Below are 112946 nucleotides of genomic sequence, written 5' to 3' on the forward strand. Positions count from 1 at the left end.
TGAGCCGTGGCTTCAAGGTTTTGACCTTCGGTCTGCGCCGGAACCAGGGTTACCGCGAAGCTGCCCGCCGCGTTCACCACAGCGGTGCCCAATTGATTGCCTTGAGCATCAGTGACACGAATCGTACTGCCCGGCTCACCGCGACCGGTAAGTACGGAACCGTCGGCGCTTACGGCCAATTCGGATGGGGCCAGCGGTGGAGTGATATCTGGAGCAGTGATGCTGGCCGGGATAGAGGTTTGTTCGGTTTCGGTATTGATCGCCACCACTTCCAGCGCTTCGCCGTTGGCCTGTGGAGGCACCAAAGTGATGCTGAAAGAGCCATCCTCAGCCGCCACGCCACTGCCCAACAACGTTCCATCTGCGCCATGTACCTCAACACGGTTTCCGGGCGTAGCGAGGCCGCTCAATTCAGAGCCGTCGGCGTTCAATGCCAGTTCGGTCGGGGTGGTAGGGGCGGGGGTGGAGGGAACGGTGAAGTCGGTGACCGGAGACGCATTTCCAGCCGCATCGGTCTGTACCAGGTTGATCACGTCGCCAGCCGCAACAGCACCGTCCAATGCGATAACGAACGCACCATTTGCACCAACAACACCGGTGCCGATGACGGTGCCAGCAGCATCACGAACCTCAACACTGGCCCCAATCTCGCCACGTCCCGAAACCGTCAGCCCATCAGCACTGACCACCACATCGGTGACCGCTTCCGGCGCTGTGATATCCGGTGCCTGGAAGGCCAGTGGAGTTGACACGTTACCCGCCGCATCGACCAGTCGAACATCGATGAACTCGCCATTGGCTTGTGCAGGGTCCAGTTCGACGGTGAACCGACCGTCTACCCCAACGACACCGCTGCCAATAATCACGCCAGAGGCATCACGCACCTGCACGGTCGCACCCGGCTCACCAAGGCCGGTCAACGTCACGCCTTCAGCCAGCGACAGGTCGGTTGGCTGAGCAGGTGCAATCAGGTCCGGCGAGGCTACGGAAGCCGGCTCGGAAACATTGCCTGCGGCATCAGTCAGATCGACCTGCAGGCTGCTGCCATCAATCACAGCGGGATCAAGAACAACCGAGAACGTGCCGTCAGCGGCAACAACGCCGGTAGCGATCACGTTGCCTTCTGCATCGCGGACATTAACCGTGGTTCCCGCTTCGCCACGGCCACTCAGTTGTGTACCGCCCGCACTAACGACCAAGTCGATCGGGGCATCGGGCGGAGTGGTGTCGATAGGGGTTTCGAGGTTAGGTGCGATTACCGAAGCGGCCGGCGATACGTTGCCAGCAGCATCTTGTGCCGTGGCTTCAAGGCTTTGACCTTCGGTCTGTGCCGGTACCAGCGTCACGGCGAAACTACCTGCCGCGTTTACCACTGCGGTGCCCAGCTCGTTGCCCTGCGCATCGACGACCCGAACGGTGCTACCCGGCTCACCGCGACCAGTGAGTACAGTACCGTCTGCGCTTACGGCCAATTCGGATGGTGCCAGCGGTGGCGTGATATCTGGCGCTGTGATGCTGGCCGGAATGGAGCTTTGTTCTGTTTCGATATTGATCGCCACCACTTCCAGCGCTTCGCCGTTGGCCTGTGGCGGTACCAGAGTGATGGTGAAGGAGCCATCCTCAGCGGCGATCGCACTGCCCAACAGCGTGCCATCTGCGCCATGTACCTCGACACGGTTTCCGGGCGAGGCGAGGCCGCTCAATTCAGAGCCGTCGGCGTTCAAAGCGAGTTCAGTTGGAGTGGAAGGGGCAGGAGTAGTAGGGACTGTGAAATCGGTCGCTGGCGAGGCATTGCCTGCCGCATCGGTCTGCACCAGATTGATCACGTCGCCAGCCGCAACGGCACTGTCCAAGGCAATGACGAACGCGCCATTTGCACCGACTACACCGGTGCCAATCAGCGTGCCCTGAGCATCACGAATCTCAACGCTCGCCCCAATTTCACCACGCCCCGAAACCGTCAGCCCATCAGCACTGACCACCACGTCGGTAACCGCCTCGGGTGCAGTGATATCCGGCGCCTGAAACGCCAGCGGTACCGATTCATTGCCAGCTGCATCGACCAGTCGAACATCGATGAACTCGCCATTGGCCTGCGCTGGATCCAATTCGACGCTAAAGCGCCCATCCGCTCCCACGACCCCAGTGCCAATCACTGCCCCTGAAGCATCACGCACCTGCACGGTCGCACCCGGCTCACCAAGGCCGGTCAACGTCACGCCTTCAGCCAGCGCCAGCTCAGTCGGCTGCGCCGGCGCAATCAGGTCCGGCGAGGCAACGGAAGCTGGTTCAGAAACATTACCCGCAGCATCGGTCAGATCGACCTGCAAGCTGCTGCCGTCGATGACCGCTGGATCGAGCACAACCGAGAACGTGCCGTCAGCGGCAACAACGCCGGTAGCGATCACATTCCCCTGGGCATCACGCACGGTCACGCCCGTGCCCGCTTCGCCTCGGCCAGTCAGCTGACGGCCACTGTCACCGACCACCAGGTCGGTCGGGGCGTCGGGCGCGGTGGTATCGGGCGGGGTGCCCAGGTCGGGCGCGCTGATGGTACTGGCCGGTGAGGTGTTGCCGGCGGCATCGGTGGCGCTGACTTGCAGGGCCTGGCCGGCGCTTTGCGGCGGTTGCAGGGTCACGCTGAAGGTGCCGTCGCTGCCGCTGACGGCGCTGCCCAGCAGGCTGCCGTCGGCGCCGCGCACCTGCACCGTCGAGCCGGGCTCGGCGCGGCCGCTGAGCACGGTGCCTGCGCCATCGATGGCGAGGTCGGTGGGGGCGGCGGGCGGGGTGATGTCCGGGGCGTTGACGGTGCCGGGTTCGGAGACATTACCGGCGGCGTCGGTCAGGTCGACGGTCAGCGCCTCGCCGTTGGCCTGGGGCGTGTCCAGCGCCAGGTCGAAACGGCCATCGCTGCCAACGGTGCCGCTGCCGATCAGATTGCCAGCGACATCGCGCACGTTGACCGTGGTGCCGGCCTCGCCGCGGCCGCTCAGGCGCAGGCCATCGGCTGACACCAGCAGGTCGGTGGGTCGGGCCGGGGCCAAGGTGTCGCCGGGCTCACCGTCACCGCCACCGCCGCCGCCGCCAGCCGCGCCGCCTGCCGCTGCGGCCGCGCCGCCCAGGCCCAGCAGGCCGAGACCGGCAATGGCGAAGGTCTGGGTGGCATTGCCGGCTTCACCGATGCCCGCCATCAACTGATCGAGGGAGGCGACTTCGTCGAAGGTGAAACCGCTGAAGGCGTCGGCATCGTAGGACGCCTGCCAGAGTGTGCCATCGTCGCCGACGAACACCAGATCGTTGCCCACCCCGTCCTGATCGACGACGAAGAAGTTGGCGATGGTCAGGCGCTCGCCAGACTTGAGCGTCAGTACCAGGTTCTGCCCGCTGCGGCTGACCGAAGCCACCGCATCCGGCGACACCGGCAGTTGCACCAGGCTGGCCCGGCTGAGGCTGATGTCGCCCCAGGCGGTTTGCGACAGTTGTGCGGTGTTTTTATCGGCGACGACGATGCTATCCATAAGCGCTCCCTGCTGGATGGGGTGCCACTCATCTGCGGGGACGAGCAGCCAATCCTTGCCTCCGAGCACGCGCTTAAGCACGCGCGGGAGGCCTGTAACAGCCCTGTTACAGATCGTTTGGCAGGTATAGGCAGAGCTGACTGAATGAACCAGTTTTCCCGGCGCGCCAAATAAATGTGCGTCGGTTAGTTGGCGCTCAGTCGATTCCCAGGCGCTTGACCAGGCGGCTCAGGTTGGCGCGGTCGATTTGCAGCTCTCGCGCCACTGCGGCGCGGTTTTGCCCGTGGCGATCAAGACTTTTCAGAATCAGCTGACGCTGGAAGTCGTCTACGGCCTGACGCAATCCGACGTGGAAGGAGCCGACAGGCGGTAGTGGCAATTCGCTTACAGGTAGTGAGGCTGAGGTGCTTGGGTGCAAGTCGAGATCGCTGGCAGACAGTGTAAGAATGCGTGGGCGCAAAGATTGCTGGCCCAGTGCCTTCAGCGCGCTGCGGCCGACCAGGTGTTCCAGTTCGCGGACATTGCCGGGCCAGTCGTAGTCGAGCAGCGCGGTCTGCGCATCCATGCTCAGGCGCAGGCTGTTCAGGCCGAGCCGCGAGCGGTTTTGCTCGAGGAAGTAGCCGGCCAGCAGCAGTACGTCACGGCCTCGTTCGCGCAGCGGGGGCACGTGCAGTGGATAGACGCTCAGGCGGTGGTAGAAGTCGGCGCGAAAGCGCCCGCAACGCACCTCTTCGGCGAGGTCACGGTTGCTCGCGGCGATCAGACGCACATCGACATGGTGCTCACGGTCCGAGCCCAGGCGCTGCAGTTGCCCGCTTTGCAGCACCCGCAGCAACTTGGCCTGAACCGTCAGCGGCAACTCGCCCACCTCATCGAGAAACAACGTGCCGCCGTGGGCAAGCTCGAACTTGCCGCGCCGCTCGACATGGGCGCCAGTGAAGGCGCCGCGGACGTGACCGAACAGCTCGCTTTCCACCAGGGTATCGGGCAGCGCCGCGCAGTTGAGGCTGACCATCGGCTTGTCGGCGCGGGTGCTGGCCTGGTGCAGCGCTTGGGCCACCAGTTCCTTGCCGACGCCGGTTTCCCCGGTGATCAGTACCGTCAGCTCACTGTTGCCGACCAGGCGAATCTCCTCCAGCAACTGCCGGTGAGCATTGCTCTGGCCGATCAGTTGGCGCTCCTGATGGTTGGCCTGGCGGTACTGCTCGGCGCGCTGCTGCTCGTTTTTCACCCTGAGGGCCAGGTGCTCGATGCGCTCGGCGACGGTGACGGTGGCCGCCGCCAGGCTGGCGAAGGCCTGCAAGGCATCCAGTTGCAGCGGCTGGAACTGGCCCGCGGTCAGCGCGTCGAGGGTCAGCAGGCCCCATGGCTGCTCGTCGACCATCAGCGGGCAGCCCATGCAGTCGTGAACCTGCAGGTCGACATGGGCGGCGTCGACCAGGCCATCGTAGGGGTCGGGCAGGTCGCTGTCGCTGGCAAAGCGCGTGGGCGCCGGGTTGCTCAACAAGATGACGAAGCGTGGGTGCTCGCTGACCTTGAAGCGCCGGCCCAGGGTGTCGGCGGCCAGGCCGTCGACCGCCAACGGCACCAGCCATTCGCCCTCCAGGCGCAGTAGTGCGGCTGCATCGCAGGGCAGCAGGTCACGCAGGGCTTGTAGCAGGCGCCGATAGCGCTCGTGGTCGGGCAGGTCGCGGGACAGGTCGCGTACCAATGGCAGCAGGGCAGTCAACAAAGGGGTAGCAGTCATAAGGACTCCGGTGTAGTCGTTTCGACTATAGCGCAGGCTGGGTCATTTTGACTTGGGGCGTGGTCTGGCCCTTGATTTCAGGGGCTTTGGCGGTTGGCACGATTACTGAAATGAGCACTGCATCGTTCAGATCATCGTTTCAGGAGAAATCCACATGCTCACCGCCGACCAACGCGCCATCATCAAAGCCACTGTCCCGCTGCTGGAAAGCGGCGGCGAGGCGCTGACCACGCATTTCTACAAGATGATGCTCGACGAGCACCCCGAGGTGCGTCCGCTGTTCAACCAGGCGCACCAGGCCAGCGGCGACCAGCCGCGCGCCCTGGCCAACGGCGTGCTGATGTATGCCCGGCACATCGACCAGCTGGAACAACTCGGCGGCCTGGTCGGGCAGATCATCAACAAGCATGTGGCCTTGCAGATTCTTCCCGAGCATTACCCAATCGTTGGCGCTTGCCTGCTGCGGGCGATCAAAGAGGTACTTGGCGAGGACATTGCCACCCCGGCAGTCATCGACGCCTGGGCAGCGGCCTACGGCCAGTTGGCAGACATTCTGATCGGTGCCGAGGAAAGTCTGTATCAGGCCAAGGAACATGCCGAGGGCGGCTGGCGCGGCGCGCGGACCTTCACCTTGGTGCGCCGCGAGCAGGAGAGCCAGGAGATCGTTTCGTTCTACTTCGCGCCGGTCGACGGCAAGCCGGTACTCAAGGCCGAGCCTGGCCAATACATCGGCCTGCAGCTGTTCATCGACGGCAGCGAGCAACGCCGCAACTATTCGCTGTCGGCGCTGTGCGATGGTCGCGAGTACCGCATCAGCGTCAAGCGCGAGGCTGGCGGCAAGGTCTCCAATTACCTGCATGACCAGCTCAAGGTCGGCGACACGCTGCCGCTGTTCCCGCCGGCGGGGGATTTCACCCTGGTGGCCAACGACAAGCCGCTGGTGCTGATTAGCGGTGGTGTGGGCATCACCCCGACCCTGGCGATGTTGCAGGCGGCGCTGGAGACCGGCCGCCAGGTGCACTTCATCCACTGCGCGCGCAACGGCGCGGTGCATGCCTTCCGCGAGTCGGTCGACGCACTGGCGGCGCAGCATCCGCAGCTCAAGCGCTTCTACTGCTACGACGAAGACGACGGCAGCGGCCATGCCCATGCGCTGGGGCTGATGAGCCAGGACCTGCTTGGCGAGTGGCTGCCCGGCGAGCGCGATGTCGACGTGTATTTCCTTGGGCCGAAGCCGTTCATGGCGGCGATCAAAGGTCAGCTCAAGGCCTTGGGCGTACCAGAGGCGCAGAGCCGCTTCGAGTTCTTCGGCCCGGCTGCGGCGCTGGTCTGAAGGTCAAGCGCAGGGGTGCCAGGCCAAGCTGGCTGACGCCCCTGCGCTGCCTCAGCCGCGCACCAGCCGCGGCAGCACGCGGATGTAAGCAAGTTCGGCGAGCAGCTCGACCAGGGTCTGGCAGACCACCGCTGCCGCCGCCAGGCTACGCAGCTCGGCCGGCAAGGCCAGGGCCAGCGGCAGCACCACCAGCGAGTTACGCGTGGCGCTGCTGAACATCAGCGAGCGCGTCTGCGCCTGCGGCAGGCGCCACAGCCGCGCCGACAGCAGCCCCAACGCCGGCGCCAGCACGGCAAAGCCCAGGTACACCGGCAGCACCGGCACGATGCCGGGCCAGTCGGCGGCCACCTTGCCGATCTGCGAAGCCACCACCAGCAGCAACACCAACGCCATGGCTGGCACCGGTAGCCAGCTGCACGCCTGATTCCATGCAGCGACCGCCGCTCGCCGGCGCGCCGTCGCCAGGGTCAGCAGCGCCAGCCCGAGGGGCACGGCGATCAGGCCGAGGAAGGCTTCGATGAACGGGGTCAGCGGCAGCTCGAGCACCCATTGGGTATCGACCATCAGCGCCAGGTACAGCGGCAACAGCAGCAACTGGACCACCAGCAACAGCGGCGTCGCTGCCAGGGTCAGGCTGGCATCGCCCTTGCCCAGTTGGGTGAACACTACGACGTAGTCGATGCACGGGGTGAGCAGCACCAGCAGCGCGCCGATCAGCAGCGCAGGGTGCCCCAGCAGGCTGCGGCTGGCCAGCCACACCAGCAGCGGCACGAAGATGAAATTGGCCATCAGCAAGGCGGCGATGAAGCGCCCCTGACGCAGGCCCTGACGCAGCTCGAACAGCGGCAGCTGCAGAAACATCACGTACATCAGCAGCGCCAGCGCCGGGCTGATCAGCCACTCGCCGTGGGCGGCGATTGCCGGCAGGCACAGGCCAAGGAGGGCGGCGGCCAGCACCACCACGAAATACAGCGGGATTTGCTGGTGTTCCAGTTGTTCGCGGGTCAAGGCAGGTACCTGGCATCAGGTGAGCGAGCCGCGCAGCGACCGCGCCGGTTACCCGTTGCGCGGCCACCTACGGGTGGCTGCGCATTGTGCGTCAGCGGCGCGCTGCGGTGAACCACCGATCACCTTGGCCGGGCAAACGCTGCGCTCAGCGGCTGATGGCCAGCGCCACGCCCTGGCCGCCACCGATGCACAACGTAGCCAGGCCTTTGTGCGCGTCACGCTTGAGCATTTCGTGCAGCAGGGTCACCAGCACCCGGCAGCCGGAGGCACCGATGGGGTGGCCCAGGGCGATGGCACCGCCGTTGACGTTGACCCGGCTCGCCTCCCATTGCAGTTCACGGCCCACCGCCAGAGCCTGGGCGGCAAAGGCTTCGTTGGCTTCGATCAACTCGACGTCCTGCAGCTGCCAGCCGGCTTTTTCCAGGCAGCGGCGGGTTGCCGACACCGGGCCGATGCCCATGATCGCCGGGTCGACCCCGGCGCTGGCGTAGCCACTGATGGTCGCCAGCACCGGCAGGCCAAGGGCCTGGGCCTTGCTGACGCTCATCAGCAGCACTGCGGCGGCGCCATCGTTGAGGGTCGAGGCGTTGCCAGCGGTGACGCTGCCATCCTTGCGAAACGCCGGGCGCAGGCCGCCGAGGCTCTCGGCGGTGGTGCCCGCGCGCGGCTGTTCGTCGGTGTCGAACACCAGCGCCGGGCCCTTGCGCTGGGGGATCTGCACTGGGGTGATTTCCTCGGCGAAGCGTCCGCTGGCGATGGCTGCCAGCGCCTTGCGCTGCGACTCGGCGGCAAAGGCGTCCTGCTCGGCGCGGGTCAGGCCGTAGGCATCGACCAGATTCTCGGCGGTGATGCCCATGTGATAGTCGTTGAACGCGTCCCAAAGCCCGTCGCTGATCATGCTGTCGAGCATCTGCCCATGGCCCATGCGCTGGCCGGTGCGTGCCGAAGGCAGCACATAGGGCGCAAGGCTCATGTTCTCCTGGCCGCCGGCGATCACCACCTCGGCATCGCCGCAGCGAATGGCCTGGGCCGCCAGGTGCACCGCCTTGAGCCCCGAGCCGCAGACCTTGTTCAGCGTCAGCGCGGGCACGGCATGCGGCAGGCCGGCCTTGATCGCACTCTGGCGCGCCGGATTCTGCCCGGCGCCGGCGGTGAGCACCTGGCCGAGGATCACTTCGTCGACCTCGGCCGGGTCCAGGCCGGTCTGGGCCAGCAACTGACGGATCACCGCAGCGCCCAGTTCCACGGCCGGCACGTTGGCCAAGGCGCCCTGGAAACTGCCGATGGCGGTGCGGGTGGCGGCGACGATGGCGACTTCGTTCATTGCGGTTCTCCGAAAGGCGGGGCTGTGAATGCCACAGCATCCACGCCCGCAGAGCAGTTGAGAAGTTTGTTTTTCTGGGTAATTGATCGGCTTTTGCAATCAATCAGGCGGATTGACACTGATTGTGCAGGTGCTTGAAACGTGACGTGCAGCCCTTAAGATGTGTCGCAACGCTGAGCGGTGTAGTCTTACGCACCACCGAGGGTTGTATGAAAAGAGCTTGGGCGGCTGTTCATTAAGGGCATTGGGGCCGCTTTGCGGCCCTTCGCGGGTAAGCCCGCTCTTACATATCAAGCTCAGCGCCCGACGGCTTTTCATACGACCCCTACCGATACGAGATCGCCCCACGCGACTCCACACTCGATTAAACCTGACGAGGTACAGACATTGGCCATCATTCATCCCAAGGTTCGCGGTTTCATCTGCACCACGACCCATCCGAAGGGCTGCGAGCTCAACGTCCGTGATCAGATCGAAGCCACCCGCAAGCAGGGTGTGCGCGAGGATGGGCCGAAAAAGGTTCTGGTCATCGGTGCCTCCAGCGGCTACGGCCTGGCAGCACGCATCACCGCCGCGTTCGGCTTCAAGGCCGACACCCTGGGCGTGTTCTTCGAAAAGCCGGGCAGCGAAACCAAGGCCGGCACCGCCGGCTGGTACAACGCCGCCGCGTTCGACAAGTTCGCCAAGGCCGATGGCCTGTACAGCAAGTCGATCAACGGCGATGCGTTCTCTGACGAAGCGCGGGCCAAGGTCATCGAACTGATCAAGAACGACATGGGCGGCAAGGTCGACCTGGTCATCTACTCCCTCGCCTCGCCGGTGCGCAAGCTGCCAGGCAGCGGCGAACTGGTGCGCTCGGCGCTCAAACCGATCGGTCAGCCGTACAAGTCGACCGCCATCGACACCAACAAGGACTGCATCACCGAAGCCAGCATCGAGCCGGCCACCGAGCAGGAAATCGCTGACACCGTGACCGTCATGGGCGGCCAGGATTGGCAGCTGTGGATCGACGCCCTGGCCGGCGCCGATGTGCTCGCCGAAGGCGCGCGCACCGTGGCCTTCAGCTACATCGGTACCGAAATCACCTGGCCGATCTACTGGCATGGCGCCCTCGGCCAGGCCAAGCAGGACCTCGACGAAACTGCCCTGCGCCTTGACCAGAAGCTGTCGGCTTCGATTCACGGCGGCGCCAACGTGGCGGTACTGAAATCGGTCGTCACCCAGGCCAGCTCGGCCATCCCGGTGATGCCGCTGTACCTGTCGATGGTGTTCAAGATCATGCAGGAGAAGGGCGTCCACGAAGGCACCGGCGACCAGCTCAACCGCATGTTCCGCGAGCGTCTGTACCGTGAAGACGGCCAGCCTGCCGAAGTCGACGAAAAGGCCCGCCTGCGTCTGGACGACTGGGAACTGCGCGACGACGTGCAGGACGCCTGCAAGGCGCTGTGGCCGCAAGTGACCACCGAGAACCTGTTCGAGGTCACCGACTACGCCGGTTACAAGAAGGAGTTCCTCAACCTGTTCGGCTTCGAACGCAGCGATGTCGACTACGATCAGGACGTCGCCACCCTGGTGGACTTCGACTGCGTCCAGCTGTAACGCCCTTCAGGCGCTGGTGTTCACCAGCGCCCATGGCCGCGGTCGGCGCTGTTCGCGTCGGCCCCGCGCCGTCTCAGGCTGAACCCATCAGCCCAGCCGCTCGAGCGGTTGCTGCGCAAAGCGCACCCCAGCCAGACCATGTTTGATCAGCGAACGGATGTTGCCGTGGTCGCTGCCTTCGGGCGTCTCCAGCACGCTGCGGTAGTGCTCACCGAAGGCCAGCAGGGCTTCCTGATCGCTCAGGCCCTCGAGCAGGGCCAGGCCCAGGGTCTTGCACGAGCCCTCGTTCTGCCCGGCGGCGCTGACCAGGCCGCCGTTGTCGAAGCCTTGCGGGGTGTAGCGGTAGTGTTCGGCGACGAACGCCAGGGTGCTGGCGAAGGCGTGCTCGCCGCTGTTGAGCGATTCACGCAGGGTGTTCAGATCGGTCACGGTGCTTTCCTTTGGTCGAACGCCGCCTGTTGTTCGGCGCTGGCTTCTTTCTGGTACTGGGCTTTCCATTCGGCGTAGGGCATGCCGTACACCGCCTCGCGGGCATCGTCCAGGCTGACGTCCAGCTGGCGCTCGTCGGCCGCAGCCTTGTACCACTTGGACAGGCAGTTGCGGCAGAAGCCGGAGAGGTTCATCAGGTCGATGTTCTGCACGTCGGTGCGCTGCTGCAGGTGGTCGACCAGGCGCCGGAATGCGGCGGCTTCGAGTTCGAGCTGTTGTTGTGGGGTCATGGTGGGCTCTCAGGTCATGCGGTTTTTCAGGTGGCGGCCGCCGTTGATGGTCACGAAGGTGCCGGTGCTGTACGGGCTTTGCAGCAGGAACAGCACGGCCTCGATCAGTGGCTGGGCGCCAGGTTCGAATTGCAGCAGGGCTTTTTGCAGGGTGTGCTGACGGTAGGCTTCGTCACCGTCGGGCTTGAACATCAGAAGGCCCGGCAGGATGCCGTTGACGCGCACGGCGGGCGCGTACTTCTGCGCGAAGGACAGCACCATGTTCTGCAGGGCGGCCTTGGTCGCGGCGTAGCCGATGTGGCTCTGGCTGCCGCGCGACGAGGTTTCGTCGCAGATGTGGATGATGTCGGCCTTGCTGGCATTGCCCAGCAGTTCGCCCAGGGCCAGGTTCAGGTGATAAGGCGCCTCGACATGCAGACGAAACAGCGTGTCGAGGTTCTCCAGGCTGTCGTCGAGCCACAGCGACGCGTTGTGGATCACCGCGCGCAGGCTCTGGCAATGGCGCTGCAGGTAGTCGATCAGCGCCTGACGATCTTCGGCCCGGCACAGGTCGGCTTCGAAGTGCTGGATGTTCGGGTGTGCCGGCGGCTGGCTGCGGCTGGCGCTGATCACGGTGTGCCCGGCCTCTGCCAGGGCCTGGGCCAGAGCCAGTCCGACGCGCTGGCTGGCGCCGGTGAGAAGGATAGGACTGTTCATGTTCGGGGCGGTCGACTCGTCTGTCCTGGCGATGATCGCCCAGCATACCCGAAGTGTTTCCCTGTGTGGCCGCCTGCCCGGTCGGCTCAGCGGCTGTGCAGCTGGCGTGCGGCCTTGTTCACCCGCGGCGGGGCGTTCAGCCAGTTGGCCAGCAGACGCGTCGACAGCGGGATGAAGCAGTACACCATCATCGGCGTCAGCGCCGCCGTGCTGAGCAGAATACGCGGCAGCAGGGGCAGGGCGCTCAGCCAAGGGCCGAACACCAGGTTGAACAGCAGCGACACCGGGAAGAACGCCAGCCAGATGGCGATGGCCTGCTTCCAGCGCGGCGGTCGCACCACGCCGCTGGCGAACCAGCCCTCGATGCCGCTGACGCGATGCTCGGTGGGGCGTTCGAACAGCCCGTCACCACGCTGCAGCCAGGCGCGCCGCGAGGCCGAGAATTCCCAGGCGTGCAGGGTCTGTTCGTTGGTGAAGCGGAAGATGATCTGGAATGCCTCGCCTTCGGCGGGCGGGGCGAGAATACCTGAGCCGAGGTAGCCGGGAAAGTCGGTGGCCAGTTGTTCGCCTTCGTGCAGCCAGGCCAGCAGGTCCTGGTAACGGCCACGGGCGGCGCGGCGCGAGACCATCAAGGTCACAGGTGCGGTAGACATCGTGTATCTCCTCGAAGCGGCGCTGGCGGGTAGCCGGCACCTGGGCTCGATCGCCCGGGGTGGTGGGCGATGCAAGCAAGGATGCAAGAATCAGGCGCGAATCATCGCGCAGTTCGCTGGCCGTGGACAGGTTTTCCAGCTGCGCGGTTCGCTGCGACGTACACTAGCGCTCTTTACCTCGCTCAGGTTGCACGCTGATGAACCACCAGGCCCCCGGCGTACGGGCGGACGCAGGCAGCGCTTCACCGATCCTCTACTCGATTGGCGAGGTGGCCAGCCGCACCGGCGTCAATGCCGTGACCTTGCGCGCCTGGGAGCGCCGGCACGGCCTGTTGCAGCCCCATCGCACCGAAAGTGGGCACCGGCTGTATTGCAGTGCAGACATCGACACCATCCACAGCATCCTCGGCTGGCTCGCCCGCGGCGTGCCGGTGAGCCGGGTGGCACGGATTCTGGCGCGGCCTGCTGAACAGGCGCTGGCCTCGGGCGCCCTGCAGACCCCCGGCCATTGGCAGAGCCAGGCGCGTGCAGCGCTGGCCGAGTTCGATCCGGCCAGGCTCGGCGATATCTACCAGCACGCCCTGGCGGCGCTGGGCCAGGACGCGCTATTCGAGCAGGTGTGGATGCCGTTGTGGACCACCCTGCGCGGTGCGCGGCAGGGTTATGGGCAGACCAGCGAGTGGCTATTTCTTGACCAGTTCCTGCGCCATCAGGTCTGGCAACGCCTGCCCCAGGCGGGCAACCGCGCGCTGAACATTCTGCTGGCGCCGCTCAACGACGATGTCGCCAAGCTGGAGCTGTTGGTCGCCGGGCTGGTGCTGTGCAGCGATGAGGTCGGGGTGATCGTGCTACCGCCAGGCCAGCCGCCCAGCGAGCTGGCGCTGGTCTGCGAACGGCGCCGGGCCGATGCGCTGGTGCTGGTGTCGAATCACTACCCGCCCGCAGAACTCGCAGCGCGGCTGGCGCAGGTGGCCTGCGGGCTGATCTGCCCACTGGCGCTGGCGGGCGAGATGGCCGAGCACGCCGAGGCGCGTTTGCAGGACACCGCCATCGCCTGCCTCGGCGCCCAGGCGGCGCAGATGCGCCAGCGCCTGGCGCTGTTCATGGGCGGTCAGCTCGATACCTGAGCGTGGAGTTCGGGGTGCGCCTGGCGATGGGCGTGCAGCACGTAGTCGCGCAGTCGCTCGATTTCATCGGCGGCGCTGTGCCCGAGGTCGTAGGCGGCGAGGTCTGCGCCGATGCGCCGGCGCAGTTCGCCGTGCAGGGTAATCGCGCCAAGCCCGGGCGGGATGAACTGCAATTCGAACTGCGCTGGCGCTGGCGCCTGGCCGCGCACTTCCACCAGCATGCCTTTGAACGACAGGTCACGCACCCACAGCGAGCTGGCCTGACCCTGGGCGTCGTGCAAGGCACAAGGCTGCTCCAGCGCCAGGCGCCAGGCGCGCAGCATCGGCCCGTCTTCGTAGATTTCCGGTGAGCCCAGTTGCAGGTGCAGGGCGTGGAATTCGTCCTCGACCACGTGCAGCGGGAAGGTGATCTGCTGGTTGTTGACGCTGGCCTGCAAGGTCACCTGCTCGTTGGCCACCAGGCGCGTGAGCAGGGCCTTGGTGCGCCCGTCGCCATTGACCAGCAGGCGCGAGGTCGGACCTGCCTGCTGCACCTGTGGCGCATGCTGCAGGTGCTGGATGAAGTCCAGTTCGTCCTGGCTGAGCAGAGGATCGGCAGACATGTCGTTGCTCACGGTCGTTCTCACAGGCAACGGGCGAAGACTCAGCCGTCGCGGTTAGGGTCAGTCTTGCAGGTCGGCCTGCAGTGCAGCCAGTTGGGCCTGGGCTTCGGCCAACTCGCGCTCCAGCTCCACTTGCCGGGTGACGTCTTTCTGCACACCAATGTAGTAGACACGTGGATCACCGGGCGTATGCACCGGGGCGATGGACAGCTCGTTCCAGAACGCGCTGCCATCGCGGCGGTAATTGCGCAGGATCTCCCGGCAGGGCTGACCGGCTGCCAATGCGCGGCGGATGCGCACACGGGCCAGCTGATCGCGGTCATCGCCCTGCAGGAAGCGGCAGTCCTGGTACAGCACCTCACTGCTGGAATAGCCGGTCAGCCGCTCGAAAGCCGGGTTCATGTAGATCAGAATGGTGTCTTCACCTTCCCGCTCGGTGACCACGATGCCGTCGTTGCAGGCCTCGACCATCGATTGCAGCAGTTGTGCGTTGATCATGCCTCGGGCCTATGCGGGGGAGGGGGCGCAGGCCAGGCGGCCAGCGGCGACGGGTGTTAGTATCCTACGTTTACACTCAAGTTCGGAATTGTTTCCTGATGAAAGTCGCTATCCTTTCCGGTTCGGTCTTCGGCGCCGCCGAAGAAGTCGCCCGCCACGCTGAAGTCTTGCTCAACGCCGCCGGGTTGCAGGCCTGGCACGCCGTGCGCGGCAACCTTAAGGACATCCAGCGCTTCGCCCCCGACGCCATGCTGGCGGTCACCTCCACCACCGGCATGGGCGAACTGCCAGACAACCTCATGGGCCTCTACAGCGAGCTGCGCGACACCTTGCCGAGCGAGCTGCGTGGCCTACCTGGGGCGGTCATCGGGTTGGGTGATTCGAGCTACGACACGTTCTGTGCAGGCGGCGAGCAGATGGTCGAATTGTTCGATGAACTGGGCATCCGTTCGGTGCTACCGCTGTTGCGCCTGGATGCCAGCGAGTCGGTGACCCCGGAAACCGATGCCGAGCCGTGGCTGGCCGAACTGGTGGCTGTGCTCAAGGCGCGTCAGCCCTGAGGCCTACCGTTCGCGCGGCTGTCCTGCACGGCCATCAAGCTGGCTGCCAAGGCAATCTTCCGGCGCTTGCTGGCTGACTAGACTCAGCCTCGATACAGAGAGCACATGCATGTGCCGAGGTGAGTCGCCATGATCGTAGCCGAGTCGTTGCAGTCCGGTGCTTCAGAGGGGCATGTCTGATGCCCCTTGCCGAAATCCCCCTGCGTATCTGGCGCACCCGTGCGCAATCGTTTCTGTTCCGCGGGCAGAGCATCCGCTACTGGACCGCAGGCCAGGGCGAGCCGCTGTTGCTGCTGCACGGCTTTCCCACCGCCAGTTGGGACTGGCACTACCTGTGGGCGCCCCTGGCCCAGCGCTTTCGCCTGATCGCCTGCGACATGCTCGGTTTTGGCGACTCTGCCAAGCCGTTGCAGCATGACTACAGCCTGCTCGAGCAGGCCGACCTGCAACAGGCGCTGCTGGCGCATCTGCGCATCGACCAGCCGCTGCACGTGCTGGCCCACGATTACGGCGGAAGCGTGGCTCAGGAGCTGCTGGCGCGGCACCATGAAGGGCGTGCCGAGCTCAGCAGTTGCGTATTTCTCAACAGTGCACTGGTGGCCGAATGTCATCCGTTGCAGATGGCCCACAAGCTGTTGCTGAGCCCGTTGGGCTGGCTGGTGGGGCGTGCCTTCGGTCGCGAAGACCTGGTGCGCAGCCTGTCGCAGGTGTGCAGCTCCGGTGCCCACCCCAATGAAAGCGCGCTGGACGATTACTGGAGCCTGATCATCGCCAATCGCGGCACGCGCATCCTGCACAAGCTGATGGGCTGCGTGCGCGAGCGCAGCCTGTACCGCGAGCGCTGGGTCGGCGCGTTGCAACGCCAGGGGGTGGCGCTGGGGCTGATCAACGGCGCGCTCGATCCGATCTGTAGCGCGCCGGTGCTGGGCCGTTACCGGCAACTGCTGCCCGATACCGACATGATCCTTCTGCCCGGCATCGGCCATTACCCGCACACCGAAGCGCCGGTGCAGGTGCTGCATCATTACCTGGCGTTTCGCGCGCAGCCACTGACCCACTTGCCGCAGAAGGCGGTGTGGAGCACCCATGCCGTCGGCCCATAAAAAAACCGCTGCGTAAACGCAGCGGCTCAAGGAAGACGGCAGATCAAGGAGCTTCAAAATCAGCCTAGGTATACCGACCACGGCCCAACGCGGAGGGGAGAGTGCGCGGGCCGCTGTTCAGTGAGGCGAGCATAAGCCGTTGACCCCAGGGGAAAAACACTCAACTGCGACATTCACTGTTACCTGTCGGGTAACAGTCGCTGGGGCACGGGGCTGCTCAGTTCTGGTGCCCCATACGCCAGCTGGTGGCCTGGGCGGCCTGGCGCAGGCGCTCGGCGGCAGGGCCCTGGCTGTCGGCATTGAACATCGAGGTAGGGCCGACCACGGTCATCACCGCAGCGATCTCACCCATGGCGTCGAAGATCGGCGCCGACAACGCATCGACTCCCGGCATCAGCAGGCCATGCACATGGTGCAGGGCGTTGTTGCGAATCTCGGCCAGCAGCGCCGTGTAATCGTTGGCGCTGCGACCGAGGCGGGCCAGTTCCTGGTCGCGCAGCTCGGCGGTTTCGCGCTCGGGCAGGTAGGCGGCGAACACCAACCCGGTGGACGAGCTGAGCAGCGGCAGCACCGAGCCGATCTGCGTCACCACGGTCACCGCGCGCACTGCCGGCTCGATGCTGACCACCGTTGCGCCCTGATTGCCCCATACCGCCACGAAGCAGCTTTCATTGAGGGTGTCGCGCAATTGCGACAGCGGCACCGCGGCGACCTTCAGCACATCGATGCTGCCCAGGGCGGCGAGCCCGACGCGCAAGGCTTCGCGGCCGAGGCCGTAATGGTTGGTCGCCGGGTTCTGCTCGGCAAAACCGCTGGCGATCAGCGCCTGCAGGTAACGATGCACCTTGCTGGCGGGCATGTCGACATGCTCGGCCAGACGCGACAGCGAGGTTGCGGGAGACAACTGCGCCAACGCCTTGAGGATGTCGGTGCCGACCTCTGCCGAGCGGACCTTCTGTTTGCCGCTGTCAGAGGTGGAAACATTGACCTTGGTCATTGGAATGATTTCCCGGATGAGTTGGCGACCTTATAGCTTGACGCTTGCTGCGGAGCAAATTACGTTATTCGTAATCTGATTACGATAAATACAATTCAGCACGGGATTCAGGGTGAACCAACGACACCCGAGTCCCCAGCGGTCAGCCGGAGGCATCGATGCAGCACGCTCCTTCATCCGATCTGCAGTATCTGAGTGGCTTCGCCAACGAGTTCGCCAGCGAGGCACTGCTCGGGGCCTTGCCGATGGGGCAGAACTCCCCCCAGCGGGTTCCCCACGGGCTGTATGCCGAGCAACTGTCCGGCACCGCCTTCACCATGCCGCGCCATGAGCAACGGCGAAGCTGGCTGTACCGCATTCGCCCCAGCGCCCTGCACCCACGCTTCGAGCGTCTGGCGCAGCAGCCGCTGGCGGCAGGCATCGGCGCGGTCAACCCCAACCGTCTGCGCTGGAGCCCGCAAGCGCTGCCCGAGGCACCGACCGATTTCATTGACGGCTGGCTGCCCATGGCGGCCACCGCCGCCGGTGACGCCGCCAGTGGCGTGAGCGTGTACCTGTACGCCGCCAACCGCTCGATGCAGCGGGCCTTCTTCGACGCCGATGGCGAATTGCTGGTGGTGCCGCAGCAAGGGCGCCTGCGCATCGTCACCGAGCTGGGGGTGTTGCTGGTCGAGCCGCAGGAAATCGCCGTACTGCCGCGCGGCATGAAGTTTCGTGTCGAGTTGCCTGATGGGCAGGCCCGTGGCTATCTGGCGGAAAACCACGGCTCGCCGCTGCGCATCCCCGATCTTGGCCCGATCGGCAGCAATGGCCTGGCCAACCCGCGTGACTTCCTCACCCCGGTCGCGCACTTCGAAGACAGCACCACACCCACCGCGCTGGTGCAGAAATTCCTCGGCGAGTATTGGGGCTGCGAGCTGGCCCATTCCCCGTTCGATGTGGTTGCCTGGCACGGCAACAACGTGCCGTACAAGTACGACCTGCGCCGCTTCAATACCCTGGGCACGGTCAGCTACGACCACCCCGACCCATCGATCTTCACCGTGCTGACCTCGCCCGGCAGCGTGCCCGGCCAGGCCAACATCGACTTCGTGATCTTCCCGCCGCGCTGGATGGTGGCCGAAAACACCTTCCGTCCGCCGTGGTTCCACCGCAACCTGATGAACGAATTCATGGGCCTGATCACCGGCGCTTACGATGCCAAGGCCGAAGGCTTCCTGCCCGGCGGGGCGTCGCTGCACCCGTGCATGAGCGCCCACGGCCCGGACGCCGAAAGCTGCAGCAAGGCCATCGAGGCACAACTGGTGCCGCACAAGCTCGACGGCACCATGGCTTTCATGTTCGAAACCAGCCAGGTGCTGCGCCCCAGCCCGCAGGCCCTGGCCAGCGCGCAACTGCAAGTGGACTACGACCAGTGCTGGGCCACCCTCGCCACCACCTTCACCCCGCCGCGGAGCTGACCGATGAACCTTTCTAGCCAATCCCGTAGCTGGGTCGCCCACGCCAACGGCCATGCGGATTTTCCGCTGCACAACCTGCCGCTGGGCGTCTTCAGCCGCGGTGACGCCGCGCACCGCTGCGGCGTTGCCATCGGCGAGGCGGTGCTCGACCTGCACGGCGTGCTTGCCACCGGCCTGCTCGACGGCCTGGCGCGCAAGGCCGTCGAGGCCACCGCCGATGGCGCCCTCAACGGCCTGTTTGCCTTGGGGCCGGCGGCGCGGGTTGCGCTGCGCGAGCGCCTGCTCGACCTGCTTGGCGAACACAGCGAGCACCAGGCCGTGCTCGAGCCGCTGCTGTACCCGAGCAGCGAATGCCAGATGCACGTGCCCGCACGGGTAGGCGATTACACCGATTTCTACGTGGGCATCCAGCACGCGACCAACGTCGGCAAGCTGTTCCGCCCCGACAATCCGTTGCTGCCCAACTACAAGTACGTGCCGATCGGCTATCACGGCCGCGCCTCGACCTTGCGCCCCTCCGGCACCGAGGTGCGCCGGCCCAAAGGCCAGACCTTGCCCGCCGGCCACAGCGAGCCGCGCTTCGGGCCTTGCGCGCGCCTCGATTACGAACTGGAACTGGGTATCTGGATCGGTCAGGGCAACGCCATCGGCGAACCCATCGACATCGCCGAGGCCGGTCAGCACGTGGCTGGCCTGTGCCTGCTCAACGACTGGTCGGCGCGCGACATCCAAGCCTGGGAATACCAGCCGCTGGGGCCATTCCTGTCGAAAAGCTTCATTACCACGCTGTCGTCCTGGGTCATCACGGCCGAAGCCTTGCAACCGTTCCGCTGCGCCCAGCCGGCGCGCCCGGCAGGTGATCCGCAACCTTTGGCGTACATGCTCGATGCCGCCGACCAGGCCCATGGCGCCTTCGACATCGAGCTGGAAGTGCTGCTGCTGACCCCGGCCATGCGTGAGCAAGGCCTGGCGCCGCAGCGGCTGACCCTGAGCAACAGCCTGAGCATGTACTGGACCGTGGCGCAGTTGGTGGCGCACCACAGCGTCAACGGGTGCCAGTTGCAGCCGGGCGACCTGTTCGGCTCGGGCACGCTGTCTGGCGCCGACGAGCAGGCGTACGGCAGCCTGCTGGAGATCACCGAAGGCGGCAAACGACCGTTGCAGCTGAGTAACGGCGAGCAACGCACCTTTCTCGAAGATGGCGACGAGATCATCCTGCGCGGCCGCTGCGTGCGCGAGGGTGTTGCCAGTATCGGCTTCGGCGAGTGCCGCGGCAGGGTCGTCGCTGCTGCTTGAGAGGCCGGCATGATGGAGCTTTTCACCTACTACCGTTCCACCGCCTCGTACCGCGTGCGCCTGGCCCTGGCCCTGAAGCGGCTGGATTACCAGGCCGTGCCAGTCAACCTGCTCGGCGCCGAGCAGCATCAGCCGGCCTACCGGGCCTTGAATCCCCAAGGCCGGGTGCCGGCCCTGCGTACCGAGTGCGGGCAGTTGCTGGTGCAATCGTCGGCGATCATCGAATATCTGGAGGAAGTCTACCCGGAACCTGCCCTGCTGCCTGCCGATGCGGCGGATCGCGCCAGGATACGTGGCGTTGCCGCGCTGATCGGCTGCGACGTGCACCCGTTGCACAACCTCAGCGTGCTCAATCAACTGCGCGCACATGGCTTCGATGAGGCGGCGGTCAACCAGTGGGTCCAGCACTGGATCGGCCAAGGGCTGCAGGCAATCGAAGCGTTGCTCGGCGATGACGGGTGGTGCTTCGGCGCAATGCCGGGCCTGGCCGACGTGTACCTGGTGGCGCAGCTGTATGCCGCGCAGCGCTTTGGCTTGGAGCTGGACCCTTACCCGCGCATCGCCCGGGTCGCGGCGCTGGCCGCACGACACCCGCAGTTGCAGGCGGCGCACCCGGCCCGTCAGGCCGATGCACCGGTTCAGTGAAGCGAAACTGTCGAGGTGCTGAGCAGGCCAAGGCGTTCGGTCAGTTGCAGGCGTTGCAAGGGGTCTTCACTGAGCAGCAAAGCGTGTTGCAGATCGAAGCGTTCGGCCTGCGGGCAGTTCAGGCGCTGGTAGAGGTTGGCCCGCGCCAGGTAGTCGGCGCTGCCGACCGGGCCCAGTTGCATGACCCGCTCGGCGTCGATCAGCGCGGCCAGGGGCTGATCGTGGCTGGAGTGCAGCTGGCGCAGGTTGCGTGACAGGCGCTGAAGCATCTGCGCCGGGGTGGCGGCAGCCAGGTGCTCGCCACTGAGGGTCGCGCTGTCGCCGTACTGGCGGGCGAGCAGGTCGCGGCAGTCTTTGGTATAGAGCCGCCGGCCGCCGCAGGGATCGAGCAGATGGTCGGCGCCGGGCACCCGCAGCAGAAAGTGTCCGGGGAAGTTCACCCCTTCCAGTGCAATGCCCAGCCGCTGCGCCAGTTCCAGGGCGAGGAGGGCCAGTGCCAGCGGTTGGCCGCGGCGGCGTTTGAGCACGCTGTCGAGCAGGGCCGCGTGGGGGCGGATGGGATGGTATTCGTCCTGCTGGAAGCCCAAGGTGTTCAGTGCGCGCAACAGCGGTTGCGCCAGCTCGCCAAGCGGTAAGACCGGCAGCAGGTTGCGCACCTGCTGTTGAAGGTGCGCAACCTGGTTCAGGCTGGCGGCCGGGGTGACCGCGCAATCATGTTCGGCGGCGATCCACAGCGCCGCTTCCAGCACGGCGGCCGGGGAGCGTTGCAGGCACAACAGGCAGCGTTGACGTGGGTTCATGGAGGCCCTCCACACACGTCTAACTTGTAGTCGGCGGGGCATCATTCGTCCAGTGGTCCGGATCGGCTTGCTTGCGCGCGCGGCTGCCTATACTGGGAATCTGCACCGCAATCGGGAGCTGGCCGATGTTCGCGCTCATGCAAAGCACCCGCGCCCACGCGCTTCATCTGTGGAGCGATCCGCCGACCGGCCTGCGCGCGGTCGTTGCGATCCACAGCGAGCAGTTCGGCCCGGCATTCGGCGGTTGTCGCTACCTGCCCTACGCCGATGACGAAAGCGCCATCAGCGACGCGCTGCACCTGGCGCGCAACATGAGCTACAAAGCGGCGCTGGCCGGGCTGCCGCTCGGTGGCGGCAAGGCCGTGATCCTGCGCAGCCCCCACGTGGAGAACCGCGCGGCGCTGTTCGAAGCCTTTGGCCGTTTCGTCGATTCCCTGCAAGGGCGGCTGGTGGTGGCGGTCGACAGCGGTACCTCGACCGTGGACATGGACTGCATCGCCCGCACTACCGTGCACGTCAGCAGCACCACCGCCAGCGGCGACCCGGCGCCCTATGCCGCCATGGGCGTGTTCGCCGGGCTGCGCGCCACCGCCCAGGCGCGCCTGGGCAGCAGTAATCTCGAGGGCTTGCGCGTGGCGGTGCAGGGCCTGGGCAATGTCGGTTTCGCCCTGGCCGAGCAGTTGCACGCCGCCGGCGCTGAATTGCTGGTCAGTGACCTCGACCCGGGGCGCGTGCGCCTGGCGGTGGAGCGCTTCAATGCCTGGCCGGTGGCGCACGACGCGATGCTGTCCACTCCGTGCGATATCTTCGCCCCTTGCGGGGTAGGGCCGGTACTCAGTGCCCACAGCGTCATGCAATTGCGCTGCGCGGCGGTGGCTGGCGCGGCCAATCAGCAACTGACCGGATTGCCCGTGGCCGACCAGCTTGAATCGCGCGGCATCCTCTATGCGCCAGACACGGTGATCAATGCCGGCGGCCTGATCTACGTGGCGTTGTCGCACCGCGGCCAAGCGCCCGGCGCGGTCACCGAGCACCTTGCGCGTATCCCGTTACGGCTGACCGAGGTGTTCGCCCATGCCCAGGCAGAAAACCGTTCGCCTGCCAGGGTGGCGCAGATGCTCGCCGAGCGATTGTTGTACGGCTGAGCGATCAGCGGGAACCTGCACGGCCTGCGTCGTTCAGAAGCCTTGAGCGCTGGCGGTTCGACGTCGCTTCGCTATCCCCTTAAACTGGCGTCCTCGGCCGTGCTGCCTCACGAGGGCAGCCCGCGCATGCGTCACTGCGCTCGACCTTGCAGCGCACCATTCGAACGATAAGGTTTTCCATGACATCACGACACACCGAACCCCACGCGGGCACGGCGCTGGTGCTGTTCGCGCTGGCGGTCGGTGGCTTTGCCATCGGCACCACCGAATTCGCCACCATGAGCCTGCTGCCGTTCTTCGCCCCCGATCTGGGCATCGATGCTCCCACCGCCGGCCACGTGATCAGCGCCTATGCCCTGGGCGTTGTGGTCGGCGCACCGCTGCTGGCGGTGCTCGGCGCACGGCTATCGCGGCGCACGTTGTTGATCGCGCTGATGGCGCTGTTCGCGGTAGGCAATGGACTATCGGCGGTGGCACCGGATTATCACTGGATGCTGGTGTTTCGCTTCATCGCAGGCCTGCCCCATGGCGCGTACTTCGGCATCGCGTCGCTGGTGGCCGCCTCACTGGTGCCGGCCAATCGCCGTACCTGGGCCGTGGGGCGTATGTTCTTTGGCCTGACCATCGCCACCATCGTGGGCGTGCCGCTGGCCAACTGGCTGGGCCAGCTGTTCGGCTGGCGCTACAGCTTCGCCCTGGTGGCGTTGCTGGGCGTGAGCACCATGCTCGCCCTGACCCTGTACGCACCACGCGACAAAGCCGACCCCACCGCCAGCCCGCTGCGCGAACTGAGTGCGTTGCGCAACACCCAGGTGTGGCTGACCCTGGCCATTGGTGCCATCGGCTTTGGTGGCCTGTTCGCCGTGTACACCTACCTGGCCGATATTCTCGGTGCGGTGACGGGCGTGTCGCACAGTACGGTTCCGCTGGTGCTTGCGGTGTTCGGCGTCGGCATGACCCTGGGTACGCTGATCGTGCCGCTGTTCGCCGACCGCGCACTGATGGCCACCGCCGGTGGCATGCTGGTGTTCAGCGCGGTGATGCTGGCGCTGTTCCCGTTTGCCGCCGGGAATATCTGGACGATCTCGTTGTGCGTGTTGCTGATCGGCTCGGGCGGTGCCTTGGGCACGGTGCTGCAGACCCGCTTGATGGACGTGGCGGCTGACGCCCAAGGCCTGGCCGCGGCGCTGAACCACTCGGCGTTCAACTTCGCCAATGCTCTTGGCCCGTTCCTCGGCGGCCTGGCCCTGGCGGCTGGCTACGGTTGGACTTCGCCTGGCTGGGTCGGCTGCGGGCTTGCCCTGGGCGGGCTGGCGATCTGGGCCGTGTCTGCGGGCCTGGAAAAACGCAACCCTACTGCAGCAGCAGGCCAGGCGCAGGCCTGACGCTGTGATCAGGGCAACGGCGATCGGGCTCAGCCTTCGCTGCTGCCCGACCCTTCCAGTTCCGCCAGCGCCGCGGCGTTGTTCTTGAACGCCGTGGCGAACACGGCGCGGTTCTTGGCCATGAAGATGCTCGCTTCCTCGGCGAGGTTCTCCTCGAGCCCCGGCACGTTTTTCACCAGCACCTGGGTCAGCACTTCGGCCAGTTCCAGCATCTGGTCATGGGCGTCTGCGAGTTTGCGGTCCAAAAACGTAGTCTCCAAATCGCGCGTACTGCGGTAAAGAATCTCAACAGCCATACGAGGCCTCTCAGTCAGTGATGTCAGGGGCGCCGCTGGGGCGCGGCCTGTGTCGCAGCGAAGCCGCCTTGGGTGACCAGGGCGGCTTCGCTCAAGCAGGGTAAGCGTTCAGCACAAAGCGTGCTGTATCTATATACAGTATACGAAGCCTTGGTCGGGCTGCAACCGTGACGTTGCACTCGAGGGTCTTTGACGCTGTGCCACGTGCCTTGCGGCAATCGGTCACCTTCCAAGGGCTGGGCCTGGCCTTTTTACTGCATGGCATAAGCGTCATATCACCGAAGCACTCTTTTCTGCTCGTACCTGGGAAGCTGACATCGTGAACATCAAATGGGCTGAAAAGCTGCGCAAGGGCCTGCATGGCTCCGCCGATTCGCTGGGCAACCTGTGCGTCGAATCCTTCCACTATCTGGCACTGTTCGGCATTGGCGGTATCACTGCCTGGGCCGCCGTGATGACCTTCCTCGACATGCTCGGCAAGGGCGGCGTCAGCGTCGATGACATCCTGCTGCTGTTCATCTACCTGGAGCTGGGGGCGATGGTAGGGATCTACTTCAAGACCAACCACATGCCCATCCGCTTCCTGCTCTACGTGGCCATTACCGCGCTGACGCGGCTGCTGATCGGGGATGTGTCGCACCACAAGGCGCCCGACGTTGGGCTGCTGTACGTCTGCGGCGGCATCCTGCTGCTGGCCTTTGCCATTCTGGTGGTGCGTTATGCGTCGTATCGCTATCCGTCGACGCGCGCGCTGGATGCCCATGGCAAGGAACTGGAAGAAAATCGCTGAGCTGTGACGCGAGCTTCAAGCGGCACGATAGAGCGTTCGAGGTGCTGAATATCTAGGGAACGGGCAGTAAGAAATTGGCGTTCAATCGGCGCTGCGCGGCTTTGGGGCAAACCATTGCGGTTGCCGGCCGGCGCTTGTTTCGAGGAGAACGCCATGAGCGAACTGGACCGACTGGAAGTGATCGACTACCTGGATGGGCACTTCCTGCCATTGGAGCTGGACCTGGAATTCACCTTCGTCACGCAGGTGGACAACGTGCTTGAACCCCAGGTGACCGAGTCGCGGTCACTGGTCGATGAAGTGCTGCATTGGCTCGATCAGGGCGAGGAGCCCACCTACGACGCGGGTCTGGTGGGCATTTTCACCGAGCCCGACAGCTTTGCCAGCGAGCACCGGGAGCACCGCGTGCGCCTGCGCGATGTCGAAACGGCCATTCGTGGCCTGCTCGACGTCGGGCGCTGAAGCCTGCATCCGCCGTTCAGCAGGCCATCGCGCCGCGTTCCACGGCAAGGCCCAGCTGAATGCTGTCGATGACCCGCTGCAGATGCAGCGGGTCATTGCGTTGTGCCTGCTTGATCAGGCGTTTGGCGGCAATGCCGTCGTCGTCCGAGAGGGTCAACATGATGCTGCCGTCCAGGCCAACGATCGACAGGTTGACTCGGTAGTCGGCGGAAAAAGCAGCACTGATCTGAGCGAACGGGTTGTACATGATCGACTTCTGCAGATGGGACGTGGAGCAATGGACTGGCTTGCCCAGGCGATGGTTCAGTCGCCCGCGACGAATGACCGCTTCGCAAAGCAAACGCCCGAGGCACTGGCCTCGGGCGTTTTCGTTCAGTTCAGGTAACCGGGTTCAGTCGTCTTCAGGGTCAGCCAGTTCCAGGGTGCCGCGCTTGCTGCGCAATTTGCCGTAGAAGTGCTCGAGCGCATGGTTGAGCTTGGTGGTGGCGCCATCCACGGCGTGGTCCAGGGAACCTGCGGTGTGGCTGACGGAAATCGGTGGGTGACCTTTGGGGCGAGCCTCCATCTGGCAGCGTTTGTCGTGCGGGCCGGGCTTGCCGCCGTTGTCGTCGCTGAGGTGGACCTCGACTCGGGTGAGGTCGTCCTCGAAGCGTTCGAGGCCGCTTTCCAAGGTGCTGCGGACCCAGTCGCTGAGACGGGCGTTACCTTGGATCTGGTTGCTGCTGTTTACCTGGATTTGCATGATTCAATCCTTATTCAGCTGGCTCGCAAGAGGCCCACTACCGGGTGGAAGCCCTTGAAGGAAACGGGAAATTCTGCACCTCTTGACTCTAAGGTCAGGCAACTGATGGCCGATTTCAAGCCTCGATGACAAATAAATCTTCTGTTGCAAATGTTCCCGCCAAGGCCGTGAATCGGACGGAATTTTTTGCAGCGCATCTCATCCGCCAATCTTTGCTTATGAGAATTGAAATCATTACTATTGCACCCCCTGAAACCCCGGATCGCTGACATGAAACGTACCGCCGCCGGCCTGCCTTTGGCGTATCGCCTGGCCGTCGCCTCACGCAGTCTTGCCGCCTTGCTGGGCGGCTACCTGCTCGCCTCGCTGGCCAATGTCGCCCTGGCGCTGCTGACGCCCATCAGCCAGGTCGACGCCGCACTGTTGGGCATGATGCTGTCGTTTCTGGTTTATCTACTGGCGTTCATCTGGTGTTTCGCCTGCCGTAGCGCCTGGCGTGCCTGGGCCGGGGTGCTGGCGCCGAGCGCCTTGCTGGCAGTGATCGCGGGCCTGGCCTATGGGATGCAGACACCATGAAAGAGGGCTTTCGCCAGGCCATGGCCTGGCTGCACACCTGGACCGGGCTGATCTTCGGCTGGATGCTGTTCGCGATCTTCCTGACCGGCACGCTGTCGTACTTCAAAGACGAAATCAGCCACTGGAGCCAGCCGGAAATCCAGCGTCACGCGCTCGATCCGGCCCACAGCCTGGGCTTGGCCCAACGGTACCTGAACGCTAACGCCGGCAGCGCCGCCAGCTGGTTCATCCAACTGCCCAGCGACCGCGAGCCGGCCATCAGCGTCGGCTGGCGCGAGCCGGGGCAGGGCCGCAGGGGCTTCGTCAGCAAATCCCTCGACGCCGCCAGCGGCGAGGTGGTGCAGGCGCGGGAAAGCCGCGGCGGGGATTTCTTCTACCGTTTCCACTTCCAGCTCGAACTGCCGCACCCATGGGGGCGCTGGCTGTCGACCTGGTGCGCGTTCATCATGTTGCTGGGGCTGGTGACCGGCATCATCACCCACAAGAAGATCTTCAAGGAGTTCTTCACCTTCCGCCCCGGCAAGGGCCAGCGTTCGTGGCTCGATGGGCATAACGCCATCGGCGTGCTGGTGCTGCCATTCCACCTGATGATCAGCTACAGCAGCCTGGTGCTGTTCATGTACATGGTCATGCCGGCGGGCATCATGGCCAGCTACGGTGGCGAAACCAACCGCTACTTCAGCGACCTGTTCGGGCGCGACGTCGACGTCAGCTCGGCCGGGGTCGTGGCGCCAATGGCGGCGCTACCGAGCCTGTACGCCAAGGTCCAGGAGAAGGTGCCCGGTGCGCGCATGGGCTACATCCAGGTGCAGAATCCTAACGATCAGAATGCCCGGGTCAGCTTTACCCGCGCCTCGTCCGACAGTGTCGCCTATCGCCGCAGCCAGAGCTGGACCTTCGATGGCGTGAGCGGTGCCCTGGTGTCCAGCGGCGCGCCGGAAAGCGCGATGATGATGACTTCGTTCAGCTTCGCCGGCCTGCACATGGGCAACTTCGCAGGACCCTGGCTGCGCTGGCTGTACTTCGTGTTCGGCGTGGCCGGCACGGCGGTGATCGGCACGGGCCTTGTGATGTGGCTGGGCAAGCGTCAGCTCAAGCATGCCAAGAGCGATTGTCAGCCCGGTGAACTGCGCCTGGTCGAGGTGCTCAACATCGCCAGCATGAGTGGCCTGCTGCTGGCGGTGGCGGCGTTCTTCTGGGCCAACCGGCTGCTGCCGGTCACGCTGGAAGGGCGCGCCGACTGGGAGGTCAACGCGTTTCTGTGGGTCTGGGCCGCTTCGCTGCTGCATGCGGCGGTGCGTCCCGGCCGTCGCGCCTGGGCCGAGCAACTGGGCCTGGGCGCCATTGCCTTCGGCCTGTTGCCGCTGCTCAACGGTCTGAGCACCGGGCAGGGTCTGAACCATGCCATCGCCGTGGGCGACTGGGCCATGGCCGGTGTCGACCTCACCGCTCTGGGCACCGGTCTGTTCATGGCCTGGCTGGCGCGCAAGATGCTGCGCGTGCCGGCACCGGCGAAAAAACGTGCAGCGCGCCCAGCAGCGCCGGGCAAGGTCACTGCCGAAGCGGAGGCGAACTGATGCTCAGCGTCGCACTGCTGGGCTACGCGGGGTTCGCCGCGTTGTGCCTGGCCATGGAAAAACACTTCAAGGAACTGCTCAAGCACAGCCCCCGTGGGGTGCACCTGCGCAGCTTGCGCTGGGCCGGATGGGCGCTGTTGCTGGCATCGCTGGTACTGGCGGTGCACCTGCGCGGCTGGGCTCACGGCCTGGTGGAATGGATAGCGCTGTTGATGGCGGGCGTCACCCTGTGGGTGTTCATGCTGCCGTATCGACCGCGCTGGCTGCTGGGGCTTGCCGCCGTCAGTGTGGTGCTCGGCCCACTGCTGGGGCTGGCCAGCCTGATGCGCTAGCCCGCCCCGGCGCGTTCGCTAGCCCTTCCACACCTGCGGGTTGACCAGGTCGCGCGGGCGTTCGCCGAGCAGCGCGGCGCGCAGGTTGTCCATGGCCCGGTTGGCCATCGCCGCACGGGTTTCGGCGGTGGCCGAGCCGATGTGCGGCAAGGTCAGCGCGTTGGGCAATTGGAACAGTGGTGAGTCGGCCAGTGGCTCTTTCTCGTACACGTCCAGCCCGGCACCGCGCAGGCTGCCCTGGCGCAGTGCGTCGACCAGCGCGGCCTCATCGACCACCGGTCCGCGCGAGATGTTGATGAGAAACGCGCTGGGCTTCATCAGTTGCAGTTCACGGGCGCCGATCAGTTTGCGCGTGGCATCGGACAGCGGCACCACCAGGCAGACGAAGTCCGCTTCGCCAAGTAACTGGTCGAGGCTGCGGAACTGCGCGCCAAGCTCCTGCTCCAGCGCCGGCTTGCGGCTGTTGCCGGTGTACAGCACCGACATATTGAAGCCCAGGCGGCCACGGCGGGCGATGGCTGCACCGATATTGCCCAGGCCGACGATACCGAGCGTCTTGCCATGCACGTCGCTGCCGAACTGCGCGGGGCCGACGGTGGCCTGCCAGTTGCCGGCCTTGGTCCAGGCGTCGAGTTCCGCGGTGCGCCGCGCGCAGCCCATGATCAGCGAAAAGCCCAGGTCGGCGGTGCTTTCGGTGAGCACGTCAGGGGTGTTGGTCAGCGCGATGCCGCGCTCGTTGAAGTAGTCCAGGTCGTAGTTGTCGTAGCCCACCGACACGCTCGACACCACTTCCAGCTTGCCGGCACCCTCCAGTTGCGCGCGGCCCAGCTTGCGTCCGACGCCGATCAGGCCGTGGGCCTCGGGCAGCGCCTCGTTGAACTGCGCAGCGACGTCACCGCGCTTGGGGTCGGGGAGAATCACGTTGAAGTCGTGCTGCAAACGTTCGGCCATGGCCGGGGTGATGCGGCTGAAAGCCAGTACGGTCTTTTTCATCGGTCGGCATCTCTGCAAGGTGAGCGAAGGACGATGCTGCGCCGGGCCCGGGATCGACACCCCGCAGCGGCGCAACGCGGTGGTCAGTGGGCGATCTGCAATTCGTGGATCTTCAGGTCGGCCTCATGGGCGGCGAGTATTTCCGGCAACGAGTTGCGCAGGTACTCGACCCAGGTCTTGATCTTCGCATCCAGGTACTGGCGCGAAGGGTAGATGGCGTACAGGTTCAGCTCCTGCAGGCGGTAGTCGGGCATCACCCGCACCAGGCTGCCGTCGCGCAGCCCATCGATGGCCGAATAGATCGGCAACACACCGACGCCCATGCCGCTGCGGATTGCCGTCTTCATGGCATCGGCGGAGTTGACCTGGAACGGCGAGCTGGCGATGTTCACCACTTCCTGGCCCTGCGGGCCGTCGAACAGCCATTTTTCCAGCGGGATGACCGGGCTGACCATGCGCAGACAGGCATGCTTGAGCAAGTCTGAAGGTTTTTGCGCGATGCCGTGGCGGCTGACGTAGTCGGGCGAGGCGCAGACGATGCTGTAGGTGATGCCCAGGCGTTGCGAGACGAAGCCCGAGTCGGGCAGCTCACTGGCGAGCACGATGGACACGTCGTAGCCTTCATCGAGCAGGTCGGGGACGCGATTGGCCATGGTCAGGTCGAAGGTCACGTCCGGGTGCGATTCGCGGTAGCGGGCGATGGCATCGACCACGAAATGCTGGCCGACCCCGGTCATGGAGTGCACTTTGAGCTGCCCGGCGGGCCGTGCGTGGGCGTCGCTGGCTTCAGCTTCGGCTTCTTCGACATAGGTGAGGATCTGCTCGCAGCGCATCAGGTAGCGCTTGCCGGCTTCGGTCAGGGCGATGCGCCGGGTGGTGCGGTTGAGCAGGCGGGTTTGCAGGTGCGCTTCGAGGTTGGAGACAGCGCGTGACACGTTGGCAGTGGTGGTGTCGAGTTGCCCTGCCGCGGCGGTGAAGCTGCCAAGCTGGGCCACACAACTGAACGCACGCATGTTTTGCAGGGTGTCCATGGGTCACTCTCAAGGTTGAGGGCGAAATTGTGACATGAAGCATCGCCTCTGAAGCTTCGACCAAAGCCGGATTATCACGCTTTCGGTAACAAAGATTCGCAGGAATCCACGCTTATCGCCACCCGCGGCTGCCCCCTAGAATTGCATCGCCCCCCCTTGACCTCATTCCCCGGGAAATCGCCGCTGTGCTGCGTCGCCTCGACAGAGCGCTCACCGTGCTCACTGCCTGTGCCCTCAGTTTGACCCTGAGTGGCTGTATCGCAACCTCAGACATCACCCCCCATAGCCAACGCCTCGACCCCGACAACCTCGCCCTCGACAGCGCACTGGCCGACGCCGAGCGTGACGCCCAGTGGCCGGCGCAGCGCTGGTGGCAGGCCTATGGCGATGCACAGCTCGACCGCTTCCTCGACCAGGCCCTGGCCGGCAGCCCGAGCCTGGCCCTGGCCCTGGCGCGGTTGCGTCAGGCCAAGGCGTTGGCCGGCGTGGCCGAGTCGGCGCAGCGCCTGCAGGGCGATGGCGACGCCGCACTGAAACGCCACAACTGGTCGCAGGACGCCTTCTATGGCCCCGGCGATCTGTCAGGCGCCACCACCTGGGACAACCACGCCGGCATCGGCCTGAGCTACCCGCTGGATGTCTGGGGCCAGGCGCGCAACGCCAGCGAGCAGGCCCTGGACATCGCCCATCGCCGCGCCGCCGAAGCGCGCCAGGCGCAGCTCGAATTACAGAACAACGTGGTCAAGCGCTATATCGAACTGGCGCTGCTGTATGCCCGGCACGACATCGTCGAGCGTCAGTTGGCCCAGCAACAGCAGATCCTGAGCCTGGCCCAGCGTCGTCTCGATGCCGGCATGGGCACGCATCTTGAGGTAAGCCTGGCGCAGGCGCCGCTGCCGGAAACCCATCGCCAGCTCGACAGCCTGGCCGAGGCCATGGCGCTGACGCGTAACCAGCTGGCCGCACTGGCCGGCCTCGGCCCAGGTGCCGGCGCGCGTTTGCAGCGTCCGCAGTTGCGCCTGGCCAAACCGCTTGGATTGCCCGCCACGCTGCCGGCCGAGCTGCTCGGGCAACGCCCCGACGTGGTCGCCCGGCGCTGGCAGGTGGCGGCCCAGGCGCGCGGTATCGAGGTGGCCCAGGCCCGCTTTCTGCCCAACATCGACCTGGTCGGTAACCTCGGTTTCATCGCCACCGGCGGCAGCGCCCTGGGTTTTCTCAGCGGGCGAACCTTCAACTACGGCGTTGGCCCGGCGCTGAGCGTGCCGATCTTCGACGGTGGCCGGCTGCGCGAGCAACTGGGCGCCGCCGCCGCGGGCTATGACGAAGCGGTCGCCGACTACAACCAGACCCTGGTGCTGGCGCTCAAGGACATTTCCGACCAACTGATCCGCCGTGAATCGATGCAGACCCAGGCGCATCTGGCAGATGAATCGGTGGCAGCCGCGCAGCGCAGCTACGACATCGCCAGCGTGGCCTTCCAGCGCGGCCTGACCGGCTACCTGGAGGTGCTCGACGCGCAGACCCTGCTATTGCGTCAGCAGCAGGTGCAGCAGCAGGTGTGGGCCGCGCGCCTGAGCGTGCACGCCGACCTCGCCACCGCACTGGGCGGTGGTTTGCAGGCCGGCGCCGACACCCCGGCGAGCAAGCGTGAAGCGGCGCCGGATGCCCCCGCGGCGCTGGCCGTGTTCGTCAAACCCGAGGCCGCTCGATGAACAGCCTGCGCCAGGGCTGGCAGTGGCTGCACGAACTGCCGTGGCAGCGCGGCTTCTACGCCTGGGCGCGCACCGATGGGGTGACCTGGGTGTACATCTTCAAGGTGCTGGCGGCAGCGTTCCTGACCCTGTGGCTGGCCATGCGCCTGGAGTTGCCGCAGCCGCGCACGGCGATGATCACCGTGTTCATCGTCATGCAGCCGCAGAGCGGTCACGTCTTCGCCAAGAGCTTCTACCGCCTGCTCGGCACCCTGGCCGGGTCGAGCATGATGGTGCTGCTGGTGGCGCTGTTCCCGCAGAACAGCGAACTGTTTCTGCCCAGCCTGGCGCTGTGGGTCGGGCTGTGCGCTGCCGGCGCCATGCGCTATCGCACCTTTCGTGCTTATGGCTTCGTGCTCGCCGGCTACACCGCGGCGATGATCGGCCTGCCGGTGCTGCAACATCCCGAGCAGGCATTTCTCGCGGCGGTGTGGCGGGTGCTGGAGATCAGCCTGGGGATTGTCGTGTCCACCGCGGTCAGCGCGGCGATTTTGCCGCAGTCGGCCAGTGCGGCGATGCGCCATGCCCTGTACCAGCGCTTCGGTGGCTTCGCCGCGGTCGCCGTCGAGGCGCTGCGCGGCAACAGTCAGCGGGAACGGCTCGAGGCCAGCAACGTGCGTTTCGTCGCCGAGGCGGTGGGCCTTGAAAGCCTGCGCAACGTCACCGCCTTCGAAGACCCACACATGCGCCGGCGCAGTGGCCGGCTGATGCGCCTGAACAGTGAATTCATGGCCATTACCACGCGCTTTCATGCGCTCAATCGTCTGCTCGAACGCCTGCGCGAGCGCGGGCCGCTGCAACTGAACGCGGTACTGCAGCCAGGCATGGCGCCTTTGATCGAACTGCTCGAGCCCTATGTCGAGCGCTCGCTGACCGACGCTGATGCCCTGCGCCTGACCCTGGAGCTGGCGGCCTACCGCGACGGCCTGCAACAGCAGGTCCGCGAGCTGCGCGCGCAGTTTCTCGCCAGTGCGCCGAGCGAGGCCGACCTGCTGGACTTCCACACCGCCTTCGAATTGCTCTACCGCCTGCTCGACGACCTCTACAACTTCGCCCAGACCCACGCCTCACTGGCCGCGCATCGCCACCAGCGCGAGCAATGGGACGAGCCCTACGTGGCGCAGACCAACTGGCTGGTGTCAGCCGCCGCCGGGCTGCGTTCGGCGGTGGTGTTGCTGCTGCTGGGCAGCTACTGGCTGCTCAGCGATTGGCCGAGCGGGGCGATGATGACGCTGATTGCCACCGTCACCGCAGGCCTGTCCGCTGCTTCGCCCAACCCCCGGCGCATGGCCTTTCAGATGGCCTGTGGCACCTTGCTCGGGGCGCTGATCGGCTTTTTCGAAACCTTCTTCGTGTTTCCCTGGATCGATGGCTTCGCGCTGCTGTGCATGGTGTTGGCGCCGGTGTTCGTGCTCGGCGCGTTTCTCGCCTCGCGGCCGCTGTATGCCGGCTACGGCATCGGTTTGCTGGTGTTTTTCGGCATCGGTTCGGTGCCGAACAACCTCACCGTGTATGACCCCTACGTGTTCATCAACGATTACCTGGGCATGCTTCTGGGCATGCTGGTGTGCGCGGCGGCGGGGGCGATCATCCTGCCACCCAACAGCCGCTGGCTGTGGCAGCGCCTCGAGCAGGATCTGCGTGCCCAGGTGCTGTTCGCCATCAGCGGGCGGCTGCGTGGGCTGAGTTCGGCGTTCGAAAGCCGCACCCGCGACCTGTTGCACCAGGCCTATGGCCTGGCAGCCGGGCGACCCCAGGTGCAGCGCGAGCTGATGGGCTGGATGTTCGTGGTGCTGGAGGTCGGGCATGCGGTGATCGAGCTGCGCAAAGAGCAGGCCCAGGCCCCGGTGCATCCGGCCTATGCTGAGGGCCAGGCCTGGCGGCAGGCGATTCGCGTCATGGGCCGCGCGCTGACCCGGCTGTTCCTGCAGCCCTGCGCCAGCAACCAGCAGCGCGCGCTGATCGCGGTTGACCACGCCATCAGCCGTGTACAAGCCACCGACGAACCCTTCGCCCGGCATTTCGACACCTCGCTGCTGCGCCGCGTGCAGAGCTACCTGCACTTCATCCGCACCTCGTTGCTCGATCCCCACTCACCGTTGACCCCGGCCGCCCAAGGAGCCGCCCATGCCCCGTGAAATCGCCTTCCACGGCCTGTACATGCCCAGCATGACCTTGATGTTCCTGCTCGCCGCAGGGCTGGCCTGGGGGCTGGACCGCTTCATCGCCAGCGTCGACGGCTACCGCTTCTTCTGGCACCCGGCGCTGTTGCGTCTGTCGCTGTTCGTCTGTCTTTTCGGCGCCCTGGCGCTGACCATTTACGGGTAACCCACCTTCGATGAAAAAGTTCTTCAGCCTGATCGCCACCTTGCTCGTGCTCACCGCGGCGGTGTTCATCGGTCGCCAGCTGTGGCTCGACTACATGACCACGCCCTGGACCCGTGACGGTCGGGTACGCGCCGACATCATCAACGTTGCCGCCGATTCGCCCGGCTATGTGGTCGATGTGCCGGTGCGCGACAACCAGCGGGTGCGCAAGGGCGAGCTGCTGATGCAGATCGATCCGGCGCACTACCAAGTGGCGGTGGAGCAGGCCAAGGCACTGGTGGCGGCGCGCAAGGCCGCCTGGCAGATGCGCCAGGTCAACGCCCGGCGCCGCGCCGACATGGACAACCTGGTGATCTCGGCCGAGAGCCGCGACGATGCCCGCGATATCGCCAGCACCGCCCAGGCCGAGTACCAGCAGGCCCAGGCGCAACTGGCGGCGGCCGAGCTGAACCTTGCGCGCACGCGCATCGTCGCCAGCGTCGACGGCTACGTGACCAACCTCAATGTCCACCGCGGCGACTACGCGCGCACCGGCGAGCCTTTGATGGCGGTGGTCGATGAGCAGTCGTTCTGGGTGTATGGCTACTTCGAGGAAACCAAACTGCCGCACGTGCGCGTGGGCGATCCGGCCGAGTTGCAGATGATGAGCGGCGAGCGCCTGCAAGGGCATGTCGAAAGCATCGCCCGTGGTATCTACGACCGCGACAATCCGCAAAGCCGCGAGCTGGTGGCCGACGTCAACCCGACCTTCAACTGGGTACGCCTGGCCCAGCGCGTGCCGGTGCGGATTCATATCGATGTCGTGCCGGAGGGTTTTCTGCTGGCTGCAGGCACCACCTGCACCGTCGTGGTACGCCCCCGCGATAGTTGAAAACGGGGTACACGCAGGTAGATCAGGCCTCTGCAACCGCCACCAGCACCGGCACCTGCACCCGGTCGATGACCTTGCTGCTCACCGACGGATCGAGCAGCCGGCCCAGGCGCGACAAGTGACGGTGGCCCATGATGATCAGCTCGCAGTCCAGCACCTGGGCGCTGGCCACGATCACCTCCACGGGTTGACCCGGCTCGGTGCTGCCCACGCAGGTGAAGCCGGCCTCGCGCAGTTCCTGCAAGGCCGCCGCCATGGCCTGCTCGGCCTGGCGCTGTTCGTCGCAGGCTGCCGGGTACTGGTCGAGTTCTTCGGCGCTGAACAGCCCTGGGCTGCGGTGCACGGCGAAGCTCGGGTCGATCGCCAGCAGCACGTGCAGCTCATGCTCGTCGGGCCGGCAGTAACGCCGCGCCAGGGCAACGATGGCGGTGCGGGCAGGTGAGGCGTCGATGGCGATCAGGACCGTGCGGGGCATGGGCATTCCTTGGACGGGGAAAGGGATGTGCGCATTGTCGGGCCTCGAAGGGGCCGGATAAATAGCCTGGCGTGCAACGGCAGGTTGCGTCTGGCGCAAGGCTCCCAACTGCTAAGATCGATTTTTTCCTTTTCACCTTCGGATATTTCCATGCTGCTTCCCGACCTGAACCTGCTGGTGGCGCTCGATGCATTGCTTGACGAGGGCAGTGTGGTCGGGGCCGCGCAGCGCATGAACCTGAGCCCGGCGGCGATGAGCCGCACCTTGGGGCGCATTCGCGAGGCCTTGAACGACCCGATTCTGGTGCGTGCCGGGCGTGGGCTGGTGCCGACGCCGCGCGCCCTGGCGCTGCGTGAACAGGTGAGCCAGTTGGTCGAGCAGGCCGGCGAGGTGTTTCGCAGCGGCGATGCGGTGGATCTGCCCAATCTGGAACGCGCCTTCAACATTCGCACCAATGACTTGTTCATCGCGCTGTACGGCGCGCAGTTGCTGCGCATGATGCACGAACAGGCGCCGCGCACCGTGGTGCGCTTCGTCCCGGAAAGCGGCGACGACGATGCAGTGCTGCGTGATGGGCGCACTGACCTGATCATCAGCTCGACCATCGACCTGGGCCCGGAAATCAAGGTGCAGCGGCTGTTCCACACGCAGTACATCGGCCTGGCCCGTGAGGACCATCCGATTTTCGATGGGGCCATCAGCCCGGAACGCTTCGCCGCCTACCCGCACATCAGCGTGTCGCGACGCGGGCGCGCCAATGGCCCGATCGATGTCGAACTGGCGCCGTTTCGCGTGCAGCGGCGGGTGGCGCTGATTACCCCAAGCTTCCATTCGGCGATGTTCTCGCTGCCCGACTCGGACCTGATCCTGCCGATGCCTGCGAACATCCTGGCCAGCGTGCGCAAGTTGCGCTTGCCGTTACGCGCGTTCGACATTCCATTACCGCTGGAACGGGTCACGGTGATGCAGGCCTGGCATCCGCGCTTTCACCATGACCCGGCCCACCGCTGGCTGCGCCAGACGCTCAAGGCCTGTTGTGAAGCGGATTCCTGAAGCGGGCAGCAGCGCTACGCAGCGTGTGCCGATTGCGTCTGGTGCAACTCAAAACTGCCGATAAGTCAGTTTTCGTAAGCAATCGATGTTTCTAGACTTGCCAGCCGTGAATTTGTTGCTGGAGTTGTCCAGGTATGTCGCAGCCTTCCTTTACCCACGCCGCCCCTGGCCCTGCGCCGGCGGCGGCACCCGCGCAGGCAGCGTTCGGGTTACGGGTGGTGGTCGGCTTGTTCGGCGTGTTGCTGGCGGTGCTGTGCGCCGGCCTGAATGAGGCGGTGACCAAACTGTCGCTGGCCGACATCCGCGGTGCCATGGGCATCGGCGCTGACGAAGGCGCCTGGCTGCTGGCGGTGTACAGCGCTGCGGCGGTGTCAGCGACGGCCGTTTCACCGTGGCTGGCGACCACCTTCTCGCTGCGGCGCTTCACCCTCTGCGCGATAGGCGCCTTTGCGCTGTTGGGGCTGGTGCAGCCGTTCGCGCCGAACCTGCACAGCCTGATGCTGCTGCGCATTCTCCAAGGCCTGGCAGCGGGCGCTTTGCCGCCGATGCTGATGAGCGTAGCGCTGCGCTTCCTGCCACCGGGTATCAAGGTGTACGGCCTGGCCTGCTACGCGCTCACCGCGACCTTCGGGCCGAACCTGGCGACGCCTCTGGCCGGGCTATGGACTGAGTACGTCGGTTGGCAATGGGCGTTCTGGCAGATCGTCGCGCCTTCACTGCTGGCCTCGGCGTGCGTGGCCTGGGGGCTGCCGCAAGATCCTCTGCGCCTGGAGCGCTTTGCGCAGTTCAACTGGCGCGGCGTGTTGCTGGGGGTGCCGGCGCTGAGCTGCCTGGTGCTGGGGTTGTCACTGGGCGATCGCTGGGGCTGGTTCGATTCGCCGCTGATCAGCGTGCTGCTGGGCGGCGGCGGCCTGCTGCTGGTGCTGTTCCTCTATAACGAGTGGTCGGAGCCGGTGCCGTTCTTCGAGTTGCGCATGCTCGGCCGGCGCAACCTGATGTTCGCCCTGCTGACTTTGGCCGGGGTGCTGATCGTGTTGTCCGGGGTCGGCAGCATTCCTTCTGCGTACCTGGCGCAGATCCACGGCTACCGAGCCGCGCAGACCAGCCCGCTGATGCTGCTGGTGGCGCTGCCGCAATTGCTCGCCCTGGCCCTCACTGCGGCGCTGTGCAACCTGCGCGCGGTGGATTGTCGCTGGGTGCTGGCAGCCGGGCTGGGCATGCTGGTGGTGTCGTGCCTGGGCAGCAGCACGTTGACCAGCCAGTGGATTCGTGACGATTTCTACCCGTTCTACCTGTTGCAGGTGTTCGGCCAACCGATGGCCGTGCTGCCGTTGCTGTTGCTCTCCACCAATGGCATGAGCCCGCAACAGGGCCCGTTCGCCTCGGCCTGGTTCAACACCGTGCGCGGGCTTAGCGTGGTGGTGGCCGGGGCGCTGCTGGAGGCGCTCGGCACGTGGCGCCGGCATGCCCATTCCACCCATCTGGTGGACAGCCTGGGCAATGCACCGCTGCTCGACGATCACGCCGCGGGCCTGGCCCAGCGCATTCACGCCCAGGCCCTGGTGCTGACCTCGGCCGACCTCTACCTGGTGCTGGCCGGCGTCGGCCTTGCGCTGATCTGCCTGATTCCCATCATTCCCACACGGGTGTATCCGCCACGTGCGGTCACCTGAGCCTGAGACTTCGTCGACATGAAAGACACGCGCAAGACCCTGATCATCGCCAGCGTGCTGGCCGTGGCCGTACTGGCGGCCCTGGTCGGCCCCTGGCTGCTTGGCAGTGACCGCCAGCAGAGCACCAACGATGCCTATGTCAGCGCCGACTACACGGTAGTCGCGCCGAAGGTGGCCGGATTCATCAAGGACGTTCGCGTCGAGGACAACCAGGCGGTCGAGGCCGGGCAGTTGCTCGCGACCCTGGATGACCGCGACTACCAGACCGCCCTCGACGCCGCCCAGGCCCGGCAGCTGGTGGCCAAGGCCCAGCGCGACAACGCCCAGGCCACCCTCGACCGGCAGAGTGCGGTGATCGCCCAGGCCCAGGCAGCCCTGCAGGCGGCCAACGCCGAAGACGCCTTCGCCGAGCATGAAGTCGGCCGTTACCAGCGCCTGGCCGCCCAGGGCGCCGGCACCGTGCAGAACGCCCAGCAGGCGCGCAGCCGGGTCGAGCAGGCCCGGGCGCACCGCGCCGATGCCGACGCCGCGCTGCTGGCCGCACGCAAGCAGGTCGAGGTGCTCAAGGCGCAGTTGGCGGGTGCCGATGGTCAGCTCAAGCAGGCAGAAGCAGGCGTTGCCAAGGCACGCCTCGATCTGTCGTACACCCGCATCAGCGCGCCGGTCGCCGGCATGGTCGGCGAGCGTGCAGTGCGCGCCGGCGCGTATGTCAGCCCCGGTACCCGCTTGCTGTCGGTGGTACCGCTGGAGCAGGCCTTCGTTGTCGGCAACTTCCTGGAAACCCAGTTGACCCATGTGCAGCCCGGCCAGCCGGTGCAGATTCGCGTCGACAGCTTGGCCGGGCAAACCCTGCACGGCCGCGTACAGAGCATCGCCCCGGCCACTGGCGTGACCTTCGCCGCGATCAAGCCGGACAACGCCACCGGCAACTTCACCAAGGTGGTGCAGCGGATTCCGGTGAAGATCGTCTTCGACGCCGACCAGCCCGCCTTGCAGCGGCTGCGGGTGGGCATGTCGGTGGAAGCGCTGATCGACACCGGTGATGACGCCGTGACCGGCCACGAGGTCAGTGCGCGATGAAGGCGATGATGCGTTGCAGCCCATTGCTGCTGGCCATGGCGCTTGCCGGTTGCAGCCTGGGGCCGGATTTTCACACGCCCGCGAGCACTGCTCCGGCGCAGTGGGCACAACCAAAGGACGACGCGGCCACGAGTCGGGCCGAGGCTGAACCCCTGCAACTGCGCTGGTGGGACAGCTTCCACGACCCTCGGCTGAGCGCGCTGATCGAACAGGTTGCGGCGCGCAACCTCGACCTGCAGATGGCCAGTGCGCGCGTGCTGCAAAGCCGCGCACTACGCAGTACGGTGGCCGCCGAGCAGGCGCCGAACGTGCGCGCCGATGTCGGTTACAGCCGCGCGCGCAACAGTGCCGAAGGCCTCAACGACCCCTCCGGCAATGCCGGCAAAGCCGCCTACAACCTGTGGCAGGGCGACTTGGCTGCGGGCTGGGAACTCGACCTGTGGGGCCGCGTACGGCGTCAGGTCGAGGCGGCCGACGCCAGTGTGCAGGTGGCCGAGAACGATCGCCGCGGCGTGCTCTTGAGCCTGCTGGCCGACACCGCCAGCGACTACATTCAACTGCGCGCGGTGCAGCGCACCTTGAGCGTTACCGAAGACAACCTGAAGCTGGCCCGGCACAGCCTGCGCTTGTCCCGCGGGCGTCAGGCCGAAGGTGTGGCCACGCGCCTGGATGTCGCCCAGGCCAGCGCCCAGGTGGCCTCCATCGAAGCGCGCCTGCCCGACCTGCAAGCGCGCCGCGATGAACTGATCAATGCCCTGAGCCTGCTCGCTGCCGAGCCGCCGGGCAGCCTGCAACGGCAATTGCTGGCGCCTGGCACGCAGCCTGAGCCAGAACAGCGCTTGGCCATCGGTCTGCCGTCCGAGTTGGCAGCGCGACGTCCGGATATCCGCCAGGCCGAGGCGCGCCTGCATGCGGCGACCGCCAGCATTGGCATGGCCCAGGCCGATTTCTATCCGCGCATCACCCTGTCGGGCAGCGTCGGTTTCCAGGCCCTGCAACTGGCGGATCTTGGCAGTTGGGGATCGCGGCGCTTCGCTTTCGGCCCGCAACTGTCGCTGCCATTGTTCGAAGGCGGGCGGTTGCGCGGCACACTGCGCCTGCGCGAAGCGCAGCAGCAGGAAGCGGCGGTCAATTACCGCAAGGTGGTGCTCGGCGCCTGGCACGAGATCGACGATCAACTGCGCCGCTACAACGCCAGCCAGGTACGCCGCGAGCACCTGGCCGAGGCGGTGGAGGAAAACCGCATCGCCCTGCGCACCGCGCAGCAGCAGTACGTCGAAGGGGCGGTGGATTTTCTCAACGTGCTCAGCGTGCAGAGCGCGCTGCTGGCAAGCGAAGAACAGTCGATCGACAGTTCCGCGGCGGTCGCGCAGGCGTTGGTCGGTTTGTACAAGGCCCTGGGCGGTGGCTGGGAGGCCTTCGAGACTGAGCAGGCGTCCACGCCTGGGTCGGTGTCACAGCGGCCGCAGCAGCCCGAAGCGCTTGCGCAAGGCCCAGTCGAGCAGGCGCGCCGGCACTAGTCGGGCAAGCAAGGGCAGGGCGGTGCTGCCGTTGCCCAGGCGCACCACCGCTGGCAACGGGCGACGGCGGGTGGCGGCCAGCACGCCCTGAGCGAACTGCGTTGCCGGGGTTGGGCGGTCTTGCGAGGCGCGGGCGCGGGCGCGCACCTGTTCGCGCAACGGCCACCATGCCGACTCAGGCCGCAGCACCTGCTCGGCGCCGCGCTGGGCATGCGCGGCGAACTGCGAGGCGATGGCGCCCGGTTGCACTTGCATCACTTCAATACCGAACGGCGCCAGTTCCAGGCGCAGGGCATCGCTCAAAGCATGCACCGCGGCCTTGGAGGCGCAGTACACGCCTGCGAACGGGGTGACCAACACGCCGGAAACACTGCCGATATTGACCACCGCGCCCCTGGCCCGGCGCAGCGAGGGGAACAGCGCGCGGGTGACCTCGACCAGGGCGAACACGTTGGTTTCGAACTGCTGACGCAGGCCGTCGGCGCCGGCGTCGAGCACCGGCCCCATGGCGCCGTAGCCGGCGTTGTTGATCAGCAGGTCGAGCTGGCCGCTGTGCGCTTGCAGTTCCTCGGCCAGTTGCGTCAGCGCCTGGCTGTCATTGACGTCGAGCTTTCGTGCGGTGAAGCCGGCCTCGACCAGGCGCTCGACATCTTCGGCCTTGCGAGCAGTCGCCCACACCTCGTAGCCGTCATCGCGAAAGGCATCGGCCAGGGCGCGACCGATGCCGCTGGAGCAACCGGTGATGAGCACGTTGGGCATGGCAGTCAGCCTTATCTATCGGGTGGATGTGATCAGTTGGCGAAGGCGCCTTGCAGGTGTTCGGCACGAAATTCCAGCGATTGCGCCCGGTAACCTGCGCGCAGCGGCGGCAAGGGCAGGCAGTCGCGCCATTGGGCGCCGGCCTGCAGCTCGCCCGGGCCGCGATAGCGCGGTGCCGCGTAGGTGCTTTCGGCGAGGTTGACGGTGTCGCCGGGTGCGTAGGCCGCCACCCGCCAGCGCAGCTCGCGCAGCGGGACGGCATTGGTGTTCTTCAACTGCACCTGCAAGGTGCGGTCTGCCGGGCACTGTTCGGGGGCATAGCTCAGGCGCAGGTCCAGGCGTGCCAGTTGCGAGGCTTCACGGGTGTCCTGCCAGACCACATACAACGCCACCAGGCCCAGACCGATGGCGGCAGCCAGCGACAGCGGCAGCGCCTTGCATGGGTAGCGCAGCAGCAGAACCAGCCAGGTGAGGATGAGCAGTGCGCCGATGAGCATGGTGGGCAGGCCTGGGAGTGAGCGGTGCCTGACATCCTAGCGGCAATTGGTGTTTGGCTCAAAACCTTGGCACAGCCGCGTTTTGCCGGGTCGAGGGCACCGCCGTCCTGGCACATCTGCCAGTTTCGACGTTGCCCTGGCGGTCTTAGGCTGAAGGCTCACATCAGCGCCATGTGGTGCGCAAAGTGCTCCGCAAGGCCAATTGACAGTTAGTTCAAGCAATCTATGAGGCTGAACATGGAAAAGACATCTGATACCGCCCAAGCAGAGCAGGGCGCAATGACCGCCAGCGTGGAAGGCCAAGCGTTCAAGGCTGTCGACGTTCATTGGGACGGCACGGGAGGCGTACTGGGTCAGGCAGACAACGAGCGCTTCATCTACCTAGGCTTTCCCAAGGACATCAAGGAAGGTATTTACCCGATCGGCCAGGATGGTGTTCGCGCCTATGTCGGTGGAGCGCATTCCGGCGATGCTGTGTCGGGCAGTTTGAACGTTAGATCGGCTGGTACAGCGGGCGGCAAAATGCGAGGCAAGTTCGATTTCGTTGCCGAAAGCGACATGGGGAACGAGATCCGCGTCGAAGGCGGGGAGTTCAGCGTAGTTATCGGTCCTTCGATGAAAAGCCTGAGCGCCGGCCACCTATCTGCCAAGTTGGACAAGCCGCTTCAGGGCAACTCGACAATCAAGGCCAGCGATGTCGCTTACAACGGTGAGCCGACCGCGCCGACGACTGTATTCGCCACTCAGACCGAAGGTCTCCAGGGCGGGTTGCAACGTCTGGGAGTGATCTTCCTGATCAATCATGACAGTCAGGGCCAGGTATCGTTGAGAGCCTTGATGTCTATCGACTATCGCGCACTGGAAACCTTCGACCTGGTTGTCGCTCAGCTGGACTTCAAGCCTTCGAGCCATCTGCTCGTCGATTTCACGCTGAAGTTTTCGTACAACGGCGATGACTATGCGATCGAGGACGGCTCGCTGAAACTGCAGTTCTGATCGCCCTCCGCTCTCGTCAATATGGCGTCCCTCGTTCCTCCCGGGGCCTGGGACGCCAGCGTATTCACTGGTCGAGCTTCTACTCAGGCGCGGCGTCACGCAGGAACACCAGATGATCCTGCTTCGATTGCTCGGCATTGTAGTAGTAGCCCTGCACGTCGAATTGCTTGAGGTGCTGCGGATCGTCGATGCGGTTCTGGATGACGAAGCGGCTCATCATGCCGCGGGCTTTCTTGGCGTAGAAGCTGATGATCTTGTGCTGACCATTCTTCCAGTCCTTGAAATCCACATTGATTACCCGCGCTTTCAAGGCGCTGCGCTTGACCGCACTGAAGTACTCGTTGCTGGCCAGGTTCAGCAGCAGGTCGTCACCTTGTGCGGCCAGGGCCTGGTTCAGCCATTCGCTGATGCGCGTGTCCCAGAACGCGTACAGGTCCTTGCCACGGGCATTGCTCAGTTTGGTGCCCATTTCCAGGCGATACGGCTGCATCAGGTCGAGCGGGCGCAGCAGGCCGTACAGCCCCGAGAGCATGCGCAGGTGCTCCTGGGCGTAGGCGAAGTCGTCCTCGCTGAGGCTTTGCGCATCGAGCCCGGTGTACACGTCGCCCTTGAACGCCAGCAGCGCTTGCTTGGCGTTGTCCGGGGTGAAGGTTTCGCTCCAGCTACCGAAACGCGCCGCGTTGAGGCCGGCAAGCTTGTCCGACAGATGCATCAGCTCGGCGATCTGCGCCGGGCTCAACTCGCGCAGTTGCTCGATCAGTACCTGAGAGTGCTCCAGGTGCTGCGGCAGGGTGAAGCGCGCGGTGGCCGGCGGGGTTTCGTAGTCGAGGGTTTTGGCGGGGGAAATCACCGTCAGCATAGGGTCGGCTCCTGAAGTCAATCGGGCGATTCTACGGCGGGCGTGCGCAAGCTCCAACCTATGCGCGTGATAGGCGCTGACCATGGGCAGGCCAGGCGCTATAGTGCGGGCCATACCTTTCACCGGAGTGTCGCCTGTGCGCCCTGCCCTGGTTGCCTTCGCCGGCCTGTTGAGCCTTGCCGTGCAGGCAGCGCCGCCTTCACCCTACGTCAGCCTCGAGCGCAACCTGTGGCCCGAGCAACTGGACAGCCCGGTGCTGTTCGATGTCGCCTCGCGCGCCGAAATTCTGTCCTTCGCCCGCGCCCTGCACGAAAGCGAACTGCTCGATGACACAGCACTGGCCAGTCGTCTCGGCCTGCGCCAGATCGACCTGCCGATGATTCGCGCGGTGCGCGCCCGCTTGTGGCAGCGCTTGTGGCAGAACTTCGAGCAGGCCCGGCAAAGCTGCGAGCAGGACGCCTCGTTCTGCTTTCCGCTCGACAGCATGGCTGAACTGCGTGCACGCGCTGCGGTGTTTGCCGAGGAAGTCGGTGAGTTCTATAGCCCTTGGGTCGAGCCCAGTTACACGTTCCATCAACGTTATCTGGATGAATTGCTGCGCAAGGCCGCCTTGTTCGCCAGCAGTCCCAACGAGATCGAGCGCCTTTCAGCCACCGAGCGCAGCGGCGATGAACTCAACGACCGGGTGTTTTTGCTGACCTTCGTCGGCGGACCGGGGCCGGCCGCTGGCAGCACCGATCGGCTCACCGACTACCTGCGTCGGCAGCAGGTGCAAGGTACGTTCTTCGTGCTCGGTACGCGCCTGCAGCAGCGGCGCGACAGCGCAGCAGGCAGCCCGCTGCGGCAGGTGTATGCCGGACAGTGCGTGGGCATTCAGGGCTGGGAGTACCGCTCGCATGCGCTGTGGCAAGGCTGGCAGGATTCGCTGCGGCGCAGTCAGGCGCGGGTGCAGGCCGAGTTGCCCGAGCAGTACGTGCCGCTGTTCCGTCCGCCCTACGGGCAGCGGCGCAGCGATGGCGAGGCGTTCATGCGCAATCAAGGCTTGCAGGTAGCGTTGTGGGACATCGATGCCCAGGACGACGGCCCGCTGAGTAGCGAGGCTTCGGCGCAGCGGGTGCTGACCTTGATGCTGCTCTGGCGCAAGGGTGTGATTCAGTTCCACGACAGCCTGCCGAAAGCGCAGGTGGCCGTTGAAACCTTGCTGCAGAGCACGGCGCAGAGCGGTTTGGGCTGGGAAGATTGCCAAACCTACGGTGCCCTGCGCGAGTGAGCGCAAGGGGCGCTTGACCTATCACTGTAGTCGTCCGGGGAGGGTGCGCAAGGCAAGTGAGTCAATCGGAAAAATAAACTTCACCCAAGCGTAAAAGTACTTTTTTCCGTAATACGTTTTGCGGTATGAAAGAAGCAGACAGCCGAATCCTGCAGCACAGGTGGCGTCATCCAGGCCCTCCTAGCCAGGTGCGCTCCCCGCCCGTAACGACGCGGATACGGGGAGAACGGCGGTCAATCTGCAGCGCAGCGGTACGCGCTACGTGGCTTCGATATAAGGTGACCGAGTATGGATGACCAAGGACGCACCCCTTCCTCCAGCAAGCCAATCCTCTATGTCCTCGATACCAATGTCCTGATTCACGACCCCAACGCATTACTCAACTTCGAGGAGCACCATGTCGCCCTGCCGATGACGGTGCTGGAGGAACTCGACAAGCTCAAGACCGGCAAGCAGTCGATTGCCGCCGATTGTCGCCAGGCCATTCGCCTGATCGACCAGACCCTGGGCGATGCCTCGCCCAGTGCGGTCGAGCAGGGCGTGCCGATTCAGCGTGGCAAGAGTGGCCCGAAGGGTTTTCTGTCGATTCTGATGAGCCAGCGCAACGAGCCCAACCGCCTGCTGCCCGAGCACCTCAACGACAACATCATCATCAACCAACTGCTCGAACTGCGCGCCACCCGCGCCGATCTCGACGTAGTGTTGGTGACCAAAGACATCAACATGCGCCTCAAGGCGCGCGCCTGCGGCATTGCCGCCGAGGACTACAGCACCGACCAGTTGGTCGACGATGTCTCGTTACTGTCAAAGGGTTACCACTCGGTGAACGGCTCGTTCTGGGACCGGGTCAGCAAGGTCGATACGCGCCAGGAGCGCGGGCGTACCTGGCACCGGGTGCAACTGGCCGAGCCGCTGCAGGCGGTGCACATCAACGAGTTCATCATCGACGAGCAAGGCTTCGTCGGCTGGATCAAGGGCGTGCGTGATGGCGAGTTGCTGTTGCTCGACCTGCACCAGGAGCCGCTGCTGCACCAGGAAGCCTGGGGCCTGAAGCCCCGCGACATCCACCAGAGCCTGGCCTTGCTGGCACTGCTCGACCCGGATATTCACCTGGTCAACCTCACCGGCGCTGCCGGTTCGGGCAAGACCATCCTGGCCCTGGCGGCTGCGATCGAACAGACCATGGTCAGCAAGCGCTACCGTCGCATCATCGCCACCCGCAGCGTGCAGGGGCTGGATCAGGAAATCGGCTTCCTGCCGGGTACCGAAGCGGAAAAGATGGAGCCTTGGCTGGGCGCCATCACCGACAACCTCGAAGCCCTGCACATGGATGACGAGAGCACTCACGGCAGCGTCGAGTACATCCTCGAGCGCGTACCGCTGCAGTTCAAATCGCTCAACTACATTCGCGGTCGCAGCTTCCAGCAAAGCCTGATCCTCATCGATGAATGCCAGAACCTCACCCCGCACCAGATGAAAACCATCATCACCCGTGCCGGCGCTGGCTCCAAAGTGGTTTGCCTGGGCAACCTGGCGCAGATCGACACGCCGTACCTGTCCGCTCCAAGCTCGGGCCTGACCTACCTCACCGAGCGCTTCAAGGACTTCCCCCACGGCGTGCACATCACCCTGCAAGGGGTGCCGCGCTCGGTGCTTGCCGAGTACGCCGAGTCGCACCTGTAAGCCGACTGATCGGGCGGTTCGCCGCCCGATCATTTCCCTGCGCAACGCGACCTGTGGCGTTACACTCGACGCTCCCTTCACAGGAGCAGAGCAGTGCTGACACACCTTGATTCCCAGGGGCGGGCCAACATGGTCGACGTCACTGAAAAAGCCGTCACCGCCCGCGAAGCAGTGGCCCAGGCGCGCGTGCGCATGCTGCCGCAGACCCTGCGCATGATCGTCGACGGCGCGCATCCCAAAGGCGATGTCTTCGCCGTGGCGCGCATTGCCGGCATCCAGGCGGCGAAGAAAACCAGCGACCTGATTCCCCTGTGCCATCCGCTGATGCTGACCAGCGTCAAGGTCGAACTGCGCGCCGACGGCGAAGACGCGGTGCTGATTCAGGCACGCTGCAAGCTGGCCGGGCAGACCGGCGTGGAAATGGAAGCACTGACCGCCGCCAGCGTCGCCGCGCTGACGATCTACGACATGTGCAAGGCGGTGGACAAAGGCATGGTCATCGAGCAGGTACGCCTGCTGGAGAAGCGCGGCGGCAAGAGCGGCGACTTCAAGGCGCAGCCGCAATGAAGCTGCAAGTGGTGTATTTCGCCCGTTATCGCGAGGCATTGGGGCTGGACGGCGAGGCGCTGGAAGGTGACTTTCAGGTGCTCGACGATGTGCGCAAAGCGTTGCTCGAGCGTGGCCAAGGTTACGCCGTGTTGGCTGAACAGAACCTGATGTGCGCGCGCAACCAGGAGCTGTGTCGGCTCGCCGAGCCTGTGGCAGAGGGCGACGAAGTGGCGTTCTTCCCGCCTGTGACGGGGGGCTGAGCATGGCCATCCGTGTGCAGGCGCAGCCGTTCGATGCCGGGCAGGAGGTCAATGCCATGCATGCGGCGAATGTCGGCGTCGGGGCGGTGGTGGCGTTCGTCGGCTACGTGCGTGACTTCAATGACGGCCGCGAAGTGGCGGGAATGTTTCTCGAGCACTATCCGGGCATGACCGAAAAAGCCTTGGACAAGATCGTGGTCCAGGCCCAGCAGCGCTGGCCGTTGCTCAAGGTCGAGGTGCTGCACCGCATCGGCGCGTTGCAACCGGGCGAGCCGATCGTCTTCGTCGGCATCGCCAGCGCCCATCGTCAGGCGGCGTTCGATGCCTGCAATTTCGTCATGGACTACCTGAAAACCCAGGCGCCGTTCTGGAAAAAAGAGTCCACCGCACTCGGCCCGCGTTGGGTCGAGGGTCGGCAGAGCGATCAGGACGCGGCTGAGCGTTGGTGAGAGGGGGGCGCGGTCACGTCTCTTCAGGCAGAGCCTAGGAGCGAACGGAGCGCCGCTGCGGTTCATTAGGGCCGCGTTGCGGCCCATCGCGGCTGAAGCCGCCTCTACAGCCAACTGTTGGGCTTGAGCCGCTTACTGGCCCTTGCGCGGCACGGGCTTGAGCAGGGCCTCAGGCGGCATTTCACAGCTGATCTTGCGTCCTAGCAGTTGCTCGATGCCGGGCAGCTGGTACGAGTCGTCTTCGCCGGCAAAGCTGATCGACACCCCGTTGCTGCCGGCACGGCCAGTGCGGCCGATGCGGTGCACGTAGTCGTCCGGATCTTCCGGCAGGGTGAAGTTGATCACGTGGCTGATGCCATCGATGTGAATGCCGCGGCCGGCGACATCGGTTGCCACCAGCACCGTCACTCGACCTTCGCGGAAGTTTTCCAGGGTGCGGATGCGCTTGTGCTGCGGCACGTCGCCAGACAATTGCGCGGCGTTGATGCCGTCGCGCACCAGGCGTTCTTCGATGCGTCGCACTTCATCCTTGCGGTTGGCGAACACCATCACCCGTTGCCAGTTGTTCTGCGTCACCAGGTTGTACAGCAGCTTGTACTTGTCGCTGCCGGCAACGGCATAGACATGCTGTTCGACGGTTTCGCTGGCGACGTTTTCCGGCTCGATCTCGACGATGGCCGGGTCGGTGGTCCACTGCTTGGCGAGGTTCATCACATCGTCGGTGAAGGTGGCGGAGAACAGCAGGGTCTGGCGTTCGGGTTTGGGTGGCGTCTGCCGAATGATCTGCCGAACCTGAGGAATGAAGCCCATGTCGAGCATGCGGTCGGCTTCGTCCAGCACCATCACTTCGACCATGTCCAGGTGCACTTCGCCGCGCTGCTGGAAGTCCAGCAAACGCCCGGGGGTGGCCACCAGAATGTCGCAGTGGCGCGCTTCCAGGCTTTTCAGCTGCTTGTCGAAGTCCATTCCGCCGACGAAGGTCATGACGTTCAGGCCGCTGTATTTGGTCAGTGCCGCGGCATCCTTGGCGATCTGCACCACCAGCTCGCGGGTCGGGGCGATGATCAGCGCGCGCGGCTCGCCCATGTAGCGCTCCTTGGGTGGAGGCGTCTGTTGCAGCTGGGCGATGATGGAAATCAGGAAGGCTGCGGTCTTGCCGGTGCCGGTCTGTGCCCGGCCGATGGCATCCTGGCCGCGCAGGGTGTAGCCCAGCACCTGGGCCTGGATCGGCGTGCAGTACGGAAAGCCCAGGTCGTGGATGGCGTGCATCAGCTCGTTGGACAGTTTGAAGTCATGGAAGCGGGTCTTGCCTTCCTGCGCCTCGACCACGAAGTCCTCAGGCTTCCACAGCGATGCCTGGGGCTTGGGTTTGCGTTCACGACGCGGCTTGCTGTTGGGCGTGGCGTCGTGGCGTGAGATCGGCTCGGCCTTTGTTGGCAGGGCCATGCTGGAAGTGGGTTGCGCGTCGACTGCTGGAGCCTCGATGGGCTGCGCGATGGAGGGAGCCTGCCCACCAGCGGCGGGCGGCGGAGTGACCACGGGGGCAGGGACAGCGGCGGCCTGGGCGGCGGCGTCTTCCTTGCCGAATAGTTTCTTGAGTGCCTTGAGCACGGTCGTCTCATCAACTGATTAAGGAATGTACGCCGGGCAGTGTAAAGCAAGAACTGCGCGCGGCGTAGCGTGGTGCGCCGACTACTACAAATGGCGACTCGTTCAGCGCAGCCGCGCGAGCAGCCAGTTGAAGATGTCCTGAACCTCTTCGTTGAGCACTTCGTGTTCCATCGGGTACTCCTGCCAGCTGGCATCGACGCCCCAGTGCTTGAGGTGTTCGAAGGCGGTGCGGCCCATGGATGGAATCACCACCGGATCGTTCACCCCGTGCAGGCACAGGGCGGGCGTACGCTGCTGGCAGGCGCTCAGCTGATGTTCGTCGCTGAAGGTCGGGGCGTAGGTCGACAAGGCCAGTACCCCGCCGAGTGCCTCTTGCCACTTCACGTAGGCCGTGTGCAAGACCACTGCGCCGCCCTGGGAAAAGCCGGCGAGAAATACCCGGGTCAGGTCGATGCCCTTGCTGCGCTCGGCTTCGATCAATGCGATGACCTGCTCGGCCGAGTGCTCAAGTTGCCCTTCATCGATGGCGCGCGCCGGGCTCATGGCCTTGATGTCGTACCAGCTGGGCATCGCATAGCCGCCATTGATGGTCACCGGCTGGGTCGGGGCCTGGGGCATGACGAAACGCGTGCTGGTCAGGTGCGCCTGCAGGGCCTGGGCGACCGGCTGAAAGTCGTAGCGGTCGGCTCCCAGGCCATGCAACCAGATCACACAGGCATCGGCGGTGTTCTGTGGCTCGAGAATCAACGGGTCGGTCATGGCTGCTCCAATGAAGTGCGGGCCTGCCTTCGTCGGTGCATGGAACCAGGCAGGGGTATGAATGGCTGAAGAGAATCGCGCAACGCCAGACGTTTTGCCACTTCAATTGCCCGCACACCAGGGGCAGAGCCGAAGGGGCCGCTTGCCGGCCCCGTTGGAAGTCACTTCTCGTCTTTCTTGACCACCGGCGCCGGTGGTGGGCGCAGACCCACTTCAGCGATCAGCTTGAGCTGCTTGCCGTTGCGCATCACTTCGATGGCGACCTTGTTGTTTGGCTTGATCCGCGCGACCTGGTTCATCGACTTGCGCCCGTCGCCGGCCGGCTCGCCGTTGATGCTCAGAATCACATCGCCCACTTGCAAGCCGGCGCGCGCTGCCGGGCCCTCGCGGAAGATGCCCGCCACGACGATGCCCGGTCGACCTTTCAGGCCGAACGACTCGGCCAGTTCCTGGCTCAATGGCTGCACTTCGATGCCCAGCCAGCCACGAATCACCTGGCCATGTTCGATGATCGATTTCATCACCTCCAGGGCCAGCTTGACCGGAATGGCGAAGCCGATGCCCTGCGAGCCGCCGGACTTGGAGAAGATCGCGGTGTTGATGCCGGTAAGGTTGCCATTGGCATCGACCAGCGCGCCGCCGGAGTTGCCGGGGTTGATCGCCGCGTCGGTCTGGATGAAGTCTTCGTAGTTGTTCAAGCCCAGCTGGTTGCGGCCAGTGGCACTGATGATGCCCATGGTCACGGTCTGGCCCACGCCGAACGGGTTGCCAATGGCCAGCGACACGTCACCGATGCGCAAGGTATCGGAGCGACCGATGGTGATGGCGGGCAGGTTCTTCAGATCGATCTTGAGCACGGCAAGGTCGGTTTCCGGGTCACTGCCGATGACCCGTGCCAGGGTTTCCCGGCCGTCCTTGAGCGCCACCACGATCTGGTCAGCGCCACTGGTCACATGGTTGTTGGTCAGCAGGTAGCCTTCCGGGCTCATGATCACCGCCGAGCCCAGGCTCGACTCCCAGCGCCGCTGCTTGGGCAGGTTGTCGCCGAAGAATCGGCGGAACTGCGGGTCTTCGAACAGTGGGTGGGCGGCGTTCTTGTTCACCACCTTGGTGGTGTAGAGGTTGACCACCGCAGGCGCGGCGAGGGTCACGGCGTCGGCATAGGAGACCGGCCCTTGCACCACCTGGGTGGTTTGCGGCGCCTGTTGCAGATTGACATCCTGGCTGGGCAGGCCCACCCACTGGGGAAAGCGCTGGATGACCAGCATGGCGATCAGTACACCGGTAAGAAGGGGCCAGCCAACGTAACGCAAAGCCTTGAGCATCGAACGAATCCTGGGCGAGGGGGCCACCAGCGCGGCAAGGGCGCGGGCCCGCAAACGATCAAACAGACAGCCTCAAGCAGCGTCGGCCGGCGGTTTCCCCGCGGCGGCAGGCGGCTCATAATGGCCGGCATTATACGGGCGTTGCGCCCGCTGCAACCGCCGATTTCAAGGAGTTTTTCCATGGCCGTCGCTCTCCAGACCCTGGTCGCCGAAGCCGAGCGTTACCTCGCCAGTGCCAAGATTCACGACTACTGCCCCAATGGCCTGCAGGTCGAGGGGCGCGCGCAGGTCAGGCGTATCGTCAGTGGCGTCACTGCCAGCCAGGCCCTGCTGGATGCGGCGGTCGAAGCCGACGCCGACCTGATCCTGGTTCACCATGGCTATTTCTGGAAGGGTGAAAACCCTTGCATCACCGGCATGAAACGGCGCCGTCTGAGCACCTTGCTCAGCCATGACATCAGCCTGCTGGCCTTCCACCTGCCGCTCGACGTTCATCCTGAGGTGGGCAATAACGTGCAGCTGGCGCGGCTGTTGGAGATCACCGTTGAAGGCCCGCTGGACCCAGGCGACGCCCGCGTGGTCGGCTTGCTCGGTTCGTTGCCCGAGCCGCTGTCGCCGCGCGATTTCGCCCGTCGCGTGCACGAGGCGCTGGGGCGCGAGCCGTTGCTGGTGGAGGGCGAGCAGATGATCCGCCGCGTCGGCTGGTGCACGGGCGGCGGCCAGGGCTACATCGACCAGGCCATCGCCGCCGGAGTCGACCTGTTCATCAGCGGCGAGGCCTCCGAGCAGACCTTCCACAGCGCCAGGGAAAACGGCATCAGTTTCATCGCCGCCGGGCATCACGCCACTGAGCGCTACGGTGTACAGGCGCTGGGCGAGTACCTGGCGCGTCGCTTCGCTGTCGAACACCTGTTCATCGACTGCCCGAATCCGGTGTGAACCCACGCCAGCGCTGGCGGTAGAAGGCTACCGCCAAGGCCAAACCGGCAGTCATATGGATAGATTGTTTCGATCTATCCGGCGCTCTAAATAGAATCAGTCGCTGTGATAAAGTGGCTCGCTCGAACACGGCCCGCTGGCCGTCCATAAGATCGTTTTTCGTGAGTAGCCATGGTCGACAAACTGACGCACTTGAAACAGCTGGAGGCGGAAAGCATCCACATCATCCGCGAGGTGGCCGCTGAGTTCGACAACCCGGTCATGCTGTATTCGATCGGCAAGGACTCTGCCGTCATGCTGCACCTGGCGCGCAAAGCCTTCTTCCCGGGCAAGCTGCCGTTTCCGGTCATGCATGTCGACACCCAGTGGAAATTCCAGGAGATGTACCGCTTCCGCGACAAGATGGTCGAGGAAATGGGTCTGGAACTGATCACCCACGTCAACCCCGAGGGTGTGGCGCAGGGCATCAACCCGTTCACCCACGGCAGCTCCAAGCACACCGACATCATGAAGACCCAGGGCCTCAAGCAGGCGCTGGACAAGCACGGCTTCGACGCCGCCTTCGGCGGTGCCCGCCGCGATGAAGAGAAGTCGCGCGCCAAAGAGCGCGTCTACTCGTTCCGCGACTCCAAGCACCGCTGGGACCCGAAAAACCAGCGCCCCGAGCTGTGGAACGTCTACAACGGCAAGGTCAACAAGGGCGAGTCGATTCGCGTGTTCCCGCTGTCGAACTGGACCGAGCTGGACATCTGGCAGTACATCTACCTCGAAGGCATCCCGATCGTGCCGCTGTACTTCGCCGCCGAGCGTGAAGTGATCGAGAAGAACGGCACCCTGATCATGATCGACGACGAGCGCATCCTCGAGCACCTGAGCGATGAAGAGAAAGCCCGCATCGTCAAGAAGAAGGTGCGTTTCCGTACCCTGGGCTGCTACCCGCTGACGGGCGCTGTCGAATCGGAAGCCGAAACGCTCACCGACATCATTCAGGAAATGCTCCTGACGCGCACTTCAGAGCGCCAGGGCCGCGTCATCGACCACGATGGCGCAGGCTCCATGGAAGACAAGAAACGTCAGGGTTATTTCTAAGCTTCGAGTTACAAGTGGCAAGCTGCAAGACAGAGTCGTTGCGAGTAGCGTCTGTGCCGTGCGGATTGCCACCTGCTCTGCGGGTGCTCATGGAGGCTCGCAGTGGATTTCGAGAAATTGTTGGTGTGGCAAAGGGGCAAGAAGCTCGCGGTCGAGATGTATCGGGCTTTCGCGCATTGCCGGGATTTGGGCTTCAAGTCTCAACTGACACGCGCAGCCGTTTCCGTCCCGGCGAACATCGCTGAGGGAATGGAACGGCGCAGTGAACGTGAGAAGGCCTGGTTTCTCAGCGTCGCGAAAGCCTCGTGTGCCGAGTTACGCACCCATCTGATCATCGCAGCAGAGATCGGCTATCTACCCGTTGAGCCGGCCGACAATTGGATTAATGAAACCCGCGAGCTATCCAGAATGCTCGCAGGGTTGATCAACAGAATTTCTAACTAGCTGTACGCCGACAAGCTTGCCGCTTGAAGCCAACAGCTTGGAGCTTGAATGAAATGAGTCACCAATCCGATCTGATCAGCGAGGACATCCTCGCCTACCTGGCTCAGCACGAGCGTAAAGAACTGCTGCGTTTCCTCACCTGCGGCAACGTCGACGATGGCAAGAGCACCCTGATCGGGCGCCTGCTGCACGATTCCAAGATGATCTACGAGGACCACCTCGAGGCCATCACCCGTGATTCGAAGAAATCCGGCACCACCGGTGAAGAGGTCGACCTGGCGCTTTTGGTCGACGGTCTTCAGGCCGAGCGCGAGCAGGGCATCACCATCGATGTCGCCTACCGCTACTTCTCCACCGCCAAGCGCAAGTTCATCATCGCCGACACCCCGGGCCACGAGCAGTACACCCGCAACATGGCCACCGGTGCCTCTACCTGTGACCTGGCGATCATCCTCGTCGACGCCCGTTACGGCGTGCAGACCCAGACTCGCCGGCACAGCTTCATCGCCTCGTTGCTGGGCATCAAGCACATCGTCGTCGCGGTCAACAAGATGGACCTCAAGGGCTTCGATGAAAGCGTCTTCGAGTCGATCAAGGCCGACTACCTCGATTTCGCCGAGCGCATCGACCTGCAGCCGTCGAGCCTGTACTTCGTGCCCATGTCGGCGCTCAAAGGCGACAACGTGGTCAACCGCAGCGAGCGTTCGCCGTGGTACACCGGCCCTGCGCTGATGGAAATCCTCGAAAGCGTGGAAGTGGCGGCCGACCGCAACTTCACCGACCTGCGCTTCCCGGTGCAGTACGTCAACCGGCCGAACCTGAACTTCCGCGGTTTCGCCGGCACCCTGGCCAGCGGCATCGTGCACAAGGGTGACGAAGTGGTGGTCCTGCCTTCGGGCAAGAGCAGCCGGGTCAAGTCCATCGTCACCTACGAAGGTGAACTGGAAAGTGCAGGCCCCGGCCAGGCCGTGACCCTGACCATGGAAGATGAAATCGACATCTCCCGTGGCGACCTGCTGGTGCATGCCGACAACGTTCCTCCGGTGACCGACCAGTTCGACGCGATGTTGGTGTGGATGGCCGAAGAGCCGATGCTGCCGGGCAAGAAGTACGACATCAAGCGTGCCACCAGCTACGTGCCCGGCTCGATTGCCAGCATCGTGCACAAGGTTGACGTCAACACCCTCGAGGAGGGTGCGGCCAGTGCCCTGGAGCTGAACGAGATTGGCCGGGTCAAGGTGGCGCTGGATGCCTCCATCGCCCTCGATGGCTACGATAGCAACCGCACCACTGGCGCCTTCATCGTCATCGACCGCCTGACCAACGGCACCGTGGGCGCCGGCATGATCATCGCACCGCCTGTGTTGCCACACGGCAGCACCGGGCAGCACGGCAAGGCCGCTCACGTGTCCACCGAAGAGCGCGCCCTGCGCCTCGGTCAGCGACCGGCCACCGTACTGTTCAGCGGCCTGTCCGGCGCTGGCAAGAGCACGCTGGCCTACGCCGTCGAGCGCAAGCTGTTCGACATGGGCCGTGCGGTGTACGTACTCGACGGGCAGAACCTGCGTCACGACCTGAACAAGGGCCTGCCGCAAGACCGCGCCGGACGCACCGAGAACTGGCGCCGCGCCGCCCATGTGGCGCGCCAGTTCAACGAAGCTGGCCTGCTGACCCTGGCTGCGTTCGTGGCCCCGGATGCCGAAGGCCGCGAACAGGCCAAGGCGCTGATCGGCAATGACCGCCTGCTGACAGTCTACGTCCAGGCTTCGCCGCTGGCCTGCCGCGCCCGCGACCCGCAAGGGCTGTATGCCGCCGCTGGCGACAACATTCCTGGCGAAAGCTTCCCGTACGACGTGCCGCTGGATGCCGATGTGGTGATCGATACCCAGAGCACCAGCGTCGAAGAGGGTGTGAAACAGGTACTGGACGCCTTGCGCCGCCGCGGTGCGATCTAACCGCGGCTGATCGACGAAAACCCCGCCTCGGCGGGGTTTTTGCTTTTCAGGCGGCGAGCACAGCAAACCGACGCGGTGCTCATTTTCTCGCTTGAGGTAGCGGAACCTTGTCTCGCTGCTTGACCGCCTTGAAGGAAAAGCTCGTGTAGATCTCCTTCACCCCGGACTGGAGCAGGGCATAAGCTTAGAACAAACCCTAAGAGGTGCCTGCCATGGACAATTCCAATAACACCCAAGGCTTTTCCACCCGCGCCATCCACCACGGCTACGACCCCATGTCCCACGGCGGCGCGTTGATTGCGCCGATCTACCAGACCTCCACCTACGCTTTCCCTTCTGCCGAATACGGCGCTGCCTGCTTTGCCGGCGAGGCCGATGGGCATGTCTATAGCCGCATTTCCAACCCGACCCTGGCACTGCTGGAGCAGCGCATGGCTTCGCTCGAAGGGGGCGAGGCGGGCCTGGCGCTGGCTTCTGGTATGGGCGCGATCAGCGCGACGTTGTGGACCCTGCTGCGCCCGGGCGACGAACTGCTGGTGGGTACCACCGTGTACGGCTGCACCTTCGCCTTCATGCACCATGGCATCGGTGAGTTCGGCGTGCAGGTGCGCCACGTCGACCTCGATGACCTCGACGCCCTGCGCGCCGCCATCACCCCGAAGACGCGGATGATCTACTTCGAAACACCGGCCAACCCCACCATGCGCCTGGTCGATATCGCGGCGGTCACCGGCGTGGCGCGCGAGCATGGCATCACCGTGGTGGTGGACAGCACCTACTGTACGCCCTATCTGCAACGGCCCCTGGCTCTGGGCGCCGACCTGGTGCTGCATTCGGCCACCAAGTACCTCAGCGGCCACGGTGATATCACTGCGGGTCTGGTGATCGGCAACAGGACGCTGATCGACAGGATTCGTCTGCAAGGCCTGAAAGACCTCACCGGTGCGGTGCTTTCACCTCATGATGCATCGCTGTTGATGCGCGGCATCAAGACACTGGCCCTGCGCATGGAGCGCCATTGCAGCAATGCCCTGCAGGTCGCCCGGTTTCTCCAGCGCCAGCCGGCGGTAGAGGTGCTGCACTACCCGGGTCTGACCTCGTTCCCGCAGCATGCACTGGCCGCCCGGCAGATGCGTCTGCCGGGCGGCATGCTGGCGTTCGAGCTGCGCGGCGGCCTGGCGGCAGGTCGGCAGTTCATGAACGCGCTGCAGTTGTTCAGTCGAGCGGTAAGCCTGGGCGATGCCGAATCCCTGGCCCAGCATCCGGCAAGCATGACCCATAGCAGTTACACGCCCGAGGAGCGCGCGGCGCATGGCATTTCCGAGGGGTTGGTACGCCTGTCGGTGGGTCTGGAAGACATCGATGATTTGCTGGCTGACCTCACTCAGGCACTCGCCACCGTCGAGTGATGGCCAGGCAGCAGGCATGAAAAAGGCCGCGTCAGCGGCCTCATTCGATGTAGCGGTCAGTGCTTGAGGCCGTAGCTCTCGTCCAGCATGCCGGGCGAGTTCGGCGTCTTCGGCGCGTAGTCGAGCGGCACTTCGGCGCTGTCGCGCGGCGGGGTCAGGCGATCACGGTGCGGCTGCGGCGCGTCGGAGTGCAGGGCGGCGAGCAGGCGCTGACGGGTCAGGTCGTCCAGTGCCAGGCGGTCGGCGCCTTCGGCCAGGTGATCCTGAACGTCCTGATAGCTTTGCGTAAGACGCTTGACCAAGGTAGCGGTGCTGTTGAAGTGGGTCACCACCTCGTTCTGATAATTGTCGAAACGCTGCTGGATATCGTCCAGCTGACGTTGCGTGCTGTTCGGTGCTGCGTTGGGCAGCAGACGGGCAGCGACAAAGCCGGCGACGACGCCGACCACCAGTGCCAGGGTCGGCAACAACCAAACAAGGAGCGAGAGTTCCACGAGTCCTTCCTCTATAAACGGCTTTGCTTTACGTTAACGGCTCAGACCTGCGCTGTATATACCGCGAGCGATCGCAACTATCCCAGAACAGACATCCACAGCTAGACGAATCGACCCTTTCCAAGGTCACGGAGTACTGCCTTGCTTGTCCGCGAAACCCCTTGCTTGATCGATGGCCCCAGCGGGCCGCTGGAAGCGTTGTACCTTGATGTCGCCGATGCCCGTGGCCTGGTGCTGATCTGCCACCCCAATCCCGTGCAAGGCGGCACCATGCTCAACAAGGTGGTTTCGACCCTGCAGCGCACCGCTCGCGATGCCGGCTACAGCACCTTGCGCTTCAACTACCGCGGGGTTGGGCAAAGCGCTGGCAGCCATGACATGGGCGCAGGCGAGGTGGATGACAGCGAGGCCGTCGCCCAGTGGCTGCGCCAGCAGCACCCACACTTGCCGCTGGTACTGATGGGCTTTTCCTTCGGCGGCTTCGTCGCGGCGAGCCTTGCCGGGCGGCTGGAGCGTGCCGGCAGCGAGGTCGAGCACCTGTTCATGATCGCCCCTGCAGTGATGCGCCTGACCGAGCAGTTCCCGCTGCCGCAGCAGTGCCAACTGACCGTGGTGCAACCGGATGCTGACGAAGTGGTGGATCCGCAACTGGTTTACCAATGGTCTGAAACGCTTTCGCGCCCGCACGAGCTGCTGAAAGTGGCAGAATGCGGACACTTCTTCCATGGCAAGCTGACAGATCTCAAGGATCTGCTGCTGCCGCGCCTCTCGAAATGAGCCAAGCCTGATCAAGCGATAATCATGACTACGCGCATCCTTACCGGCATTACCACCACCGGCACCCCGCACCTGGGCAACTTCGCCGGCGCCATTGGCCCGGCCATCCGCGCCAGCCAGCAGCCTGGCGTCGATTCGTTCTATTTCCTGGCCGACTACCACGCCCTGATCAAGTGCGACGACCCGCAGCGCATTCAGCGCTCGCGCCTGGAAATCGCCGCCACCTGGCTGGCCGGCGGTCTGGATGCCGACAAGGTCACGTTCTATCGCCAGTCCGACATCCCCGAGATTCCCGAGCTGACCTGGCTGCTGACCTGCGTCGCCGCCAAGGGCTTGCTCAATCGCGCCCATGCCTACAAGGCTTCGGTGGACAAGAACGTCGAGAACGGTGAAGACCCGGATGCCGGTGTCAGCATGGGCCTGTTCAGCTATCCGGTGCTGATGGCTGCCGACATCCTCATGTTCAATGCGCACAAGGTGCCGGTCGGCCGTGACCAGATCCAGCACGTGGAAATGGCGCGCGACATCGGTCAGCGCTTCAACCACCTGTTCGGCAAAGGTCAGGAGTACTTCACCCTGCCCGAAGCGGTCATCGAAGAGAGCGTGGCGACCTTGCCTGGCCTGGATGGTCGCAAGATGTCCAAGAGCTACGACAACACCATCCCGCTGTTCTCCAGCGCCAAGGACATGAAGGACGCCATCTCGCGCATCGTCACCGACTCGCGCGCACCTGGCGAGGCGAAAGACCCCGACAACGCCCACCTGTTCACCCTCTACCAGGCCTTCGCTACCGCGAATGACGCCCAGGCGTTCCGCGACGATCTGCTGCAAGGGCTGGGCTGGGGGGAGGCCAAGCAGCGTCTGTTCCAACTGCTCGACGGGCAACTGGCTGCGCCGCGTGAGCGTTATCAGCAGCTGCTGGCACGCCCGGCCGACCTCGAGGACATTCTCCTGGGCGGTGCAGCCAAGGCGCGCAAGGTCGCTACGCCGTTCCTCGAGCAGTTGCGTGAAGCGGTGGGCCTGCGCTCGTTCCGCAGTATCGCCCAGGCCAGCGCCGAATCGAGCAAGAAGACGGTTAAGGCCGCGCGTTTCGTCAGCTTCCGTGACGACGATGGCAGCTTCCGTTTCCGCCTGCTGGCCGCCGACGGCGAGCAACTGCTGCTGTCGCGCAGTTTTGCCGATGGCAAGGGTGCCGGTGCAGTGAGCAAGCAGTTGCAGCAAGGTGGCGCGCCCGACATTCGTGTAGAAGGGCTCAGTTTCGGCCTCTGGCTCGAAGATGACGAAGTCGCCAAAGGTGGCCTGTTCACCGACGCAGCTGACCGTGATGCAGCCATCGAGCGTCTGCGCAAAGCGCTTGAGCCAGTCCAGGCCTGAGGCAGATTGACGCAAGTCGGATTGCCAACGCGCAGGGCCGTCGCTACAGTGACGGCCCGGTTTTGTGACCTCGCCAACGACTTATGACGCCTCTAGAACGATACCAAGCAGATCTCAAACGTCCCGATTTCTTCCATGATGCGGCGCAGGAAACAGCGGTGCGGCATCTACAGCGTCTGTATGACGACCTGCTGGCGGCGCAAGGCAACAAACCGGGCATGCTCGGCAAGCTGTTCGGGCGCAAGGAGCAGGCTCCGGTCAAGGGTCTGTACTTCTGGGGCGGGGTAGGGCGCGGCAAGACCTATCTGGTCGATACCTTCTTCGATGCGCTGCCGTTCGAGCAGAAAATGCGCACGCACTTCCACCGCTTCATGAAGCGTGTGCACGAAGAAATGAAAACCCTCAAAGGCGAGAAGAACCCGCTGACGGTGATCGCCAAGCGCTTCTCCGCTGAAGCCCGGGTCATCTGTTTCGACGAGTTCTTCGTCTCCGACATCACCGATGCGATGATTCTCGGCACCCTGATGGAAGAGCTGTTCAAGAACGGCGTCACCCTGGTCGCGACCTCCAACATCGTGCCGGACGGCCTGTACAAGGACGGCCTGCAGCGAGCGCGCTTCCTGCCGGCCATCGCCATGATCAAGCAGCACACCGAAGTGGTGAACGTCGACAGCGGCGTCGACTACCGCTTGCGTCACCTCGAGCAAGCCGAGCTGTTCCACTACCCGCTGAACGAGGCCGCCCAGGCCAGCATGCAGCAGAGCTTCAAGGCGCTCACCCCCGATTGCACCCAGGCTGTCGAAAATGACGTGCTGATGATCGAAAACCGTGAAATTCACGCCCTGCGCACCTGCGAGGACGTTGCCTGGTTCGATTTCCGTGCCCTGTGCGACGGCCCGCGTAGCCAGAACGACTACATCGAGCTGGGCAAGATCTTCCATGCCGTGTTGCTGAGCAACGTCGAGCAGATGAGCGTCACCACCGACGACATCGCCCGACGCTTCATCAACATGGTCGATGAGTTCTACGACCGCAACGTCAAGCTGATCATCTCTGCCGAGGTCGAGCTCAAAGACCTCTATACCGGTGGCCGGTTGAGCTTCGAGTTCCAGCGTACCCTCAGCCGTTTGCTGGAAATGCAGTCCCACGAGTTCCTCGCTCGGGCGCATAAGCCTTGAGGGCAGCTGCAAGCTTGTAGCTGCAAGCGACAAGAAAAAGCCAGGGCAGACCTCTTCTACTCAGCTGCAAGCTTGTAGCTACAAGCGACAAGAAAAAGCCAGAGCAGACCTCGTCTGCCCTGGCTTTTTGCTTTTGCTTTTGCTTGCAGCTTGCAGCTCACAACTAGCCGCTGCTCTCCTGCTGGAACTGCTGGCGATACTGGTTGGGCGATAGCTCTGTGTGCTGGCGGAACAGGCGGGCGAAGAAGCTGGCGTCGTCGTAACCTACTTCGTAACTGATGGTCTTGATGCTTTTGCGGGTGCTGGAAAGCAGGCCTTTGGCCGTTTCGATGCGCAGGCGCTGCAGGTAGTGCAGGGGCTTGTCGCCGGTCGCGCCCTGGAAGCGGCGCATGAAGTTGCGAATGCTCATGCCGTGGTTGCGGGCGACGTCTTCGAAGCGGAACTTGTCGGCGAAGTGCTCTTCCAGCCAGTGCTGGATCTGCAGGATCAACAGGTCCTGGTGCAGTTTCTGCCCGCCAAAGCCCATGCGCCCCGGGGTGTAGTTGCGCTGCACCTCATAGAGGATGTCACGAGCCACGGCGCGGGCCACGTTGGCGCCGCAGAAACGTTCGATCAGGTAGATGTACAGGTCGCACGCCGAGGTGGTGCCGCCGGCGCAGTAGAGGTTGTCGGCGTCGGTGAGGTGCTTGTCCTGGTTCAGCCTTACCGTGGGAAAGCGCTCGGCGAAGCTGTTGAAAAAGCGCCAGTAGGTGGTCGCTTCCTTGCCGTCGAGCAATCCCGCCTCGGCCAGCCAGAACACACCGCTGGCCTCACCACAGAGCACCGCGCCGCGGGCGTGCTGCTCGCGCAACCAGGGCAACACCTGGGGGGTGCGCGCCAGCAGGCTATCGAAGTCGTCCCAGAAGGCCGGCAGGATGATCACGTCGGTATCGTCCAGGCCGCCATCGACCGGTATGCGTACGTTGCTGAAACTGTCCACAGGCTGGCCGTCAGGGCTGACCAGGCGAATCTCGAACATCGGCTGCAGGCTCAGGCCCAGTTGCCGGCTGTAGCGCAGACTGGCCAGGTGGAAGAAGTCCTTGGCCTGCATCAGGGTGAAGGCGAACACGTTGTCGGTCGCCAGAATGCTGACGCGCCGTAACGAAGAGCTGGCTTGAATGGGCATCATTGTCGTTGTTCTTATAAGGGAGAGTGGTCAAGTCTTGGCTGGATCGTCTTAGCTTTTCTCCGTGCTGTCCAGCCTCGGCAACCTGCGCGGGGCCGCCAGGCGGCCCCGGCGGGGTCATGGTGCAGGATTGGGCTGTTCCTGATGAACCGCTTCGAGGGCAGCGAGCAGTTCTTCGCTGAGCGTCAGGGCGGCGCTGTCGAGGTTGCTTTGCAGCTGGTCGAGGCGGGTGGCGCCGATGATGTTGCTGGTCACGAAAGGCTGGCGAGTGACGAAGGCCAGGGCCATCTGCGCCGGGTCCAGGCCGTGCTCGCGGGCCAACTGCACATAGCGACTGCACGCCTGCACAGTTTGCGGATTGGAGTATCGGGCAAAGCGGCTGAACAGGGTCAGGCGCGCGTCGGCCGGGCGAGCGCCGTTCTCGTACTTGCCCGAGAGCATGCCGAACGCCAGGGGCGAGTAGGCCAGCAAGCCGCACTGCTCGCGAATGGCAACTTCCGCCAGGCCCACCTCGAAGCTGCGATTGAGCAGGTTGTAGGGGTTCTGGATCGACACCGCCCGTGGCCAGCCGCGGCTTTCGGCCAGTTGCAGGAATTTCATGGTGCCCCATGGCGTTTCATTGGACAGGCCAATGTGGCGAATCTTGCCGGCGCGCACCTGTTCATCCAGCACCTCGAGGGTTTCTTCGATGGGCGTGAAAAGATCGTTGGGCAGGTGCTGATAGCCGAGCTTGCCGAAGAAGTTGGTGTTGCGCTCGGGCCAGTGCAGTTGGTACAGGTCGAGGTGGTCGGTCTGCAGGCGGCGCAGGCTCTCGTCGAGGGCCGCGACGATGTGCTGGCGGTTGTGCTTGAGTTGCCCGTCGCGAATGTGGCTGATGCCGTTGCCCGGGCCTGCCACCTTGCTGGCGAGAATCCAGCGCTCGCGATCGCCGTGCTTGCGAAACCAGTTGCCGATGATGCGTTCGGTAGCGGCGTAGGTTTCCGGACGTGGCGGCACCGGGTACATCTCGGCGGTGTCGATGAAATTGACCCCGGCCTCGCGGGCCAGGGCGATCTGTTCGAAGGCCTGGGCCTGATCGTTCTGCTCGCCCCAGGTCATCGTGCCCAGGCACAGGGCGCTGACGTTCAGGTCGGTACGGCCAAGCTTGCGGTATTCCATGACGCGTTCACTCCTGGAATGGATCGATAATCATCAAATCAGGTTGATATTCTCTGCGCAATCTGGATAATTACGCGCCTTCGTGCGCTGCGGAAGTGATGCACCGCGATGTACGAGAAACCTTGCCGAATCTGGACGCGCCGACCCGAGCCCCCTATAGCGTCCGCATGCGGCTGCGCGCTTGACTTGTCAAGCGATGCACTAACCAGTAAGATTCGCCGTCTTAATTTTCGCTGGGCGGCCTCTGAGGCTTTAGAGAATGAAAACTTTTACTGCTAAACCGGAAACAGTAACGCGCGACTGGTTCGTAGTCGACGCCGCTGGCCAGACCCTGGGTCGTCTGTCCACTGAAATCGCTCGTCGTCTGCGTGGCAAGCACAAGGCAGAATACACTCCTCACGTTGACACCGGCGACTACATCGTCGTGATCAATGCCGAGCAGGTACGTGTCACTGGTGCCAAAGCTTCGGACAAAATGTACTACTCCCACTCCGGCTTCCCGGGCGGTATCAAGGAAATCAACTTCGAGAAGTTGATCGCCAAGGCCCCCGAGCGCGTGATCGAGACCGCGGTCAAAGGCATGCTGCCTAAGAACCCGCTGGGTCGCGACATGTACCGCAAGCTGAAAGTGTACGCGGGTGCTACCCACCCACACACTGCTCAGCAGCCTCAAGAACTGAAGATCTAACGGGATAGTTCATTATGTCGGCGACTCAAAATTACGGCACTGGCCGTCGCAAGACCGCAACCGCTCGCGTGTTCCTGCGTCCAGGTACTGGCAACATCTCCATCAACAACCGTCCTCTGGACACCTTCTTCGGCCGCGAAACCGCTCGCATGGTAGTTCGCCAGCCGCTGGAGCTGACCGAGAACCTCGAGAAGTTCGACATCTACGTCACCGTCGCCGGTGGTGGTGTCAGCGGTCAAGCCGGTGCGATCCGCCACGGCATCACCCGCGCTCTGATGGAATACGACGAAGCTCTGCGCCCTGCTCTGCGTCGCGCTGGCTACGTCACCCGCGACGCTCGTGAAGTCGAGCGTAAGAAAGTGGGTCTGCGTAAAGCGCGTAAGCGTCCTCAGTACTCCAAGCGTTAATTTCGCTTCGGCAGTCGAAAAAAGCCCGGTTCTCAGGAACCGGGCTTTTTTTATGCCGCCAACTAACCTTTCCCGTGCCCATGCACCACCTCCTTATAGACGCAGATCAAGCAATGCGAGGGTTGCCGCCGCCGCGCGGTTAATCACCTTGTCACTGTGTGGATTTGTTTCTTACCATGGCGGCCAAATTTTGGTGCCACAGACATTACCTAAGTAGATGCCTGTCGTAACAGGCCATGAACGCTGATGGGGAGAGGACTGAATGAGTAATGACGGCGTCAATGCAGGGCGGCGCCGCTTCCTTGTAGCTGCCACATCCGTGGTGGGTGCAGCGGGGGCAGTGGGGGCTGCGGTACCGTTCGTGGGGTCGTGGTTCCCCAGCGCCAAGGCCAAGGCCGCAGGCGCACCAGTGAAAGTCAACATCGCCAAGGTCGAGCCAGGTCAGCAGATGGTTGCGGAATGGCGAGGCCAGCCCGTGTTCATCGTGCGGCGAACGGCTGAGATCCTCGCTAATCTGAAGAAAATCGAAAGCGACCTTTCTGACCCCACTTCCAAGGCTTCTGAGCAGCCAGCCTACGTCGATCCGCAAGTGCGCTCGATCAAGCCGGAAATTCTGATTCTGGTCGGGCTGTGCACCCACCTCGGTTGCTCGCCGACATTCCGCCCTGAAGTCGCTCCGGTCGACCTCGGTCCCAAATGGGTCGGCGGTTATTTCTGCCCCTGCCATGGTTCGCACTACGACATGGCTGGGCGCGTCTACAAATCGCAACCCGCCCCGCTCAATTTGCCCGTTCCGCCCCATGCCTATGAGTCGGACGACATCATCGTCATTGGCGTCGATCAGGAGAATGCATGATGAGCAAGTTCATGGAGTGGATCGATGCACGCTTCCCCGCCACGAAGATGTGGGAAGACCACCTGAGCAAGTACTACGCACCGAAGAACTTCAACTTCCTGTACTTCTTCGGCTCGCTGGCCCTGTTGGTGTTGGTCAACCAGATCGTCACCGGTGTGTGGCTGACCATGAGTTTCACCCCCTCGGCCGAAGAGGCGTTCGCCTCGGTCGAGTACATCATGCGTGACGTCGAATACGGCTGGATTCTGCGCTACCTGCACTCCACCGGCGCGTCGGCATTCTTCATCGTCGTGTACCTGCACATGTTCCGCGGCCTGCTGTATGGCTCTTACCAAAAACCGCGCGAGCTGGTCTGGCTGTTCGGCATGCTGATCTACCTGGCGCTGATGGCCGAAGCGTTCATGGGCTACCTGCTGCCGTGGGGTCAGATGTCGTACTGGGGTGCCCAGGTGATCATCTCGCTGTTCGGTGCCATCCCGGTGATCGGCGACGACCTGACCCAGTGGATTCGCGGCGACTACCTGATCTCCGGGATCACCTTGAACCGCTTCTTCGCACTGCATGTCGTGGCTCTGCCGATCGTCATTCTCGGGCTGGTGGTGCTGCATATCCTGGCGTTGCATGAAGTGGGTTCGAACAACCCAGACGGTATCGATATCAAGAAGCACAAGGATGAAAACGGTATTCCGCTCGACGGCATTCCTTTCCATCCCTACTACACCGTCAAGGACATCGTCGGTGTCGTGGTCTTCCTCTTCGTGTTCTGTTCGGTCGTGTTCTTCTTCCCGGAAATGGGTGGCTACTTCCTCGAAAAACCCAACTTCGAGCAGGCTAACGCATTCAAGACCCCTGAACACATCGCCCCGGTGTGGTACTTCACTCCGTTCTACGCAATTCTGCGCGCGGTGCCAGACAAGCTGATGGGTGTGATTGCCATGGGCGCTGCCATCGCTGTGCTGTTCGTCCTGCCCTGGCTGGACCGCAGTCCGGTGCGCTCAATGCGCTACAAGGGCTGGTTGAGCAAGGTCTTCCTGCTGGTGTTCTGCGTGTCCTTCGTGATTCTCGGAATTCTCGGGGTACTGGCACCCACGCCGGGAAGGACCTTGCTCTCGCAGGTTTGTACCTTCCTGTACTTCGCCTACTTCCTGCTGATGCCGTTCTACACCCGGCTCGAAAAGACAAAACCGGTTCCGGAAAGGGTGACTGGCTGATGAAAAAGCTGATTGCTGTACTGTTGTTGGCCGTGATGCCTGCCTTCGCTCTGGGCGCTGAACACGGTGTTGAGCTGGACAAAGTCGATATCGACCTGACCGACAAGCCGGCCCTGCAAGACGGCGCCCGTACCTTCGCCAACTACTGCATGGGCTGTCACAGCGCCAAGTTCCAGCGCTACGAGCGGGTGGCCGATGACCTGGGTATTCCCCACGACGTGATGCTCGACAACCTGGTGTTCAGCGGTGCGAAAATCGGCGATCACATGAAGATTGGCATGCAGCCGCAAGACGCCAAGACCTGGTTCGGCGCCGCGCCGCCCGATCTCACCCTGGTGGCGCGGGTGCGCGGCGAAGACTGGCTGTACAGCTACCTGCGCAGCTTCTACGCCGATCCGTCACGGCCCTATGGCGTGAACAACAAAGTGTTCCCCAACGTCGGCATGCCTAACGTGCTGGTTGGCCTGCAAGGCAACCAGGTGATTGGCTGCAAGCAGGTGCAGACGGTGGTCGATGGCAAGAAGCAATTCGACCCGCTGACCGGAAGCCCATTGACCCATGAAGCGTGCGATCAGCTGACCGTCGAGCCGAATTCCGGTACCCTGACGACCGAGCAGTTCGACGAGAAGGTCAAGAATCTTGTGGCTTTCCTGGCCTATTCGGCCAACCCAGTCAAACTGGAGAGTCAGCGCATCGGCACCTACGTGTTGTTGTACCTGGCGTTCTTCTTCGTATTTGCCTATTTGCTCAAGCGTGAATACTGGAAGGACGTGCACTGACCTCACAGTCTCTTCTGGAGGTTGAACGCGCCCCGGGGCGTCCTGGTCTTGACCAGTGCGCCCCGGGGCGCGTTTGCGTTTATGGTTTTATCCGCATCGCTATGCGAGGAGGCGCTTCATGGCCGTGACCAATCGGTTGGCCTGCTACTCGGACCCCGCTGATCACTATTCACATCGGGTTCGCCTTGTGCTCGCAGAGAAAGGCGTCAGCGTGCAGATCATCGATGTCGATGCTGCGCGTATACCGCCAAAGCTGGCGGAAGTGAACCCCTACGGCAGCGTGCCGACCCTGGTTGATCGCGACCTTGCGTTGTACGAGCCTTCGGTGGTGATGGAATACCTGGAAGAGCGCTACCCACACCCGCCATTGATGCCGGTCTACCCGGTAGCTCGTGGGAATACGCGTTTGCTCATGCACAGGATTCAACGAGACTGGTGTTCGCTGGCCGATGTGATTCTCGATGCGCGCAGCCCTCAGGCAGCTCGCGACGAGGCGCGCAAGGCCCTGCGTGAGAGCCTGATCGGCGTATCGGCGCTGTTCGGCGAGTTCACCTGCTTCATGAGCGAGGAGCAAAGCCTGGTCGATTGCTGTCTATTGCCCATACTATGGCGATTGCCAACCATGGGTATCGAATTACCGCGGCAGGCAAAGCCGCTGCTGGATTACATGGAGCGACAGTTCGCCCGTCCTTGTTTCCAGGCGAGCCTGTCATCCGTTGAACGCGAAATACGCAATATTTAAGGAGCCGGTGATGAACTCCAGTCGCCCCTATCTGGTTAGAGCGCTGTACGAGTGGATCGTCGACAACGATTGCACACCCCACATGCTGGTCAACGCCGAATACCCGGCGGTCCAGGTTCCCGACGGCTTTGCCAGTGATGGCCAGATCGTCCTCAACATCTCCCCAAGTGCGGTGCGCAACCTGCACATGGACAACGACGCGGTGAGCTTCGAGGGCCGCTTTGGCGGCGTTGCCCATAGCCTGTACGTACCGAGCGGCGCGATCCTGGGTATCTACGCTCGAGAGAACGGCCAGGGCATGGTCTTCGAGCTGGAGCCGGTGGAAGACGCCGATGACCTGCTGGAGGCTGAAGAAGTCGACGGCGATGATTCGCCGGACGATGGTGGGCAGCCACCACGGCCCAGCGGTCGACCAAGTCTGAAGGTGGTCAAGTAACGAAAAAGGCGATCCTGATGGATCGCCTTTTTATTTGCCGCCGCGCCGATTCAGTCGATGTACTCGAACAGCTTGACGATTTTCTGTACGCCCGAGACGCTTTGCACGACGTTGGTCGCGGCGGCGGCTTCGCCGTTGGTGACCAGGCCCAGCAGGTAGACGATACCGTTTTCGGTGATGACCTTGATCCGCGAGCTGGGGACGTTCACGTCGGCCAGCATCTGCGTTTTGATCTTGGTGGTCAGCCAGGCATCGTTGTTGCGCGCAAGAATCGAAGAGGGCTGCATCACCTGCAGTTCGTTGTGCACCCGCTTGACCCGTTGCACCTGGCTGGCGGTTTGCTCGGCGAGGCTCTTGAGCTCGGCGCGCGGCGTCTGGCCGGCCAGAAGGACAACGCCGTTATAGCTGCTGACGACGATGTGCGAGCCTTTGTCCAGATCGGGGCTGGCCTTGGAAATATTCACCGAGGCCTTGGTTTCGATCAGCGAGTCATCGATCTTGCTGCCGATGGTGCGGGTGCCGCGATCGTCGTCGATCGGCGAGTTGCGTGATGACGAGACGATGGAACTGCAGCCTGAAAGCCCCAGGCACAAGGTGATGGCCACAAGGCCTAGACGCTTGGAAATCATTCTTCACTCCCGAACAGTTGGCTGTCGATCAGGTCGCACAGGCAGTGGATGGCCAGCAGGTGAACCTCCTGGATGCGTGCCGTCACCTGAGACGGCACGCGGATTTCCACATCCTCCGGCAATAGCAGCGAAGCCATGCCGCCGCCGTCGCGCCCGGTCAGGGCTACGACAATCATTTCGCGATCATGTGCGGCCTGGATTGCTTGAATCACGTTGGCCGAGTTACCGCTGGTCGAAATGGCCAGCAGTACATCGCCAGGTTGCCCCAAGGCACGAATCTGCTTGGAAAACACCTCGTTGTAGCTGTAATCGTTGGCGATGGAGGTGAGGGTGGAGCTGTCGGTGGTCAGCGCAATGGCCGGCAGGCTGGGGCGCTCGCGTTCGAAGCGGTTGAGCAGCTCCGAGGAGAAATGCTGCGCATCGCCCGCTGAGCCGCCGTTGCCACAGGCGAGCATCTTGCCCTCGTTGAGCAGCGCATTGACCATGACCAGGCTGGCATGCTCGATATGCGGTGCCAGAACGTCCATCGCCTGTTGCTTGGTATCGATGCTGGCCTGGAATAGCCGGCAAATTCGGGATTGCATGTCCATCGGGTGTGACCTTAAGAGGGGCGGTGGCCGGCGCGGAGCGCAATCAGGGCCTGCCCGCGAAACATAGAGCGAATTATTCGATTCGGGTTCAGCAGTCGAAGGCGTTTTCAAGCCATTGCAGTGGTTCGCCGGCGTGGCCGCTGCCTTGTAGCGCAACGACATCGAAGCGGCAGGGGTGATTGGCCCAGCAGGCGTGTCGTTGCAGAAACAAGGTGGCAGCAAGCGCAAGCCTCTGTTGCTTGCGTTGGTCGACACTGCCGAGGGCGCCGCCGAAGCTGGCATGCAGCCGATAGCGGACTTCGACGAATACTACTGTATTGGCCTCGAGCATGACCAGATCAAGCTCGCCGCCACGGCATCGCCAGTTGCGCGCGATCAGCGTCAGGCCACGTCCTTGAAGGTACTCAAGGACATGATCTTCGGCCATCTTGCCCGCGCAGGCAGGCGATGCTGTCATCAGCGTGGAGTGTCCGGCAGGCGCTTGACCTGACCACCGGCAAACTCGGCCCAGGGCAGCTGGCGTTCGATGCGTTGGCTCTGGTTGACGCTCAGGCTGCCGGACAGACCTTCGATACGGCTGTCGGGCAAGGCCTTGAGCTGGCCGAGGCGAGGAGCCAGGCCATAGGCATCGACGCCCATGGCGTACAGCCGGCCCAAGCTGCCCGCCGCCTGTGGCCACTGCTGCACGACCTGCTGACGAAGCGGGTTGTTGCTGTCGAGCAGCCACGGTGTTTCGCAGAAGCGGATGCCGGTCATGTCGTTGTACTGATTTACGTCGCCGCTGGCGCTGTAGAGGTTGGAGGTGGCGTAGACCGGCAGATCACCGGCGTACTGGAAGTTCAGGGTCGGCTTGATCTGCTGAGCCTGCTGCGGGGTCGCGGCGAGGAAGAGGAAGTCGCTGTCCTGGCGGCGCGAGGGCTGCGCGGCGACGTCGCCGCCCACGGTGTCTTGCAGGCTCTTGGCGCGACCTTCGCTCTGGCGCAGTTTCAGCAGATCGGCAATCTGTTGTGCCAGGGCGACGGGCTGGGCGATGCGCTCGGCAGCGAGCAGCGTGCCGCCGTTGCTTTCCCAGTCACTGCGGAAGGCGGCCAGGACGCGATCGCCCCATTCCCCGCTCGGCACCATCGCGACAGCGCGGACCATGCCGTCGGCGCGGGCACGACGCGACACTTCGCGGGCTTCATCCTCGGCCGCCAGGCCGAACTGGAACAGTTGCGGCGGGGCTTTTTGCCCGGCGTCGGCGTAGTTCAGGGCCAGCGTGGGGACGGGCAGTTGCGCCATGGCGGCCAGTTGCTTGACCAACGGTTTTTCCAGCGGACCGACCACCAGTTGCGCGCCGGCCGCCTGTGCCTGGCGATAGAAGTCGTCCAGCGAAGTCATTTTCGAGCTGTCGAACACCTGGATCTCGGGTGCCGACTGGCCTGACTGCTGGGCCTGCAGGTGCGCGGCCATGAAGCCATCGCGCAGGGCGCGGGCAACGTTGGCGAGCGGGCCTTCTTGGGGCAGCAGCAGGGCGATCTTGGTCAGCGGCTCGCTGGTCAATTCCTTGAGCTTGGCCAGCGCTTCTGGAAGCTTGGTGGCGGCTGGGTGGTCAGGATTCTGCTTGCGCCAGGCATCGATGGCCGCTTGTTGCTGTTCCAGGGTGCCTGCGCGTTTGACTGCCAGGGCCAGGCTGGTCCAGCCCGAAACGATGGGGTTGGCGGCAGGCTGCAGTTGCTCGGCGGGCAGCGAGGCCACCAGGCTCCAGATGGCGTTCTGGTTGGTTTCAGCGGCCTGGCCGCTGAGCAGCGGCGCGAGCAGCACGCGCTGCTCGACCGCAGGCAGTACCTGGTCATCGGCCTCCAGTGCAGCGCTGTGGACGGTGTAGGTGCGCACTTGCTGTGCTTCGGGCAGCTCGCCTAGGCGTTGCAGGCTGGGGTGGTCGAGGGCTTTCAGCGCGGCCTTGGGCTGGTTGCGGCTCATCGCCAGTTCCGCCGCCAGGGTGCTGGCGAACACCTGCTGAGCAGGCTTGAGCGCATCGAGCGAGACCTGTTCGAGAATGCTTGCCGCGCGGGGTAGGTCCTTTTGCTGGTAAGCCATGTCCGCGGCGCTCAGGCGCAGCGAAGCCGCCTCGGGTGCAGACTTGCTGGAGTCGGCCCGCTCGAGCAATTGCTCGATGCTGGCGTCTGGCGTGCGCGGCAGTTCGCCCAGGCTGGATGAGGGCGAGCTGGCGCACGCTGCGAGCAGTGCAGCGAGGCAGAAGGCTGTGAACAGCCGCAGGCAAGCGGTCATGGAAGGGTCCTGTTACGAGGTCAAGGTGGAAGCGATTGTACCCAAGCACCCGCCGCGGCGCGATGCTACCGACGCTGACGCCTCACTATAGGTCGGCTACGGTATTTCGCCGTTGAAGATCGTTGCCCGTCATTACAGGCGCTCGGGCTACAATGCCGGCTTTGATCTGGATGAGCAGGTGTTTGAGTGACTGACGTTGCAGGGGTTCCCAAGTCCGCCAAGGGCAGGTTGTACGTGGTCGCCACGCCCATCGGCAACCTCGAGGACGTGAGCGCGCGGGCCCTGAAAGTACTGGCTGACGTCGCGCTCATCGCCGCCGAGGACACTCGCCACTCGATTCGTCTGATGCAGCACTTCGGTATAAGCACACCATTGGCGGCGTGTCACGAGCACAACGAGCGCGACGAAGGCGGCCGCTTCCTGGGGCGTTTGCTGGCGGGGGATGACGTGGCGCTGGTATCCGACGCTGGCACGCCGCTGATCAGCGACCCTGGTTATCACCTGGTGCGCCAGGCGCGCGCGGCCGGCATCGAAGTGGTGCCGGTGCCAGGCGCTTGCGCATTGATCGCGGCGCTGTCGGCTGCCGGCCTGCCGTCCGATCGTTTCATCTTCGAAGGCTTTCTGCCAGCCAAGGCGGTGGCTCGTCGCGCGCGTCTGGGCCAGCTCAAGGAAGAGCCGCGAACCGTGATCTTCTATGAGGCCCCGCACCGTATTCTGGAGTGCCTGGAAGACATGCGCGGCGTCTTCGGCGAGGAGCGGCCAGCGGTGCTGGCGCGGGAGATCAGCAAGACCTTCGAAACCATCAAGAGCCTGCCGCTCGATCAGTTGTGCGGTTTCGTCGCGGCTGACAGCAACCAGCAGCGTGGTGAGTGCGTGGTGCTGGTTGGTGGGTGGAGCGCGCCAGTGGGCGATGAGCAGATCGACAGCGAAGCGCAACGCGTGCTGGGCCTGCTGCTGGCTGAGATGCCGCTGAAAAAAGCCGCTGCGTTGGCCGCCGAGATCACCGGCGTGCGCAAGAACTTGCTGTACCAGTTCGCCTTGGAACTGCAGAAAGACAAGTAGTGGCACTGCGATATTGTTTAACGATGTTGCTTGTTCTTGAGCGGCGCTGCCGTTAACCTTGGCGGCGGAGAGTCGGTTGGACAGTCGCTGCCTTCTTTTGTTCCGCAAAAGAGGGGGGAGGAAAGTCCGGGCTCCGCAGGGCAGAGTGCCAGGTAATGCCTGGGAGGCGCGAGCCTACGGAAAGTGCCACAGAAAATAACCGCCTAAGCGCTTCGGCGCCGGTAAGGGTGAAAAGGTGCGGTAAGAGCGCACCGCACGTCTGGCAACAGTTCGTGGCTAGGTAAACCCCACTCGGAGCAAGACCAAATAGGGTTCCTTAAGGCGTGGCCCGCGTCGGAACCGGGTAGGTTGCTAAAGGCGTCCAGTGATGGCCGTCGTAGAGGAATGACTGTCCTCGACAGAACCCGGCTTACAGACCGACTCTCCACCTCATTTCCCTCGGTTGCAAACCATGGCAGATCCCCTCTGCTAATGCCGAAAAGATCTTAGTCTTAATAAACAACATTAACTGTGCGCTGTAGGCGCATGAGTTGTGTTGCTTTTCAGGATTCTGCATCTCCTCCTGCGCTTATTCCCTCTTCCTTTTGTGCACTAAATCGCCTTGCTCCAAGGGTTTTCCACGTGAACGTGCCTTGACGGTGCAGCAGGCGGATTCCTATAGTGTGCGCGAGTGGCGAAAAGTGGGAGTAAGTGGGTTTTTTGCCACCATCTAGCCAACATTTTGGGGAATCACAGCCGTGTTTCGCGGAGCCAACGCCGTCAGCCTGGATGCCAAAGGCAGGCTCGCCATGCCGAGTCGGTATCGCGACGAGTTGGATTCGCGTTGTAACGGCCAGCTGATCGTCACGATCGACGCCGTAGACAAATGTTTGTGCGTCTATCCCCTCGATGAGTGGGAGCAAATAGAAGCCAAGTTGCGCGCATTGCCGTCCTTGCGTGAAGAGAACCGCCGCCTTCAGCGTCTGCTGATCGGCAATGCGGTTGATCTGGAGCTCGATAGCAGTGGGCGCTTTCTCGTGCCGCCACGGCTGCGCGAGTACGCCCAGCTGGACAAGAAAGCGATGCTGGTGGGGCAGCTGAACAAATTCCAGCTGTGGGATGAAGAGGCCTGGAACGTGGTTTCGGCAGCTGATCTTGCAGCTATTCAACAACCGGGCGCTGTGCCCGACGATTTGCGTGACCTGATCCTGTGACTATAAATAGCGGCTTCAACCACATCACCGTGCTGCTCGACGAGGCTGTCGAGGCACTGGCCCTGCGCGACGAGGGTTGCTATCTCGATGGCACCTTCGGCCGGGGTGGGCATAGCCGCCTGATTCTCAGCAAACTCGGAACCGATGGACGGCTTCTGGGTTTCGACAAGGACCCACAAGCGATTGCCACAGGGCAAGCGCTGGCGGCCGAAGACGGCCGCTTTGTCATTGTGCAGCGCAGTTTTGCCGAGCTGGCCGATGAAGTCTCCGAGCGCGGTCTGGCCGGCCAGGTGTCTGGCGTTCTGCTTGACCTTGGCGTGTCGTCTCCGCAGCTCGATGACCCAGCGCGCGGCTTCAGCTTCCTCAATGATGGCCCGCTGGATATGCGCATGAACCCCGATCAGGGCTTCAGCGCTGCCCAGTTCATCGCCAGCGCGGACGAAGAAGAAATCGCCCGGGTATTCAAAGAGTACGGTGAAGAGCGCTTCGCCCGTCGCATGGCGCGGGCCGTGGTCCAGCGCCGCGAACAACAGCCGTTCACCCGCACTGCCGATCTGGCCGAAGTGCTCAAGGTCGCCAATCCGGCCTGGGAAAAGGGCAAGAACCCGGCAACCCGTGCCTTCCAGGGGCTGCGCATCCACGTCAACAACGAGCTGGGCGATCTGGAAACCGGCCTGCAGGCAGCGTTCGATGCGCTGGATGTCGGCGGTCGGCTGGTGGTCATCAGCTTCCATTCCCTGGAAGATCGCATCGTCAAGCTGTTCATGCGCAAGCTGGCCAAGGGCGAGGCGGACAATCTGCCGCGCAACCTGCCGGTGCAGCACAAGGTGTTCGAGCCCCTGGCCCGTCTGATCGGTAAGGCGCAGTTCGCCTCCGAAGCAGAGCTCAAGGCCAACCCGCGGTCGCGCAGTGCGGTCATGCGGGTTGCGGAGAAACTTCGGTGAGCAAGCTCTTCGCCAAGCCACTGCCCGGCGGCAGCTTCCTGATGCTGGTGCTGTTCGTCGGCGTGCTGGTTTCGGCCATCGCCGTGTCCTACAGCGCGCACTGGAATCGCCAGCTGCTCAACACGCTCTACGGCGAACTCAATGACCGGGACAAGGCCCAGGCCGAGTGGGGCCGGCTGATTCTCGAGCAAAGCACCTGGACAGCCCATAGCCGTATCGAGAACCTGGCCAGCGAGCAGCTGAAGATGCGCGTTCCGGCTGCGGACGAAGTTCGGATGATCGCGCCATGATGAAACTCGAGGGCGCACTCTACCCCTGGCGCTTCCGCGTGGTGATCGGTCTGCTGGCAATCATGGTGGGCGCCATCTGCTGGCGCATCATCGACTTGCAGGTGGTTGACCGCGACTTCCTCAAAGGCCAGGGCGATGCCCGCAGCCTGCGCCACATTCCCATTCCTGCCCACCGAGGCCTGATCACCGACCGCAACGGTGAGCCGCTGGCGGTCAGCACCCCAGTCACCACGCTGTGGGCCAACCCCAAGGAAATGCAGGCCTACAAGGACCGCTGGCCCCAACTGGCAGCGGTGCTCGGGCAGAATCCGCAGCAGTTGACCGAACGCCTCACCCAGCAGGCCAGCAAGGAATTCATCTATCTGGTGCGCGGCCTGACCCCCGAGCAAGGCCAGCAGGTGCTCGACCTGAAAGTGCCCGGCGTGTATGGCATGGAGGAATTCCGTCGCTTCTATCCCGCCGGTGATGTCACCGCGCACATGGTCGGCTTCACCGACCTCGATGACCACGGTCGCGAGGGCGTCGAGCTGGCCTATGACGAATGGCTGGCCGGCGTGCCCGGCAAGCGTCAGGTCATCAAGGACCGTCGCGGCAGGCTGATCAAGGACATTCAGGTCACCAAGAACGCCAAGGCGGGCAAGACCCTGGCCTTGTCCATCGACCTGCGTCTGCAGTACCTGGCCACCCGTGAGCTGCGCAATGCCATTGCCGAGCAGGAAGCCAAGGCTGGCAGCCTGGTTATCATGGACGTGAAAACCGGCGAAGTGCTGGCCATGGTCAACCAGCCCACCTACAACCCCAACAACCGCCGCAGCATGTTCCCGGCGGCCATGCGCAACCGGGCGATCATCGACGTGTTCGAGCCTGGTTCGACGGTCAAGCCGCTGTCGATGAGCGCTGCGCTGCAAAGCGGCCGCTGGAAGCCGACCGACAAGGTCGAGGTCTACCCGGGCAGCTTGCAGATCGGCCGCTACACCATCAAGGACGTTTCCAAGAGCGAGGGGCCGATTCTCGACCTGACCGGCATCCTGATCAACTCCAGTAACGTCGGCATGAGCAAGATCGCCTTCGACATCGGCGGCGAGGCCATCTACCGCGTGATGGCCCAGCTGGGGCTGGGTCAGTACACCGGCCTGGGCTTCCCGGGTGAGCGGGTCGGCAACCTGCCGAACCACCGCGAGTGGCGCAAGGCCGAAACGGCCACGCTGTCCTACGGCTATGGCGTGTCCGTCACCGCGCTGCAACTGGTGCACGCGTACGCGGCGCTGGCCAACGACGGCAAGATGGTGCCGCTGTCGATCCTCAAGCTCGACAAGGAGCCTGAGTCCAATCAGGTGGTGCCCAAGGAAACCGCCGAGACCATCCAAGGCATGCTCCAGCAGGTGATCGAAGCGCCTCGCGGCGTCTTCCGCGCGCAGGTGCCGTTCTATCACGTGGCCGGCAAGTCCGGTACGGCGCGTAAAGCCACCGTGGGCTCCAAGGGCTACACCGAGAACGCCTACCGTTCGCTGTTCGCAGGCTTCGGGCCGATGAGCGACCCGCGCTATGCCATCGTCGTGGTCATCGATGAACCGAGCAAAGGCGGCTACTTCGGTGGTCTGGTATCGGCGCCGGTGTTCAGCAAGGTGATGTCCGGCACTCTGCGTCTGCTGAATGTGCCGCCAGACAACCTGCCGCCCCCTGCCGAAGCACAACAGGCCAATTCAGTACCCGCTAAAGGAGGGCGTGGCTGATGACGATGCCATTGAGCAAGCTTTTCGCCCATGCCAGCCGTGATCCTCTGATTCGCGAGCTGACCCTCGACAGCCGTCAGGTACGCCCGGGCGATCTGTTCCTGGCCGTGCCCGGCGCGCAGCTCGACGGTCGTCAGCACATCGCTGATGCACTGTCGCGCGGGGCCGCCGCGGTGGCCTACGAGGAACAGGATGCTACGGTGCTGCCGCTCACCGATGTTCCGCTGATTCCGGTCAGGGGGTTGATCGCGCAGTTGTCGGAAATCGCCGGGCGCTTCTACGGCGAGCCGAGCCGCCAGCTGGAGATGGTCGGCGTGACTGGCACCAACGGCAAGACCAGCGTCACCCAGCTGTTGGCACAGGCGCTTGACCTGCTCGGCCAGCGCTGCGGCCTGATCGGCACGCTGGGCACCGGTTTCCACGGTGATCTGCAAAGTGGTCGCCTGACTACCCCCGACCCGATCGCCGTGCAGTCCACCCTCAACGACCTGAAAAAAGCCGGTGCCCGTGCCGTGGCCATGGAAGTGTCTTCCCATGCCCTGGAGCAGGGGCGGGTTGCCGCGCTGGCCTTCGATATCGCCGTACTGACCAACCTGTCGCGTGATCACCTCGATTACCACGGCAGCATGCAAGCCTACGCTGCCGCCAAGGCCAAGCTGTTCGCCTGGCCAAGCCTGCGCTGCCAGGTGGTGAATCTGGACGATGCTTTCGGACGCGAGCTGGCCGAGGCGTTCGCCGCGCGGCCGAGCACCGAATGCGTCGAAACCCGCCTGATCAGCTACAGCCTGGAGCATCCCGAGGCTTCTCTTTATTGCCGCGAAGCGCTGTTCAGCGACGATGGCGTGCAAGCCTTGCTGGTCACTGCCCAGGGCGAGCGCACACTGCGCAGCCAACTGCTTGGCCGTTTCAACCTGAGCAACATGCTGGCCGCTGTGGCGACCTTGCTCGCCCTCGACTACGCCCTGGATGAAATCCTCCAGGTGGTGCCGCAACTGCAAGGCCCGGTAGGGCGCATGCAGCGTCTGGGTGGCGGCGACAAGCCGCTGGTGGTGGTCGACTACGCCCACACCCCGGACGCCCTGGAGAAAGTCCTCACCGCCCTGCGCCCCCACGCCCGTGGCAAGCTGCTGTGCCTGTTCGGCTGTGGCGGCGACCGCGATCGCGGCAAGCGGCCGCTGATGGCGCAGGTGGCCGAGAGCCTGGCTGACCAGGTGCTGGTCACCGATGACAACCCGCGCAGTGAAGATCCGGCGCAGATTTTCGCCGATATTCGTCCAGGCTTCGCCCGTGCCAGTGAGGCGCTGTTCGTGCCGGGCCGCGGCGCCGCGATTGCCCAGCTCATCGCCCAGGCGGGCGTCGACGACGTAGTTGTTCTGGCCGGCAAGGGCCACGAGGATTATCAGGAAATCGCTGGCCAGCGACATGCCTTCTCTGACCTTGCCGAGGCCGACAAGGCCCTTGCAGCCTGGGAGGTGCCCCATGCTTGAGGCCCTAACCCTGAGCCAGCTGACCACGCCGTTGCAGGCCCGTGTACTGGGCAGCGATGCCCGCTTCGACGGGGTCAGCATCGACAGCCGTTCGGTCAGCGCCGGGCAACTATTCGTCGCGCTGAGCGGACCGCGCTTCGATGGTCATGACTACCTGGCCGAAGTGCAGGCCAAGGGCGCCGTTGCGGCATTGGTCGAGCGTGAAGTGCCAGGGGTCGATCTGCCTCAGTTGCTGGTCGCGGATTGTCGCGTGGCGCTCGGCCAACTGGGCGCACTGAACCGCGCCGCATTCACCGGGCCGGTGGCGGCAATCACCGGCTCCAGCGGCAAGACCACGGTCAAGGAAATGCTCGCCAGCATCCTGCGCCAGCGTGGCGAGGTGCTCGCCACCCGCGGCAACCTCAATAACGATTTGGGTGCGCCGCTGACGCTGCTGGAAATCTCGCCGCAGCACAGCGCAGCCGTGATCGAGCTGGGCGCCTCGCGGATCGGTGAAATTCGCTACACGGTGGGCCTGACGCAACCCCAGGTGGTGCTGATCAACAACGCCGGCACCGCCCATGTCGGTGAATTCGGCGGCCCTGACAAGATCGTCGAGGCCAAGGGTGAAATTCTCGAAGGGTTGAGCGAGGGCGGTACCGCCGTACTCAACCTAGATGACAAGGCCTATGCCATCTGGCAGCGACGCAATGGCGCGCACCGGGTAATCGATTTTTCCCTGAACAACCCGCAGGCCGACTTCCATGCCAGCGACATCACCCGTGATGCCCGCGGCTGCCCAGCCTTCACCCTGCACGGCGCGCAAGGCCAGGGTGCGGTGCAACTGAACCTGCTCGGCACGCATAACGTCAGCAATGCCCTGGCCGCTGCGGCAGCTGCGCATGCCATGGGCGTCGAGCTGACGCAGATCGTCGCCGGGCTCAATGCCGTGCAGCCGGTCAAGGGCCGCACCGTGGCGCAAATGGCGCCGGGCGGGGCCTGCGTGATCGACGACACTTACAACGCAAATCCCACCTCCATGTGCGCCGCCATTGATATACTCGCCGGCTTTTCCGGCCGCACCGTCCTGGTGCTCGGGGATATCGGCGAACTGGGGCAGTGGGCCGAGGAAGGCCATCGTGAAGTCGGTGCCTATGCACGCGACAAGGTCGACGCCTTGTATGCGGTGGGTGCCAACATGGCTCACGCCGTCAGTGCCTATGGGCCGCAAGGTCACCACTTCGCTTCTCAAGCCGAGTTGATCGAGGCCATCCGCGGCCAAGACGCCGGCAACACCACCATTTTGATCAAGGGTTCTCGCAGCGCTGCGATGGAAAACGTCGTGGCGGCTCTGTGTGGTTCCAGCGAGGAGAAACATTAATGCTGCTGCTGTTGGCTGAGTATCTGCAACAGTTCCACAAAGGCTTCGCGGTCTTCCAGTACCTGTCGCTGCGCGGGATTCTGGGTGTACTGACCGCGCTGTCGCTGTCGTTGTGGCTGGGTCCCTGGATGATTCGCACCTTGCAGATGCGCCAGATCGGTCAGGCCGTGCGTAATGACGGCCCGCAATCGCACCTGTCCAAATCAGGCACCCCGACCATGGGCGGTGCGCTGATTCTCTCTGCCATCGGCATCAGCACCTTGCTGTGGGCCGACCTTAGCAACCGTTACGTGTGGGTGGTACTGATCATCACCTTGCTGTTCGGTGCCATTGGTTGGGTCGACGACTACCGCAAGGTGATCGAGAAAAACTCGCGCGGGCTGCCAAGCCGCTGGAAGTACTTCTGGCAATCGGTGTTCGGCCTGTGCGCCGCCATCTTCCTCTACAGCACCGCGCCAACCAGCGTCGAGACTACGCTGATCGTGCCATTCCTCAAGGATGTGACCATCCCCCTGGGCATCGGCTTCGTGGTGCTGACCTACTTCGTCATCGTCGGCTCCAGCAACGCCGTCAACCTCACCGACGGCCTCGACGGCCTGGCGATCATGCCGACCGTGATGGTCGGCGGTGCCCTGGGCATCTTCTGCTACCTGTCGGGCAACGTGAAGTTCGCCGAGTACCTGTTGATTCCCTATGTCCCGGGTTCGGGCGAGCTGATCGTGTTCTGCGGCGCGCTGATCGGCGCCGGTCTGGGCTTTCTGTGGTTCAACACCTATCCGGCGCAAGTCTTTATGGGCGATGTCGGTGCGCTGGCACTGGGCGCCGCACTGGGCACCATCGCCGTGATCGTGCGCCAGGAAATCGTGCTGTTCATCATGGGCGGGGTGTTCGTGATGGAGACCCTGTCGGTGGTGATCCAGGTCGCCAGCTTCAAGCTCACCGGCAAACGCGTGTTCCGCATGGCGCCGATTCACCATCACTTTGAACTCAAGGGCTGGCCTGAGCCGCGTGTGATCGTCCGTTTCTGGATCATCACCGTGATTCTCGTGCTGATTGGCCTTGCCACTCTGAAACTGAGGTAGACGCGCGTGTCATTGATCGCTTCTGACCACTTCCGCATCGTTGTCGGCCTCGGCAAGAGCGGCATGTCTCTGGTTCGCTTCCTGGCGAACCGGGGTATTGCCTTCGCCGTCGCCGACACCCGCGCGCAGCCGCCGGAACTGGAAACGTTGCGCCGCGACTATCCGCAAGTGGAAGTGCGCTGTGGTGAGCTGGACGTTGAATTCCTCTGCCGCGCCGATGAGCTGTACGTAAGCCCGGGCCTTGCCCTGGCCACCCCGGCCTTGCAGGCGGCTGCTGCACGCGGCGTGCGTTTGTCCGGGGACATCGAACTGTTCGCCCGCCACGCCAGGGCGCCGATCGTCGCTATCACCGGCTCCAATGCCAAGAGCACCGTGACCACCCTGGTCGGTGACATGGCGCGGGCTGCCGGCAAACGCGTCGCCGTCGGCGGCAACCTGGGTACGCCTGCGCTCGACCTGCTCGATGATGAGGTCGAGCTGTACGTGCTGGAGCTGTCGAGCTTCCAGCTCGAAACCACCGACCAGCTCAATGCCAAGGTCGCGACGGTGCTCAACATCAGCGAAGACCACATGGACCGCTACAGCGGCCTGCCGGCCTACCACATGGCCAAGCACCGTATCTTCCGCGGCGCTGAGCAAGTGGTGATCAACCGCGCCGATGCCCTGAGCCGACCGCTGCCGGTCGAGGGGCGCGCCTGCTGGAGCTTCGGCCTCAACGTACCCGATTTCAAAGCCTTCGGCCTGCGCGAATTCGACGGTGAAAAATACCTGGCCTTCGAATTCGAGCGCCTGCTGCCGGTGCGCGAGCTCAAGGTGCGCGGCGCACATAACCAAAGCAACGCCCTGGCGGCACTGGCGCTGGGCCATGCCGTCGGCCTGCCGTTCGCACCGATGCTCGAAGCGCTGCGCACCTTCACCGGTCTCGCGCACCGCTGCCAGTGGGTTGGCGTGCACCACGACGTCAACTGGTACGACGATTCCAAGGCCACCAACGTCGGCGCTGCGCTGGCAGCTATCGAGGGTCTGGGCGATGACATCGGCGGCAAGCTGGTGCTGATTGCCGGTGGCGATGGCAAGGGCGCAGACTTTTCCGCCCTGCGCGCGCCGGTTTCGCGTTACTGCCGGGCAGTAGTGCTGCTTGGTCGCGATGCCGGCCGTCTGGCAGACGCTCTCGGTGATGCGGTGCCGCTGATCCGTGTCGACAGCCTGGAAGACGCCGTGCTGCGCTGCGCCGAACAGGCGCAACCGGGCGATGCCGTGCTGCTCTCGCCTGCCTGCGCGAGCCTCGACATGTTCAAGAATTTCGAAGAACGCGGACAGCGCTTCGCCCAGGCTGCAGGGAGGCTGGCATGATCTTCGGCATCATCAAGCCTTACCCGTCACCGCTGATCAGCGGCCGCGGCATCGATCTGGACTTCGCCTTCCTCGCCGGTTGCCTGGCCTTGCTCGGTTTGGGCCTGGTGATGATCACCTCGGCCTCGTCCGAGGTGGCTGCGGTGCAGTCGGGCAATCCGCTGTATCACATGATTCGCCACCTGGTCTACGTTGGCCTGGGCGTTGCCGCCTGTGGCGTGACCATGCTGGTGCCCATCTCCACCTGGCAGCGCATGGGCTTCATGATGCTGGTAGGCGCCTTCGCTCTGCTGGTGCTGGTGCTGGTGCCGGGCATCGGCCGGGAAGTGAACGGTTCGATGCGCTGGATCGGTTTCAGCTTCTTCAACGTCCAACCTTCGGAAATCGCCAAGGTTTTCGTGGTGATCTACCTGGCCGGCTACCTGGTACGCCGTCAGCAGGAAGTGCGCGAGAGCTGGATGGGCTTCTTCAAGCCGTTCATCGTCCTGCTGCCCATGGCCGGTCTGCTTCTGATGGAGCCTGACTTCGGCGCCACCGTGGTGATGATGGGCGCCGCTGCGGCAATGCTGTTCCTCGGCGGGGTGGGGTTGTTCCGCTTCAGCCTGATGGTGGTGCTGGCGGTGCTGGCGGTGTTCGTCCTGGTGCAGGCGCAGCCGTACCGGATGGCGCGGCTGATCACCTTCACCGACCCGTGGTCGGACCAGTTCGGCTCGGGCTACCAGTTGACCCAGGCGCTGATCGCCTTCGGTCGCGGTGAGTGGCTGGGCGTGGGCCTGGGCAACAGCGTGCAGAAGCAGTTCTACCTGCCCGAAGCGCACACCGACTTCGTGTTCTCGGTGCTCGCCGAAGAGCTGGGCGTGGTCGGCACCCTGTGCACTGTTGCGCTGTTCGTGTTCGTCACCGTGCGCGCGCTGTACATCGGTCTGTGGGCAGAAAAGGCCAAGCAGTTCTTCGCCGCCTATATGGCCTTCGGCCTGGCGTTCCTGTGGATCGGCCAGTTCCTCATCAACATCGGCGTGAACGTCGGCCTGCTGCCGACCAAAGGCCTGACCTTGCCCTTCCTCAGTTATGGCGGCAGCTCGCTGGTGATCTGCTGCGCGTGCGTGGGGCTGCTGCTGCGGATCGAGTGGGAGAGTCGAACGCACTTGGGCAGCGAAGAGCACGAATTCAACGAGAACGACTTTGCCGAGGAGCCCACCCATGGCCGCTGACGGCAAGAATGTATTGATCATGGCCGGTGGCACCGGTGGCCATGTGTTCCCGGCGCTGGCCTGCGCACGCGAGTTCCAGGCCCGCGGTTACACCGTGCACTGGCTCGGCACGCCTCGCGGCATCGAGAATGAACTGGTGCCCCAGGCCGGGCTGACCCTGCACCTGATTCAGGTCAGCGGCTTGCGCGGCAAGGGCAAGCTGTCTTTGCTCAAGGCGCCGTTGACGCTGGTCAAGGCCGTGCTGCAGGCCCGGCGCATCATGCAGGCACTCAAGCCTGTATGCGTGCTTGGCTTCGGTGGCTATGTCACCGGCCCAGGCGGCGTCGCTGCAAGGGTGTGCGGCATCCCGCTGGTCATTCACGAACAGAATGCCCGCGCAGGCACGGCCAATCGCCTGCTGGCGCCGATGGCGGCGCGCGTGTGCGAAGCCTTCCCGGACACCTTCGCCGCCAGCGACAAACGCCGCACTACCGGTAATCCGGTGCGTCCCGAACTGTTCCTGGCAAGCCCGCGCGCGCCTCTGGCCGAACGCCGCGCCAAGTTGCTGGTGCTCGGTGGCAGCCTGGGTGCGGAACCATTGAACAAATTGCTACCTAAGGCCCTGTCGGAGGTCGCCCCCGAGCTGCGCCCCGAAGTGTTCCATCAGGCCGGCAAGCAACATGCGCAGGTCACTGCCGAGCGTTATCGCGAGGCGGGGATCGACGCGCAGGTCGAACCCTTCATCAAGGACATGGCCCACGCCTACGGCTGGGCCGATATGGTGGTCTGCCGCGCGGGCGCGCTGACCGTCAGTGAGCTGGCAGCAGCCGGCCTGCCGTCGCTGCTGGTGCCGCTGCCCCACGCCATCGATGACCACCAGACCCACAACGCTCATTACCTGGCTGACGAGGGCGCTGCCTTCCTCATGCCACAAGCTACAACTGGCGCAGCGCAGCTCGCTGAACGCCTGAACGAGGTGCTGATGCAACCCGAGAAACTGAACACCATGGCCGGCACCGCTCGCCGCCTGGCCAAGCCTGCTGCAACCAGCACCGTCGTCGAGATCTGCCTGGAGGTGGCCAATGGTTGAGAGCCAGAAAGCCATGCCGCATCCGAAGATGGGCCGCATTCGCCGTATTCACTTCGTCGGTATCGGTGGTGTGGGCATGTGCGGCATCGCCGAGGTACTGCTGAACCTGGGTTACCAGGTGTCTGGCTCTGACCTCAAGGCCTCGCTGGTCACCGAGCGTCTGCAAACCTTCGGCGCTGAAATCTTCGTCGGCCACCGCGCCGAGAACGCCGCCAGTGCTGATGTGCTGGTGGTGTCGAGCGCCATCAACCCGGCCAACCCGGAAGTCGCCACAGCGCTGGAACGCCGCATTCCTGTGGTGCCGCGGGCCGAGATGCTCGCCGAGCTGATGCGCTATCGCCACGGCATCGCCGTCGCCGGCACCCACGGCAAGACCACCACCACCAGCCTGTTGGCATCGGTGTTCGCCGCCGGTGGCCTCGACCCGACCTTCGTCATCGGTGGCCGGCTGACCGCTGCCGGCACCAATGCACAGCTGGGCACCAGCCGTTACCTGATTGCCGAGGCCGATGAAAGCGACGCCAGCTTCCTGCACCTGCAACCGATGGTCGCGGTGGTCACCAACATCGACGCCGACCACATGGCCACCTACGAGGGCGACTTCAACAAACTGAAGAAAACCTTCGTCGAATTCCTGCACAACCTGCCGTTCTATGGCCTGGCAGTGATGTGCCTGGATGATCCGGTGGTGCGCGAAATCCTCCCGCAGGTCAAGCGCCCCACTGTGACCTACGGCTTCAGCGACGACGCCGACATCCGCGCGATCAACGTGCGCCAGCAAGGCATGCAGACCCACTTCACCGTGCTGCGCCGCGACCTCGCGCCGCTCGAGGTGTCAGTGAACATGCCAGGCAACCACAACGTGCTCAATGCCCTGGCGACCATCGCCATCGGCACCGACGAGGGCATCAGCGACGAAGCGATCATCCAGGGCCTCTCGGGCTTCCAGGGTGTCGGCCGCCGCTTCCAGGTGTACGGCGAACTGCCGGTCGACGGCGGCAGCGTGATGCTGGTCGACGACTATGGCCATCACCCCACCGAAGTGGCCGCCGTGATCAAGGCCGTGCGTGGCGGCTGGCCGAGCCGGCGTCTGGTCATCGTCTACCAGCCGCACCGCTACAGCCGCACCCGCGACCTGTACGACGACTTCGTGCAGGTGCTGGGTGACGCCAATGTCCTGCTGCTGATGGAGGTCTACCCGGCCGGCGAAGAGCCGATTCCAGGCGCCGACAGCCGTCAGCTGTGCCACAGCATTCGCCAGCGCGGCAAGCTCGATCCGATCTACATCGAGCGTGGCGCCGAGCTGGCACCGTTGGTCAAACCGCTGCTGCGCGCCGGTGACATTCTGCTCTGCCAGGGTGCCGGCGATGTCGGTGGCCTGGCCCCGCAATTGATGAAAAGCCCGCTGTTTGCCGGCGCCATCAGCAAACAGGAGTCCGCGCAATGAGCAGCGCCTACGCCAAACTGCATTCCACCCTCGACGTCAAAGCCTTCGGCCGCGTCGCCGTTCTGTACGGTGGCAAGAGCGCCGAGCGCGAAGTGTCGCTCAAGTCCGGCAATGCCGTGCTCGGCGCCTTGAGCGCTGCGGGTGTTGATGTGGTCGGGATCGACGTCGGTGACGACCTGCTGCAACGTCTGCTCAGCGAAAAGATCGACCGCGCCTTCATCATTCTGCACGGCCGCGGCGGCGAAGACGGCAGCATGCAGGGCCTGCTCGAGTGCCTGGGCATTCCTTACACCGGTAGCGGCATCCTTGCCTCGGCGCTGGCCATGGACAAGCTGCGCACCAAGCAGGTGTGGCAGAGCCTGGACATTCCGACCCCTCGTCACGCCGTGCTCGCGTCTGAAAACGACTGTATTCGCGCCGCCACGGAACTGGGCTTCCCGTTGATCGTCAAACCGGCCCATGAAGGTTCAAGTATCGGCATGGCCAAGGTGAACAGCGCCCAGGAACTGGTCGCCGCCTGGCAAGACGCCGCCCGCTACGATTCCCAGGTCCTTGTCGAGCAATGGATTCATGGTCCCGAGTTCACTGTCGCCGTGTTGCGCGGCCAGGTGCTGCCGCCGATCGCGCTGGGGACGCCGCATTCGTTCTACGACTACGACGCCAAATACCTCGCCGATGACACCCAATACCGCATTCCCTGCGGCCTCGACAGCGCGCGGGAACAAGAACTGATCGACCTCACTGCTCGCGCCTGCGATGCCATTGGCATCGACGGCTGGGGGCGGTTGGACGTGATGCAGGACGAGCAGGGCCGCTTCTGGCTGCTCGAAGTCAACACCGCACCAGGCATGACCGATCATAGCCTGGTACCCATGGCGGCCCGCGCGGCTGGCCTGGACTTCCAGCAACTGGTGCTGGCGATCCTGGCTGCCAGCGTCGAGACGCGAGGTTAACTGTCATGCAAGGCGCGATGGTACGTCATCAGCAACCCGCCGCCGGCCGTAACAAGCCGGTGCCGCGTGGTGCCAGCCGACTGGAGGCCACCGAGCCGATGTCGGCGCGCCTGCCCAAGGCCAACTTCGGCTTCTTCAAGCGTCTGTTGTGGCCAGTGCTGCTGGTCGCCGCAGGTTTCGGTGCCTATGAAGGGTCGATTCGCCTGATGCCATATGCCGATCGGCCGATCAGCAAGATCGCCGTTCAGGGCGACCTCAGCTACATCAGCCAGCAGGCGGTGCAACAGCGGATCGCGCCATTCGTGGCAGCGAGCTTCTTCAGCATCGACCTCTCGGCGATGCGCGCCGAACTGGAAACCATGCCCTGGATCGCCCATGCGGAAGTTCGCCGGGTGTGGCCTGACGAGGTCGTGGTGCGCCTGGAAGAGCAACTGCCGGTCGCCCGCTGGGGCGATGCGGCGCTGTTGAACAACCAGGGGCAGGCGTTCACCCCACGTGAACTGTCCAACTACCAGCACCTGCCGCAGTTGGCCGGGCCGCAGCGCGCTCAGCAGAAGGTCATGCAGCAGTACCAGGTCTTGAGCCAGATGTTGCGTCCTCTGGGCTTCTCGATTGCCCGTCTGGAACTGCGCGAACGCGGCAGTTGGTTCCTGACCACCGGCGCCGGTAGTTCGGGGCAGGGCATCGAGCTGCTGCTGGGGCGCGACAACCTGCTCGAGAAGATGCGCCGTTTCATTGCCATATACGACAAGACACTCAAAGAGCAGATCAACAACATCGCCCGCATTGATCTGCGCTACGCCAACGGCCTGGCCGTTGGCTGGCGGGAACCGATTGCACCGACGACGGCCCAACCCGCCGTCGCGAAGAATTAGAGAGAGGCAGGACCATGGCAAACGCGCAGAGCGGCAAAATGATCGTCGGGCTGGATATCGGCACCTCCAAGGTGGTGGCGCTGGTGGGTGAAGTCGCTGCTGACGGCACCCTGGAAATCGTTGGCATCGGCACCCACCCGTCCCGCGGCCTGAAGAAGGGCGTGGTGGTCAACATCGAATCGACCGTGCAGTCGATCCAGCGCGCCGTGGAGGAAGCCCAGCTGATGGCGGGCTGCCGTATCCACTCGGCGTTCGTCGGTGTGGCCGGCAACCACATCCGCAGCCTCAACTCCCACGGCATCGTCGCCATTCGCGACCGTGAGGTCAGCGTCGCTGACCTCGAGCGCGTGCTCGATGCCGCTCAGGCCGTGGCCATCCCCGCCGACCAGCGCGTGCTGCACACCCTGCCGCAGGACTACGTGATCGATAACCAGGAGGGCGTTCGCGAGCCTCTGGGCATGTCGGGCGTACGTCTGGAAGCCAAGGTCCACGTGGTCACCTGCGCGGTCAATGCAGCGCAGAACATTGAAAAGTGCGTGCGTCGCTGCGGCCTGGAAATCGACGACATCATTCTCGAGCAACTGGCCTCGGCCTACGCCGTGCTGACCGATGACGAGAAAGAGCTGGGCGTGTGCATCGTCGACATCGGCGGCGGCACCACCGACATCGCCATCTTCACCGAAGGCGCCATTCGCCATACCGCGGTGATTCCGATTGCCGGTGACCAGGTCACCAATGACATCGCCATGGCTCTGCGTACACCGACCCAGTACGCCGAAGAAATCAAGATTCGCTACGCCTGCGCCCTGGCCAAACTGGCCAGCGCCGGCGAAACCATCAAGGTGCCGAGCGTGGGTGATCGTCCACCGCGCGAGCTGTCCCGCCAGGCCCTGGCCGAAGTGGTCGAGCCGCGCTACGACGAGCTGTTCACGCTGATCCAGGCCGAGCTGCGTCGCAGCGGCTACGAAGACCTGATTCCAGCCGGCATCGTGCTCACCGGCGGCACCGCGAAGATGGAAGGTGCGGTCGAGCTGGCCGAAGAAATCTTCCATATGCCGGTACGCCTGGGCGTACCGCACAGCGTTCGGGGCCTGAGCGACGTGGTTCGCAACCCGATCTATTCCACCGGCGTGGGGCTGCTCACCTACGGTCTGCACAAGCAGACCGACGATATGCCTCTGTCCGGCAACAGCAGCAACAACAGCTATGGCGAGGAACCGAAGGCTCCAGTGCTCGAACGCTTCAAGCGCTGGGTCCAGGGCAACTTCTAAGTTTCAAAGCAGTAGTGGTAGGCGCAACAACTAGAGAACTGTAAGGAGAGGGAAAATGTTCGAGCTCGTAGACAACGTCCCGCAAAGCCCGGTCATCAAAGTGATCGGCGTCGGTGGCGGCGGTGGCAACGCCGTCAACCACATGGTCAAAAGCAACATCGAAGGTGTGGAGTTCATCTGCGCCAACACCGATGCCCAGGCACTCAAGAGCATTGGTGCGCGCACCATTCTGCAATTGGGTACCGGCGTCACCAAGGGCCTGGGTGCCGGCGCCAATCCGGAAGTCGGTCGTCAGGCCGCTCTGGAAGACCGTGAGCGCATCGCCGAGGTGCTGCAGGGCACCAACATGGTGTTCATCACTACCGGCATGGGCGGTGGTACTGGTACCGGTGCCGCGCCGATCATCGCCGAAGTGGCGAAAGAGATGGGTATCCTCACCGTTGCCGTGGTGACCCGTCCGTTCCCGTTCGAAGGTCGCAAGCGCATGCAGATCGCCGATGAAGGCATCCGCATGCTGGCCGAGAGCGTCGACTCGCTGATCACCATCCCCAACGAAAAACTGCTGACCATCCTCGGCAAGGACGCCAGCCTGCTGTCCGCCTTCGCCAAGGCTGACGACGTGTTGGCCGGTGCCGTGCGCGGTATCTCGGACATCATCAAGCGTCCGGGCATGATCAACGTCGACTTCGCGGACGTACGCACCGTGATGGGCGAAATGGGCATGGCGATGATGGGTACTGGCTGCGCCAGCGGCCCGAACCGCGCCCGTGAAGCGACCGAGGCAGCGATTCGCAATCCGCTGCTCGAGGACGTCAACCTGCAAGGCGCGCGCGGCATCCTGGTGAACATCACCGCAGGTCCTGACCTGTCGCTGGGTGAGTACTCCGATGTCGGTAGCATCATCGAAGCGTTCGCCTCCGACCACGCCATGGTCAAGGTCGGCACCGTGATCGATCCGGACATGCGTGACGAGTTGCACGTGACCGTCGTGGCCACCGGCCTGGGCGCGCGCATCGAGAAGCCGGTCAAGGTCATCGACAATACCCTGCAGACTGCCCAGGCAGCCTTCGAGGCGTCGAACCCTGCCCAGCCAGCCCGTCCTGCCGAGCAGCCGTCGGTCAACTACCGTGACCTCGAGCGTCCGACCGTCATGCGCAACCAGGCGCACGCCGGTGCAGCCGCCGCGGCCAAGGCCAATCCACAGGATGATCTCGATTACCTGGACATCCCGGCCTTCCTGCGTCGTCAGGCCGATTAATGGAATTTATCAGGGGTATAGGGGTGATTGGTGTTCAGCAAAGGTCGGCTCTGGTATTATTTCCAACCTTTGTTGATACCTGTTCGCAATTAGCGCTGAAGCGGCCAATGCCATGATTAGACAACGCACCCTGAAGAACACCATCCGCGCCACCGGTATCGGTCTGCACTCCGGGGAGAAGGTCTACCTGACCCTCAAGCCGGCGCCCATCGATACCGGCATCGTCTTTCGTCGTGCCGATCTCGATCCTGTGGTCGAGATCGCTGCACGTGCGGCCAATGTTGGCGAGACCACCATGTCGACCACGCTGGTCAACGGTGACATCAAGGTCGATACCGTCGAGCACCTGCTTTCCGCCATGGCGGGCCTGGGCATCGATAACGCCTACGTCGAGCTCTCCGCCTCGGAAGTGCCGATCATGGATGGCAGCGCAGGCCCCTTTGTATTCCTGATTCAGTCCGCCGGCCTGGAAGAACAGGACGCACCCAAGAAGTTCATCCGCATCCTGCGTGAGGTAACCGTGGTAGAGGGGGACAAGCGCGCCACCTTCCTGCCTTTCGAAGGATTCAAAGTGAGCTTCGAGATCGACTTCGATCACCCGGTACTGCGTGACCGTACCCAAAGCGCCAGTGTCGACTTCTCCAGCACCTCGTTCGTGAAGGAAGTCAGCCGTGCCCGTACCTTCGGGTTCATGCGCGACATCGAGTACCTGCGCAAGCACAACCTCGCACTGGGCGGTAGCGTCGAGAATGCCATCGTGGTCGATGAGGATGGCGTGCTCAACGAAGATGGTCTTCGTTATGAAGACGAATTCGTCAAGCACAAGATCCTCGATGCCATTGGTGATCTTTACCTGCTGGGCAACAGCCTGATCGGTGAGTTCAAGGGCTACAAGTCCGGCCACTCGCTGAACAACCAGCTGCTGCGCAAGCTGATTGCCGAAACTGACGCTTGGGAAGTGGTCGTTTTCGAAGATGCCAGTACGGCACCGATCTCCTACATGCGCCCTGTTGCAGCCGTGTAGTTTCGAACACACTCTCTAGTTGTTGAGGCCACCTTCGGGTGGCCTTTTTTATACCTGTCCGATTGCCCTGTCGCGTCTGCAACGCAGGTTTCAGCCCTTGGCTTGCGCGTGGGCAGCCAGGCGCTGCAGCGCTGCGCGCAGTTTCGGGTCGGCGATGCCCTCGGCCGAATCACGGATGCTGTCACCGGCATGGGTCGATAGCGCCGGAGCGTGGCCGGTGGACCTGGCGGGGGTGAGCGGCGGCTGCACCTTGAACAGAATGCGGCTGAGGTTGGCGAACGCATCCAGCGCCTGCAACTGGCGCTGCAGGCGTTTTTGCTGGTAACGCAGACGTGTGGCCCAGTGACCATCGGTGACCACCAGCAGCAATACGCCATCGCGCCACGAGGCGATATGGCAGTGGGCGCGGGCGGCCGGTTGCAACTGACTTTCCAGCAGGCGCTGCAAATGGGCGATGCGCTCGGCCTGGTTGAGCAACAGGCGCAGCGGCCGCGCCTGGCGCAGCAGGGCGGAGGGGGGCAGGGCGGATGGGGGCTTGTAAGCCATGGCAGGTCTGCAACTAACGGCGAGTGGCGCAGTCTAGCAGAACTGCATCGAGCCATTGGCGCGCTGCCCTTCGGTGGCCACCGGATGGGCCTGGCCAGTGGCGAATTCGCTGATCCAGATCATGGCTGCACGCTTTCATGTTGGCATGCCTTGAACTTGGAAATAATGACCTTATGTTACAAACCGCCCCTGCCAAAGCGCTGTGCCAGCATCGTGGACATCCACCACTTTCCTCACCATCGTTTCCGGGTAGAATGCTCGTTCGCATGCAGCCACTGCTGGCTGCACGGGCGACTCACGGGGCCGCCCTCCATCCCCACGTGTGGAAGATCCTGCCTATATGTTTGCGCCTTTGTTAAAGAAACTTTTTGGAAGCAAGAACGAGCGTGAAGTCAAACGCATGCTCAAGACGGTGACCACCGTCAATGCCTTCGAAGAGAAAATGGTGGCCCTCTCGGACGAGCAGCTGCGCGCCAAAACCGCAGAGTTCAAAGAGCGCCTGGCCAAAGGCGAGACTCTCGATCAACTGTTGCCTGAAGCGTTCGCCGTCGCCCGTGAGGCCGGTAAGCGTGTCATGGGCATGCGTCACTTCGACGTCCAGCTGATCGGCGGCATGACCTTGCACGAAGGCATGATCGCGGAAATGCGTACCGGTGAGGGCAAGACCCTGGTCGGTACCCTGGCGGTATACCTCAACGCACTGTCGGGCAAAGGCGTGCACGTGGTCACGGTGAACGACTACCTGGCCCGCCGCGACGCCAACTGGATGCGCCCGCTGTATGAATTCCTCGGTCTGTCCGTGGGCATCGTTTCCGCCTTCCAGCCGCCGGAAGACAAACGCGCTGCCTACGGCGCGGACATCACCTACGGCACCAACAACGAATTCGGTTTCGACTACCTGCGCGACAACATGGCGTTCAGCCAGGAAGAGAAATTCCAGCGTGAACTCAACTTCGCGGTCATCGACGAAGTCGACTCGATTCTCATCGACGAAGCGCGTACCCCGCTGATCATCTCGGGCCAGGCCGAAGACAGCTCCAAGCTGTACATCGAGATCAACCGCCTGATCCCGACCCTGACCCAGCACATCGAGGAAGTCGAAGGCCAGGTCACTCAAGCCGGCCACTTCAGCATCGACGAGAAGACCCGTCAGGTCGAACTCAACGAAGCCGGTCACCAGTTCATCGAGGAAATGCTCACCGAAGCCGGCCTGCTGGCCGAGGGCGAGAGCCTCTACTCGGCGCATAACCTGGGCCTGCTGACCCACGTCTACGCCGGTCTGCGTGCGCACAAGCTGTTCCACCGCAACGTCGAGTACATCGTCCAGGACGGCCAGGTTCTGCTGATCGACGAGCACACCGGCCGTACCATGCCGGGCCGTCGTCTGTCCGAGGGCCTGCACCAGGCCATCGAGGCCAAGGAAAACCTCAATATCCAGGCCGAAAGCCAGACCCTGGCATCGACCACCTTCCAGAACTACTTCCGCCTGTACAACAAGCTCTCAGGCATGACCGGTACCGCCGACACCGAAGCGTTCGAGTTCGCCCAGATCTACCAGCTCAACGTCATGGTGATCCCGCCGAACAAGCCGTTGGCGCGCAAGGACTTCAACGACCTGGTCTACCTGACCTCGGACGAGAAGTACCTGGCCATCATCGCCGACATCCGCGAAAGCATGGCCCAGGATCGTCCGGTGCTGGTGGGTACCGCCACCATCGAGACCTCCGAGCACATGTCGCGCCTGCTGACCCAGGAAGGCATCGAGCACAAGGTACTGAACGCCAAGTACCACGAGAAAGAAGCCGAAATCATCGCCCAGGCCGGCCGGCCGGGTGCGCTGACCATCGCCACCAACATGGCCGGTCGCGGTACCGACATTCTTCTGGGTGGTAACTGGGAGGCCGAAGTCGCCGCGCTGGAAGACCCTTCCGCCGAGCAGATCGCGCAGATCAAGGCCGATTGGCAGAAGCGTCACCAGCAGGTCATCGAAGCCGGTGGCCTGCATGTGATCGCCTCCGAGCGTCACGAATCGCGCCGTATCGACAACCAGCTGCGCGGCCGTTCCGGCCGTCAGGGCGACCCAGGCTCGAGCCGCTTCTACCTGTCGCTGGAAGACAGCCTGATGCGCATCTTCGCCTCCGACCGGGTGAAGAACTTCATGAAGGCGCTGGGCATGCAGTCCGGCGAGGCCATCGAGCACCGCATGGTCACCAACGCCATCGAGAAAGCCCAGCGCAAGGTCGAGGGGCGCAACTTCGATATTCGTAAGCAATTGCTCGAATACGACGACGTGGCCAACGAGCAGCGCAAGGTGATCTACCACATGCGCAACAGCTTGCTGGCTGCCGAGAACATCGGCGAAACCATCGTTGCCTTCCGCCAGGAAGTACTCGATGCCACCATCAGCCAGCACATTCCGCCGCAATCGCTGCCCGAGCAGTGGGACGTGGCCGGTCTGGAAGCGGCGCTGGCCAGCGACTTCGGCATGAAGCTGCCGATTCAGCAGTGGCTGGACGAAGACGATCACCTCTACGAAGAAACCCTGCGCGAAAAACTGCTCAGCGAAATCACCACGGCCTACACCGAGAAAGAAGACCAGGCCGGCGAAGAGGCCCTGCGCACCTTCGAGAAACAGATTCTGCTGCGCGTGCTCGACGACCTGTGGAAAGACCACCTTTCCACCATGGACCACCTGCGCCACGGCATTCACCTGCGCGGTTACGCGCAGAAGAACCCCAAGCAGGAATACAAGCGCGAGTCGTTCACCCTGTTCCAGGAACTGCTCGAGTCGATCAAGCGCGACGCCATCCGTGTGCTGTCGCACGTTCAGGTACGCCAGGAAGACCCAGCCGAGGAAGAGGCGCGTCTGCGCCGCGATGCCGAAGAGCTGGCCAGCCGCATGCAGTTCGAACATGCGCCGGCACCGGGCCTGGAAGCTGAAACCCAGCTGGGCGAAGAGCCGAGCGAAGTGGCAGTGGCCAATGCACCGGTACGCAACGACCTCAAGCTGGGTCGCAACGAGCCGTGCTGGTGTGGTTCGGGCAAGAAGTTCAAGCATTGCCACGGGCAGATCGAGTAATCACGCCCGTCATCCGCTCGGCCTGTTTCAGGTTGAGCGGTCGTTGTTGCAAAGGGCCGCTTAGCGGCCCTCCTTATTTTTCCGTCATCTCCCACACTGTTTTGTCTTAGGAGCGCTCACATGGCTGTCGGTCTTGGTCCTTTGCCTACCCTGCACCCGGTTCCCGGTTTCGAACTCGGTATCGCCTCGGCGGGCATCAAGCGCCCGGGGCGCAAGGATGTGGTGGTGATGCGCTGCGCCGAAGGCTCCAGCGTCGCCGGTGTGTTCACCCTCAATGCCTTCTGCGCCGCACCGGTGATTCTCTGCCGCCAGCGTGTGCAAGGCCCGGTGCGCTACCTGCTGACCAACACCGGCAACGCCAATGCCGGCACCGGCGCCCCAGGCCTGGCTGCGGCCGAGCGCACCTGCGCCAAGCTGGCTGAGCTAACCGGCGTCGAGGCCAGTGCGGTGCTGCCGTTCTCCACCGGTGTGATCGGTGAGCCATTGCCGGTCGAGAAGATCGAAGGCGCGCTGCAGGCGGCCCTCGATGACCTCAGCGAAGACAACTGGGCAGACGCTGCAACCGGCATCATGACCACTGACACCCTGCCCAAGGGGGCCAGCCGGCAGTTCCAGTTCAACGGCCAGACCATCACCGTCACCGGCATCAGCAAAGGCGCCGGGATGATTCGTCCGAACATGGCGACCATGCTCGGCTACATCGCCACCGACGCCAAGGTCGCCCCGGCGGTGCTCAAGGACCTGATCCTCGACGGTGCCAACAAGTCGTTCAACCGCATCACCATCGATGGTGATACCTCGACCAATGACTGCTGCATGCTGATCGCCACCGGCAAGGCCGATGTGCCCGAGGTCAACGAAGCCCGCGGCGAGCTGTTCGACGCGCTCAAGCAGGCAGTGTTCGAGGTGTGCATGGAGGTCGCCCAGGCCATCGTGCGCGACGGCGAAGGCGCTACCAAGTTCGTCACCGTGCAGGTCAACGGTGGTGGCAATCACCAGGAATGCCTGGACGTCGGCTACGCCGTCGCCCACTCGCCGTTGATCAAGACCGCGCTGTTCGCCTCCGATCCCAACTGGGGGCGCATTCTCGCTGCGGTCGGCCGCGCAGGCGTACCAGAGCTGGATGTCAGCCTGATCGACGTCTACCTGGGCGAGGTGTGCATCGCGAGCCAAGGTGGCCGCAGTGCCAGCTACACCGAAGCGCAGGGCGCCGCGGTGATGGCCGAGGAAGAAATCACCATCCGCATCGAGCTGGGCCGTGGCCAGTGCAGCGAGACCATCTGGACCACTGACCTGTCCCACGAGTACGTCAAGATCAACGCCGAATACCGCACCTGACATCACCTCGCCTGCCGTCCCGGCAGGTCAGCGCGGCGTCCGCGTCACGGCGGGCGCTGTTTGTCCCGCCGCACGGAGCTGCGTTCATGAATTACCACCTGATCATCGGCAACAAGAACTACTCTTCCTGGTCGCTGCGTGGCGCCTTGGCGCTGGAGCTGGCTGGCGCTGACTACGATGAAACCCTCATCCCCCTGCGTCAGCCGGACACCGCGCAGCGCTTGCTCGAACACTCCCCCTCAGGACTGGTGCCGGTGCTGAAAACCGCCCATGGCGCCATCGCCGATTCCCTGGCCATCGCCGAATACCTGGCCGAAACCCATACCGATGCTCAGCTATGGCCGCAAGACGCTGCGGCACGCGCCTTGGCACGCTCGGCCTGTGCGCAGATGCACAGCGGCTTTTTCACGTTGCGTAGCCTGATGCCCATGGACCTGCGGCGTGACCAAGCGCTGGACGCCATCTCGGCAGACTTGCAGGCCGACATCGATCGCATCGTCGCGTTGTGGGCGCAATGCCGCGAAGCGGCCCCCGAACCGGGACCGTTCCTGTTCGGCAGGCCCAGCCTGGCGGATGCCTTCTTTGCCCCGGTCGCCAGCCGTCTGCGCAGTTACCGTGTCGAGCTGCCAGCTGCCGCACAGGCCTATGTCGAGGCTATTCATGCTTGGCCGGCCTTCCAGCGCTGGCAGCAGGCGGCGCTGAGGGAGACCGCCTGGTGAGCCGGGTGCACGTCGCCGCCGCGGTGATCCGCCGCGCGGACGGTCATATCCTCATCGCGCGCCGCGCTGACACTCAGCACCAGGGCGGGCTGTGGGAGTTTCCAGGCGGCAAGGTCGAGGCGGGTGAGGGCGTCGAAGCGGCGCTTGCGCGCGAGTTGCGCGAAGAACTGGGCATCGAGGTGCAGCGGTCGCGGGCGCTGATCAGCGTCAGCCATGACTACCCCGACAAACGGGTCTTGCTGGAAGTGCGCGAGGTGCGTGACTTCACCGGCGAGCCCCACGGGGCCGAGGGGCAGCCGCTGGCCTGGGTGGCGCCGCGGAATCTGCCGCAGTATGCGTTCCCCGACGCCAATCGGCCTATCGTCGCTGCGGCGCGTCTGCCGGATCAGTACCTGATCACCCCCGAAGACGCCGATCCGGGCCAGTTGCTGCGCGGTATTCGTCAGGCCGTGGCCAATGGCGTTGGCCTGATTCAGCTGCGCGCGCCCGACATGTACGACCCGAAGTATCGCGACATCGCGGTCGATGCCGTTGGCCTGTGCGCGGGCAAGGCGCAACTGATGCTCAAGGGGCCGTTGGAGTGGCTGGGCGATTTCCCCGCCGCCGGTTGGCACCTGACCGCCGCGCAACTGCGCAAGTACGCGGCCAACGGCCGGCCATTCCCCACGTCGCGCTGGTTGGCGGCGTCGTGCCACGATGGCGACGAACTGGCGCTGGCGCAGCGGATGGGCGTCGATTTCGTCACCCTGTCGCCGGTGCAGCCGACTCAGACTCATCCTGATGCACGAGCGCTCGGCTGGGAGCAGGCTCAACAGCTGATCGCCGGCTTCAATCAGCCGGTGTTCGTGCTCGGCGGAGTCGGGCCTGATGATCGCAGCCGCGCCTGGCAGGTTGGCGCGCAGGGCGTGGCGGGTATTCGCGCGCTGTGGCCCGTGCTGGACTGAGCAGGGTTCAGGCCGAAGGTCGCACGGCAGCCTGCCACAGCACTTCGCTGACGCCCTGGCGGCGGCCAATGATGCGCGCGGCGACGAACAGCAGGTCGGAGAGCCGATTGATGTAGGCCAGACTCACCGCGCTCAGCGGCTCCAATGCGTTGAGCTGCTGGCAGCGGCGTTCGGCGGTCCGCGCCTGGCTGCGGCAGGCATGGGCCAGGGCGATCAGGTAGGAACCGCTCGGCAGAATGAAGTTCTTCAATGGGCCAAGCTCATCGTTCCAGGTGTCTATGGCCGCTTCCAGGCGCTCGACCTCATGGGCATCGAGCGCCTGATACGTCGGCATCGCCAGCTCGCCACCCAAGTCGAACAAGCGATGCTGGCAGGGCTCCAGCACGTCGCTCACCTCGCTCAAGCCCAGTTCGGCGAGCCCCGCCAGCAGCAGGCCGAGCTGGCTGTTGAGGGTATCGACCTCACCAATGGCTTCGACCCGCGGGTGATCCTTGGGCACCCGGCGGCCATCGCCGAGCCCGGTTTCACCGTGGTCACCGGTGCGCGTATAGATTTTCGACAGGCGATTGCCCATGCTCACGACTCCTTGGCAGACGGCATGGCCGTCGGGTTCAGGGGCAGGCGCAAGGTGAAGCAGGTGCCTTGGCCGGGCGTGGAGTGAACCTCCATCTGCCCCTTGTGATTGTTGGTGATGATGAAATACGACACGGACAGGCCCAGCCCGGTGCCCTGACCGACTTCCTTGGTGGTGAAGAACGGCTCGAAGATGCGCTTGCGCACTTCATCCGGCATGCCGGTGCCGTTGTCTTCCACTTCGATCTCAGCCCACGGCGGGTTGAGTCGGGTGCGCACGATGATGCGCCCTGGGCTGTCCTGCTGCGCGCGCTGGTGCAGCGACTGCGCAGCGTTCTTCAGCAGGTTGAGCAACACTTGCTCAAGTTCGTTGGCGGTGCAGGGGACGAGGTCGAGGTGCGGGTCGAACTCGCGGACGATGGCCTGGCCCTTGAAGTCGAAGCCCACGCTCAGGTCGAAGTCGTTGCCGGCGATGTCGATGGCCTGATCGATCAGGGCCGGCAAGTCGCAGGGCACCAATTGCCGGTTGCTCAGGCGGCTGAAACTGAGCATGTGGGTGACGATCTTAGCTGCCCGCGCACCGGCCTGCTGGATGCCGTCGAGCAACTGCGGCACTTCGCGTTCTTCCAGGTAATGGTTGACCTTGCCCAGGTCGACGCCCAGCGCTTGAGCAGCCTCCTGATTGCGCGGCAGCCCGGTCGAAAGCCGCCTGCGAATGTTCTGCACGTTGTGCAAGATCGCCCCCAGCGGGTTGTTGATCTCGTGGGCCATGCCCGCCGCCAGTCCGCCGACCGAAAGCATTTTTTCCGACTGCACCATCATTTCTTCCAGTGACAGTCGCTGGGTGATGTCGTCGATGCGAATCACCACACCGCGCCCGCTGCCGCCGGTCAGGGGGTAGAAGGTCAGGGCGTAGTGACGCGGGGTTTCGCCGCGCTGCCAGGTCACCCGCTCGATCTTCGCCACGCGATGCTTTTCGACGCTTTCCTTGAGCTGCGGGAGAAACGGCTTGAGCGGTTCGAAGGCGATGAAGATCGGCTGGTTCAGCGCCTCGAACAGTGGCGTGCCGGATAGCGTGGTGGCTTCCTGATTCCACTGGGTGACGTACAGCTCATCGTCGAGGGCGATCAGGGCCGAGGGCATGGAGTCGATGATGCTGTTCAGGTAGTTCTGAAAGCCGGTGAGTTTCTTCTCGATCTTGCTGCGCACCTGCACTTCCAGCTCCAGCTTGCGGTTGGTGTGGCGGGTCTCCTCGGCCAGTCCCTGGGCCTGGTCGAACGCGGTCTGGAACTCGTCGCGGGCGCGCTTGAGCTGCTGCTCGCGGGCCTCGATCCGCGACAGCATGGTGTTGAAGGCGTCGGCCAGACTGCCGATTTCGTCATCGTTGCCGCGCAGCGCGCGCAGCGCATAGCTCTCCTCGCGGGTGACCTGGCGGCTGAGTTCTTCGAGCTGGTTGATCGGCTGGGTGATCAGCCGCTTGATCTGCCGCGCCACCACCAGCCACAGCAGAATGCTGAAGACCAGAATCGCCAGGCTGGCGGTGAGGGTGCCGGTGTAGAAGGCGCTGGGCAATTCACTGCTGGCCACCAGCAGCAGGTGCGCCGGCGGATTGCCGGGGCGCGGCAGGGTGATCAGTTGCGTGCTGCGAAACTCCATCAGCCGCCAGCCGTCGATGTTGCGAAAACGCTTGGGCAGGCTCAGCGCCTCGCCGTGTTGCAATTGCGCGAGCATGCGCCCGTTGCTGCCGTAAACGGCGGCGGCGCGCAGCGGCGAGTAGCTGTTCAAGGCATCGAGCAGTTGCTCGGCGTTCTGCTCGGAGTCGCCGGCGCGGGCGGCCAGGCTCGGATTGGCGACCAGCCGGCCGATGGTCTGCAACGCCTGCGGCGCCATGCTTTCCTGGGTGATCCAGTAGGCGGCGCTGATGAAGGTCAGGTTGGCGACCACCAGGATGGTCACCAGCAGCACCAGCAGGGCGGCGAACAGCTTCTGCCCGACTGGCAGGTTGTCCAGGCGTTGACGCAGCTTCATGGGCAAGAGGGGTCCGTTGTCGAGTTCCAGGGCAGCGTCAGACGCTCGGCAGGCCACGGGCCTGCAAGGTATCGACTAGGCGCTGATGCAACTGTTCCAGGCGCGGCAGCGCCAGCCCATGACGGGCGGCGCTGCGGCAGGCATGACCGAGCAGGTAATGGATTTCGCTGCGCCGCGCCGCGTGCACGTCTTGGTACATCGACGAGTAGTTGGCTGCGGTGGCGAGAATGACCCGCTGCACCTCGGCGGTGAGGTCGTCGGCGGCAGCGGGCTGGCCGCAGCGCTGCAGCAGCAGGGCCAGTTCCTCGCACAGGGCGTCGACTTCATCGAGTCGTGCCAGCAGCCAGCCGTTGGCGCAGTCGTGCAGCACGGTCAGCGGGTTGATCGCGCAGTTGAGCGCCAGCTTGCGCCACAGGCGGGTGAGGATGTCCACGCTCCATTGGGCAGGAATGCCGGCATCGCTCAGTTCATCGAGCCACGGCGGCGGTTCGGGATGCCGAGGGTCGCCCAGCCAGTTGTGGCCGTGACCTGCGAAGCGCACATCGAACGGCGCCTGGCGGAACGCGCCCTCGGTACTGGAGGCGAAGATGCAGCGGGCGGTGGGCGCCTGTTCGGCGACCTCATCCTGGCTGCCCAGACCGTTCTGCAACAGAATCAGCTCGGCATCGGCCGCCAGTCGTGGCGCCAGAGCAGCTACTGCGGGTGCGGCGTCGTAGGCTTTGCAGGCGAGCAACAGACGGTGCACCGGGCCGGCCGCTCGCGCGGTTTCGGCAGGCACTGCGTAGCGTTGGCGCAGGCCCTGTTCTTCCAGGGTCAGCCCTCCGGCTGCCTGGTAGCTGGCCAGTGCCTGTTCGTCGCGCAGAATCAGGCGCACCGCCTTGCCGGCTCGCGCCAGACGACAGGCCCATAAAGTGCCGAGACTACCGGCGCCGAGAATATGCCAGGTGCTGCTCATCTGTGTTTCGCAACCCGTTATAATGGACCCGCATTTTAACCATCGACCCCGCCGCGCTCCATTGCCTCGCCGCTCAGGCCCAGGCGTCACGGAGCGCGCTTTGCATTTATGGAGAGTAACCCATGCCTTCGTTCGACGTGGTATCGGAACTGGACAAGCACGAAGTGCAGAACGCCGTCGACAACGCCATCAAGGAGCTCGACCGCCGCTATGACCTCAAGGGCAAGGGCAGCTTCGAGTTCAAGGAAAAGGACAAGACCGTCGCCCTGACCGCCGAGGCCGAGTTCCAGCTCGAGGCCATGGTCGAGATTCTTCGCCTGGCCCTGGTCAAGCGCAAGATCGACGTCAAGTGCCTGGAAGTGAAGGACGCCTACCCGTCGGGCAAGGAAATGAAGCAGGAAGCGGTGTTCCGCGAGGGCATCGACAAAGACCTGGCGAAGAAGATCGTCGCGCACATCAAGGACGCCAAGCTCAAGGTTCAGGCCGCCATCCAGGGCGAGCAGGTACGCGTGACCGGTAAGAAACGTGACGACCTGCAGGACGCCATCGCGGCGCTGCGCAGCACGGAATTCGACATGCCGCTGCAGTTCAACAACTTCCGCGACTGACCTTAGGGGCTGTTCCCGTTTCATCGCAACCGCGCCGAGGCCTGTTTTTTCGACCTTTGAGTTCAAGACTCGAACGTTTCATACGAAAAAACAGGCACGGCCCTTCGGGTTACGCGCCAAATCGCGCCATCCAGCGTTGAAGGACTTGAAAAGGGAATGACCCTTTCCTGCATCCTTCGCCTCGGCTGGCACGATTTGGCGCGGTAACGCGGTTTGCGCTGAAACGGGAACAGCCCCTAGGCGTCAGGAACCTCCACGGGCCGGGCAATGTCCACCGCATCCGCGGTCGTCGTGACAACACGGCCGGTTTTACTGTGTACATGCCGCCCGGCATCTGGAGATGAACATGGATTTGAACGCTGAAGTCGATCAGCTGGTTCGCCAATCGCAAACCTGGATTCCCTTGATCATGCAGTACGGCAGCCGCGTGCTGCTGGCTGTGCTGACCCTCGCCATTGGCTGGTGGGTGGTCAACCGTGTCACCAATCGGCTTGGCAAACTGGTCGGGCTGCGCAACTCCGATCTGGCGTTGCAGAACTTCATCGCTACCCTGGCCAACATCGTCCTCAAAGTGCTGCTGATGGTCAGCGTGGCGTCGATGATCGGCATCGAAACCACCTCGTTCGTCGCCGCCATCGGTGCCGCCGGCCTGGCCATCGGCCTGGCGCTGCAAGGCAGCCTGGCCAACTTCGCCGGCGGCGTGCTGATTCTGCTGTTCCGTCCGTTCCGCATCGGCGACTGGATCGAGGCCCAGGGCGTCAGCGGCACGGTCGACAGCATCCAGATCTTCCACACCGTACTGCGCACGGGCGACAACAAGACCGTCATCGTGCCCAACGGCGGCCTGTCCAACGGCATCATCACCAACTACAACCGCCAGCCGACCCGGCAGGTGGTGTTCAACGTGGGTGTCGACTATGACGCCGATCTGCAGAAAGCCCGTGGTGTGCTGCTGGAGCTGGCCAAAGACCCGCGTGTGCTGCCCGATCCAGCGCCGGCCGCAGTGGTCTCCGAGCTGGGCGACAGCTCGATCACCGTGTCGTTGCGGGTCTGGGTGAAAACGCCTGACTACTGGAGTCTGATGTTCATGCTCAACGAGCAGGCCCGCGACCGCTTGCGCGCCGAAGGCATCGACATTCCGTTCCCGCAGCGGGTGATTCGCGTGGTACAGGAGCCCGCAGCGCAGTAAAGAACGCTGGCCCGGGTCAAGCTGTGGGAGCGCCGTCTGGTGCTCCCACAGTCGTTTTCAGCCCTCGATTTACACATCCTCACTGCAAATTCTTGCGCGTTGTGGCATACACGCTGCCCCAGACTTCCTTGCCGCCGGCCCGACCATGAAACCATTGCTGTACATCACCCCCGCCCGCGCCTTGGCGTTCGGCCTGACCCTGGCGCTGTTCGAGCTGCTCACGTATCTGGCCAGCGACGCGGTGATGCCGGCCATGCCCACGGTGGTCGCTGAACTCAAGGCCAGCCCCGAGTACATTCCCCATGCCCTGAACCTGTACCTGCTCGGCGGTGTACTGCTGCAATGGCTGATCGGCCCGCTGGCCGACCGTTATGGCCGACGCCCGTTGCTGCTGGTCGGCTGTCTGCTGTTCGCCGCGGCATGCCTGGGCACCTACTGGGCACACGATATCGGCGTGTTCAACCTGCTGCGTCTGCTGCAAGGGGTTGGGCTTGGCTTCGTGGTCACGGTCAGCTATCCGGCACTGAACGAGGCCTTCAGCGAGGCCGATGCGGTGCGCATGATGGCCTTGCTGGCCAACATCGCGCTGCTGTCGCCGCTGCTCGGGCCGTTGCTGGGCACGTTGATGCTGCAGTGGCTCGACTGGCGTTGGCTGTTCGTTGCCTTCGCCGTCGGCGCGGTGCTGACCTGGGGGCTGCTGTATCGGTTGATGCCAGAAACCTTGGGCGTCGAGCGCCGCGATGGCTCGCGCCTGCCGTTCACGCCCATTCACCTGTTGCCGTTGATGGCGGCCTATGGGCAACTGCTGCGCAACCGGCGCTTCGTCGCCGGCAGCGCGGCGCTGGGCCTGGTGGGTCTGCCGCTGATTGGCTGGATCGGCCTGTCGCCGGTGTTGCTGATCCACGATGAAGGCCTGAGCACCCTGGCCTATGCCCTGTGGCAGTTGCCGGTGTTCGCCGGGTTGATCGCCGGCAACCTGATCATCAACCACATTGCCGACCGTTACCCGTTGAACACCTTGCTGCGCGGCGCACTGGCGCCGTATCTGGCCGGGTTGTGCCTGTTGCTGCTGCTGACCTGGGCGCTGCCCACGGTGCCCAGCGTAGTGGCGGGCATGTCGCTGTATGCTCTGGGCCTGGGCATCGCCAACGCGGTGCTGTACCGCGTGACGCTGTACTCCAGCGAGCAGAGCAAGGGCCTGGTCTCGGCGATGCTGGGCATGATCACCATTGCCTTGCTCGGCTTCGGCGGTGCGCTGTTGGCGATGCTCGGAGCCGGCGAGAGCCTGCTGAGCTTTGCCGTGGCGGCCAGTTGCGCCGGTGCGCTGGCGTTGGGCCCGTTGTGGCGAGTGATTGGCGGGCGTTCGGGGCAGGGCGCGCTTACGCCCTGAAGGCCTGTGCGCTGGATGGCAAGACCCTGAAGCTCGATAGGTGCTCTCGATAGGTGCTTCAGGGCTCGTCGACCGGCTCGAGCTTGTTCGGCCTGGACTCCTGGCGCCATTGCAGCGCGATCAGAATCAGCGTCGGCACCCCCAGCAGGGCGGTGATGAGGAAGAAGTTGTGGTAACCGAACTTCTCCACCATCACCCCTGAGTAACCCCCCATCAGCCTTGGCAGCAACAGCATGATCGAGCTGAGCAGCGCGTACTGCGTGGCCGAGAACTTGAGGTTGGTCAGGCTCGACAGGTAAGCGACGAACGCTGAGGTGGCCAGGCCCGAGCTGAAGTTGTCCAGCGAGATGGTGACGATCAGCATCTGCAGGTTCGGGCCCATGTCGGCGAGCATGACGAACAGCAGGTTGGTGGCCGCCGACGCCGCGCCGCCGATGAACAGAATCGGCAAGATGCCGAAGCGCACGATCAGCAGGCCACCGACGCCTGCGCCGACCAAGGTCATGATCAGGCCGAAGATCTTGCTGACGCTGGCGATTTCATCCTTGGTGAAGCCCTGATCGATGTAAAAGACGTTGGCCATCACGCCCATGACCGTGTCGGACATCCGGTACGTGGCGATCAGCCCCAGTAGCAGCAGCGCCTGCCAGCGGTAGCGGTGGATGAAGTCGTTGACCGGCGTGAGCACCGGCGCCAGGCCGCGACGGCCCATCGACGACAGGCACGCCCAGGTCAGCAGGCCGTAGAGCATCAGGCGCAGGAAGGCGCGGTCTTCCATCACCAGGTCGAGCGGCGAGGCAGTGCCGATTACTACGCTTGCCCAGTCGGTGTTGTACATCTGGGTGAAACTGGCCGGTACCGACACCAGCAGAATGATCAGCACGAACACCGAGGCCAGCTGATGACCCAGGCCGTAGCGTGCCGCCGACAGCTGGGTGCGCAGCGGCACGGGGGGCTCACGCATCACCAGGGTGGTGAACAGGGCCGGTAGCATGATCAGGCCGAACAGCACGTAGGTGCCGGTCCAGGCCTTGTGCAGGTAGCTGAAACCGGTAGAGCCGAACCACTCGGCGAAGAACAGCGCGCCCGCGGTGGCCAGCAGCGCCGCGACCCGGTAGCCGGCCATGTAGCTGGCGGCCAGGGCAGCTTGGCGCTGGTCGTCGGCGATTTCCAGGCGATAGGCATCGACGGCGATGTCCTGGGTGGCCGAGGCGAAGGCCACCAGTACCGCCAGGGCGATCAGCCACGACAAATGCTGTTGCGGGTCGCACAGGCCCATGCCGATCAGCCCGATCACCACCAGCACCTGCGACAGCAACAGCCACGAACGACGCCGGCCCATGCCGCCGAGCAGCGGCAGACGCCATTGGTCGAGCAGCGGCGACCATACCCATTTGAAGGCATAGGCCAGGCCGATCAGGCTGGCGTACCCGATGGTTTCACGGGCCACGCCCGCTTCACGCAACCACACCGAAAGGGTCGAGAACACCAGCATGTAAGGCAGGCCGGCGGCGAAACCGAGCAGCAGAAGTACCAATGTCGATGGACTGGCATAGGCAGCGAGCGCAGCGCGCCAGGTTTTACGGGACATGGGCCAAGATCTGCCTCAAGGTTGCGGAAAACAAAACGCGCACTCTAACTGGTGTGATCCATAGGGCGCCAGCCATGGCGCGCCATATCCACACGATCATGGGTAATATTCACCCCTTCGGCGCGCAGCCGCGCGCGTTGCTCTTCACCGCCCGGCGTACCGACGGGCAGGCTCAGGCGGCCGTTGGCGCCGAGCACCCGGTGCCAGGGCAGGCGAGTGTCGTCGGGTAGCTGGCCAAGCGTGCGGCCCACCCAGCGCGCGGCGCGGCCTAGGCCGGCCAGTTGCGCCAGTTGCCCGTAGCTGACCACCTTGCCAGGCGGCACGCTGCCGAGCACCGAATACAATGCCGTTCGTCGGGCTTCGACGCTGTCCGGCGCGGGGAGCGAATCACTGAACATCAAGGCTTTCCGGGGCAAACGCGGGATTAATGCCAAAGGCATGGGTGAATGCGAATGCAAATCGACGACCCAGGCCCCGACCTGTTCTTGCTCTGCTCGTGGGTATCGGGATAATACCGACGTTTTCACCTTCCGAGCCCAGTAGTCCGCTTATGTATTCAAGAGCCTTGTTGTCTCTCGTAGTCGCCTCACTGTCTGCCCCTGTGCTGGCCGATACCGTCTGGATGAAGAACGGTGACCGCCTGACCGGCACCATCAAGGTCTTCGATGGCGGCAAGCTGCTGCTCGAGACCAAGTATGGCGGCTCGATCGCCCTGGACTGGAAACAGGTCAAGACCCTGGAAAGCGATCAGCAGTTGCTGGTCAAGCAGGACGCCTACACCGGCGAGCACGCCAAGTCGCTGCAGCCGGCCGAGGACGGCAAGGTGATCCTGGCCAATGGCGAGGCGCCCAAGACCGTCGAGCTGGCCAGCATCGAACAGATCCTCAAGCCCAAGCCTGTGGTCGAGGACCTGGTGTGGAAGGGCCGTATCGACGCGGCGCTGGACTACAAGCGCGCCGAGAAAGACACCGACAACTACGACATCGGCTTCAAGACCACCGCGCGCCATGGCCGCTGGCGGCACACCGCCGAGGGCGAGTACAACCGCGACACGCAGAACGATGTGACCACCAACGACAACTGGAGCGCCGAGTATGCCCTCGACCGCTTCATCACCGACAAGTGGTTCTGGCAGGGACGGTTCGACTACAAGCGCGACCACATCGAGGACCTGCAACGCCAGCGTACCGTGGGTACCGGCCCGGGCTACCAGTTCTGGGATGACGAGCTCGGCGCGTTCTCCCTCGGCAGCCTGCTCAACCGTACCGACTATCAATATCGCGACGGCGGCAAGGACGACTTCTACTCGGTGGCCGTGAAGTGGGACTACAACCGCTACCTGATCGGCAAGCGCTTCGAGTTCTTCACCAACGGCGAGCTGGGCAAGCCGCTGGGTTCAGTGGCCGACTACTCGCTCGATGCCGAACTGGGCCTGCGCTACAAGCTGACCGACTGGGCCTCGCTGAACGTCAAGGCCGAGAAGAACGTCATCAGCGGCACGCAGGACAGCGACCTCGACAAGACCCGCTACACCGCAGGCTTCGGCGTCAGCTGGTAAGTGCCACGGGCCGCGTGGCGGCCCGGTTGGCTCCGGCGCGGATAAATGACTATGGTGTGCGCCAGTCACTTGCCTGTCAGGAGCCTTCGTCGTGAGTACCAAAGCCCTTCGTCCCGCCCGCGAGCTGCTGCTCAAGGAGTACCGGGGCGTGCTCTCCACGCTGTCCAAGTCCATGCCCGGCTATCCGTTCGGCTCGGTCGTGCCGTACTGCCTGGATGCCCACGGGCAGCCGCTGATTCTCATCAGCCGTATCGCCCAGCACACCCATAACCTGCGCCAGGACAACAAGTGCTCGCTGCTGGTCGGAGAGCGCGATGCCGAGGACGTGCAGGCCGTAGGGCGTCTGACCGTGCTGGCACAGGCCCGGCAATTGAGCGATCAGGCCGAGATCACTGCCGCCGCCGAGCGTTATTACCGCTATTTCCCCGAAGCTGGCGGCTACCACCAGGCCCATGATTTCGATTTCTGGGTATTGCAGCCCGTGCGCCACCGTTACATCGGCGGCTTCGGCGCCATTCATTGGCTCGACCAAGTCACCTTGACCAACCCCTTCGCCGGCGACGCCGAAGCCCGCATGATCGAACACATGAATAGCGACCATGCCGCTGCCATCAGCCACTACCTGGCGCTCTGCGGCTTGCCTGAGACGGTGCCTGCGCAACTGGTCGGCCTCGACAGCGAAGGCATGCACTTGCGCCAGGGCCAGATGATCCATTGGTTGCCCTTCGCACGCACTTGCAACACGCCGACACAAGTACGCGAAGCCCTGGTTTTTCTGGCTCGGGCGCAAGCGTGGCCTGAAGTCGAAGGCGCTGCGGGTTGAAATCGGGAGTCGTTGCGCCCATCTAGCAGTCCTAAAGGAAGGTAGTCTTCCGCGAGGATCCCTAGATGCGAGTTTTTTTGCTGCTGCTGCTTGTTTTTCCGGTGCTCGAGCTGTTCGTCTTCGTCAAGGTCGCAGGCGCCATCGGATTCTTCCCGGCCCTGCTGCTGATCATCGCAGGCTCGGCCCTGGGCCTGTTGGTGATGCGCGTGGCCGGCCTGGCGACAGCCCTGCGGGCGCGTGAAAGCCTGCAGCGGGGCGAGTTGCCTGCCGAGGAAATGTTCCAGGGCATGATGCTGGCCATCGGCGGCGGCCTGCTGCTGATTCCAGGCTTTTTGAGCGACATCGTCGGGCTGATCTGCCTGCTGCCGTTCAGTCGTCACTTCGCCGCACGCAAGCTGCGTGCGCGTGCCGAGGCGCAGGCGGTCCGTCAGCGTGCCTTCCGTGATGATCCGGCGGCCGCTCAGCCACGTGAGGGCCTGCAGCGGCCCAATGTGATCGAAGGCGAGTACGAGCGCCGCGATCAGTAACCCGCCACCCCCGCGCCAACGGCCCCTGATGGGGCCGTTGGCATTTACGTTCCCGGGTAATGAAAAAATATTTTGCTACAGCCTTGTAATTGATTCGCAAGGCCTCATCTATGTGACACCGCAAGGTTTCTGGCGCGTTTCGCCAGACATGACACTGATGGCCTGCCAAGGCATGCCATCTCCGGCCACGCCGGAATGCCTCAACCCGCCGGTGTCGACACCGGCCGATGAAAACCACAATTTGGGAGAGATCGACAATGAAGCTTCGTCCTCTGCATGACCGCGTAGTCATCCGTCGCAGCGAAGAAGAATCGAAAACCGCTGGCGGTATCGTCCTGCCGGGTTCGGCTGCTGAAAAGCCTAACCGCGGCGAAATTGTTGCCGTCGGCACCGGTCGCGTTCTGGACAGCGGCGAAGTACGCGCCCTGGCCGTCAAAGTGGGTGACAAAGTGGTCTTCGGCCCTTACTCGGGCAGCAACACTGTGAAAGTCGATGGCGAAGACCTGCTGGTGATGAGCGAGAACGAGATTCTCGCTGTCGTCGAAGGCTGATTTCCCCCGATTTCCGTTACTCCAGAGAATTCAAGGATTAAACGATCATGGCTGCTAAAGACGTAAAATTCGGCGACTCCGCCCGTAAGAAAATGCTCGTTGGTGTCAACGTTCTGGCTGACGCAGTAAAAGCGACCCTCGGCCCGAAAGGCCGTAACGTGGTCCTGGCCAAGAGCTTCGGCGCCCCGACCATCACCAAGGACGGCGTTTCCGTAGCCAAAGAGATCGAGCTCAAAGACGCGTTCGAGAACATGGGCGCGCAACTGGTCAAGGAAGTCGCTTCCAAGGCCAACGACGCTGCCGGTGACGGCACCACCACTGCCACCGTCCTGGCCCAGTCCATCGTCAACGAAGGCCTCAAGGCCGTCGCTGCCGGCATGAATCCGATGGACCTCAAGCGCGGTATCGACAAAGCCACCGCCGCTGTCGTCGCCGAGCTGAAGAACCTGTCCAAGCCGTGCTCCGACTCCAAGGCCATCGCTCAGGTCGGCACCATCTCCGCCAACTCCGACACCTCCATCGGCCAGATCATTGCCGAAGCCATGGAAAAAGTCGGTAAAGAAGGCGTGATCACCGTTGAAGAAGGCTCGGGCCTGGACAACGAACTGTCCGTCGTCGAAGGCATGCAGTTCGACCGCGGTTACCTGTCGCCGTACTTCGTCAACAAGCCAGACACCATGGTCGCCGAGCTGGAAGGCCCGCTGCTGCTGCTGGTCGACAAGAAAATCTCCAACATCCGCGAACTGCTGCCAGTTCTGGAAGCTGTCGCCAAGGCCGGCCGTCCGCTGCTGATCGTTGCCGAAGACGTCGAAGGCGAAGCGCTGGCGACCCTGGTGGTCAACAACATGCGCGGCATCGTCAAGGTCGCTGCGGTCAAGGCACCTGGCTTCGGCGATCGCCGCAAGGCCATGCTGCAGGACATCGCTGTCCTGACCGGCGGTACCGTGATCTCCGAGGAGATCGGCCTGTCGCTTGAAACCGCTACCCTGGAGCACCTGGGTAACGCCAAGCGCGTCGTCCTGTCCAAGGAAAACACCACCATCATCGACGGTGCTGGCGTTGAAGGCGATATCCAAGGCCGCGTCACGCAGATCCGTGCGCAAATCGCCGACACTTCCTCGGACTACGACCGTGAGAAGCTGCAAGAGCGTCTGGCCAAACTGGCTGGCGGTGTTGCGCTGATCAAAGTCGGTGCTGGCACCGAAGTCGAAATGAAAGAGAAGAAAGCCCGCGTTGAAGACGCCCTGCACGCTACCCGTGCAGCCGTCGAAGAAGGCGTGGTGCCTGGCGGTGGTGTTGCCCTGGTACGTGCCCTGGCTGCCATCGTCGACCTCAAAGGCGACAACGAAGACCAGAACGTCGGTATCGCTCTGCTGCGCCGCGCTGTCGAATCGCCGCTGCGCCAGATCACTGCCAACGCTGGCGACGAGCCAAGCGTCGTCGCTGACAAGGTCAAGCAAGGCTCGGGCAACTTCGGCTACAACGCTGCTACCGGCGAGTACGGCGACATGATCGAGATGGGTATCCTCGACCCAGCCAAGG

The 112946-nt window shown here is 63.9% G+C and carries 111 protein-coding genes and 1 other RNA gene (1 of these 112 only partly in view); 75 read left to right on the top strand and 37 right to left on the bottom strand.

What is annotated here, in order from left to right; translation table 11 throughout:
* Together H618_RS21940 and norR are read right to left on the bottom strand one after the other, a co-directional pair.
* Positions 1–3518 (bottom strand): Ig-like domain-containing protein (locus H618_RS21940; protein ID WP_033727806.1); only part of this gene is annotated, 3518 nt, incomplete at its 3' end.
* A gap of 196 nt (positions 3519–3714) precedes the next feature.
* The gene (gene norR, locus H618_RS0118855) at positions 3715–5265 is read right to left on the bottom strand and encodes a nitric oxide reductase transcriptional regulator NorR (RefSeq protein ID WP_028696537.1); all 1551 of its coding nucleotides are present in this window, start codon (positions 5263–5265) and stop codon (positions 3715–3717) included.
* Between the two features lie 154 nt (positions 5266–5419).
* Here norR and hmpA point away from each other — a divergent pair, with 154 nt between their 5' ends.
* The gene (hmpA, locus tag H618_RS0118860; protein WP_028696538.1) at positions 5420–6598 is read left to right on the top strand and encodes an NO-inducible flavohemoprotein; all 1179 of its coding nucleotides are present in this window, start codon (positions 5420–5422) and stop codon (positions 6596–6598) included.
* Positions 6599–6649: 51 nt separating this feature from the next.
* Here hmpA and H618_RS0118865 read toward each other — a convergent pair whose 3' ends face one another.
* Together H618_RS0118865 and H618_RS0118870 are read right to left on the bottom strand one after the other, a co-directional pair.
* Positions 6650–7606 carry an arsenic resistance protein gene (locus H618_RS0118865; protein WP_028696539.1) on the bottom strand — a complete coding sequence of 319 codons (957 nt, stop codon included), beginning with the start codon at positions 7604–7606 and terminating at the stop codon, positions 6650–6652.
* A 145-nt stretch (positions 7607–7751) separates the two neighbouring features.
* Positions 7752–8930, bottom strand: coding sequence for an acetyl-CoA C-acetyltransferase (locus H618_RS0118870; RefSeq protein ID WP_028696540.1), 1179 nt, complete (start codon positions 8928–8930; stop codon positions 7752–7754).
* Between the two features lie 387 nt (positions 8931–9317).
* On the opposite strand from H618_RS0118870, the gene fabV reads away from it, so the two are divergent.
* The gene (gene fabV, locus H618_RS0118875; RefSeq protein ID WP_028696541.1) at positions 9318–10529 is read left to right on the top strand and encodes an enoyl-ACP reductase FabV; all 1212 of its coding nucleotides are present in this window, start codon (positions 9318–9320) and stop codon (positions 10527–10529) included.
* Between the two features lie 87 nt (positions 10530–10616).
* On the opposite strand, the gene H618_RS0118880 is transcribed toward fabV, so the two are convergent.
* The 4 genes from H618_RS0118880 to H618_RS0118895 form a co-directional block, all read right to left on the bottom strand.
* Positions 10617–10958, bottom strand: a complete 342-nt coding sequence (locus H618_RS0118880; protein WP_028696542.1) for a HopJ type III effector protein — start codon at positions 10956–10958, stop codon at positions 10617–10619.
* The gene (locus H618_RS0118885) at positions 10955–11248 is read right to left on the bottom strand and encodes a DUF1244 domain-containing protein (RefSeq protein WP_028696543.1); all 294 of its coding nucleotides are present in this window, start codon (positions 11246–11248) and stop codon (positions 10955–10957) included. The genes H618_RS0118880 and H618_RS0118885 overlap by 4 nt, the downstream gene beginning before the upstream one ends.
* A gap of 9 nt (positions 11249–11257) precedes the next feature.
* Positions 11258–11944: a dihydromonapterin reductase gene (gene folM, locus H618_RS0118890; protein ID WP_033727807.1), complete on the bottom strand. Its 687-nt coding sequence runs from the start codon at positions 11942–11944 to the stop codon at positions 11258–11260.
* Between the two features lie 86 nt (positions 11945–12030).
* Positions 12031–12597 (bottom strand): putative antibiotic biosynthesis monooxygenase, encoded by a 567-nt coding sequence (locus H618_RS0118895; protein WP_028696545.1) that lies wholly within the window; start codon positions 12595–12597, stop codon positions 12031–12033.
* Between the two features lie 197 nt (positions 12598–12794).
* Here H618_RS0118895 and H618_RS0118900 point away from each other — a divergent pair, with 197 nt between their 5' ends.
* Entirely contained in the window at positions 12795–13724 is a 930-nt protein-coding gene (locus H618_RS0118900) for a MerR family transcriptional regulator (RefSeq protein ID WP_028696546.1), read from the top strand.
* On the opposite strand, the gene H618_RS0118905 is transcribed toward H618_RS0118900, so the two are convergent.
* Together H618_RS0118905 and H618_RS0118910 are read right to left on the bottom strand one after the other, a co-directional pair.
* Positions 13709–14326 carry a PilZ domain-containing protein gene (locus tag H618_RS0118905; protein ID WP_028696547.1) on the bottom strand — a complete coding sequence of 206 codons (618 nt, stop codon included), beginning with the start codon at positions 14324–14326 and terminating at the stop codon, positions 13709–13711. The genes H618_RS0118900 and H618_RS0118905 overlap by 16 nt on opposite strands.
* Positions 14327–14386: 60 nt before the next feature.
* Positions 14387–14824, bottom strand: a complete 438-nt coding sequence (locus H618_RS0118910; protein ID WP_028696548.1) for a PAS domain-containing protein — start codon at positions 14822–14824, stop codon at positions 14387–14389.
* Between the two features lie 98 nt (positions 14825–14922).
* Here H618_RS0118910 and H618_RS0118915 point away from each other — a divergent pair, with 98 nt between their 5' ends.
* Both H618_RS0118915 and H618_RS0118920 read left to right on the top strand, forming a co-directional pair.
* Positions 14923–15384, top strand: coding sequence for a flavodoxin (locus tag H618_RS0118915; RefSeq protein WP_028696549.1), 462 nt, complete (start codon positions 14923–14925; stop codon positions 15382–15384).
* 179 nt (positions 15385–15563) lie between these two features.
* Positions 15564–16487: an alpha/beta fold hydrolase gene (locus H618_RS0118920; RefSeq protein WP_028696550.1), complete on the top strand. Its 924-nt coding sequence runs from the start codon at positions 15564–15566 to the stop codon at positions 16485–16487.
* Positions 16488–16704: 217 nt separating this feature from the next.
* On the opposite strand, the gene H618_RS0118925 is transcribed toward H618_RS0118920, so the two are convergent.
* The gene (locus H618_RS0118925; protein ID WP_028696551.1) at positions 16705–17484 is read right to left on the bottom strand and encodes an IclR family transcriptional regulator; all 780 of its coding nucleotides are present in this window, start codon (positions 17482–17484) and stop codon (positions 16705–16707) included.
* 158 nt (positions 17485–17642) lie between these two features.
* Here H618_RS0118925 and hmgA point away from each other — a divergent pair, with 158 nt between their 5' ends.
* From hmgA to maiA, 3 genes are read left to right on the top strand one after another with little or no spacing between them, the layout of a single operon-like run.
* Positions 17643–18944 (top strand): homogentisate 1,2-dioxygenase, encoded by a 1302-nt coding sequence (gene hmgA, locus H618_RS0118930; RefSeq protein ID WP_028696552.1) that lies wholly within the window; start codon positions 17643–17645, stop codon positions 18942–18944.
* 3 nt (positions 18945–18947) lie between these two features.
* A complete protein-coding gene (fahA, locus tag H618_RS0118935) occupies positions 18948–20240 on the top strand; it encodes a fumarylacetoacetase (protein ID WP_028696553.1) in 1293 nt (430 codons plus the stop codon).
* A 12-nt stretch (positions 20241–20252) separates the two neighbouring features.
* Positions 20253–20885: a maleylacetoacetate isomerase gene (gene maiA, locus H618_RS0118940; protein WP_028696554.1), complete on the top strand. Its 633-nt coding sequence runs from the start codon at positions 20253–20255 to the stop codon at positions 20883–20885.
* Here maiA and H618_RS0118945 read toward each other — a convergent pair.
* Positions 20879–21685, bottom strand: a complete 807-nt coding sequence (locus H618_RS0118945) for a SirB1 family protein (protein ID WP_028696555.1) — start codon at positions 21683–21685, stop codon at positions 20879–20881. The genes maiA and H618_RS0118945 overlap by 7 nt on opposite strands.
* 125 nt (positions 21686–21810) lie before the next feature.
* Here H618_RS0118945 and H618_RS0118950 point away from each other — a divergent pair, with 125 nt between their 5' ends.
* Together H618_RS0118950 and H618_RS0118955 are read left to right on the top strand one after the other, a co-directional pair.
* Positions 21811–22830 (top strand): Leu/Phe/Val dehydrogenase, encoded by a 1020-nt coding sequence (locus H618_RS0118950; RefSeq protein WP_028696556.1) that lies wholly within the window; start codon positions 21811–21813, stop codon positions 22828–22830.
* 179 nt (positions 22831–23009) lie between these two features.
* Entirely contained in the window at positions 23010–24215 is a 1206-nt protein-coding gene (locus H618_RS0118955) for an MFS transporter (RefSeq protein WP_028696557.1), read from the top strand.
* A 29-nt stretch (positions 24216–24244) separates the two neighbouring features.
* Here the strand turns inward: H618_RS0118955 and H618_RS0118960 are convergent, their stop codons facing one another.
* Entirely contained in the window at positions 24245–24511 is a 267-nt protein-coding gene (locus H618_RS0118960) for a YebG family protein (RefSeq protein WP_028696558.1), read from the bottom strand.
* A 319-nt stretch (positions 24512–24830) separates the two neighbouring features.
* On the opposite strand from H618_RS0118960, the gene H618_RS0118965 reads away from it, so the two are divergent.
* A complete protein-coding gene (locus H618_RS0118965; RefSeq protein ID WP_028696559.1) occupies positions 24831–25301 on the top strand; it encodes a phosphate-starvation-inducible protein PsiE in 471 nt (156 codons plus the stop codon).
* Positions 25302–25454: 153 nt separating this feature from the next.
* The gene (locus tag H618_RS0118970) at positions 25455–25763 is read left to right on the top strand and encodes a hypothetical protein (protein ID WP_028696560.1); all 309 of its coding nucleotides are present in this window, start codon (positions 25455–25457) and stop codon (positions 25761–25763) included.
* 16 nt (positions 25764–25779) lie between these two features.
* Here the strand turns inward: H618_RS0118970 and H618_RS21945 are convergent, their stop codons facing one another.
* A complete protein-coding gene (locus H618_RS21945; RefSeq protein WP_050577359.1) occupies positions 25780–26010 on the bottom strand; it encodes a DUF3509 domain-containing protein in 231 nt (76 codons plus the stop codon).
* Between the two features lie 144 nt (positions 26011–26154).
* Entirely contained in the window at positions 26155–26505 is a 351-nt protein-coding gene (locus H618_RS0118985; RefSeq protein WP_028696561.1) for an HPF/RaiA family ribosome-associated protein, read from the bottom strand.
* 270 nt (positions 26506–26775) lie between these two features.
* Between H618_RS0118985 and H618_RS0118990 the strand changes: the two genes are divergently transcribed.
* From H618_RS0118990 to H618_RS0119000, 3 genes are read left to right on the top strand one after another with little or no spacing between them, the layout of a single operon-like run.
* A complete protein-coding gene (locus H618_RS0118990) occupies positions 26776–27081 on the top strand; it encodes a DUF3649 domain-containing protein (protein ID WP_028696562.1) in 306 nt (101 codons plus the stop codon).
* A complete protein-coding gene (locus H618_RS0118995; RefSeq protein ID WP_028696563.1) occupies positions 27078–28658 on the top strand; it encodes a PepSY-associated TM helix domain-containing protein in 1581 nt (526 codons plus the stop codon). The genes H618_RS0118990 and H618_RS0118995 overlap by 4 nt, the downstream gene beginning before the upstream one ends.
* Positions 28658–28990, top strand: coding sequence for a DUF3325 domain-containing protein (locus H618_RS0119000; RefSeq protein WP_028696564.1), 333 nt, complete (start codon positions 28658–28660; stop codon positions 28988–28990). Before H618_RS0118995 ends, H618_RS0119000 begins: the two co-directional genes overlap by 1 nt.
* An 18-nt stretch (positions 28991–29008) precedes the next feature.
* Here H618_RS0119000 and H618_RS0119005 read toward each other — a convergent pair whose 3' ends face one another.
* Both H618_RS0119005 and H618_RS0119010 read right to left on the bottom strand, forming a co-directional pair.
* On the bottom strand, positions 29009–29983 hold the full coding sequence (locus tag H618_RS0119005; protein ID WP_028696565.1) for a 2-hydroxyacid dehydrogenase: 975 nt from the start codon (positions 29981–29983) through the stop codon (positions 29009–29011).
* Positions 29984–30066: 83 nt separating this feature from the next.
* Positions 30067–31014 carry a LysR family transcriptional regulator gene (locus H618_RS0119010; protein ID WP_028696566.1) on the bottom strand — a complete coding sequence of 316 codons (948 nt, stop codon included), beginning with the start codon at positions 31012–31014 and terminating at the stop codon, positions 30067–30069.
* 185 nt (positions 31015–31199) lie between these two features.
* Between H618_RS0119010 and H618_RS0119015 the strand changes: the two genes are divergently transcribed.
* The 4 genes from H618_RS0119015 to H618_RS0119030 are packed head-to-tail and all read left to right on the top strand — an operon-like array spanning position 31200 to position 35964.
* Positions 31200–32726, top strand: coding sequence for an efflux transporter outer membrane subunit (locus H618_RS0119015; protein ID WP_028696567.1), 1527 nt, complete (start codon positions 31200–31202; stop codon positions 32724–32726).
* Positions 32723–34903 carry an FUSC family protein gene (locus H618_RS0119020; protein WP_028696568.1) on the top strand — a complete coding sequence of 727 codons (2181 nt, stop codon included), beginning with the start codon at positions 32723–32725 and terminating at the stop codon, positions 34901–34903. The genes H618_RS0119015 and H618_RS0119020 overlap by 4 nt, the downstream gene beginning before the upstream one ends.
* The gene (locus H618_RS0119025; protein WP_028696569.1) at positions 34893–35093 is read left to right on the top strand and encodes a DUF1656 domain-containing protein; all 201 of its coding nucleotides are present in this window, start codon (positions 34893–34895) and stop codon (positions 35091–35093) included. Before H618_RS0119020 ends, H618_RS0119025 begins: the two co-directional genes overlap by 11 nt.
* A 10-nt stretch (positions 35094–35103) precedes the next feature.
* A complete protein-coding gene (locus tag H618_RS0119030) occupies positions 35104–35964 on the top strand; it encodes an efflux RND transporter periplasmic adaptor subunit (RefSeq protein WP_028696570.1) in 861 nt (286 codons plus the stop codon).
* A gap of 22 nt (positions 35965–35986) precedes the next feature.
* On the opposite strand, the gene H618_RS0119035 is transcribed toward H618_RS0119030, so the two are convergent.
* The gene (locus H618_RS0119035) at positions 35987–36439 is read right to left on the bottom strand and encodes a universal stress protein (protein ID WP_028696571.1); all 453 of its coding nucleotides are present in this window, start codon (positions 36437–36439) and stop codon (positions 35987–35989) included.
* A gap of 150 nt (positions 36440–36589) precedes the next feature.
* Between H618_RS0119035 and H618_RS0119040 the strand changes: the two genes are divergently transcribed.
* From H618_RS0119040 to H618_RS21950, 4 genes are all read left to right on the top strand, one after another.
* On the top strand, positions 36590–37492 hold the full coding sequence (locus H618_RS0119040) for a LysR family transcriptional regulator (RefSeq protein WP_028696572.1): 903 nt from the start codon (positions 36590–36592) through the stop codon (positions 37490–37492).
* Positions 37493–37626: 134 nt separating this feature from the next.
* A complete protein-coding gene (locus H618_RS0119045) occupies positions 37627–39165 on the top strand; it encodes an MFS transporter (protein WP_028696573.1) in 1539 nt (512 codons plus the stop codon).
* 18 nt (positions 39166–39183) lie between these two features.
* The gene (locus H618_RS0119050) at positions 39184–40245 is read left to right on the top strand and encodes an HlyD family secretion protein (protein ID WP_028696574.1); all 1062 of its coding nucleotides are present in this window, start codon (positions 39184–39186) and stop codon (positions 40243–40245) included.
* Positions 40242–41765: an efflux transporter outer membrane subunit gene (locus H618_RS21950; protein ID WP_081673823.1), complete on the top strand. Its 1524-nt coding sequence runs from the start codon at positions 40242–40244 to the stop codon at positions 41763–41765. The genes H618_RS0119050 and H618_RS21950 overlap by 4 nt, the downstream gene beginning before the upstream one ends.
* Here H618_RS21950 and H618_RS0119060 read toward each other — a convergent pair.
* Positions 41700–42524 (bottom strand): SDR family oxidoreductase, encoded by an 825-nt coding sequence (locus H618_RS0119060; RefSeq protein ID WP_028696575.1) that lies wholly within the window; start codon positions 42522–42524, stop codon positions 41700–41702. The genes H618_RS21950 and H618_RS0119060 overlap by 66 nt on opposite strands.
* A gap of 32 nt (positions 42525–42556) precedes the next feature.
* Positions 42557–43021, bottom strand: coding sequence for a hypothetical protein (locus tag H618_RS0119065; protein ID WP_028696576.1), 465 nt, complete (start codon positions 43019–43021; stop codon positions 42557–42559).
* Positions 43022–43258: 237 nt separating this feature from the next.
* On the opposite strand from H618_RS0119065, the gene H618_RS0119070 reads away from it, so the two are divergent.
* A complete protein-coding gene (locus H618_RS0119070) occupies positions 43259–44017 on the top strand; it encodes a hypothetical protein (RefSeq protein WP_154660689.1) in 759 nt (252 codons plus the stop codon).
* A 79-nt stretch (positions 44018–44096) separates the two neighbouring features.
* Here the strand turns inward: H618_RS0119070 and yaaA are convergent, their stop codons facing one another.
* On the bottom strand, positions 44097–44876 hold the full coding sequence (gene yaaA, locus H618_RS0119075) for a peroxide stress protein YaaA (RefSeq protein WP_028696578.1): 780 nt from the start codon (positions 44874–44876) through the stop codon (positions 44097–44099).
* Positions 44877–45012: 136 nt separating this feature from the next.
* Between yaaA and H618_RS0119080 the strand changes: the two genes are divergently transcribed.
* The 5 genes from H618_RS0119080 to moaE all read left to right on the top strand — a co-directional run bounded on the left by H618_RS0119080 (position 45013) and on the right by moaE (position 49087).
* The gene (locus tag H618_RS0119080) at positions 45013–46146 is read left to right on the top strand and encodes a polysaccharide deacetylase family protein (RefSeq protein ID WP_028696579.1); all 1134 of its coding nucleotides are present in this window, start codon (positions 45013–45015) and stop codon (positions 46144–46146) included.
* 288 nt (positions 46147–46434) lie between these two features.
* Positions 46435–47829 carry a PhoH family protein gene (locus H618_RS0119085; protein WP_028696580.1) on the top strand — a complete coding sequence of 465 codons (1395 nt, stop codon included), beginning with the start codon at positions 46435–46437 and terminating at the stop codon, positions 47827–47829.
* A 93-nt stretch (positions 47830–47922) separates the two neighbouring features.
* Complete coding sequence (gene moaC, locus H618_RS0119090; RefSeq protein WP_028696581.1) at positions 47923–48396, top strand: cyclic pyranopterin monophosphate synthase MoaC; 474 nt, start codon at positions 47923–47925, stop codon at positions 48394–48396.
* Positions 48393–48638: a MoaD/ThiS family protein gene (locus H618_RS0119095; RefSeq protein WP_028696582.1), complete on the top strand. Its 246-nt coding sequence runs from the start codon at positions 48393–48395 to the stop codon at positions 48636–48638. Before moaC ends, H618_RS0119095 begins: the two co-directional genes overlap by 4 nt.
* 2 nt (positions 48639–48640) lie before the next feature.
* Positions 48641–49087, top strand: a complete 447-nt coding sequence (gene moaE / locus H618_RS0119100) for a molybdopterin synthase catalytic subunit MoaE (protein ID WP_028696583.1) — start codon at positions 48641–48643, stop codon at positions 49085–49087.
* Between the two features lie 132 nt (positions 49088–49219).
* On the opposite strand, the gene rhlB is transcribed toward moaE, so the two are convergent.
* The 3 genes from rhlB to algW form a co-directional block, all read right to left on the bottom strand.
* Positions 49220–50698 carry an ATP-dependent RNA helicase RhlB gene (gene rhlB, locus H618_RS0119105; RefSeq protein ID WP_028696584.1) on the bottom strand — a complete coding sequence of 493 codons (1479 nt, stop codon included), beginning with the start codon at positions 50696–50698 and terminating at the stop codon, positions 49220–49222.
* A gap of 102 nt (positions 50699–50800) precedes the next feature.
* On the bottom strand, positions 50801–51457 hold the full coding sequence (locus H618_RS0119110) for an alpha/beta hydrolase (RefSeq protein WP_028696585.1): 657 nt from the start codon (positions 51455–51457) through the stop codon (positions 50801–50803).
* A 161-nt stretch (positions 51458–51618) separates the two neighbouring features.
* Complete coding sequence (algW, locus tag H618_RS0119115) at positions 51619–52782, bottom strand: Do family serine endopeptidase AlgW (protein WP_028696586.1); 1164 nt, start codon at positions 52780–52782, stop codon at positions 51619–51621.
* A gap of 180 nt (positions 52783–52962) precedes the next feature.
* Here algW and H618_RS0119120 point away from each other — a divergent pair, with 180 nt between their 5' ends.
* The 5 genes from H618_RS0119120 (at position 52963) to H618_RS0119140 (ending at position 58618) form a co-directional block, all read left to right on the top strand.
* Positions 52963–53721, top strand: a complete 759-nt coding sequence (locus H618_RS0119120) for a Nif3-like dinuclear metal center hexameric protein (RefSeq protein WP_028696587.1) — start codon at positions 52963–52965, stop codon at positions 53719–53721.
* Positions 53722–53892: 171 nt separating this feature from the next.
* Complete coding sequence (gene cysD, locus H618_RS0119125) at positions 53893–54810, top strand: sulfate adenylyltransferase subunit CysD (RefSeq protein WP_028696588.1); 918 nt, start codon at positions 53893–53895, stop codon at positions 54808–54810.
* A 102-nt stretch (positions 54811–54912) separates the two neighbouring features.
* On the top strand, positions 54913–55254 hold the full coding sequence (locus tag H618_RS0119130) for a four helix bundle protein (RefSeq protein ID WP_028696589.1): 342 nt from the start codon (positions 54913–54915) through the stop codon (positions 55252–55254).
* Between the two features lie 53 nt (positions 55255–55307).
* On the top strand, positions 55308–57209 hold the full coding sequence (gene cysN, locus H618_RS0119135; protein ID WP_028696590.1) for a sulfate adenylyltransferase subunit CysN: 1902 nt from the start codon (positions 55308–55310) through the stop codon (positions 57207–57209).
* A 212-nt stretch (positions 57210–57421) separates the two neighbouring features.
* Positions 57422–58618 (top strand): methionine gamma-lyase, encoded by a 1197-nt coding sequence (locus H618_RS0119140; protein ID WP_028696591.1) that lies wholly within the window; start codon positions 57422–57424, stop codon positions 58616–58618.
* Positions 58619–58674: 56 nt separating this feature from the next.
* Here the strand turns inward: H618_RS0119140 and H618_RS0119145 are convergent, their stop codons facing one another.
* Positions 58675–59112, bottom strand: a complete 438-nt coding sequence (locus H618_RS0119145; RefSeq protein ID WP_028696592.1) for a Z-ring associated ZapG family protein — start codon at positions 59110–59112, stop codon at positions 58675–58677.
* Between the two features lie 141 nt (positions 59113–59253).
* Between H618_RS0119145 and H618_RS0119150 the strand changes: the two genes are divergently transcribed.
* The 3 genes from H618_RS0119150 to zapE all read left to right on the top strand — a co-directional run bounded on the left by H618_RS0119150 (position 59254) and on the right by zapE (position 62441).
* Positions 59254–59889: an alpha/beta hydrolase gene (locus H618_RS0119150; protein ID WP_028696593.1), complete on the top strand. Its 636-nt coding sequence runs from the start codon at positions 59254–59256 to the stop codon at positions 59887–59889.
* A gap of 24 nt (positions 59890–59913) precedes the next feature.
* Positions 59914–61263: a tryptophan--tRNA ligase gene (locus tag H618_RS0119155; RefSeq protein ID WP_028696594.1), complete on the top strand. Its 1350-nt coding sequence runs from the start codon at positions 59914–59916 to the stop codon at positions 61261–61263.
* A gap of 83 nt (positions 61264–61346) precedes the next feature.
* The gene (gene zapE / locus H618_RS0119160; RefSeq protein ID WP_028696595.1) at positions 61347–62441 is read left to right on the top strand and encodes a cell division protein ZapE; all 1095 of its coding nucleotides are present in this window, start codon (positions 61347–61349) and stop codon (positions 62439–62441) included.
* Between the two features lie 163 nt (positions 62442–62604).
* Here the strand turns inward: zapE and H618_RS0119165 are convergent, their stop codons facing one another.
* Entirely contained in the window at positions 62605–63507 is a 903-nt protein-coding gene (locus H618_RS0119165; RefSeq protein ID WP_211232375.1) for a GlxA family transcriptional regulator, read from the bottom strand.
* A gap of 216 nt (positions 63508–63723) precedes the next feature.
* On the bottom strand, positions 63724–64764 hold the full coding sequence (locus H618_RS0119170) for an NADP(H)-dependent aldo-keto reductase (RefSeq protein WP_028696597.1): 1041 nt from the start codon (positions 64762–64764) through the stop codon (positions 63724–63726).
* A gap of 259 nt (positions 64765–65023) precedes the next feature.
* Here H618_RS0119170 and rplM point away from each other — a divergent pair, with 259 nt between their 5' ends.
* The 7 genes from rplM (at position 65024) to H618_RS0119205 (ending at position 69883) form a co-directional block, all read left to right on the top strand.
* Positions 65024–65452: a 50S ribosomal protein L13 gene (rplM, locus tag H618_RS0119175; RefSeq protein WP_028696598.1), complete on the top strand. Its 429-nt coding sequence runs from the start codon at positions 65024–65026 to the stop codon at positions 65450–65452.
* Positions 65453–65466: 14 nt separating this feature from the next.
* Positions 65467–65859 (top strand): 30S ribosomal protein S9, encoded by a 393-nt coding sequence (gene rpsI / locus H618_RS0119180; RefSeq protein ID WP_028696599.1) that lies wholly within the window; start codon positions 65467–65469, stop codon positions 65857–65859.
* Between the two features lie 262 nt (positions 65860–66121).
* Positions 66122–66715, top strand: a complete 594-nt coding sequence (petA, locus tag H618_RS0119185; protein ID WP_028696600.1) for a ubiquinol-cytochrome c reductase iron-sulfur subunit — start codon at positions 66122–66124, stop codon at positions 66713–66715.
* Entirely contained in the window at positions 66715–67926 is a 1212-nt protein-coding gene (locus tag H618_RS0119190) for a cytochrome b (protein WP_028696601.1), read from the top strand. Before petA ends, H618_RS0119190 begins: the two co-directional genes overlap by 1 nt.
* Entirely contained in the window at positions 67926–68705 is a 780-nt protein-coding gene (locus tag H618_RS0119195) for a cytochrome c1 (protein WP_028696602.1), read from the top strand. The genes H618_RS0119190 and H618_RS0119195 overlap by 1 nt, the downstream gene beginning before the upstream one ends.
* A 118-nt stretch (positions 68706–68823) precedes the next feature.
* On the top strand, positions 68824–69447 hold the full coding sequence (locus H618_RS0119200) for a glutathione S-transferase N-terminal domain-containing protein (protein WP_028696603.1): 624 nt from the start codon (positions 68824–68826) through the stop codon (positions 69445–69447).
* A gap of 10 nt (positions 69448–69457) precedes the next feature.
* On the top strand, positions 69458–69883 hold the full coding sequence (locus tag H618_RS0119205; RefSeq protein ID WP_028696604.1) for a ClpXP protease specificity-enhancing factor: 426 nt from the start codon (positions 69458–69460) through the stop codon (positions 69881–69883).
* A 50-nt stretch (positions 69884–69933) separates the two neighbouring features.
* Here the strand turns inward: H618_RS0119205 and H618_RS0119210 are convergent, their stop codons facing one another.
* The 4 genes from H618_RS0119210 to H618_RS0119225 all read right to left on the bottom strand — a co-directional run bounded on the left by H618_RS0119210 (position 69934) and on the right by H618_RS0119225 (position 73373).
* On the bottom strand, positions 69934–70512 hold the full coding sequence (locus H618_RS0119210; RefSeq protein WP_028696605.1) for a BON domain-containing protein: 579 nt from the start codon (positions 70510–70512) through the stop codon (positions 69934–69936).
* Positions 70509–71102 (bottom strand): phosphoheptose isomerase, encoded by a 594-nt coding sequence (locus H618_RS0119215; protein ID WP_028696606.1) that lies wholly within the window; start codon positions 71100–71102, stop codon positions 70509–70511. The genes H618_RS0119210 and H618_RS0119215 overlap by 4 nt, the downstream gene beginning before the upstream one ends.
* Positions 71103–71190: 88 nt before the next feature.
* Entirely contained in the window at positions 71191–71562 is a 372-nt protein-coding gene (locus tag H618_RS0119220) for a YraN family protein (RefSeq protein ID WP_028696607.1), read from the bottom strand.
* Positions 71559–73373, bottom strand: a complete 1815-nt coding sequence (locus tag H618_RS0119225; protein WP_028696608.1) for a penicillin-binding protein activator — start codon at positions 73371–73373, stop codon at positions 71559–71561. Before H618_RS0119225 ends, H618_RS0119220 begins: the two co-directional genes overlap by 4 nt.
* 186 nt (positions 73374–73559) lie before the next feature.
* Between H618_RS0119225 and rsmI the strand changes: the two genes are divergently transcribed.
* From rsmI to lpxC, 18 genes are all read left to right on the top strand, one after another.
* Positions 73560–74435, top strand: a complete 876-nt coding sequence (gene rsmI, locus H618_RS0119230; protein WP_028696609.1) for a 16S rRNA (cytidine(1402)-2'-O)-methyltransferase — start codon at positions 73560–73562, stop codon at positions 74433–74435.
* Positions 74436–74503: 68 nt separating this feature from the next.
* Positions 74504–74863, top strand: an RNA gene (gene rnpB, locus H618_RS22155) — RNase P RNA component class A.
* A 309-nt stretch (positions 74864–75172) separates the two neighbouring features.
* Positions 75173–75628: a division/cell wall cluster transcriptional repressor MraZ gene (gene mraZ, locus H618_RS0119235; protein WP_028696610.1), complete on the top strand. Its 456-nt coding sequence runs from the start codon at positions 75173–75175 to the stop codon at positions 75626–75628.
* Positions 75625–76572 carry a 16S rRNA (cytosine(1402)-N(4))-methyltransferase RsmH gene (gene rsmH, locus H618_RS0119240; protein ID WP_028696611.1) on the top strand — a complete coding sequence of 316 codons (948 nt, stop codon included), beginning with the start codon at positions 75625–75627 and terminating at the stop codon, positions 76570–76572. Before mraZ ends, rsmH begins: the two co-directional genes overlap by 4 nt.
* A complete protein-coding gene (gene ftsL, locus H618_RS0119245) occupies positions 76569–76862 on the top strand; it encodes a cell division protein FtsL (RefSeq protein ID WP_028696612.1) in 294 nt (97 codons plus the stop codon). Before rsmH ends, ftsL begins: the two co-directional genes overlap by 4 nt.
* Positions 76862–78595 (top strand): peptidoglycan D,D-transpeptidase FtsI family protein, encoded by a 1734-nt coding sequence (locus H618_RS0119250; protein WP_161628458.1) that lies wholly within the window; start codon positions 76862–76864, stop codon positions 78593–78595. The genes ftsL and H618_RS0119250 overlap by 1 nt, the downstream gene beginning before the upstream one ends.
* On the top strand, positions 78595–80082 hold the full coding sequence (locus H618_RS0119255) for a UDP-N-acetylmuramoyl-L-alanyl-D-glutamate--2,6-diaminopimelate ligase (protein WP_028696614.1): 1488 nt from the start codon (positions 78595–78597) through the stop codon (positions 80080–80082). Before H618_RS0119250 ends, H618_RS0119255 begins: the two co-directional genes overlap by 1 nt.
* Entirely contained in the window at positions 80075–81442 is a 1368-nt protein-coding gene (locus H618_RS0119260) for a UDP-N-acetylmuramoyl-tripeptide--D-alanyl-D-alanine ligase (protein ID WP_028696615.1), read from the top strand. The genes H618_RS0119255 and H618_RS0119260 overlap by 8 nt, the downstream gene beginning before the upstream one ends.
* Positions 81442–82524, top strand: coding sequence for a phospho-N-acetylmuramoyl-pentapeptide-transferase (mraY, locus tag H618_RS0119265; protein ID WP_028696616.1), 1083 nt, complete (start codon positions 81442–81444; stop codon positions 82522–82524). The genes H618_RS0119260 and mraY overlap by 1 nt, the downstream gene beginning before the upstream one ends.
* 6 nt (positions 82525–82530) lie before the next feature.
* Positions 82531–83877 (top strand): UDP-N-acetylmuramoyl-L-alanine--D-glutamate ligase, encoded by a 1347-nt coding sequence (murD, locus tag H618_RS0119270; protein WP_028696617.1) that lies wholly within the window; start codon positions 82531–82533, stop codon positions 83875–83877.
* Positions 83874–85088, top strand: a complete 1215-nt coding sequence (gene ftsW / locus H618_RS0119275; protein WP_028696618.1) for a putative lipid II flippase FtsW — start codon at positions 83874–83876, stop codon at positions 85086–85088. Before murD ends, ftsW begins: the two co-directional genes overlap by 4 nt.
* Entirely contained in the window at positions 85078–86157 is a 1080-nt protein-coding gene (murG, locus tag H618_RS0119280) for an undecaprenyldiphospho-muramoylpentapeptide beta-N-acetylglucosaminyltransferase (RefSeq protein ID WP_028696619.1), read from the top strand. Before ftsW ends, murG begins: the two co-directional genes overlap by 11 nt.
* Positions 86150–87604 (top strand): UDP-N-acetylmuramate--L-alanine ligase, encoded by a 1455-nt coding sequence (murC, locus tag H618_RS0119285; protein WP_028696620.1) that lies wholly within the window; start codon positions 86150–86152, stop codon positions 87602–87604. Before murG ends, murC begins: the two co-directional genes overlap by 8 nt.
* Positions 87601–88557: a D-alanine--D-alanine ligase gene (locus H618_RS0119290; RefSeq protein ID WP_028696621.1), complete on the top strand. Its 957-nt coding sequence runs from the start codon at positions 87601–87603 to the stop codon at positions 88555–88557. Before murC ends, H618_RS0119290 begins: the two co-directional genes overlap by 4 nt.
* Positions 88558–88562: 5 nt before the next feature.
* On the top strand, positions 88563–89432 hold the full coding sequence (locus tag H618_RS0119295; protein WP_028696622.1) for a cell division protein FtsQ/DivIB: 870 nt from the start codon (positions 88563–88565) through the stop codon (positions 89430–89432).
* Positions 89433–89446: 14 nt separating this feature from the next.
* Complete coding sequence (gene ftsA, locus H618_RS0119300; protein WP_028696623.1) at positions 89447–90703, top strand: cell division protein FtsA; 1257 nt, start codon at positions 89447–89449, stop codon at positions 90701–90703.
* A gap of 55 nt (positions 90704–90758) precedes the next feature.
* Positions 90759–91961 (top strand): cell division protein FtsZ, encoded by a 1203-nt coding sequence (ftsZ, locus tag H618_RS0119305; protein ID WP_028696624.1) that lies wholly within the window; start codon positions 90759–90761, stop codon positions 91959–91961.
* Positions 91962–92073: 112 nt separating this feature from the next.
* A complete protein-coding gene (gene lpxC, locus H618_RS0119310; protein WP_028696625.1) occupies positions 92074–92985 on the top strand; it encodes a UDP-3-O-acyl-N-acetylglucosamine deacetylase in 912 nt (303 codons plus the stop codon).
* A 90-nt stretch (positions 92986–93075) separates the two neighbouring features.
* Here lpxC and H618_RS0119315 read toward each other — a convergent pair whose 3' ends face one another.
* Positions 93076–93531, bottom strand: a complete 456-nt coding sequence (locus tag H618_RS0119315; protein WP_028696626.1) for a DUF721 domain-containing protein — start codon at positions 93529–93531, stop codon at positions 93076–93078.
* Between the two features lie 340 nt (positions 93532–93871).
* Between H618_RS0119315 and secA the strand changes: the two genes are divergently transcribed.
* From secA to H618_RS0119340, 4 genes are all read left to right on the top strand, one after another.
* The gene (secA, locus tag H618_RS0119325) at positions 93872–96610 is read left to right on the top strand and encodes a preprotein translocase subunit SecA (protein WP_028696627.1); all 2739 of its coding nucleotides are present in this window, start codon (positions 93872–93874) and stop codon (positions 96608–96610) included.
* Between the two features lie 120 nt (positions 96611–96730).
* Complete coding sequence (gene argJ, locus H618_RS0119330) at positions 96731–97948, top strand: bifunctional glutamate N-acetyltransferase/amino-acid acetyltransferase ArgJ (protein ID WP_028696628.1); 1218 nt, start codon at positions 96731–96733, stop codon at positions 97946–97948.
* 86 nt (positions 97949–98034) lie between these two features.
* Positions 98035–98667, top strand: coding sequence for a glutathione S-transferase family protein (locus H618_RS0119335; RefSeq protein ID WP_028696629.1), 633 nt, complete (start codon positions 98035–98037; stop codon positions 98665–98667).
* Positions 98664–99611, top strand: coding sequence for a Nudix family hydrolase (locus H618_RS0119340; RefSeq protein WP_028696630.1), 948 nt, complete (start codon positions 98664–98666; stop codon positions 99609–99611). Before H618_RS0119335 ends, H618_RS0119340 begins: the two co-directional genes overlap by 4 nt.
* A 7-nt stretch (positions 99612–99618) precedes the next feature.
* Here H618_RS0119340 and H618_RS0119345 read toward each other — a convergent pair whose 3' ends face one another.
* Genes H618_RS0119345 through H618_RS0119355 form a run of 3 tightly spaced genes read right to left on the bottom strand, consistent with a single transcriptional unit; the run spans position 99619 to position 103167 of the window.
* Positions 99619–100185: a cob(I)yrinic acid a,c-diamide adenosyltransferase gene (locus tag H618_RS0119345; RefSeq protein ID WP_028696631.1), complete on the bottom strand. Its 567-nt coding sequence runs from the start codon at positions 100183–100185 to the stop codon at positions 99619–99621.
* 2 nt (positions 100186–100187) lie between these two features.
* Positions 100188–102212, bottom strand: a complete 2025-nt coding sequence (locus H618_RS0119350; protein WP_028696632.1) for a sensor histidine kinase — start codon at positions 102210–102212, stop codon at positions 100188–100190.
* 37 nt (positions 102213–102249) lie between these two features.
* On the bottom strand, positions 102250–103167 hold the full coding sequence (locus tag H618_RS0119355) for a putative 2-dehydropantoate 2-reductase (RefSeq protein ID WP_028696633.1): 918 nt from the start codon (positions 103165–103167) through the stop codon (positions 102250–102252).
* Between the two features lie 122 nt (positions 103168–103289).
* Here H618_RS0119355 and H618_RS0119360 point away from each other — a divergent pair, with 122 nt between their 5' ends.
* From H618_RS0119360 to H618_RS0119370, 3 genes are all read left to right on the top strand, one after another.
* Entirely contained in the window at positions 103290–103775 is a 486-nt protein-coding gene (locus tag H618_RS0119360; protein WP_028696634.1) for a YajQ family cyclic di-GMP-binding protein, read from the top strand.
* A 346-nt stretch (positions 103776–104121) separates the two neighbouring features.
* On the top strand, positions 104122–104964 hold the full coding sequence (locus tag H618_RS0119365) for a mechanosensitive ion channel family protein (protein WP_028696635.1): 843 nt from the start codon (positions 104122–104124) through the stop codon (positions 104962–104964).
* 145 nt (positions 104965–105109) lie between these two features.
* The gene (locus H618_RS0119370; protein WP_028696636.1) at positions 105110–106354 is read left to right on the top strand and encodes an MFS transporter; all 1245 of its coding nucleotides are present in this window, start codon (positions 105110–105112) and stop codon (positions 106352–106354) included.
* 58 nt (positions 106355–106412) lie between these two features.
* Here the strand turns inward: H618_RS0119370 and H618_RS0119375 are convergent, their stop codons facing one another.
* Both H618_RS0119375 and H618_RS0119380 read right to left on the bottom strand, forming a co-directional pair.
* Positions 106413–107945, bottom strand: coding sequence for an AmpG family muropeptide MFS transporter (locus H618_RS0119375; protein WP_028696637.1), 1533 nt, complete (start codon positions 107943–107945; stop codon positions 106413–106415).
* Positions 107946–107989: 44 nt separating this feature from the next.
* On the bottom strand, positions 107990–108343 hold the full coding sequence (locus H618_RS0119380) for an MGMT family protein (protein ID WP_028696638.1): 354 nt from the start codon (positions 108341–108343) through the stop codon (positions 107990–107992).
* Positions 108344–108495: 152 nt separating this feature from the next.
* Between H618_RS0119380 and H618_RS0119385 the strand changes: the two genes are divergently transcribed.
* From H618_RS0119385 to groL, 6 genes are all read left to right on the top strand, one after another.
* Positions 108496–109503 (top strand): DUF481 domain-containing protein, encoded by a 1008-nt coding sequence (locus H618_RS0119385; RefSeq protein WP_028696639.1) that lies wholly within the window; start codon positions 108496–108498, stop codon positions 109501–109503.
* Positions 109504–109594: 91 nt separating this feature from the next.
* The gene (locus H618_RS0119390) at positions 109595–110326 is read left to right on the top strand and encodes a HugZ family pyridoxamine 5'-phosphate oxidase (RefSeq protein ID WP_028696640.1); all 732 of its coding nucleotides are present in this window, start codon (positions 109595–109597) and stop codon (positions 110324–110326) included.
* A 65-nt stretch (positions 110327–110391) separates the two neighbouring features.
* The gene (locus H618_RS0119395; RefSeq protein ID WP_028696641.1) at positions 110392–110853 is read left to right on the top strand and encodes an FxsA family protein; all 462 of its coding nucleotides are present in this window, start codon (positions 110392–110394) and stop codon (positions 110851–110853) included.
* Between the two features lie 37 nt (positions 110854–110890).
* Entirely contained in the window at positions 110891–111133 is a 243-nt protein-coding gene (locus tag H618_RS22855) for a hypothetical protein (protein ID WP_154660691.1), read from the top strand.
* Positions 111111–111404, top strand: coding sequence for a co-chaperone GroES (locus H618_RS0119400; RefSeq protein WP_028696642.1), 294 nt, complete (start codon positions 111111–111113; stop codon positions 111402–111404). Before H618_RS22855 ends, H618_RS0119400 begins: the two co-directional genes overlap by 23 nt.
* 47 nt (positions 111405–111451) lie before the next feature.
* On the top strand, positions 111452–112946 hold the 5' portion of the coding sequence (gene groL / locus H618_RS0119405; RefSeq protein ID WP_028696643.1) for a chaperonin GroEL. The gene runs 146 nt beyond the window's last position; only the first 1495 of its 1641 coding nucleotides appear in the window; it begins with the start codon at positions 111452–111454; its stop codon lies off the right edge, out of view.

The sequence above is a fragment of the Pseudomonas cremoricolorata DSM 17059 = NBRC 16634 genome (genome assembly GCF_000425745.1).
In the GTDB taxonomy this organism is placed as follows: domain Bacteria; phylum Pseudomonadota; class Gammaproteobacteria; order Pseudomonadales; family Pseudomonadaceae; genus Aquipseudomonas; species Aquipseudomonas cremoricolorata.

Coding starts and splice junctions, on each gene's coding strand:
- norR (WP_028696537.1), bottom strand. CDS start 5,265: ATGACTGCTACCCCTTTGTTGACTGCCCTGCTGCCATTGGTACGCGAC.
- hmpA (WP_028696538.1), top strand. CDS start 5,420: ATGCTCACCGCCGACCAACGCGCCATCATCAAAGCCACTGTCCCGCTG.
- H618_RS0118870 (WP_028696540.1), bottom strand. CDS start 8,930: ATGAACGAAGTCGCCATCGTCGCCGCCACCCGCACCGCCATCGGCAGT.
- H618_RS0118885 (WP_028696543.1), bottom strand. CDS start 11,248: ATGACCCCACAACAACAGCTCGAACTCGAAGCCGCCGCATTCCGGCGC.
- folM (WP_033727807.1), bottom strand. CDS start 11,944: ATGAACAGTCCTATCCTTCTCACCGGCGCCAGCCAGCGCGTCGGACTG.
- H618_RS0118895 (WP_028696545.1), bottom strand. CDS start 12,597: ATGTCTACCGCACCTGTGACCTTGATGGTCTCGCGCCGCGCCGCCCGT.
- H618_RS0118900 (WP_028696546.1), top strand. CDS start 12,795: ATGAACCACCAGGCCCCCGGCGTACGGGCGGACGCAGGCAGCGCTTCA.
- H618_RS0118905 (WP_028696547.1), bottom strand. CDS start 14,326: ATGTCTGCCGATCCTCTGCTCAGCCAGGACGAACTGGACTTCATCCAG.
- H618_RS0118910 (WP_028696548.1), bottom strand. CDS start 14,824: ATGATCAACGCACAACTGCTGCAATCGATGGTCGAGGCCTGCAACGAC.
- H618_RS0118915 (WP_028696549.1), top strand. CDS start 14,923: ATGAAAGTCGCTATCCTTTCCGGTTCGGTCTTCGGCGCCGCCGAAGAA.
- H618_RS0118920 (WP_028696550.1), top strand. CDS start 15,564: ATGCCCCTTGCCGAAATCCCCCTGCGTATCTGGCGCACCCGTGCGCAA.
- H618_RS0118925 (WP_028696551.1), bottom strand. CDS start 17,484: ATGACCAAGGTCAATGTTTCCACCTCTGACAGCGGCAAACAGAAGGTC.
- hmgA (WP_028696552.1), top strand. CDS start 17,643: ATGCAGCACGCTCCTTCATCCGATCTGCAGTATCTGAGTGGCTTCGCC.
- fahA (WP_028696553.1), top strand. CDS start 18,948: ATGAACCTTTCTAGCCAATCCCGTAGCTGGGTCGCCCACGCCAACGGC.
- maiA (WP_028696554.1), top strand. CDS start 20,253: ATGGAGCTTTTCACCTACTACCGTTCCACCGCCTCGTACCGCGTGCGC.
- H618_RS0118945 (WP_028696555.1), bottom strand. CDS start 21,685: ATGAACCCACGTCAACGCTGCCTGTTGTGCCTGCAACGCTCCCCGGCC.
- H618_RS0118950 (WP_028696556.1), top strand. CDS start 21,811: ATGTTCGCGCTCATGCAAAGCACCCGCGCCCACGCGCTTCATCTGTGG.
- H618_RS0118955 (WP_028696557.1), top strand. CDS start 23,010: ATGACATCACGACACACCGAACCCCACGCGGGCACGGCGCTGGTGCTG.
- H618_RS0118960 (WP_028696558.1), bottom strand. CDS start 24,511: ATGGCTGTTGAGATTCTTTACCGCAGTACGCGCGATTTGGAGACTACG.
- H618_RS0118970 (WP_028696560.1), top strand. CDS start 25,455: ATGAGCGAACTGGACCGACTGGAAGTGATCGACTACCTGGATGGGCAC.
- H618_RS21945 (WP_050577359.1), bottom strand. CDS start 26,010: ATGTACAACCCGTTCGCTCAGATCAGTGCTGCTTTTTCCGCCGACTAC.
- H618_RS0118985 (WP_028696561.1), bottom strand. CDS start 26,505: ATGCAAATCCAGGTAAACAGCAGCAACCAGATCCAAGGTAACGCCCGT.
- H618_RS0118990 (WP_028696562.1), top strand. CDS start 26,776: ATGAAACGTACCGCCGCCGGCCTGCCTTTGGCGTATCGCCTGGCCGTC.
- H618_RS0118995 (WP_028696563.1), top strand. CDS start 27,078: ATGAAAGAGGGCTTTCGCCAGGCCATGGCCTGGCTGCACACCTGGACC.
- H618_RS0119000 (WP_028696564.1), top strand. CDS start 28,658: ATGCTCAGCGTCGCACTGCTGGGCTACGCGGGGTTCGCCGCGTTGTGC.
- H618_RS0119005 (WP_028696565.1), bottom strand. CDS start 29,983: ATGAAAAAGACCGTACTGGCTTTCAGCCGCATCACCCCGGCCATGGCC.
- H618_RS0119010 (WP_028696566.1), bottom strand. CDS start 31,014: ATGGACACCCTGCAAAACATGCGTGCGTTCAGTTGTGTGGCCCAGCTT.
- H618_RS0119020 (WP_028696568.1), top strand. CDS start 32,723: ATGAACAGCCTGCGCCAGGGCTGGCAGTGGCTGCACGAACTGCCGTGG.
- H618_RS0119025 (WP_028696569.1), top strand. CDS start 34,893: ATGCCCCGTGAAATCGCCTTCCACGGCCTGTACATGCCCAGCATGACC.
- H618_RS0119030 (WP_028696570.1), top strand. CDS start 35,104: ATGAAAAAGTTCTTCAGCCTGATCGCCACCTTGCTCGTGCTCACCGCG.
- H618_RS0119035 (WP_028696571.1), bottom strand. CDS start 36,439: ATGCCCCGCACGGTCCTGATCGCCATCGACGCCTCACCTGCCCGCACC.
- H618_RS0119040 (WP_028696572.1), top strand. CDS start 36,590: ATGCTGCTTCCCGACCTGAACCTGCTGGTGGCGCTCGATGCATTGCTT.
- H618_RS0119045 (WP_028696573.1), top strand. CDS start 37,627: ATGTCGCAGCCTTCCTTTACCCACGCCGCCCCTGGCCCTGCGCCGGCG.
- H618_RS0119050 (WP_028696574.1), top strand. CDS start 39,184: ATGAAAGACACGCGCAAGACCCTGATCATCGCCAGCGTGCTGGCCGTG.
- H618_RS21950 (WP_081673823.1), top strand. CDS start 40,242: ATGAAGGCGATGATGCGTTGCAGCCCATTGCTGCTGGCCATGGCGCTT.
- H618_RS0119060 (WP_028696575.1), bottom strand. CDS start 42,524: ATGCCCAACGTGCTCATCACCGGTTGCTCCAGCGGCATCGGTCGCGCC.
- H618_RS0119065 (WP_028696576.1), bottom strand. CDS start 43,021: ATGCTCATCGGCGCACTGCTCATCCTCACCTGGCTGGTTCTGCTGCTG.
- H618_RS0119070 (WP_154660689.1), top strand. CDS start 43,259: ATGGAAAAGACATCTGATACCGCCCAAGCAGAGCAGGGCGCAATGACC.
- yaaA (WP_028696578.1), bottom strand. CDS start 44,876: ATGCTGACGGTGATTTCCCCCGCCAAAACCCTCGACTACGAAACCCCG.
- H618_RS0119085 (WP_028696580.1), top strand. CDS start 46,435: ATGGATGACCAAGGACGCACCCCTTCCTCCAGCAAGCCAATCCTCTAT.
- H618_RS0119095 (WP_028696582.1), top strand. CDS start 48,393: ATGAAGCTGCAAGTGGTGTATTTCGCCCGTTATCGCGAGGCATTGGGG.
- moaE (WP_028696583.1), top strand. CDS start 48,641: ATGGCCATCCGTGTGCAGGCGCAGCCGTTCGATGCCGGGCAGGAGGTC.
- H618_RS0119110 (WP_028696585.1), bottom strand. CDS start 51,457: ATGACCGACCCGTTGATTCTCGAGCCACAGAACACCGCCGATGCCTGT.
- algW (WP_028696586.1), bottom strand. CDS start 52,782: ATGCTCAAGGCTTTGCGTTACGTTGGCTGGCCCCTTCTTACCGGTGTA.
- H618_RS0119120 (WP_028696587.1), top strand. CDS start 52,963: ATGGCCGTCGCTCTCCAGACCCTGGTCGCCGAAGCCGAGCGTTACCTC.
- cysD (WP_028696588.1), top strand. CDS start 53,893: ATGGTCGACAAACTGACGCACTTGAAACAGCTGGAGGCGGAAAGCATC.
- cysN (WP_028696590.1), top strand. CDS start 55,308: ATGAGTCACCAATCCGATCTGATCAGCGAGGACATCCTCGCCTACCTG.
- H618_RS0119140 (WP_028696591.1), top strand. CDS start 57,422: ATGGACAATTCCAATAACACCCAAGGCTTTTCCACCCGCGCCATCCAC.
- H618_RS0119155 (WP_028696594.1), top strand. CDS start 59,914: ATGACTACGCGCATCCTTACCGGCATTACCACCACCGGCACCCCGCAC.
- zapE (WP_028696595.1), top strand. CDS start 61,347: ATGACGCCTCTAGAACGATACCAAGCAGATCTCAAACGTCCCGATTTC.
- H618_RS0119170 (WP_028696597.1), bottom strand. CDS start 64,764: ATGGAATACCGCAAGCTTGGCCGTACCGACCTGAACGTCAGCGCCCTG.
- rplM (WP_028696598.1), top strand. CDS start 65,024: ATGAAAACTTTTACTGCTAAACCGGAAACAGTAACGCGCGACTGGTTC.
- rpsI (WP_028696599.1), top strand. CDS start 65,467: ATGTCGGCGACTCAAAATTACGGCACTGGCCGTCGCAAGACCGCAACC.
- petA (WP_028696600.1), top strand. CDS start 66,122: ATGAGTAATGACGGCGTCAATGCAGGGCGGCGCCGCTTCCTTGTAGCT.
- H618_RS0119190 (WP_028696601.1), top strand. CDS start 66,715: ATGAGCAAGTTCATGGAGTGGATCGATGCACGCTTCCCCGCCACGAAG.
- H618_RS0119195 (WP_028696602.1), top strand. CDS start 67,926: ATGAAAAAGCTGATTGCTGTACTGTTGTTGGCCGTGATGCCTGCCTTC.
- H618_RS0119200 (WP_028696603.1), top strand. CDS start 68,824: ATGGCCGTGACCAATCGGTTGGCCTGCTACTCGGACCCCGCTGATCAC.
- H618_RS0119205 (WP_028696604.1), top strand. CDS start 69,458: ATGAACTCCAGTCGCCCCTATCTGGTTAGAGCGCTGTACGAGTGGATC.
- H618_RS0119210 (WP_028696605.1), bottom strand. CDS start 70,512: ATGATTTCCAAGCGTCTAGGCCTTGTGGCCATCACCTTGTGCCTGGGG.
- H618_RS0119215 (WP_028696606.1), bottom strand. CDS start 71,102: ATGGACATGCAATCCCGAATTTGCCGGCTATTCCAGGCCAGCATCGAT.
- H618_RS0119225 (WP_028696608.1), bottom strand. CDS start 73,373: ATGACCGCTTGCCTGCGGCTGTTCACAGCCTTCTGCCTCGCTGCACTG.
- H618_RS0119250 (WP_161628458.1), top strand. CDS start 76,862: ATGAAACTCGAGGGCGCACTCTACCCCTGGCGCTTCCGCGTGGTGATC.
- H618_RS0119255 (WP_028696614.1), top strand. CDS start 78,595: ATGACGATGCCATTGAGCAAGCTTTTCGCCCATGCCAGCCGTGATCCT.
- H618_RS0119260 (WP_028696615.1), top strand. CDS start 80,075: ATGCTTGAGGCCCTAACCCTGAGCCAGCTGACCACGCCGTTGCAGGCC.
- mraY (WP_028696616.1), top strand. CDS start 81,442: ATGCTGCTGCTGTTGGCTGAGTATCTGCAACAGTTCCACAAAGGCTTC.
- ftsW (WP_028696618.1), top strand. CDS start 83,874: ATGATCTTCGGCATCATCAAGCCTTACCCGTCACCGCTGATCAGCGGC.
- murG (WP_028696619.1), top strand. CDS start 85,078: ATGGCCGCTGACGGCAAGAATGTATTGATCATGGCCGGTGGCACCGGT.
- murC (WP_028696620.1), top strand. CDS start 86,150: ATGGTTGAGAGCCAGAAAGCCATGCCGCATCCGAAGATGGGCCGCATT.
- H618_RS0119290 (WP_028696621.1), top strand. CDS start 87,601: ATGAGCAGCGCCTACGCCAAACTGCATTCCACCCTCGACGTCAAAGCC.
- H618_RS0119295 (WP_028696622.1), top strand. CDS start 88,563: ATGCAAGGCGCGATGGTACGTCATCAGCAACCCGCCGCCGGCCGTAAC.
- ftsA (WP_028696623.1), top strand. CDS start 89,447: ATGGCAAACGCGCAGAGCGGCAAAATGATCGTCGGGCTGGATATCGGC.
- ftsZ (WP_028696624.1), top strand. CDS start 90,759: ATGTTCGAGCTCGTAGACAACGTCCCGCAAAGCCCGGTCATCAAAGTG.
- lpxC (WP_028696625.1), top strand. CDS start 92,074: ATGATTAGACAACGCACCCTGAAGAACACCATCCGCGCCACCGGTATC.
- H618_RS0119315 (WP_028696626.1), bottom strand. CDS start 93,531: ATGGCTTACAAGCCCCCATCCGCCCTGCCCCCCTCCGCCCTGCTGCGC.
- secA (WP_028696627.1), top strand. CDS start 93,872: ATGTTTGCGCCTTTGTTAAAGAAACTTTTTGGAAGCAAGAACGAGCGT.
- argJ (WP_028696628.1), top strand. CDS start 96,731: ATGGCTGTCGGTCTTGGTCCTTTGCCTACCCTGCACCCGGTTCCCGGT.
- H618_RS0119335 (WP_028696629.1), top strand. CDS start 98,035: ATGAATTACCACCTGATCATCGGCAACAAGAACTACTCTTCCTGGTCG.
- H618_RS0119345 (WP_028696631.1), bottom strand. CDS start 100,185: ATGGGCAATCGCCTGTCGAAAATCTATACGCGCACCGGTGACCACGGT.
- H618_RS0119350 (WP_028696632.1), bottom strand. CDS start 102,212: ATGAAGCTGCGTCAACGCCTGGACAACCTGCCAGTCGGGCAGAAGCTG.
- H618_RS0119355 (WP_028696633.1), bottom strand. CDS start 103,167: ATGAGCAGCACCTGGCATATTCTCGGCGCCGGTAGTCTCGGCACTTTA.
- H618_RS0119360 (WP_028696634.1), top strand. CDS start 103,290: ATGCCTTCGTTCGACGTGGTATCGGAACTGGACAAGCACGAAGTGCAG.
- H618_RS0119365 (WP_028696635.1), top strand. CDS start 104,122: ATGGATTTGAACGCTGAAGTCGATCAGCTGGTTCGCCAATCGCAAACC.
- H618_RS0119370 (WP_028696636.1), top strand. CDS start 105,110: ATGAAACCATTGCTGTACATCACCCCCGCCCGCGCCTTGGCGTTCGGC.
- H618_RS0119375 (WP_028696637.1), bottom strand. CDS start 107,945: ATGTCCCGTAAAACCTGGCGCGCTGCGCTCGCTGCCTATGCCAGTCCA.
- H618_RS0119380 (WP_028696638.1), bottom strand. CDS start 108,343: ATGTTCAGTGATTCGCTCCCCGCGCCGGACAGCGTCGAAGCCCGACGA.
- H618_RS0119385 (WP_028696639.1), top strand. CDS start 108,496: ATGTATTCAAGAGCCTTGTTGTCTCTCGTAGTCGCCTCACTGTCTGCC.
- H618_RS0119395 (WP_028696641.1), top strand. CDS start 110,392: ATGCGAGTTTTTTTGCTGCTGCTGCTTGTTTTTCCGGTGCTCGAGCTG.
- H618_RS0119400 (WP_028696642.1), top strand. CDS start 111,111: ATGAAGCTTCGTCCTCTGCATGACCGCGTAGTCATCCGTCGCAGCGAA.